Origin of the sequence: Caenispirillum bisanense (assembly GCF_900230255.1) — a bacterium.
Taxonomy (GTDB): Bacteria; Pseudomonadota; Alphaproteobacteria; order Rhodospirillales; family Rhodospirillaceae; genus Caenispirillum; species Caenispirillum bisanense_A.
In genome coordinates, this window is sequence record NZ_OCNJ01000002.1 from 439777 (window position 1) to 549211 (window position 109435).

General features: G+C 71.8%; 111 protein-coding genes, 1 tRNA gene and 2 pseudogenes (2 of these 114 running past the window's edge). 67 read left to right on the forward strand and 47 right to left on the reverse strand.

Translation table 11 applies throughout. The features are described from left to right. The 4 genes from CRP50_RS06585 to rlmH all read left to right on the forward strand — a co-directional run. Positions 1-1169 carry the 3' portion of a glutamate-5-semialdehyde dehydrogenase gene (locus CRP50_RS06585; RefSeq protein WP_097278183.1) on the forward strand. Its footprint begins 118 nt before the window's first position, so 1169 of the gene's 1287 nt are visible here — the last part of the coding sequence; its start codon lies off the left edge, out of view; its stop codon occupies positions 1167-1169. Between the two features lie 44 nt (positions 1170-1213). Continuing rightward, positions 1214-1825 carry a nicotinate-nucleotide adenylyltransferase gene (locus CRP50_RS06590; protein WP_097278368.1) on the forward strand — a complete coding sequence of 204 codons (612 nt, stop codon included), beginning with the start codon at positions 1214-1216 and terminating at the stop codon, positions 1823-1825. A 70-nt stretch (positions 1826-1895) separates the two neighbouring features. Next, a complete protein-coding gene (rsfS, locus tag CRP50_RS06595; protein ID WP_416045200.1) occupies positions 1896-2279 on the forward strand; it encodes a ribosome silencing factor in 384 nt (127 codons plus the stop codon). Positions 2280-2363: 84 nt separating this feature from the next. After that, positions 2364-2822 (forward strand): 23S rRNA (pseudouridine(1915)-N(3))-methyltransferase RlmH, encoded by a 459-nt coding sequence (gene rlmH / locus CRP50_RS06600; RefSeq protein WP_097278185.1) that lies wholly within the window; start codon positions 2364-2366, stop codon positions 2820-2822. 10 nt (positions 2823-2832) lie between these two features. On the opposite strand, the gene CRP50_RS06605 is transcribed toward rlmH, so the two are convergent. Continuing rightward, positions 2833-4938, reverse strand: coding sequence for a PAS domain S-box protein (locus CRP50_RS06605; RefSeq protein ID WP_141415073.1), 2106 nt, complete (start codon positions 4936-4938; stop codon positions 2833-2835). 188 nt (positions 4939-5126) lie between these two features. On the opposite strand from CRP50_RS06605, the gene CRP50_RS06610 reads away from it, so the two are divergent. The 5 genes from CRP50_RS06610 to CRP50_RS06630 all read left to right on the forward strand — a co-directional run bounded on the left by CRP50_RS06610 (position 5127) and on the right by CRP50_RS06630 (position 9687). Continuing rightward, on the forward strand, positions 5127-5948 hold the full coding sequence (locus tag CRP50_RS06610; RefSeq protein WP_097278187.1) for an ABC transporter substrate-binding protein: 822 nt from the start codon (positions 5127-5129) through the stop codon (positions 5946-5948). Continuing rightward, positions 5945-6397: a response regulator gene (locus CRP50_RS06615; protein WP_097278188.1), complete on the forward strand. Its 453-nt coding sequence runs from the start codon at positions 5945-5947 to the stop codon at positions 6395-6397. The genes CRP50_RS06610 and CRP50_RS06615 overlap by 4 nt, the downstream gene beginning before the upstream one ends. A gap of 73 nt (positions 6398-6470) precedes the next feature. Continuing rightward, entirely contained in the window at positions 6471-7211 is a 741-nt protein-coding gene (locus tag CRP50_RS06620) for a GntR family transcriptional regulator (protein WP_097278189.1), read from the forward strand. An 8-nt stretch (positions 7212-7219) separates the two neighbouring features. Next, entirely contained in the window at positions 7220-8464 is a 1245-nt protein-coding gene (locus tag CRP50_RS06625) for an allantoate amidohydrolase (protein ID WP_245913388.1), read from the forward strand. Further along, the gene (locus CRP50_RS06630) at positions 8461-9687 is read left to right on the forward strand and encodes a M20/M25/M40 family metallo-hydrolase (RefSeq protein ID WP_097278191.1); all 1227 of its coding nucleotides are present in this window, start codon (positions 8461-8463) and stop codon (positions 9685-9687) included. The genes CRP50_RS06625 and CRP50_RS06630 overlap by 4 nt, the downstream gene beginning before the upstream one ends. Before the next feature lie 17 nt (positions 9688-9704). Here CRP50_RS06630 and CRP50_RS06635 read toward each other — a convergent pair whose 3' ends face one another. The 9 genes from CRP50_RS06635 to CRP50_RS06675 all read right to left on the reverse strand — a co-directional run bounded on the left by CRP50_RS06635 (position 9705) and on the right by CRP50_RS06675 (position 18123). Then, complete coding sequence (locus tag CRP50_RS06635; protein WP_097278192.1) at positions 9705-10418, reverse strand: M48 family metallopeptidase; 714 nt, start codon at positions 10416-10418, stop codon at positions 9705-9707. Then, entirely contained in the window at positions 10403-10813 is a 411-nt protein-coding gene (locus CRP50_RS06640; RefSeq protein WP_416045201.1) for a YcgN family cysteine cluster protein, read from the reverse strand. The genes CRP50_RS06635 and CRP50_RS06640 overlap by 16 nt, the downstream gene beginning before the upstream one ends. Positions 10814-10817: 4 nt before the next feature. Then, positions 10818-12065 (reverse strand): polyhydroxyalkanoate depolymerase, encoded by a 1248-nt coding sequence (locus tag CRP50_RS06645; RefSeq protein ID WP_097278194.1) that lies wholly within the window; start codon positions 12063-12065, stop codon positions 10818-10820. A 303-nt stretch (positions 12066-12368) separates the two neighbouring features. Next, positions 12369-13721, reverse strand: a complete 1353-nt coding sequence (locus tag CRP50_RS06650; RefSeq protein ID WP_097278195.1) for a cobyrinate a,c-diamide synthase — start codon at positions 13719-13721, stop codon at positions 12369-12371. A gap of 7 nt (positions 13722-13728) precedes the next feature. Beyond that, on the reverse strand, positions 13729-14358 hold the full coding sequence (locus CRP50_RS06655; protein WP_097278196.1) for an SCO family protein: 630 nt from the start codon (positions 14356-14358) through the stop codon (positions 13729-13731). A 17-nt stretch (positions 14359-14375) separates the two neighbouring features. Next, on the reverse strand, positions 14376-15140 hold the full coding sequence (locus tag CRP50_RS06660; RefSeq protein WP_097278197.1) for a sulfite exporter TauE/SafE family protein: 765 nt from the start codon (positions 15138-15140) through the stop codon (positions 14376-14378). A gap of 150 nt (positions 15141-15290) precedes the next feature. Further along, complete coding sequence (gene cobA, locus CRP50_RS06665) at positions 15291-16100, reverse strand: uroporphyrinogen-III C-methyltransferase (protein ID WP_097278198.1); 810 nt, start codon at positions 16098-16100, stop codon at positions 15291-15293. Positions 16101-16151: 51 nt separating this feature from the next. Beyond that, positions 16152-16550 (reverse strand): hypothetical protein, encoded by a 399-nt coding sequence (locus CRP50_RS06670; protein WP_097278199.1) that lies wholly within the window; start codon positions 16548-16550, stop codon positions 16152-16154. A 70-nt stretch (positions 16551-16620) separates the two neighbouring features. Next, entirely contained in the window at positions 16621-18123 is a 1503-nt protein-coding gene (locus CRP50_RS06675; RefSeq protein WP_097278200.1) for a carboxypeptidase M32, read from the reverse strand. Between the two features lie 85 nt (positions 18124-18208). Here CRP50_RS06675 and elbB point away from each other — a divergent pair, with 85 nt between their 5' ends. The 3 genes from elbB to CRP50_RS06690 all read left to right on the forward strand — a co-directional run bounded on the left by elbB (position 18209) and on the right by CRP50_RS06690 (position 20266). After that, the gene (elbB, locus tag CRP50_RS06680) at positions 18209-18904 is read left to right on the forward strand and encodes an isoprenoid biosynthesis glyoxalase ElbB (RefSeq protein WP_097278201.1); all 696 of its coding nucleotides are present in this window, start codon (positions 18209-18211) and stop codon (positions 18902-18904) included. A gap of 5 nt (positions 18905-18909) precedes the next feature. Then, positions 18910-19338 carry a PaaI family thioesterase gene (locus CRP50_RS06685; protein ID WP_097278202.1) on the forward strand — a complete coding sequence of 143 codons (429 nt, stop codon included), beginning with the start codon at positions 18910-18912 and terminating at the stop codon, positions 19336-19338. A gap of 70 nt (positions 19339-19408) precedes the next feature. Beyond that, entirely contained in the window at positions 19409-20266 is an 858-nt protein-coding gene (locus CRP50_RS06690; protein ID WP_097278203.1) for a DUF3800 domain-containing protein, read from the forward strand. 208 nt (positions 20267-20474) lie between these two features. Here CRP50_RS06690 and CRP50_RS06695 read toward each other — a convergent pair whose 3' ends face one another. The 3 genes from CRP50_RS06695 to CRP50_RS06705 form a co-directional block, all read right to left on the reverse strand. Then, a complete protein-coding gene (locus tag CRP50_RS06695) occupies positions 20475-20732 on the reverse strand; it encodes a hypothetical protein (protein WP_097278204.1) in 258 nt (85 codons plus the stop codon). Between the two features lie 92 nt (positions 20733-20824). Further along, positions 20825-21136, reverse strand: coding sequence for a cupin (locus tag CRP50_RS06700; protein ID WP_097278205.1), 312 nt, complete (start codon positions 21134-21136; stop codon positions 20825-20827). 73 nt (positions 21137-21209) lie between these two features. Next, positions 21210-23021: a mechanosensitive ion channel family protein gene (locus CRP50_RS06705; protein WP_097278206.1), complete on the reverse strand. Its 1812-nt coding sequence runs from the start codon at positions 23019-23021 to the stop codon at positions 21210-21212. A 155-nt stretch (positions 23022-23176) separates the two neighbouring features. On the opposite strand from CRP50_RS06705, the gene CRP50_RS06710 reads away from it, so the two are divergent. Both CRP50_RS06710 and CRP50_RS24990 read left to right on the forward strand, forming a co-directional pair. Then, positions 23177-24619 (forward strand): sigma-54-dependent transcriptional regulator, encoded by a 1443-nt coding sequence (locus tag CRP50_RS06710; protein ID WP_097278207.1) that lies wholly within the window; start codon positions 23177-23179, stop codon positions 24617-24619. A gap of 281 nt (positions 24620-24900) precedes the next feature. Continuing rightward, positions 24901-25083 (forward strand): hypothetical protein, encoded by a 183-nt coding sequence (locus tag CRP50_RS24990; protein WP_141415074.1) that lies wholly within the window; start codon positions 24901-24903, stop codon positions 25081-25083. 112 nt (positions 25084-25195) lie between these two features. Here CRP50_RS24990 and CRP50_RS06715 read toward each other — a convergent pair whose 3' ends face one another. The 3 genes from CRP50_RS06715 to CRP50_RS06725 all read right to left on the reverse strand — a co-directional run bounded on the left by CRP50_RS06715 (position 25196) and on the right by CRP50_RS06725 (position 27175). Continuing rightward, complete coding sequence (locus tag CRP50_RS06715) at positions 25196-26059, reverse strand: branched-chain amino acid aminotransferase (protein ID WP_097278208.1); 864 nt, start codon at positions 26057-26059, stop codon at positions 25196-25198. Positions 26060-26150: 91 nt separating this feature from the next. Further along, positions 26151-26456: a hypothetical protein gene (locus CRP50_RS24995; RefSeq protein ID WP_097278209.1), complete on the reverse strand. Its 306-nt coding sequence runs from the start codon at positions 26454-26456 to the stop codon at positions 26151-26153. 83 nt (positions 26457-26539) lie between these two features. Next, the gene (locus CRP50_RS06725) at positions 26540-27175 is read right to left on the reverse strand and encodes a S24 family peptidase (RefSeq protein WP_097278210.1); all 636 of its coding nucleotides are present in this window, start codon (positions 27173-27175) and stop codon (positions 26540-26542) included. A gap of 169 nt (positions 27176-27344) precedes the next feature. Here CRP50_RS06725 and CRP50_RS06730 point away from each other — a divergent pair, with 169 nt between their 5' ends. From CRP50_RS06730 to CRP50_RS06770, 9 genes are all read left to right on the forward strand, one after another. Next, on the forward strand, positions 27345-27713 hold the full coding sequence (locus CRP50_RS06730) for a hypothetical protein (RefSeq protein ID WP_097278211.1): 369 nt from the start codon (positions 27345-27347) through the stop codon (positions 27711-27713). Beyond that, entirely contained in the window at positions 27710-28204 is a 495-nt protein-coding gene (locus CRP50_RS06735; RefSeq protein WP_176525060.1) for a hypothetical protein, read from the forward strand. The genes CRP50_RS06730 and CRP50_RS06735 overlap by 4 nt, the downstream gene beginning before the upstream one ends. 112 nt (positions 28205-28316) lie before the next feature. Next, positions 28317-28805, forward strand: a complete 489-nt coding sequence (locus CRP50_RS25000) for a hypothetical protein (protein ID WP_141415075.1) — start codon at positions 28317-28319, stop codon at positions 28803-28805. A gap of 4 nt (positions 28806-28809) precedes the next feature. After that, complete coding sequence (locus CRP50_RS06745; RefSeq protein WP_097278212.1) at positions 28810-30348, forward strand: portal protein; 1539 nt, start codon at positions 28810-28812, stop codon at positions 30346-30348. After that, the gene (locus tag CRP50_RS06750) at positions 30345-30620 is read left to right on the forward strand and encodes a hypothetical protein (protein ID WP_097278213.1); all 276 of its coding nucleotides are present in this window, start codon (positions 30345-30347) and stop codon (positions 30618-30620) included. Before CRP50_RS06745 ends, CRP50_RS06750 begins: the two co-directional genes overlap by 4 nt. Positions 30621-30663: 43 nt before the next feature. Beyond that, positions 30664-31353 carry a capsid assembly protein gene (locus CRP50_RS06755; RefSeq protein WP_097278214.1) on the forward strand — a complete coding sequence of 230 codons (690 nt, stop codon included), beginning with the start codon at positions 30664-30666 and terminating at the stop codon, positions 31351-31353. 354 nt (positions 31354-31707) lie between these two features. Continuing rightward, positions 31708-32526 (forward strand): phage capsid protein, encoded by an 819-nt coding sequence (locus CRP50_RS06760; protein WP_097278215.1) that lies wholly within the window; start codon positions 31708-31710, stop codon positions 32524-32526. Between the two features lie 51 nt (positions 32527-32577). Continuing rightward, positions 32578-32820 (forward strand): hypothetical protein, encoded by a 243-nt coding sequence (locus CRP50_RS06765; RefSeq protein ID WP_097278216.1) that lies wholly within the window; start codon positions 32578-32580, stop codon positions 32818-32820. 56 nt (positions 32821-32876) lie between these two features. Continuing rightward, on the forward strand, positions 32877-33806 hold the full coding sequence (locus CRP50_RS06770; RefSeq protein ID WP_097278217.1) for a hypothetical protein: 930 nt from the start codon (positions 32877-32879) through the stop codon (positions 33804-33806). Positions 33807-33893: 87 nt separating this feature from the next. On the opposite strand, the gene CRP50_RS06775 is transcribed toward CRP50_RS06770, so the two are convergent. Further along, complete coding sequence (locus CRP50_RS06775; RefSeq protein WP_097278218.1) at positions 33894-34190, reverse strand: hypothetical protein; 297 nt, start codon at positions 34188-34190, stop codon at positions 33894-33896. Between the two features lie 105 nt (positions 34191-34295). Here CRP50_RS06775 and CRP50_RS06780 point away from each other — a divergent pair, with 105 nt between their 5' ends. The 14 genes from CRP50_RS06780 (at position 34296) to CRP50_RS06845 (ending at position 45239) form a co-directional block, all read left to right on the forward strand. Beyond that, the gene (locus tag CRP50_RS06780; protein ID WP_097278219.1) at positions 34296-34865 is read left to right on the forward strand and encodes a hypothetical protein; all 570 of its coding nucleotides are present in this window, start codon (positions 34296-34298) and stop codon (positions 34863-34865) included. Further along, positions 34862-36766: a hypothetical protein gene (locus CRP50_RS06785; protein WP_097278220.1), complete on the forward strand. Its 1905-nt coding sequence runs from the start codon at positions 34862-34864 to the stop codon at positions 36764-36766. Before CRP50_RS06780 ends, CRP50_RS06785 begins: the two co-directional genes overlap by 4 nt. Continuing rightward, positions 36766-37707: a hypothetical protein gene (locus tag CRP50_RS25495; protein WP_097278221.1), complete on the forward strand. Its 942-nt coding sequence runs from the start codon at positions 36766-36768 to the stop codon at positions 37705-37707. The genes CRP50_RS06785 and CRP50_RS25495 overlap by 1 nt, the downstream gene beginning before the upstream one ends. Before the next feature lie 11 nt (positions 37708-37718). After that, positions 37719-38711, forward strand: a complete 993-nt coding sequence (locus CRP50_RS06795) for a phage tail fiber protein (RefSeq protein ID WP_097278222.1) — start codon at positions 37719-37721, stop codon at positions 38709-38711. A gap of 93 nt (positions 38712-38804) precedes the next feature. Continuing rightward, entirely contained in the window at positions 38805-39470 is a 666-nt protein-coding gene (locus CRP50_RS06800; protein WP_245913389.1) for a class I SAM-dependent methyltransferase, read from the forward strand. A gap of 95 nt (positions 39471-39565) precedes the next feature. After that, the gene (locus tag CRP50_RS06805) at positions 39566-40735 is read left to right on the forward strand and encodes a phage head spike fiber domain-containing protein (RefSeq protein WP_097278224.1); all 1170 of its coding nucleotides are present in this window, start codon (positions 39566-39568) and stop codon (positions 40733-40735) included. Next, on the forward strand, positions 40732-41076 hold the full coding sequence (locus CRP50_RS26315) for a hypothetical protein (RefSeq protein WP_097278225.1): 345 nt from the start codon (positions 40732-40734) through the stop codon (positions 41074-41076). The genes CRP50_RS06805 and CRP50_RS26315 overlap by 4 nt, the downstream gene beginning before the upstream one ends. Next, on the forward strand, positions 41036-42583 hold the full coding sequence (gene terL / locus CRP50_RS06815) for a phage terminase large subunit (protein ID WP_097278226.1): 1548 nt from the start codon (positions 41036-41038) through the stop codon (positions 42581-42583). Before CRP50_RS26315 ends, terL begins: the two co-directional genes overlap by 41 nt. A 98-nt stretch (positions 42584-42681) precedes the next feature. Then, the gene (locus CRP50_RS06820) at positions 42682-43071 is read left to right on the forward strand and encodes a type II toxin-antitoxin system RelE/ParE family toxin (RefSeq protein ID WP_097278227.1); all 390 of its coding nucleotides are present in this window, start codon (positions 42682-42684) and stop codon (positions 43069-43071) included. Next, the gene (locus tag CRP50_RS06825; RefSeq protein ID WP_097278228.1) at positions 43068-43472 is read left to right on the forward strand and encodes a helix-turn-helix domain-containing protein; all 405 of its coding nucleotides are present in this window, start codon (positions 43068-43070) and stop codon (positions 43470-43472) included. Before CRP50_RS06820 ends, CRP50_RS06825 begins: the two co-directional genes overlap by 4 nt. Then, positions 43447-43941, forward strand: coding sequence for a protein-export chaperone SecB (locus tag CRP50_RS06830; protein ID WP_097278229.1), 495 nt, complete (start codon positions 43447-43449; stop codon positions 43939-43941). Before CRP50_RS06825 ends, CRP50_RS06830 begins: the two co-directional genes overlap by 26 nt. A gap of 91 nt (positions 43942-44032) precedes the next feature. After that, the gene (locus tag CRP50_RS06835; RefSeq protein WP_097278230.1) at positions 44033-44344 is read left to right on the forward strand and encodes a hypothetical protein; all 312 of its coding nucleotides are present in this window, start codon (positions 44033-44035) and stop codon (positions 44342-44344) included. After that, entirely contained in the window at positions 44341-44817 is a 477-nt protein-coding gene (locus CRP50_RS06840) for a cell wall hydrolase (RefSeq protein WP_097278231.1), read from the forward strand. The genes CRP50_RS06835 and CRP50_RS06840 overlap by 4 nt, the downstream gene beginning before the upstream one ends. Continuing rightward, complete coding sequence (locus CRP50_RS06845) at positions 44817-45239, forward strand: 3TM-type holin (protein ID WP_097278232.1); 423 nt, start codon at positions 44817-44819, stop codon at positions 45237-45239. The genes CRP50_RS06840 and CRP50_RS06845 overlap by 1 nt, the downstream gene beginning before the upstream one ends. Positions 45240-45306: 67 nt before the next feature. On the opposite strand, the gene ptsN is transcribed toward CRP50_RS06845, so the two are convergent. The 8 genes from ptsN to CRP50_RS06885 all read right to left on the reverse strand — a co-directional run bounded on the left by ptsN (position 45307) and on the right by CRP50_RS06885 (position 52086). Further along, a complete protein-coding gene (gene ptsN, locus CRP50_RS06850) occupies positions 45307-45771 on the reverse strand; it encodes a PTS IIA-like nitrogen regulatory protein PtsN (RefSeq protein WP_097278233.1) in 465 nt (154 codons plus the stop codon). A 268-nt stretch (positions 45772-46039) separates the two neighbouring features. Next, positions 46040-47578: an RNA polymerase factor sigma-54 gene (gene rpoN, locus CRP50_RS06855; protein ID WP_097278234.1), complete on the reverse strand. Its 1539-nt coding sequence runs from the start codon at positions 47576-47578 to the stop codon at positions 46040-46042. Positions 47579-47600: 22 nt separating this feature from the next. Continuing rightward, complete coding sequence (lptB, locus tag CRP50_RS06860; RefSeq protein ID WP_097278235.1) at positions 47601-48407, reverse strand: LPS export ABC transporter ATP-binding protein; 807 nt, start codon at positions 48405-48407, stop codon at positions 47601-47603. A 52-nt stretch (positions 48408-48459) separates the two neighbouring features. Continuing rightward, positions 48460-49392, reverse strand: coding sequence for an LptA/OstA family protein (locus CRP50_RS06865; RefSeq protein WP_101613961.1), 933 nt, complete (start codon positions 49390-49392; stop codon positions 48460-48462). Between the two features lie 5 nt (positions 49393-49397). After that, on the reverse strand, positions 49398-50081 hold the full coding sequence (gene lptC, locus CRP50_RS06870; RefSeq protein WP_097278237.1) for an LPS export ABC transporter periplasmic protein LptC: 684 nt from the start codon (positions 50079-50081) through the stop codon (positions 49398-49400). Next, positions 50078-51064, reverse strand: a complete 987-nt coding sequence (locus tag CRP50_RS06875) for a KpsF/GutQ family sugar-phosphate isomerase (RefSeq protein WP_097278238.1) — start codon at positions 51062-51064, stop codon at positions 50078-50080. Before CRP50_RS06875 ends, lptC begins: the two co-directional genes overlap by 4 nt. A gap of 212 nt (positions 51065-51276) precedes the next feature. After that, on the reverse strand, positions 51277-51885 hold the full coding sequence (locus CRP50_RS06880; RefSeq protein ID WP_097278239.1) for a ribonuclease D: 609 nt from the start codon (positions 51883-51885) through the stop codon (positions 51277-51279). A gap of 114 nt (positions 51886-51999) precedes the next feature. Further along, positions 52000-52086 (reverse strand) — tRNA-Leu (locus CRP50_RS06885). Positions 52087-52477: 391 nt separating this feature from the next. On the opposite strand from CRP50_RS06885, the gene CRP50_RS06890 reads away from it, so the two are divergent. After that, positions 52478-53506 carry a complex I NDUFA9 subunit family protein gene (locus tag CRP50_RS06890; protein ID WP_097278240.1) on the forward strand — a complete coding sequence of 343 codons (1029 nt, stop codon included), beginning with the start codon at positions 52478-52480 and terminating at the stop codon, positions 53504-53506. Between the two features lie 61 nt (positions 53507-53567). Here CRP50_RS06890 and puuE read toward each other — a convergent pair whose 3' ends face one another. From puuE to xdhA, 7 genes and pseudogenes are all read right to left on the reverse strand, one after another. Beyond that, a complete protein-coding gene (puuE, locus tag CRP50_RS06895; RefSeq protein ID WP_097278241.1) occupies positions 53568-54482 on the reverse strand; it encodes an allantoinase PuuE in 915 nt (304 codons plus the stop codon). Further along, entirely contained in the window at positions 54479-55696 is a 1218-nt protein-coding gene (locus tag CRP50_RS06900) for a urate hydroxylase PuuD (RefSeq protein ID WP_097278242.1), read from the reverse strand. Before CRP50_RS06900 ends, puuE begins: the two co-directional genes overlap by 4 nt. A gap of 7 nt (positions 55697-55703) precedes the next feature. Beyond that, on the reverse strand, positions 55704-56090 hold the full coding sequence (gene uraH / locus CRP50_RS26465) for a hydroxyisourate hydrolase (RefSeq protein WP_217992009.1): 387 nt from the start codon (positions 56088-56090) through the stop codon (positions 55704-55706). A gap of 3 nt (positions 56091-56093) precedes the next feature. Next, positions 56094-56576 (reverse strand): annotated as a pseudogene (uraD, locus tag CRP50_RS26470) (2-oxo-4-hydroxy-4-carboxy-5-ureidoimidazoline decarboxylase); the annotation flags it as partial. Further along, positions 56576-57352, reverse strand: coding sequence for a xanthine dehydrogenase accessory protein XdhC (gene xdhC / locus CRP50_RS06910; protein ID WP_097278243.1), 777 nt, complete (start codon positions 57350-57352; stop codon positions 56576-56578). The gene xdhC and the pseudogene uraD, both read right to left, overlap by 1 nt. Continuing rightward, a complete protein-coding gene (xdhB, locus tag CRP50_RS06915) occupies positions 57349-59661 on the reverse strand; it encodes a xanthine dehydrogenase molybdopterin binding subunit (protein WP_097278244.1) in 2313 nt (770 codons plus the stop codon). Before xdhB ends, xdhC begins: the two co-directional genes overlap by 4 nt. After that, the gene (xdhA, locus tag CRP50_RS06920) at positions 59658-61085 is read right to left on the reverse strand and encodes a xanthine dehydrogenase small subunit (protein ID WP_097278245.1); all 1428 of its coding nucleotides are present in this window, start codon (positions 61083-61085) and stop codon (positions 59658-59660) included. The genes xdhB and xdhA overlap by 4 nt, the downstream gene beginning before the upstream one ends. A 213-nt stretch (positions 61086-61298) precedes the next feature. Between xdhA and CRP50_RS06925 the strand changes: the two genes are divergently transcribed. The 3 genes from CRP50_RS06925 (at position 61299) to CRP50_RS06935 (ending at position 64044) form a co-directional block, all read left to right on the forward strand. Continuing rightward, on the forward strand, positions 61299-62333 hold the full coding sequence (locus tag CRP50_RS06925) for an ABC transporter substrate-binding protein (RefSeq protein WP_097278246.1): 1035 nt from the start codon (positions 61299-61301) through the stop codon (positions 62331-62333). A gap of 80 nt (positions 62334-62413) precedes the next feature. Beyond that, entirely contained in the window at positions 62414-63199 is a 786-nt protein-coding gene (locus CRP50_RS06930; protein WP_097278247.1) for an ABC transporter ATP-binding protein, read from the forward strand. Then, a complete protein-coding gene (locus CRP50_RS06935; protein ID WP_097278248.1) occupies positions 63199-64044 on the forward strand; it encodes an ABC transporter permease in 846 nt (281 codons plus the stop codon). Before CRP50_RS06930 ends, CRP50_RS06935 begins: the two co-directional genes overlap by 1 nt. Positions 64045-64118: 74 nt before the next feature. Here CRP50_RS06935 and CRP50_RS06940 read toward each other — a convergent pair whose 3' ends face one another. Continuing rightward, positions 64119-64682 carry a hypothetical protein gene (locus CRP50_RS06940; protein WP_245913390.1) on the reverse strand — a complete coding sequence of 188 codons (564 nt, stop codon included), beginning with the start codon at positions 64680-64682 and terminating at the stop codon, positions 64119-64121. A 221-nt stretch (positions 64683-64903) separates the two neighbouring features. On the opposite strand from CRP50_RS06940, the gene CRP50_RS06945 reads away from it, so the two are divergent. From CRP50_RS06945 to CRP50_RS06995, 11 genes and pseudogenes are all read left to right on the forward strand, one after another. Further along, positions 64904-67537, forward strand: coding sequence for a NahK/ErcS family hybrid sensor histidine kinase/response regulator (locus CRP50_RS06945; protein ID WP_097278249.1), 2634 nt, complete (start codon positions 64904-64906; stop codon positions 67535-67537). Positions 67538-67610: 73 nt separating this feature from the next. Next, positions 67611-68936, forward strand: a complete 1326-nt coding sequence (locus tag CRP50_RS06950; protein WP_097278250.1) for an NAD(P)/FAD-dependent oxidoreductase — start codon at positions 67611-67613, stop codon at positions 68934-68936. Positions 68937-68954: 18 nt separating this feature from the next. Then, positions 68955-69626 carry a response regulator transcription factor gene (locus tag CRP50_RS26320; RefSeq protein ID WP_097278251.1) on the forward strand — a complete coding sequence of 224 codons (672 nt, stop codon included), beginning with the start codon at positions 68955-68957 and terminating at the stop codon, positions 69624-69626. A gap of 640 nt (positions 69627-70266) precedes the next feature. After that, a complete protein-coding gene (locus CRP50_RS06960; protein WP_176525061.1) occupies positions 70267-71784 on the forward strand; it encodes an aldehyde dehydrogenase family protein in 1518 nt (505 codons plus the stop codon). 140 nt (positions 71785-71924) lie between these two features. Beyond that, positions 71925-73475, forward strand: coding sequence for a quinohemoprotein amine dehydrogenase subunit alpha (gene peaA, locus CRP50_RS06965; RefSeq protein ID WP_176525062.1), 1551 nt, complete (start codon positions 71925-71927; stop codon positions 73473-73475). A 22-nt stretch (positions 73476-73497) separates the two neighbouring features. Further along, entirely contained in the window at positions 73498-74934 is a 1437-nt protein-coding gene (gene peaB / locus CRP50_RS06970; RefSeq protein ID WP_097278253.1) for a quinohemoprotein amine dehydrogenase maturation protein, read from the forward strand. After that, positions 74934-75257 (forward strand): quinohemoprotein amine dehydrogenase subunit gamma, encoded by a 324-nt coding sequence (gene qhpC, locus CRP50_RS06975; RefSeq protein WP_097278254.1) that lies wholly within the window; start codon positions 74934-74936, stop codon positions 75255-75257. The genes peaB and qhpC overlap by 1 nt, the downstream gene beginning before the upstream one ends. 17 nt (positions 75258-75274) lie before the next feature. Further along, positions 75275-76378 (forward strand): quinohemoprotein amine dehydrogenase subunit beta, encoded by a 1104-nt coding sequence (gene peaD / locus CRP50_RS06980; protein WP_097278255.1) that lies wholly within the window; start codon positions 75275-75277, stop codon positions 76376-76378. A gap of 2 nt (positions 76379-76380) precedes the next feature. Then, positions 76381-78111 carry an ABC transporter ATP-binding protein gene (locus CRP50_RS06985; protein ID WP_097278256.1) on the forward strand — a complete coding sequence of 577 codons (1731 nt, stop codon included), beginning with the start codon at positions 76381-76383 and terminating at the stop codon, positions 78109-78111. Continuing rightward, positions 78111-78836, forward strand: a complete 726-nt coding sequence (locus CRP50_RS06990; RefSeq protein ID WP_097278257.1) for a S8 family serine peptidase — start codon at positions 78111-78113, stop codon at positions 78834-78836. Before CRP50_RS06985 ends, CRP50_RS06990 begins: the two co-directional genes overlap by 1 nt. 84 nt (positions 78837-78920) lie before the next feature. Beyond that, positions 78921-79841: pseudogene (locus CRP50_RS06995) on the forward strand (NAD(P)-dependent oxidoreductase); the annotation flags it as partial. On the opposite strand, the gene CRP50_RS07000 reads toward CRP50_RS06995, so the two are convergent. Beyond that, positions 79801-80589 carry an AraC family transcriptional regulator gene (locus tag CRP50_RS07000; protein WP_097278259.1) on the reverse strand — a complete coding sequence of 263 codons (789 nt, stop codon included), beginning with the start codon at positions 80587-80589 and terminating at the stop codon, positions 79801-79803. The pseudogene CRP50_RS06995 and the gene CRP50_RS07000 overlap by 41 nt on opposite strands. A gap of 175 nt (positions 80590-80764) precedes the next feature. Then, a complete protein-coding gene (locus tag CRP50_RS07005) occupies positions 80765-81799 on the reverse strand; it encodes a LysR family transcriptional regulator (protein ID WP_097278260.1) in 1035 nt (344 codons plus the stop codon). Between the two features lie 101 nt (positions 81800-81900). On the opposite strand from CRP50_RS07005, the gene CRP50_RS07010 reads away from it, so the two are divergent. Both CRP50_RS07010 and gcvA (CRP50_RS07015) read left to right on the forward strand, forming a co-directional pair. Beyond that, a complete protein-coding gene (locus CRP50_RS07010) occupies positions 81901-82644 on the forward strand; it encodes a TSUP family transporter (protein WP_097278372.1) in 744 nt (247 codons plus the stop codon). A gap of 94 nt (positions 82645-82738) precedes the next feature. Beyond that, the gene (gene gcvA, locus CRP50_RS07015) at positions 82739-83680 is read left to right on the forward strand and encodes a transcriptional regulator GcvA (protein ID WP_097278261.1); all 942 of its coding nucleotides are present in this window, start codon (positions 82739-82741) and stop codon (positions 83678-83680) included. Here gcvA (CRP50_RS07015) and CRP50_RS07020 read toward each other — a convergent pair. From CRP50_RS07020 to CRP50_RS07030, 3 genes are all read right to left on the reverse strand, one after another. Continuing rightward, positions 83617-84456: an isocitrate lyase/PEP mutase family protein gene (locus tag CRP50_RS07020; RefSeq protein WP_097278262.1), complete on the reverse strand. Its 840-nt coding sequence runs from the start codon at positions 84454-84456 to the stop codon at positions 83617-83619. The genes gcvA (CRP50_RS07015) and CRP50_RS07020 overlap by 64 nt on opposite strands. Further along, the gene (locus CRP50_RS07025; protein WP_097278263.1) at positions 84453-85457 is read right to left on the reverse strand and encodes an EamA family transporter; all 1005 of its coding nucleotides are present in this window, start codon (positions 85455-85457) and stop codon (positions 84453-84455) included. The genes CRP50_RS07020 and CRP50_RS07025 overlap by 4 nt, the downstream gene beginning before the upstream one ends. A gap of 89 nt (positions 85458-85546) precedes the next feature. After that, the gene (locus tag CRP50_RS07030) at positions 85547-86338 is read right to left on the reverse strand and encodes a crotonase/enoyl-CoA hydratase family protein (RefSeq protein ID WP_097278264.1); all 792 of its coding nucleotides are present in this window, start codon (positions 86336-86338) and stop codon (positions 85547-85549) included. Between the two features lie 229 nt (positions 86339-86567). On the opposite strand from CRP50_RS07030, the gene CRP50_RS07035 reads away from it, so the two are divergent. Beyond that, positions 86568-87686 carry a branched-chain amino acid ABC transporter substrate-binding protein gene (locus CRP50_RS07035; RefSeq protein WP_176525063.1) on the forward strand — a complete coding sequence of 373 codons (1119 nt, stop codon included), beginning with the start codon at positions 86568-86570 and terminating at the stop codon, positions 87684-87686. 200 nt (positions 87687-87886) lie between these two features. Here the strand turns inward: CRP50_RS07035 and CRP50_RS07040 are convergent, their stop codons facing one another. The 4 genes from CRP50_RS07040 to ccrA form a co-directional block, all read right to left on the reverse strand. After that, positions 87887-88702: an OmpA family protein gene (locus CRP50_RS07040; protein WP_097278265.1), complete on the reverse strand. Its 816-nt coding sequence runs from the start codon at positions 88700-88702 to the stop codon at positions 87887-87889. 304 nt (positions 88703-89006) lie between these two features. Continuing rightward, complete coding sequence (gene gcvA, locus CRP50_RS07045; protein WP_097278266.1) at positions 89007-89933, reverse strand: transcriptional regulator GcvA; 927 nt, start codon at positions 89931-89933, stop codon at positions 89007-89009. Positions 89934-90050: 117 nt separating this feature from the next. After that, on the reverse strand, positions 90051-91499 hold the full coding sequence (locus CRP50_RS07050; RefSeq protein WP_097278267.1) for a helix-turn-helix domain-containing protein: 1449 nt from the start codon (positions 91497-91499) through the stop codon (positions 90051-90053). A 95-nt stretch (positions 91500-91594) separates the two neighbouring features. Next, positions 91595-93388 (reverse strand): crotonyl-CoA carboxylase/reductase, encoded by a 1794-nt coding sequence (ccrA, locus tag CRP50_RS07055; protein WP_176525064.1) that lies wholly within the window; start codon positions 93386-93388, stop codon positions 91595-91597. A 302-nt stretch (positions 93389-93690) separates the two neighbouring features. Here ccrA and CRP50_RS07060 point away from each other — a divergent pair, with 302 nt between their 5' ends. Continuing rightward, positions 93691-95397: a SulP family inorganic anion transporter gene (locus CRP50_RS07060; protein WP_097278268.1), complete on the forward strand. Its 1707-nt coding sequence runs from the start codon at positions 93691-93693 to the stop codon at positions 95395-95397. A gap of 636 nt (positions 95398-96033) precedes the next feature. Here the strand turns inward: CRP50_RS07060 and yihA are convergent. Genes yihA through rpmH form a run of 5 tightly spaced genes read right to left on the reverse strand, consistent with a single transcriptional unit; the run spans position 96034 to position 99402 of the window. Further along, positions 96034-96717, reverse strand: a complete 684-nt coding sequence (gene yihA, locus CRP50_RS07065; RefSeq protein ID WP_097278269.1) for a ribosome biogenesis GTP-binding protein YihA/YsxC — start codon at positions 96715-96717, stop codon at positions 96034-96036. Then, positions 96714-98432: a membrane protein insertase YidC gene (gene yidC, locus CRP50_RS07070; protein ID WP_097278270.1), complete on the reverse strand. Its 1719-nt coding sequence runs from the start codon at positions 98430-98432 to the stop codon at positions 96714-96716. Before yidC ends, yihA begins: the two co-directional genes overlap by 4 nt. A 48-nt stretch (positions 98433-98480) precedes the next feature. Further along, positions 98481-98804, reverse strand: a complete 324-nt coding sequence (yidD, locus tag CRP50_RS07075) for a membrane protein insertion efficiency factor YidD (RefSeq protein WP_097278271.1) — start codon at positions 98802-98804, stop codon at positions 98481-98483. Then, positions 98801-99247, reverse strand: a complete 447-nt coding sequence (gene rnpA, locus CRP50_RS07080) for a ribonuclease P protein component (RefSeq protein ID WP_097278272.1) — start codon at positions 99245-99247, stop codon at positions 98801-98803. Before rnpA ends, yidD begins: the two co-directional genes overlap by 4 nt. Positions 99248-99267: 20 nt before the next feature. Beyond that, positions 99268-99402, reverse strand: a complete 135-nt coding sequence (rpmH, locus tag CRP50_RS07085) for a 50S ribosomal protein L34 (protein ID WP_097278273.1) — start codon at positions 99400-99402, stop codon at positions 99268-99270. A 307-nt stretch (positions 99403-99709) separates the two neighbouring features. Here rpmH and CRP50_RS07090 point away from each other — a divergent pair, with 307 nt between their 5' ends. The 11 genes from CRP50_RS07090 to CRP50_RS07140 all read left to right on the forward strand — a co-directional run. Next, on the forward strand, positions 99710-100447 hold the full coding sequence (locus CRP50_RS07090; RefSeq protein ID WP_097278274.1) for a TVP38/TMEM64 family protein: 738 nt from the start codon (positions 99710-99712) through the stop codon (positions 100445-100447). After that, positions 100437-101852, forward strand: coding sequence for a dihydrolipoyl dehydrogenase family protein (locus CRP50_RS07095; RefSeq protein ID WP_097278275.1), 1416 nt, complete (start codon positions 100437-100439; stop codon positions 101850-101852). The genes CRP50_RS07090 and CRP50_RS07095 overlap by 11 nt, the downstream gene beginning before the upstream one ends. Positions 101853-101882: 30 nt before the next feature. Then, positions 101883-102209 carry a hypothetical protein gene (locus CRP50_RS07100; protein ID WP_097278276.1) on the forward strand — a complete coding sequence of 109 codons (327 nt, stop codon included), beginning with the start codon at positions 101883-101885 and terminating at the stop codon, positions 102207-102209. Positions 102210-102220: 11 nt separating this feature from the next. Then, the gene (locus tag CRP50_RS07105) at positions 102221-103681 is read left to right on the forward strand and encodes a sensor histidine kinase (protein WP_097278277.1); all 1461 of its coding nucleotides are present in this window, start codon (positions 102221-102223) and stop codon (positions 103679-103681) included. A gap of 614 nt (positions 103682-104295) precedes the next feature. Further along, a complete protein-coding gene (gene ccmA, locus CRP50_RS07110; RefSeq protein WP_097278278.1) occupies positions 104296-104991 on the forward strand; it encodes a heme ABC exporter ATP-binding protein CcmA in 696 nt (231 codons plus the stop codon). After that, entirely contained in the window at positions 104991-105656 is a 666-nt protein-coding gene (gene ccmB, locus CRP50_RS07115; RefSeq protein WP_416045203.1) for a heme exporter protein CcmB, read from the forward strand. The genes ccmA and ccmB overlap by 1 nt, the downstream gene beginning before the upstream one ends. A 172-nt stretch (positions 105657-105828) precedes the next feature. Then, complete coding sequence (locus CRP50_RS07120; protein WP_097278280.1) at positions 105829-106548, forward strand: heme ABC transporter permease; 720 nt, start codon at positions 105829-105831, stop codon at positions 106546-106548. 19 nt (positions 106549-106567) lie between these two features. Then, complete coding sequence (ccmD, locus tag CRP50_RS07125; RefSeq protein ID WP_097278281.1) at positions 106568-106822, forward strand: heme exporter protein CcmD; 255 nt, start codon at positions 106568-106570, stop codon at positions 106820-106822. Continuing rightward, positions 106819-107298, forward strand: coding sequence for a cytochrome c maturation protein CcmE (gene ccmE, locus CRP50_RS07130; RefSeq protein WP_097278282.1), 480 nt, complete (start codon positions 106819-106821; stop codon positions 107296-107298). The genes ccmD and ccmE overlap by 4 nt, the downstream gene beginning before the upstream one ends. 43 nt (positions 107299-107341) lie before the next feature. Further along, entirely contained in the window at positions 107342-109342 is a 2001-nt protein-coding gene (locus CRP50_RS07135) for a heme lyase CcmF/NrfE family subunit (RefSeq protein ID WP_097278283.1), read from the forward strand. Positions 109343-109352: 10 nt separating this feature from the next. Next, positions 109353-109435 carry the 5' portion of a DsbE family thiol:disulfide interchange protein gene (locus CRP50_RS07140; RefSeq protein ID WP_176525065.1) on the forward strand. It continues 520 nt past the right edge of the window, so the window shows 83 of its 603 coding nt (coding positions 1-83); its start codon is at positions 109353-109355; its stop codon lies off the right edge, out of view.

A 109435-nucleotide genomic window follows, 5' to 3' on the forward strand; every position in this document is an offset into this window, starting at 1 on the left:
CGGCCTTGCGGGCGGCGGCGGCGGCCCTGCGCGCCCGGGCGGCGGACATCAAGGCGGCCAACGCGCTGGACATGGAGGCGGGCCGCCAGAAGGGCCTGACGCCCGCCATGCTCGACCGCCTGGCGCTGACCGACGCCCGCATCGAGGGCATGGCGCGCGGCCTCGAGGACATCGCGGCGCTGCCCGACCCCGTGGGTGCGGTGATGGCCGAGTGGGACCGTCCCAACGGCCTGAAGATCCAGCGCGTGCGCACGCCGCTCGGCGTCATCGGCGTCATCTACGAAAGCCGCCCCAACGTCACGGCCGACGCCGGTGCGCTCTGCCTGAAGGCGGGCAATGCCGCCGTGCTGCGCGGCGGGTCGGAGAGCTTCCATTCCTCGCGCGCCATCCTCGCCTGCCTGCAGGACGGGCTGGAAGCGGCGGGCCTGCCGCTGGATTGCATCCAGATGGTGCCGACCACCGACCGCGCCTTCGTCGGCGCCATGATCACGGCGACGGAATACATCGACGTCATCGTGCCGCGCGGCGGCAAGTCGCTCATCGAACGGCTGTCGGCGGAAAGCCGCATCCCCATGTTCAAGCACCTGGACGGCATCTGCCACACCTACGTCCATGCCGCCGCCGATGCGGCGCTGGCGCGGGCGGTGGTGGTGAACGCCAAGATGCGCCGCACCGGCATCTGCGGCGCCACCGAGACGTTGCTGGTGGACCGGGCGCTGGAAGGCTCGCTGCTGCCGCAGCTCATCGGCGACCTGCTCGACGCCGGCTGCGAGGTGCGCGGCGACGCGGCGGTGCAGGCGGTCGACCCCCGCGTGGTGGCGGCGACCGATGCCGACTGGGACACCGAATACCTGGACGCCATCGTCAGCGCGCGGGTGGTGGACGGGCTCGACGACGCCATCGCCCACATCAACGCCCACTCCAGCCAGCACACCGAATCGATCCTCACCGAGGACGCGGCGGCGGCGGAGCGCTTCATGGCGGAAATCGACTCGGCGATCCTCATGCACAACGCCTCCACCCAGTTCGCCGACGGCGGCGAGTTCGGCATGGGGGCGGAGATCGGCATCTCCACCGGCAAGCTGCACGCCCGCGGCCCGGTGGGCGTCGAGCAACTGACCACCTTCAAGTACAAGGTGCGCGGCACCGGCCAGTGCCGCCCGTCGTGACGGGTTCGGAGGCCACGAGGCGGTTCCGCGACCCCGGCGACTCGCTGCCGGCCTGGGGCGACGGCCGGCGGCTGCGGGTCGGGCTGCTCGGCGGCAGCTTCAACCCGGCGCACGACGGCCACCGCTTCATTGCGACGGAAGCGCTGCGGCGCCTGGGTCTCGACGAGGTGTGGTGGCTGGTCAGCCCGCAGAACCCGCTGAAGCCGACCCGCGGCATGGCGCCGCTGGCCGAGCGGGCGGCGGGCGCGCGCCGGGTGGCGGCGCATCCGCGCATACGGGTGACGACCATCGAGGCGCGACTCGGCACGCGCTATACCGCCGACACCCTGGCGAAACTGCGACGGCGGTTCCCGCGGACCACCTTCGTGTGGCTCATGGGGGCCGACAATCTGGACCAGATCAGCCGGTGGCGGGCCTGGTCATCGATCTTTCGCAACCATCCCGTTGCGGTGTTCGACCGTGCGCCCTATTCTTATCGGGCGTTGGCAAGCAAGGCGGCGCGGCGATTCGCCAGGAACCGACTGCCCCTTCGGAAGGCCCCGGTTCTGGCCGGCAGCGAAGCCCCCGCGTGGGTCTTCCTTCCGATCCGACGCCATCCCGCCTCGGCGACAGCGATTCGCGCCGGCCGGCACGGTGCTGGCGGCACCCCCGCGTGAGAGCGGGGCTCTGCTCATGACTACGGCGCGGCCCAACCTTATGGAGCGACCCATAAACACCGATCGGCATGTGCCTCTCGACCCGGCTCAAGTGGTCGAACTGGTCGAAACGATCCTCGAAGACAGCAAGGCCGAAGACGTGCTCGTCATCGACCTCGCGGGCAAGTCCTCCATCGCCGAATACATGGTCATCGCCTCCGGCCGCAGCTCGCGGCAGGTCGCGTCGGCGGCCGAGCACATCGTGGAGAAGCTGAAGGCCGTCGGCCTGCTGCCCTCCATCGAAGGCAAGGCTGCGGGCGACTGGGTGCTGGTCGATGCCGGCGACGTGGTGGTCCACCTGTTCCGGCCGGAAGTGCGCGCCTTCTACAATCTGGAGAAGATGTGGGGCGTGGCCAACCCGGCGCGGCCGCCGGTGGCGCCCGATGCGGCGGCCCAGGCCGCCTTCATGGCCTGAGGGAGCGTCCACCGCCTCCTCCGTGACCGGCTACGGCTGCCGCCGGGCCAGGACGGAAAGGGGCGGGTGGAGGTCCGATCCGCCATGAAACTCCTGCTCGCCGCCGTCGGGCGCGCGAAGAACGGTCCCGAGCGCGCCCTGTTCGAGCAATACGCGAGCCGCCTGAAACTGCCTTTCGACGTGCGGGAGGTGGAAGAAAAGCGGCCGCTGTCCTCTGCCGAACGCAAGGCGCGCGAGGCCGACCTGCTGCTGGCCTGCGTGCCGGCCGGGGCGGTCGTGGTCGCGCTGGACGAACGCGGCAAGCTCTACGGCTCCGAAGACTTCGCCGCCGCCTATGGCGGCTGGCTGGAACGCGGCGCGCCCTGTGTCGCCTTCCTGATCGGCGGCGCCGACGGCCACGGCGACGCCGTGCGCACCCGCGCCGACGCGCTCCTCTCCCTCGGCAAGATGACCTGGCCCCACATGCTGGTGCGCGCCATGCTGGCCGAACAGCTGTTCCGCGCCCAGAGCATCCTGGACGGGCATCCGTACCACCGGGCGTGAGGCGGCGGCGTCAGTCCGCGGCCGCGCCCTCGGCCAGAGCCACCCCCGCCGCCACCGGCAACTCCATCACCACCGCCGCGCCGCCCAGGTCGCCGGACGCTTCGATGCGGAGCGTGCCGCCGGTGCTTTCGGCGATGCGGCGGACGATGGCGAGGCCGATGCCGGTGCCGGGGACACCGTCGTCGGCTTCCAGGCGCTCGAACACGTCGGCGGCGCGGGCCCAGTAGTGCGGCGGGATGCCGCGGCCGTTGTCCTCCACCCGCAGCGTCACGCAGCCCTCGGCCGGGTCCGACGCCGAGACGCGGACGAGCGGCGGAGTGTCCGGTCGGCCGTACTTGAGGCCGTTCTCGATCAGGTGGCCGAGGGCGAGCGCCAGCCGGGCGGCGTCCAGCGGCAGCGGCGGCAGGAGGGCGATGTCGACCCGGGCGGTGGCGTCGCCGCGCTCGCGCAACAGGGTGGTGGCGGTGCGGCGCGCGACCGCGGTGGGGTCGGGGGCGAAGACGTCGCCGCGCGGCTCGCCGGCCGCCAGGTAGGCCTGGATGTCGCGCAACTGGTCGCGCAGGGCGGCGGCGTTCTGGCGCACGCGCTCGGCGGCGTGGGCGGTCTTGGCTGGGTCGGTCTCGGCGCGGCCGACGATGTCGGCGAAGACCAGCAGGCGGCGCACCGGTTCCTGCAGGTGATGGGCGGCGATCTCGGCGAAGCGGGTCAGTTCCCGGTTGGCGCGGTCGAGCGCGACGATGAGCCGCTCGCGCTCGCCTTCCGCCCGCTTCAACTCGGTGATGTCGAGCTTGGCGGCGATGAAGTGGGTGACGGCGCCGTCGGCGTCGCGCACCGGCGAGATGGTCGCCATCTCCCACACCTCGCCGCCCTCGCGGGTGCGGTTGCGGAATTCGCCGTGCCACGACTCGCCGGCCCGCAGGCGCGCCCACAGCCGGGCGTATTCGCTCGTGGGCGTGTGGCCGCTCTTGAGGAAGCGCGGGTTGCGGCCGACCGATTCCTCGGCCGAGAAGCCGGTGATGCGGCTGAAGGCCGGGTTCACGTAGACGATGTCGCCCTGCGGGTCGGTGATCATGATGGCGGTCACCGACTGCTCCACCGCCTCGAACAGCAGGCGCACCTCGTCCTGCAGGCGCAGGCGGCGGGCCATTTCGCGCGTCAGCACGACGCCGAGCAGCACCAGCCCGACCACCGCGGCGGCGGTCCAGAACAGCATCTCGCGGTTGCCGTCGAGCCAGGCGGCGAGGCTGTCGCGGTGGTCCACCACCAGCGCCACCGCCACCGGATAGCGGGCCGACAGCCGATAGGCGGCCTCGCGGCCGAAGGCGTCGGGCGACGGCAGCGGCACGATGCCGCCCTCGATCCCTTCCTGCACCGCCGTCCCGAGGTCGAGCCCGTCGACGGGCGTGCCGCCGTCGATGATGGTGGTGCCGTCGAACTGCATGACCGCGATGCCGCCGTGGGGACCGGTGGGGGCGTCGTGCAGCAGGTCGCGGAAATTGGCGGGGTTGAGCGCCGCCACCACCTGCACGCCGCCGCCGACCGAGACGGCGACCGGCAGCACGGTGCGTACGGCGGGCGCGCCCGGTGGCTCGCCGGTCAGCGGCAGGTAGCGGCCGGCGACGGTGCGGCCGATGCGCAGGCCGTTGCTGAGGCCGTCCACCGGTGCGTCGGGCAGGCCGAGGCGGGCGACGTCGAGCCGGCTGCCGGTGGCCGGGCCGTCGCGGGTGTCGAGCAGCAGGCGACCGTCGGAATCGATGACGACGATCTGCCGGATGTGCGGGGCGAAACGCAGGCTCTCGGCCATCTGGCGGCGGATGGCGGCGGTGTCCGCTTCCTCGCCGCGCGGCAGGGCGGCCTGCACCGTCTCGGCCACCACGACGAGCGTCGTTTCGGCGGATTCCAGGGTGCGGGTGACGCCGGCCTCCACCAGGCGCGTCACGTCGACCGCCGATTCCACCCGTTTCTCGGCGTCCTGCTTGTAGGAGCCCCACAGGGTGACCGAGAACAGCGCGGCGAAGCCACCGAGCAGCGCCGCCGCGACGGCCCCGACCGGCCGCGCCCGTCCGCCGCCCGCCAATCGGCGGACGCCCAGGTTCCAGCGCCGGCGCTCAGCCACGGCGGGCACTTTCGCAGTGTCTCATGACGAGACGTTTCCCCCTCGGTTCTGCCGACTGTAGACGTCGATGGTGGCGGCCGCGCCATGTCAGAGTAGCATGGCTGCATTGCGACAGACGCATGTCGATGCAACGGCGCTGTGCCGCTATGCTGACAGGGAGTAATCCTTTTGAAAAGTGGGGGCTTGCGATGGGGGTGCTGGATGTGGGCCGGCGGGGGGCGGCGGCCCTGGCGCTGACCCTGGCGATGGCCGTCGGGCTGGCGGCGCCGGCGGCCGCGGCCGGCCGGCTGGCCGCGGTGACCGAGCGGGGCGAGCTGCGCGTCTGCATCTGGCCGGACTATTTCTCCATCTCCTACCGCAATCCGCGCAGTGGCGAGCTGGAAGGCATCGACGTCGACATGGCCAAGGCCTTCGCGGCCGACCTCGGCGTCGCCTTGCGCTTCGTCGACAGCTCCTTCGCCGACCTGGCCGCCAACATGCGGAACGACGCCTGCGACGTCGCCATGCACGCCGTCGGCGTCCGGCCCGACCGCGCCGAGCACATGGACTTCACGCAGCCCCACCTCGTCAGCGGCATCTACGCCGTCGTCATGCGGGACCACCCCACCATCCGCGCCTGGGACGACATCGACCGCCCCGGCCACGTGGTCGTCGTGCAGCGCGGCACCTACATGGAGCCGGTCATGCGCGACCGCCTGAAGGCAGCCGAACTGCTGGTGGTCGACACCTTCAAGGCGCGCGAGCAGGAGGTGCAGTCGGGCCGCGCCGACGTCTTCATGACCGATTTCCCCTACGGCCGCCGCATGGCCATGCTGACGGACTGGGCGACGCTGCTGGAGCCGGCCGCTCCGGTGGCGCCGACGCCCTATGCCTATGCCGTGCCCAAGGGCGATCCGGAGTGGCTGGCCCGCGTCGACGCCTTCGTCGCCGAAGCCAAGCGCGACGGCCGACTGAAGGCCGCAGCGGAAAAGAACGGGCTGCTGCCCATCCTGAACCTGGAGGGGCCATGATCGGCCTTCAGTTCACTCCCGGCGCGGCGCTGCCCGAGTCGCCCGTCCTGCTGCTGGCCGAGGACAACCGCGACGACGCCGAACTGATCCGCGAGGCGCTGGCCGAGCTGGGCACCTCCGTCACGCTGCACCGTGCCGCCGACGGGCGCGAGGCGCTGGACATGCTGCAGGCCGGCCTGCGCCCGGATCTCGTGCTGCTCGACCTCAACATGCCGCGCCTGGGCGGGCGCGAGACGCTGAAGGCCATCAAGGCCGACCCGGCGCTGCGCACCATTCCCGTCATCATCCTGACCACGTCCGACGCCGACCAGGACATCCGCGCCAGCTACCACGACCACTGCAGCGGGTACTTCGTGAAGCCGGCCACCATCGACGAGCTGATCGACGTGCTGCGGCAGGTGTCGTCCTTCTGGTTCAGCCCCCACGCCCGCCGCCTGACGACCCACTGAGTGGCGACAGGCCGATCCCGCGTGCTATAAGAAGGTCGACACGATTGTCGACAATCAGCGCCGGGACTTGCCCATGCCGCGCCCCACCGCCGCCGCTGCCGCCCCGGCCGCCGAGGATCTCCCGGCCGAGGGCATGACCGAGGATGCCGTGCACGCCCATGTGGCGGCGGCCATCATCGACCGTCGCCTGCCGCCCGGCACCAAGCTGGTGGAACAGAACCTGGGCAAGGTGTTCGGGGTCAGCCGGGCGCGCGTGCGCGCCGTCATCGCCCGTCTGGCGCACGAGAAGATGGTGACGGTGGAGCCCAACCGCGGCGCCCGCGTCGCCTCGCCGTCGGTGGAGGAGGCTCGGCAGGTGTTCGAGGCCCGCCGCCTCATCGAGGACGGCATCGTGCGCGCCGCCGCCGCCCGCATGGACGGGCCGGCGCTCGGCCGCCTGACCGCCCACGTGGAGGCCGAGGCCGACGCCCGCCGCCGCCGCGACCGCCAGGCCGCCATCCGCCTCTCCGGCGAGTTCCACCTGCTGCTGGCCGAGATCGGCGGCAACCTGGTACTGCTGGACTTCCTGCGCGAGCTGGTGTCGCGGTCCTCCCTCGTCATCGCCGTCTACGAGCGGCCCGGCTCCGCCGACTGCACCGACCACGGCCACCGCCACCTCATCGAGCGCCTCGCCGCCGGCGATGCCGAGGGCGCGGCGGCGGTGATGGCGGCGCACATGGCCGAAATCACCGACAGCCTGGACCTGTCCGCCCAACGCGAGGAGGGCATCGACCTCGCCCGCGTGTTCGCCGACCTGCCGCGCGGGGCGGCATGAGCGGGTCCTTGCGTCTCGACCCCGCCGCCGCCGGCGCCGCCCTGGTGGAACGCTGCGACGCGCTCGCCGCCCTGACGGAGGAGCCGGGGCGTCTCACCCGCACCTACCTGACGCCGCGCCACGCCGAGGCCAACACCCTGGTGGGGCAGTGGATGGCGGCGGCCGGCATGGCGGTGCGGGTCGATGCCCTCGGCAACGTCGTCGGCCGCTACGAGGGCGCGGCGCCCGACGCCCCGGCCGTGGTCATCGGCAGCCACCTGGATACGGTCCGCGACGCCGGCCGCTACGACGGCATGCTCGGCGTGGTGAGCGGCATCGCGGTGGTGGAGGCCCTGCACGCCGCCGGCCGCCGGCTGCCCTTCGCGGTGGAGGTGGTGGGCTTCGGCGATGAGGAAGGGGTGCGCTTCGGCGCCACCCTCATCGGCAGCCGGGCGCTGGCCGGAACCTTTGATCCGGCGCTGCTCGCCGCCCGCGACCGCGACGGCACCACCCTGCGCGAGGCCCTGACGGCCTTCGGCGGCGATCCCGCCGGCTGGCACTCATGCACCTACGGGGCGGCCCGCATCCGCGCCTACCTGGAACTGCACATCGAGCAGGGGCCGCTGCTGGAGCGCCTCGGCCTGCCGGTGGGCGTCGTCACCGCCATCGCCGGGGCGACCCGCCGCGCCGTCACCTTCGGCGGCATGGCCGGCCACGCCGGCACCGTGCCCATGGACGGCCGCCGCGATGCCCTCGCCGGCGCGGCGGAAGCCGTGCTGGCGGTGGAGGCGGTGGGCCGGGCGCACGGTGTCGTCGCCACCGTCGGCCGCATGGAGGCGCTGCCGGGGGCGGTGAACGTCATTCCCGGCGCGGCGCGCTTCACCGTCGACCTTCGCGCCGCCGACGATGCCGCGCGGGCGGCGGCGCTGGCCGACCTGGACGGCCGCCTCGCCGCCGTGGCCGACCGCCGCGGGCTGACGCTGGCGCAGGAGCCGCTGCACGAGAACGCCGCCACACCCTGCGACCCGGCGCTCATGGCGGTCCTGGACCGCGCCGTCGCCCGTGCCGGCCTGCCGGTCCACCGCCTGATGAGCGGCGCCGGTCACGACGCCATGGCCATGGCGGCGGTGGCGCCCGTCGCCATGCTGTTCGTGCGCTGCGCCGGCGGCATCTCCCACAATCCCGCCGAGAGCATCACCGCCGCCGACGCCGGCATCGGCGCGGCCGTGCTGCTCGACACCCTTCTGCTGCTCGCCGAGGACACCCCCGCATGACCGTCGACATCGCCGCCCTCCGTTCCGCCGTGGATGCCCTGCACGGCGATCAGGTCCGCTTCCTGGCCGAGCTGGTGAAGGTGCCCTCCGACAACCCGCCGGGCGACTGCGCCCCCCATGCCGAGCGCGCCGCGGCGCTGCTGGAAGCGCTGGGCTGGAGCGTCGAGCGGCACGTCGTGCCGGCCGAGCTGGTGGCCGCCAACGGCATGATCTCGGCCACCAACCTGGTGGTGCGCCGCCGCTTCGGTGACGGGCCGGTGATCGCGCTCAACGCCCACGGCGACGTGGTGGCGCCCGGCGAGGGCTGGACCCGCGACCCCTACGGCGCCGAGGTGGTGGACGGGGTGATGTACGGCCGCGGCGTCGCCGTCTCCAAGTCCGACTTCGCCACCTACGCCTATGCCCTGAAGGCCCTGGAGCAGACCGGCGCGGCGCTGAACGGCACCGTCGAGCTTCATCTGACCTACGACGAGGAAGCGGGCGGCGCCATCGGACCCAAGTGGCTGCTGGACGAGGGGATCTCGCGGCCCGACTACGCCGTCTCGGCCGGCTTCTCCTATCAGGTGGTGACGGCGCACAACGGCTGCCTGCACCTGGAGGTGACCGTCGCTGGCCGGTCCGCCCACGCCGCCCGGCCCGACACCGGCCACGACGCCCTGGAGGCGGCGACCCGCCTGCTGGCGGTGCTCTACGATCTGCGCGGCACGCTGGCGCAGCGCCATTCCAAGGTGGCGGGCATCGACACGCCGACGCTGGTTGTCGGCCTCATTGCCGGCGGCATCAACACCAACGTGGTGCCCGACAAGGTGACCTTCCGCCTCGACCGCCGCATGATCCCCGAGGAAAACCCGGCCGAAGTGCAGGCGGAGATCGAGCGCCTGGTCGCCGACACCGCCGCCGGCCTGCCGGGCATCATCGTCACCGCCCGCCGCATCATGCTGGCCGAGCCCTTCGGTCCCGTCGGCGACTCCGAGCGCCTGGCGCAGGCCTTCCAGACGGCGGCGGAAGCGGCCTTCGGCGAGGCCGTGCCCACGGTGGGCATCCCGCTCTACACCGACGCCCGCCACTACGCCGCCGCCGGGGTGCCGACGGTGCTGTACGGCGCCGGCCCGCGCTCGCTGCTCGACGCCAATGCGCATCGTGCCGACGAGAAGCTGGTGCTGGAGGATCTGCGCAAAGCGACCGTCGCGGTGGCGGCGGCGCTGGCGGACATGCTGGGGTAAAGGGGGGCTTCGCGCCGTCAGCCGTAGCGGTGCAGCGACGTGCCGTGCTGCTTCAGCCAGTGGCGGGGGCGAGCGTTGTCGGGCATCAGGTCGGTGACGAGGTTCCAGAAGCGGCCGCTGTGGTTCAGTTCGACCATGTGCGCCACCTCGTGCGCGACCACGTAGTCGAGCACCGCCTCCGGCGCCAGCACCAGCCGCCACGAGAACGACAGCGCCCCGTCCGAGGTGCAACTGCCCCAGCGCGAGCGGGTGTCGCGCACCGACAGCGACGAGATGCGGCGGTCCAGGCGCTGGGCGTAGGCGAAGGCGCGCGGCGCGATTTCCTCCTTGGCGCGGCGCTTCAGGTAGTCGCCGACGCGCCGCGGCAGGTGTTCGGGCAGGCCGGAGACGTGGAGCCGGCCGTCCTCGGTCCAGACGCCGCGGCGGGCCTCCGGGGCCGGGGTGATGGTGTGCAGGGCGCCCAGCACCGGCACCTCCGCGCCGGCGGCGAAGGGCACGCGCGGCGGCAGGGCGCCCAGACGGGCGCGGATCCAGTCGGTCTTCTCGTGGACGAATCGCATGGCCTCGCGCGCCGGCAGGCCGGTCGGCACGACGACCACGACGGAATCGGTCATGGCGTCGACGCGCAAGGAGATGCGCCGGCTGACGGCGGAGGTCTTCACCGTCACCGGCAGGGTGCGGCCGTCGATGACCACCGCCGCCCCGCTCGCAGCTTTCAGAGATCGGGCCATTCGACGATGTGGTGTTCGAGGGGACCGGCGCGGGTTTCCGAGATCACCCGGCCGCGCACCGAAACACCGGCTTCGTGCACCGTGTTGGGGTCGCCCGACACCAGCGGGTGCCACCACGCCAGCGGTTTGCCTTCCGCCACCAGCCGATAGGCGCAGGACGCCGGCAGCCAGTTGAGGCCGGACACGGCCTCGGCGGTCAGCTGCACGCAGTCGGGCACATAGCGGAAGCGGGTGTCGTACTTCTTGCAGCCGCAGGAGCCGAGGTCGAGGAGGCGGCAGGCCACGTTGGTGTGCGACACCGCACCCAGGCTGCCGTCCTCCTCTTCCTCCTGCAGCTTGTGCAGGCAGCATTTTCCGCACCCGTCGCAGAGGGATTCCCACTCCGCCGGCGTCATCGCCTCAAGCGGCTTTGTTTCCCAGAAGGGCCTTGTCGTTCGCGCGGATGAACTCGCGGACATGGGGTAGGATTTCCTCGCGCCACCGTCGGCCGTTGAAGATGCCATAATGGCCGACTTTGGGCTGCATATGGTACCGCTGCTTTTCCTTGGGAAGGTTGGTCAGCAGGTCGTGCACCGCCTTGGTCTGGCCGACGCCGGTGATGTCGTCCTTCTCGCCCTCGACGGACATGAAGGCGATGTCGCGCACCGCCGACAGATCCACCGTGCGGCCGTCGATCTCGAGGATCCCGCGCGGCAGCTGCCACTCCTTGAACACCTTGCGGATGGTCTGCAGGTAGAACTCGGCCGGCAGGTCCATGACCGACATGTATTCGTCGTAGAAGACGCGGTGCTGCTGCGCCGAATCGCCGTCGCCGCGCACCAGGTGGCGGAAGTAGCGCAGGTGGGCGTCCATGTGGCGGTCCATGTTCATGGACATGAAGCCCGACAGCTGCAGGAAGCCCGGGTAGACCTTGCGCATGCGGCCCTGGTAGTGCACCGGCACCGTGTGGATGACGTGGCTGGTGAACCAGTCCATTTCCTTCTCGGTGGCGAAGTCGTTCACCGCCGTCGGGTTGGCGCGGGTGTCGATGGGGCCGCCCATGAGGGTGATGGAGGACGGCCGCATGGGGTCCTCGTCCTCGGCCATCAGGGCCGCCGCCGCCGTCACCGGCACGGCCGGCTGGCACACCGCCATGACGTGGGTATTGGGGCCGAGGTGGTGCAGGAAGTTGCGCACGTACTCGACGTAGGTATCCAGGCAGAAGCGGCCGGCCGACAGCGGCACGTCGCGGGCGTTCACCCAGTCGGTGATGTAGACGTCGTGCTCGGGCAGCAGGGCTTCCACGGTGCCGCGCAGCAGCGTGGCGTAGTGGCCGGACAGCGGCGCGACGACCAGCACGCGCGGATCGCCCTTGGCGACGCCGTCGCGGCGGAAGTGCAGCAGGTCGCAGAACGGCAGGCTGTGGACGATCTCTTCCACCACCGGCACCGGCTCGCCGCGCACCACCGTGGTCGGCAGGTGGAACTGCGGCTTCGGATACTTGCGCGTCACCCGCTCGAACATGTCGGCGCTGGCGGCGACCGTCTTGGCGAAGGCGGTGTAGGTGGTGGGCAGCCAGGGGTGGGTGTAGACGTCGTGCATCGCGCGCGCCATCACCCGCATGGGCGCCATGGCCGCATGCTGGAATTCATGGAACTGGTACAGCATTCGTCGATGACCTCTCCGATCCCCGTGTCGCGTTTTCGCCAGTGGCCGGGTTTTTGTTTGGCCAATTCCCTCGAACAAGAAAGATGTAGCCACAGCGCGTCACGTTTCCGCAACAAGAAGAATGTGAAGGTGCGCGCGCCGTCGGCCGTCGGTGCCGTGCGGACGCCCGGCGCCGGATAGGCAACCTCTTACCACTTCAGGATTAATCGCTTTCCCTACCTCTTTCGGCCGGGTTTGCGAATTTTGCGGCGCAGCAACCTCGCGGAGGCTTGCCGGGCGTCGCTGCCGGGGTCCCGCCGCGACTCAGGCCGGGACCGGAGCGGGGTCGGACGCGATCAGGTGGAGGAAGGACCCCATCACCGGCCCGCGCCGCAACCCTTGCGAAGAAGTCAACGAGCCTGTTGCGTCTTTGGTTTCAAATAGCGGCTCAGCACGGGAATGATCTTCCCCGAGCACCACCGCATAGTGGAATTCGTGCGCCCGGAAGCCGCCTCCTGCCGGGCCGAGCGGACCGTCGGCGCACAGTGCCGCGGTGCGGTATCCCAGGTGCAGCTTGCGGCGGGCGAAGGAGGTGGCGAGCGGCAGCAGCCCGGCCATGGGGTGGACCACGCCGTCGGCATCCTCCAGCGTCTCGCCGAGGGTCATGTAGCCGCCGCATTCGCCGAACACCACGGCCCCGCGCTCCGCCGCCGCGCGCAGGCCGGGCAGGAAGGCGGTGCCGCCGGCGAGGCGGCCGGCGTGCAGCTCGGGGTAGCCGCCGGGCAGGTAGACGGCGTCGGCGTCGGCCGCCGGCGCCTCGTCGGCCAGCGGCGAGAACGGCAGGACCGCCGCCCCCGCCGCCCGCCAGTCCTCCAGCAGCGCCGGATAGGCGAAGGCATAGGCGGCGTCGCGCGCCACGGCGATGCGCTGGCCGAGCGGCGGCACCAGGGGCGGGATCGGTGCGGCGGCCGGCGTCAGGCGCGGCGGCCGGGCGAGGGCGAGCAGGGCGTCGAGGTCGAGGTGCGCCGCCACCGCATCGGCGGCGGTTTCCAGGAAGGCCTCCAGGTCGGGGTGCTCCAGCGCCTGCACGAGGCCGAGGTGGCGGCTCGGCAGGCCGAGGCCGGGCAGGCGCGGCAGGCAGCCGAGCACCGGGATGTGCGGCAGGCTCTCGGCCATGGCGGCGCGCAGGATGTCGGCGTGGCGGCCGGGGCCGACCTTGGTGAAGACGACGGCGGCGACGGTCACGTCCGGGCGGTGGGTGGCGAAACCGCGCACCACGGCGGCCGCGCTCGCCGCCTGGCCGGAGGCGTCGACCACCAGCACCACCGGCAGGCCGCTGAGGGCGGCGAGGCGGGCGGTGGAGCCGTCGCCCGCCACCCCCGCCGCCGGGGCGCCGTCGAACAGTCCCATTACGCCCTCCACCACCAGCACCCGCCCGCGCGCCGCCTGGCGGTCGAGCAGCGAGGCCAAGCGGCCGGCATCCATGGCCCAGGGGTCGAGGGTGTAGCAGGGCGCGCCCGAGGCGGCGGCATGGAAGGCGGGATCGATGTAGTCCGGCCCCACCTTGCCCGACACCGGCGCCCGCCCCAGCCGGCGCAGGGCACGCAGCAGGCCGAGGGTCAGCGTCGTCTTGCCGCCGCCGCTGGCCGGCGCCGCGATGAGAAGGCCGGGGATCATGGCTCGGTTACGAGGCGGCGCCGTCGGCGACGGCCTGCTGCAGGCCCCTCGCCATGTCGTCGGGCGACACGCCGTGGCTGAAGTGGCGCACGAACTGGCCGTCGGGGCCCATCAGGTAGGCGATGGCGCTGTGGTCCATGAGGTAGGGGCCGTCGCCGTCCTCCACCTTCTTGTAGTAGACCTTGTATTCCTTGGCGACGGCCGTCACCTGCTCCGGCGTGCCGGTCAGGCCGACCATGCGCGGGTGGAAGTGGCTGACGTAGTCGCCGACCACCGCGGGCGTGTCGCGTTCCGGGTCCACCGACACGAACACCGGCACCACCTTCTCCTGCATCGCGGCCGGCAGCATGTCGATGGCGCTGGCGACGGTGGCGAGGCCGGACGGGCAGACGTCGGGGCAGAAGGTGTAGCCGAAGTAGACGACCGTCCACTTACCGCGGAAATCCTGCTCCGTCACCGTCTCGCCGGCGCCGTTCACCAGGGTGAAGGGGCCGCCGATGGCGACCGCCGAGGTGGTGGTGGTCGTCGAGCCGCCGCCGTGGTCCATGCCGACGCCCGCCCACTGCGCGAGGCGCGGCCCGATGCCGACGACGATGACGACCAGCAGGGCGGCGACGATGGCGAGGGTCTTGTTCATGGGGGCTCCTCGGGGGATCAGGCGACCAGGGTCACGGCCATGTACGTAAGCACGCCGGCGTTCAGCACCAGCAGGGCCGGCGCCACCTTGGCGACGAGGCCGCCCCAGCGCCGCCCGGCCATGTGCCCGGCGAGGCCGACGGCGAACAGCGCTGGCATGGTGCCGAGCGCGAAGGCGGCCATGCCGAAGGCGCCGGCCACCGGGTCGCCGCTCGACGCCGCCGCCGCCAGCGCGCCATAGAGCAGACCGCAGGGGATGAAGCCGAGCATGACGCCGAGGCCGTAGCCGCGCCAGCCGGTGGGGGTGGAGAACAGCGGCCGGGCGAGGCGGCTCACCTTGGCCGACCACCAGCCCTCGGCCTTGCGCCCGCCGGGCAGGGCGAGCTTCAGCTTCGGCACCGCATAGCCGACGAACAGCAGCGCCGCCAGCACCAGCAACCCGGCCGACAGCCACCGCAGCCCCGACAGGTCGCCGAGGCTGCCGGCCGCCAGCGCGAGGCCGGCGCCGAGCAGCATGTAGGTGGTCATGCGGCCGACCTGATAGGGCAGCACGGCGGCGCCGGTCAGGCGGTGCCACTCGCGCATGCGGCTGGCCGGCACGCTCTCGAGGCGCGCCGTCACCTGGCTGAGGACGAAGGGGCCGCACATGCCGGCGCAATGGGTCAGGCCGCCGATGAGACCGGTGACCAGCAGGCTGACCAGCAGCCCGCCGCGCTCGGTGAACACCACCTCGCAATGGCTGAGCCCGGCGGAAAGCATGGCCATGAGGGCGTTCTGGTCCACGGTCGGTCGTCCTGTGGGGGCGGTGCGTGCGCCGCAGTCTACGGCGGCGCCCTGCCCGGTTCAACGGCGGCGGTCGCGAGTGTGGCCGCAACGCCCGCGGGTGTCGTTGATATAGGTCAATGGCGGGGCGGGGCGAGGGCCGTGCCGCCCCTACACCGTCACCCGCTCCACCGCCGTCCCCGCCGGTTCCCACCACGCCAGGCGGTCGCGGAAGGTGACGGTGTCGCCGACCACCACGATGGCCGGCGGCTCGATGCCGTGTTCGGCGCACAGGCGGGGCAGGGCGGCGAGCGTGCCGGTCACCACCCGCTGCGCCGGGGTGGCGGCGGAGGCGACGATGGCGGCGCTCTCGTTCGGGTCGCGGCCGCCGGCGATCAGGCGGTCGACGATGGTCTGCAGGTGCTTCAGCGCCATGTAGAACACGATCACCGGGCTGCCCTTGGCGAGGTCGTCCCAGCGGATGCCGTCGGGCACCTCGCCGGTGGAGGCGTGGCCGGTGACGAAGGTGACGGCGGCGTTGGTGTCGCGCGTCGTCGCCGGGATGCCGGCATAGGCCAGCCCGCCGATGCCCGCGGTGATGCCGGGCACCACGCGGAAGGGCACGCCGGCCTCCGCCAGGGCGACGGCTTCCTCGGCGCCGCGGCCGAACACGAAGGGGTCGCCGCCCTTCAGGCGCAGCACCCGCTTGCCGGCGCGGGCGAAGTCGATGAGCGAGGCGGTGATGGAGGGCTGGCTCGGGCTCGGCTTGCCGCCGCGCTTGCCGGCATAGACCAGCTCCGTCCCCGGCGCGGCGAGCGCCAGCGCGCCTTTGTCCACCAGGGCGTCGTAGACCACCACGTCGGCCGAGCGCAGGGCATGTGCCGCCAGCAGGGTCAGCAGGCCGGGATCGCCCGGACCCGCACCCACCAGCCAGACCCAGCCGGGCTCGAAGGCCGGCAGCGTGAAGGGAAGCGTCTCCATGCGGCGCACGCTAGCGCAAGCCCGCGCGCGATGCCAGCGGTTGGTGTCGCGTCACAGGCCGGGATCGGCGGCGCAGCGCACGGCGGCGGCGTAGAGCGGCGCGACGGTGCCGTCCGCGGCGGGCTCCGCCTCCCGCCGCAGGCGCAGCCAGGCGGCGGTGGTGCAGTCGAGCATGTCGCGCAGCAGATCGACGTTGCAGCCGAGGTCGCGGTAGGCCCCGAAGGGCGCCTGCGCCAGCACGAGGCCGGCCTGTGCCGCGGTGGCGTCGAGGCGCAGGCTCGCCACCGCCTGTTCCAGGATGCCGGCGGCGACGAGGCCGCAGGTGCTGGCCTCGCCGTCGCGGGCGGCCAGCGCGTCGCCGAGGCTCGGCCGGTCGTCCTGGGCGGCGGCGGGCGGGGCGAGCAGCAGGAGGGCGACGACGGTGGCGGCGGGCGTCAGGCGGAACGGCATGGGCGGCGGCCTCCGGCAGGCGGACGGGCGGGCGGGATCACCCGCTCAACGCCCGCCGCCGGGTGGCCGCTCAGTCTTCCAGGTAACGGCCGCGCAGGTGGTCGATGAAGGCCTTGGTGCCGAGGGATTCCCCGGTCGCCCGCACGATCAGCTCCGGCGTCGTCAGGTGGGAGCCGTGGCGGTGCACGTTCTCCCGCAGCCAGCCGAGCAGCGGCCGGAAGTCGCCGCCGGCGATGCCGTCGAGCAGGCCGTCGACCTCGCCGCAGGCGGCGCGGAACAACTGGGCGGCGGTCATGGCGCCCAGCGTGTAGGTGGGGAAGTAGCCGAAGGCGCCGTCGTACCAGTGGATGTCCTGCAGTACACCGCGGGCGTCGTCGGGCGGCGTAATGCCCAGCATGCGCTGCAGGCCGTCGTTCCAGGCGCCGGGCAGGTCGTCGATCTGCAGGGCGCCGTCGATCATGGCGCGCTCCAGGTGGTAGCGCAGGATGACGTGCGCCGGATAGGTCACTTCGTCGGCGTCGACGCGGATGAAATCGGGCTGCACGCGGGTGTAGAGGCGGTAGAGGTTCTCGACCTCCCACGCCGGGCCGCTGCCGCCGAAGGTCTGGCGCAGGCGCGGCGTCGCCCAGGTGAGGAAGGCCCGCGAGCGGCAGGCCAGCATCTCCATGAGCAGCGACTGGCTTTCGTGGACGCTCATGCCGCGCGCCTGGCCGACGGGCTGGCGGCGCCAGTCGGCGGGCAGGCCGAGTTCATAGAGGGCGTGGCCGGTCTCGTGCAGCACGCCCATGAGGGCGCGGCTGAAATCGTCGTCCTCGTAGCGGGTGGTCAGGCGCACGTCGTCGGTGGCGCCGCCGCAGAACGGGTGGGCGGAAACGTCGAGCCGGCCGCGCGCGAAGTCGAAGCCGAGCGTCTGCATGAAGCCGACGCCGACCTCGCGCTGCTTCTCGATGGGGAAGGGGCCCTTGGGCAGCACCGGGCGTGGGCGGCGCGCCTGCACCTCCATCACCTCGCCGAGCAGGTTGGGCAGCACCGATTCCAGGTCGCCGAACAGCAGGTCGATGTCTTCCGCCCGGCCGTCGGGCTCGTACTGGTCGAGCAGCGCGTCGTAGGGCGTCAGGCCCAGCGCCTCCGCCTTGGCCTGGGCCGTCTCGCGCGTCAGGTCGAGGACGAGCTTCAGCTTCGGCGCCACGGCCTTGAAGTCGGACGCCTTGCGGGCGGCGCGCCACGTCATCTCGCACGAGGAACAGGCGCGCGACAGCGCCTCCACCAGATGGCCGGGCACGGCGGCGGCGTGAACGTAGGACCGCTTCATCTCGCGCAGGTTGGCGCGCTGCCAGTCGGACAGCGCGCCGGCGGCCGCTTCCGCTTCGGCGATCCATTCGGCGACGCGCGGATCGGTGGTCATGTCGTGGCCGATGGCGGCGAGCGTCGCCAGTTGGTCGCCGCGCGCCTCGGCGGCGCCCTCGGGCATCATGGTGGCGGCGTCCCAATGCAGGATGCCGGCGGCGCCGTTGACGTCGGACAGGCGGGCGAACTGTCGCTCGAGGTTGGCGTAGGCGGTGACTTCGGCCATGATTTCCTCATACCGGGGGGTGCACCCGCTATCTAAGCCGCCGCACCCCCGTCGGGCAACCATACCGAGGAGGAGGACGAACGTCATGGTCGAGAAGCCGAAGGTCGCGGTGGTGCTGTCGGGCTGCGGGGTCTACGACGGGTCGGAGATCCACGAGGCGGTGCTCACTCTGCTCGCCATCGAAAAGCAGGGCGCGACCTATGCCTGCTTCGCGCCCAACATCCCGCAGGCCCACGTGATCAACCATCTGACGGGGCAGGTGGATACCGTCGACACCCGCAACGTGCTGACGGAAGCGGCCCGCATCGCCCGCGGCGCCATCAAGGACCTGAAGGAATACCGCGCCGACGACTTCGACGCCCTGGTCTTCCCCGGCGGCTTCGGCGCCGCCAAGAACCTGTCGTCCTTCGCCTTCGACGGCGCCGAGATGCGCGTCCACGCCGACGTGGAACGGGCGGTGACGGAAACCAAGGCGGCCGCCAAGCCCATCGGTGCCCTGTGCATCGCGCCGACCATCCTCGCCAAGCTGCTGGCGCCGGTGGAGGTGACCATCGGGTCGAGCCCCGACGTGGCTGCGGCGGTGGAGAAGATGGGCGGCCGTCACGTCGTCACCGGCCACGGCGGCGTGATCGTCGATGCCGCCGCCAAGGTGGCGACCACGCCGTGCTACATGCTCGACGCCACCATCACGCAGATCGACACCGGCGCCAACGCGGTGGTGGCGGCGGTGCTGGCGCTGGCCCGCGGCGAGACGCCGGGCTCGGTCACCGAGGCGGCGTAAGGGGCATGGCTGCGGCGATCACGCTGGCGGAGTTCAACCGCATCATCGAGGCCGACGCGCCCTTCGTGCCGGTCTTCGGCATCGAGACGCTGGAGATCGGCGACGGCACGGCCACCCTGCGCGTCGCCCAGCGCCCCGACCTGCTGCGCGGCCCCCGGCGCGACCGCATGGCCGAGCCGGTGCTCATGGCCCTGGCCGACCTGACGCTCTACGGCGTGGTGCTGAGCCACGTCGGCCCGGTGGCGCTGGCGGTGACCACCAGCATGGCGGTGGACATCCTGGAGCCGCCGGGCGCCTCCAGCGTGATCGCCCGCGGCCGCACGCTGAAGGCCGGCAAGCGTCTGGTGGTAGCGGCGGTGACCATCACGGCGGAAGACGACGGCCGGGCGATCGCGCATTGCACGGGGACGTATTCGATCCCGCCGCGGCGGTAGTGTAAGTAGCGCTTTTGAAAAGTTTCTCGTAGAGTGTCGTTCGTTTCGATGCTTTGGGGAACTTTACGCCGTGGCTTGGCTGCTGTTCATCGACGAGAGCGGGACCGATGGGCACGACTCTCCTTATGAGGTTCTTGCCGGGTTGGCGGTGGAAGATCGGCAGCTGTGGCCGATCATCCGCCAACTCAACGATCTGCAGACGCACCACTTCGGGCTGAGGCTGTTCCGCGCCTACGGCAAGGAGGCGAAGGCGCAGAAGCTGTTGAAGAAGAAGGTCTTCTCGCACGCCGAGCAACTGCCGATCATCCCCAACAGCGAACGGCAGGCACTCGCCCGGTCCATCCTCGAAGACGGGACGGCCGTGTCGCGGCGAAAGCTGACGGCCCTGGCTCAGGCGAAAATCGCGTACTGCATGGAGGGCCTGCGGATCTGCCAGTCGCATGGCGTGAAGGCGTTCGCCAGTATCGTGCCGGCCCGCGCCGCGCGAACAGACGGCGATCATCTGCGGCGCGATTACGCATTTCTCTTCGAGCGATACTACCACTTCCTCAACGGGTTCGCCGATGATCCGATGGGGCTCGTGATCTTCGATGAACTCGACAAGGCGGAAAGCCAACGCCTTATCACCCGGATGTACGACTATTTCATCTACACGGGGAACGGACGGACGCGGTCGCGGCTGATCGTGCCCGAGCCCATGTTCGTCCACAGCGACCTGACGACGATGATCCAGATGGCCGACATCGCGGCCTACGTCATTTCCTGGGCCGTCCGCTTGCGGAACATGACAGAGCCCCGGCGCCGTGAGCTGGATAATCTCGCCAGCTTGGTGCTCCAGATGCAGTACCAGGGCGAGGCAGGCAGCGACTACCGGATGCGGGGCTTCAAGCTCATCCCGACGCTCGCCGATCGGCCGGTGCCGGCCTGAAAAAGAAAAAAGGCAATGCGAACCGAGATCCACAAAGCCTCCACGCAGAGATATGGCGCAACGGGGCTGCCAAGTCAACACCTAAAGAGGGGCGGCAACCATTGTGATGCAGGTTCTGGTTGAATGTCCGAAGCCCGATTGCAATAGAAACCCGTGAGGCCGGGGCATCCGCCATGCATCCACGGCAGCGGATGCCCTTGACCCACCCCTAAGGCGCCACCCCCTCCGAACACACCGGTTTCTCCGGCTTCGCCAGCAGGCGGCCGGTGCACAGGCGCAGGGTGCCGTCGTTGGACAGCACCCAGGCGCCGGTCATGCCCTCTTCCACCTCGCCGGCGGAGACGATGGTCTCGGCGAAGGTGGTGGGTTTCAGCGGGGTGCTCTGGGCGAAGGGCTGCTGCGCCAGGGCGACGCCGATCAGCACGCCGAAGGCGGTGGGGACGAGGACGGTGAGGAACCGGCGCATGGGGGGCCTCCTGCCGATGACATGCAGCGAACGGAAGCCCCGATGAAACCACCCGCGCCGCCCAGGGGGGAGGGCGCGGGCGGGGTAAGCCCTCAGACGCTCCCCTTGCGCTCCACCACCAGGATGCGCGCCGCGCCCACCGGGTGGGCGACGTGTTCGTCGCCCTCTTCGGCGAAGCAGGCGGCGCCGGGGCCGAGGCGGCGGACGTGTTCGCCGCCGTTCTCGCGCCAGTGCATGTCCACCGCGCCGTCGAGCACCAGGAAGACCTCGGCGCCGTCGTTGACGTGCCACTTGTAGGGCTGGTCGGTCCAGTGGACCTTCACCGTCACCCCGTCCACCTCGCCGAGCGGCAGGGCGCCCCAGGGGCGGTCGGCGGTGAAGTCGCGGGACTCGATGAAGCGCATGGCGGGAGGGCTCCGGTTGGGGGACCTCCACATAGGCGGCGGCGCGGCCGGCCGTCAAGCCGGGGCCGTCGAGCTAGGCGCCCTCCTCGCCGGCTGCGCGGTCGGCGACGTCGGCCGATGCGTCGCCGTCGTCGTCCACCGCCTGCACCCGCCGGCGCGGCAGGTAGCGGCCGCCGTCGAGGCCTTGCAGGTAGGCGAGCAGTTCCTCGCGCACCTCGGCGTGCAGGTACCACGCCGTCAGCGGATCGCGGGCCGAGACCAGGGCGCGCAGTTCCACCGTGTGCGGCGTCAGGGCGGTGACGTAGAGGCTGGGGGCTTGCGCATGGTCCCAGTCCTTGTGCGCCTCCAGCAGTTCCGCCAGCTTGTCGCGCACCTTCTGCACCGGCACGTGGTAATCGGCGTGCAGGAAGACGGGCATGATCATCTGCGGCGCCGACTTGGACCAGTTCTCCACCGGGTGATCCAGGAAGTAGCTGTGCGGCACCACCAGCCGGCGTTTGTCCCAGGTGCGGATGGTGACGTAGGTATAGGTGATCTCCTCCACCCACCCCCATTCGCCCTCGAACACCACGTTGTCGCCGATGCGCACTGGTTCGGTGATGGCGATCTGCATGCCGGCGAGGATGTTGGACAGCACCGACTGCGCGGCGATGCCGAGGATCACCGAAGCGGCACCCGCCGAGAACAGGAACGACAGGCCGACCGTCGCGCTTTCCTCGAAGAAGCTGAGGCCCATGCCGATGCCGGCCACCAGCACGATGAAGATCATCAGCCGCTTGCCGACGCTGATCTGGGTGAGGCGGCGGCGCGCTTCCGGGTCCTCCTCGCTCTCGCTGCGGCCGAGGAAGGGGGCGCCCACCACGTCGGCGGCGTGGGAGACGAGGCGGATGGCGAGCCAGGTGGCGGCCAGCACGATGGCGACCAGGGTGGCGGTGTCGATCCACCGCAGGATCGGCCCGGTCAGGTTCAGCAGCGCGCCGATGAGCAGCTTGAAGGCGACCAGCCCGACCAGCCCGATGAGCGGCGTCGAGACCTGACCCGTCAGCCCCGCCGTCCACCGCGCGTCGGACCGCCGCCACACGACGCCCAGCACCAGCCGCACCAGCCAGCCGAGCAGGATGCAGCCGCCGGCGAACAGCACCAGGCCCATCCATTCCCACACCGGCACCTCCAGCACCGTGTTCTGGGTGAGTAGGTCGGGCAGGCGGCGCTGCAGCAGGCTCGGCCCCTGTTCGTCGTAGAGGCGGGGGGTCTGCTCCACCACCGTCGGCGGGAACAGCCATAGGGGCTCCTGCCCGCGCGGCTTCACGCGCTCCAGCAGGATGCCGACCGGGCGGCCGTTCAGGGTGAGTTCGGCGACGTCGATGTAGCGGCGCGGTTCCGGCGCCACCTCCGCCTGGCCGCTGCGGTCGCCGCGGCCGCCGTCGCGGCGGTCGGGGATGGCGTGCCAGTCGATGCTCACCTTGCGGTCGAGCAGGTAGTGCAGTTGCCGGGCGAGGGTGGAGCCGCGGCTGCTCTGCTGGTCCTCGGGCACGTCGGCGAGGTCGAGGACGCGGGCGGCGCGCAGGTAATCGCCGGCGGCGGCGCTGTCCATGAAGGCGGCGAGCGCGCTGCGCGGCGTGGCGCGGTCGGGCGGTTCCGCCACCTCGGGCAGGCCGACGTTCAGCGCCGCCGTCGGGCGCCACAGCTTGCGCGCCTCGCTGCTGGTGTCGTCCTCGACCCGGTCGGACGGCGGGACGGCGTCGGCGCCCTGATCGCCGCCGGCGCCGCTGGCGGCGGCAGGGGTGGGCGCGCCGCCGCCCGGAGCGTCCTGCCCGGCGGCCGGCAGGGCGGCGCTCACCAGCAGGCCGAACAGGACGGCGAGCAGCGCGGCGGGGCGGGCCATTCGATCTATGGTACGACGGAACCTCATGCCGTTCATCCAACGCGCGCGAGGCGGCCGCGGTTGGGGCGGCGAGGCTTGACAAGGCCGCCGCCGGGAGCGCTGGATAGCGTGCAGGGGTATCGCCGCACGGCCGGCGGGGTGGCCGCGGGGGAAACATGACGCGACGGGCAGCACGGGTTCTGATGGTGGAGGACACGCTCTCCATCGCCCGCATGACGGAAGCCTTCCTGACCCAGGCGGGGTACGAGGTCGACCACGTCGAGACCGGCCGGGGCTGCCTGGCGGCACTGGAGTCCGACCTGCCCGACGCCGTGCTGCTCGACGTGCGGCTGCCCGACATTTCCGGCCTCGAGGTGCTGGCGCACATCCGCCGCGCCGAGCTGCCGGTGGTGGTCATCGTCGCCACCGCCTATGGCTCCATCGGCATGGCGGTGGAGGCCATGCAGGCCGGCGCCGACGACTTCCTGGTCAAGCCGTTCAACGCCGATCGCCTGAAGGTGACGCTCGCCAACGCGCTGGAGCGCTTCAGTCTGAAGACCCAGGTGCAGACGCTGAAGGAAGACTTCGGGCGCGCCACCTTCCACGGCTTCATCGGCTCGTCGCTGGCCATGCAGTCGGTCTACCGCATCGTCCAGGCGGCCGGGCCGACCGGCGCCACCGTCTTCGTCACCGGCGAAAGCGGCACCGGCAAGGAACTGGCGGCGGAAGCCCTGCATCGCCAGAGCAAGCGCGCCAACGGGCCCTTCGTCGCCATCAACTGCGGCGCCATCCCGCACGGGCTGATGGAAAGCGAGATCTTCGGCCACGTGAAGGGCGCCTTCACCGGAGCGGTGGCGGCGCGCGACGGCGCGGCGCGGCGGGCCGACGGCGGCACCCTGTTCCTCGACGAAATCTGCGAGATGGAACCGGCACTGCAAACAAAACTCTTGCGTTTTCTCCAGACAGGTACCTATATGCGTGTCGGCGGCGAGGTTCTGGAGAAAGTGGATGCGCGCATCGTCTGCGCCACCAACCGGGACCCGCTGAAGGAGGTCGAGGAAGGCCGCTTCCGCGAAGACCTCTACTACCGCCTCCACGTGATCCCCCTGCATCTGCCGGCCTTGCGAGAGCGCGACGGTGACGTGCTGGAAATCGCACGCAGCCTGCTCGCCCGGTTTTCCGCGCAGGAAGGCAAGGCGTTCGAGGGCTTCACCCCGGAGGCGGAAGACCTGCTGCTGCGTTACCCCTGGCCGGGCAACGTGCGGCAATTGCAGAACGTGGTCCTCAACGCCGTCGTGCTCAACGACGGACCGCTGGTGGCGGCCGAGATGCTGCCGCCGCCGGTCAACAGCCGGGGATCGCTGCCGGGCCAGGTGAACCGCGCCACCCTGCCGCCCCTGCGGGCGGTGGACAATGGCGGCGCCGGGGCCAGGTCCGAGGCCGGCACGGAGGCCATCAAGCCCCTGTGGCAGGTGGAGAGGGACGCCATCGAGGCGGCCATCACCGCCTTCGACGGCAACATTCCGCGGGCCGCGGCCGCCCTCGGCATTTCCGCCTCCACCATCTACCGCAAGAAGGCGGCATGGGAGGCGGGCGAGACGGAAGCCGTCGGCGCCTGAGGCGCGGCGCAAGCGTCCGTCTCGTCATCACTCCGGCACGGCCTGCCCGAACGGCAGGGGCGCCTTCTGCGTTTGTGCCGGTGCAATCGGCCGAAAGGCCAGGACTGCCTCACCCAGACGGGAAGGATGTCGCGCGGACTCTTGTCCGGCATGAATGCGACGTCTAACTTTAACAGTACCGTGATGGAAGATCGCCGCGGGTTCCGGCTAACTCCCGGATCAGGTTGGCGTCTCCATCCAGGGATGGCTAGACCAACAATAAGAACGAAGGGAACGAGTAAATGCATATGATGGAACACGGCCACGTCGACATTCGCGGCCACCGTCCGGCCGCTCCGCGCGGCATCCTGTCCGCCGCCTCCAAGTCGGCCGCCGATCGGCCGCTGCCGGGCGAAGGCATGAAGACCGGCACCTCGCTGTCGCCGGAAGACATCCGCCGTATCGTCGCCGACATGGTCGGCTGACGCACGCGCAATCCCGCGCCGGGCGACCTGCCCGGCGGCGGGAGGGGCGCCTGGCGCCGCCTCCCCACCCTCCTGATTTTCCTCTTTTCAGACCCTGGGCCGTCCTGCCGCGTCACGCGCCGCCGTGGCGGCGGGCGAACTCCCAGTACAGCCGGCGGGCGCGTTCGTAGAACGGGCCGGGCTGGAAATCGCGGTCGCCCAGGCGCCGGCACCAGCCGAGCTTCTGGTAGTTGCCGGTGGCGAAAACCTCGTCCGCCTGCATCAGCTCGGGCCACGTGATGGCCCGCTCCACCACCTCGGCGCCGTCCTCCACCAGCAGCTTGATGACGCGCTGGCGCGTCAGGCCGTTGAGGAAGGTGCCGTTCCACGCCGGCGTGTGGACGACGCCGTCCTTGGCGTAGAACAGGTTGGTATAGGCGAATTCCGCCACGTTGCCGGCCGGGTCGAGCATGACGGCGGTGTCGTAGCCGCCTTCCTTGGCCTCGGCCACGGCGCGCGCCGTGTTGGGGTAGAGGCAGCTCGCCTTGGCCTCGGTCGGCGCGGTGTCGCGGGCCGGGCGGCGGAAGCTCGACAGCCGGGCGGCGAAGCCCGTCGCCGGCGGCAGCGGCGACTGGTAGATCGACAGGGCGAAGCGAGTGGCGTCGGGGTCGGGCATGATGAAGCCCTGGTCGCCCCAGAACAGCGGACAGATGTAGAGCTGGGCGTCGCGCGGGAAGCGGCGGATGCCCTCCCACGCCAGTTCGGCGATCTCGGCGCCCGTCAGCATGGGGCGCATGCCGAGGACGCGGGCCGAGCGCACGGCGCGCTCGCAGTGGGGCAGCAGGTCGGGCGCCACGCCGTCGAAGTAGCGGGCGCCGTCGAACACCACCGAGCCCAGCCACACCCCATGGGTGCGCGGCCCCAGCAGCTTCGGGTTCCCCACGTGCCAGTCGCCGTCGGCGTAGACGAGTCCGTCCGTCGCGATATGCCCCTTCATGGCGCTCCTCGATTCGTTCGCTTTTGTCGTTGTTCGGCGGGAACGACCAGCATAGACACGAGAACCCGCGGTTGTCCAACGGGCCGAAAGGCTATGGGATGCGGGCCTCGGCACGCCGCCGCCAGCCCTCGGCCCGCTCGCGCGCCCAGGCGAGACGCTCCGCCGGTCCGGCGAGGCGAAGCCTGAGGTCGTCGGTCAGGTGTCGACCGCTGCGCAAGGCGCAGGCGGCGGCGCGGGCCTCGGCGGCGAAGCGGGCCAGCGCGGCGGCACGGGCGGCGGCGCGACGGCGGATCACCTCGGCCGGCGGCGTGGCGAGTGCGTCGCGCAAGGCGCGCGGGACGGGGCCGGTGAAGCGGCGCTCCAGCGCCTCCAGGGCGGCGGGATCGGGGCAGGACATGGGCGAGGGGCTCCGGCGCGAATGCTGGCGGCCGGTTATGGGATCATATTCCTTTCCCCGCGGTCAAGGAAAATGGTCGGCGCCTACTGGCTGACCCACACCACGCGCGCGATCCATTCCACGCCCTCGCGCTCCAGCGTCCGGTCGCCGTGGGCGGGGTTGAGTGAGCGCAGTTCCACGCGCTTTTCCGACAGCCGCAGCAGTTCCTTCACCATCACCTCGCCGTCGCGGGTGCGCACCACCACGCGGTCGCCCCGGCGCAGCGACGAATCGGGCGACACGATCAGGCGGTCGCCGTCGCGGTAGACCGGCTGCATGGAGTCGCCCGACACCTCGAGCGCATAGGCATGGCTGTCGGTGACGTCCGGCGAGCGGATCTCGTCCCACCCGGCGCCGGCCGGATAGCCGGCGTCGTCGAAGTAGCCGGCCTGGCCGGCCTGGGCGAAGCCGATGAGCGGGATGGTGCGCGGCGCCGGGCCGCCGTAGCTGCGGTCTTCCACCAGCGCCGTGAATTCGGCGAAGGACGTGGTGGTGGCGTCCAGGATCTTGGCGATGGACTCGGTGGACGGCCAGCGCGGCTTGCCTTCGCGCGTGGTGCGCTTGCTGCGGTTGAAGGTGGTGGAATCCAGTCCGGCACGGCGGGCCAGCCCCGAGGGGGAGAAGCCCTTGCTTTGCGCCAGGCGGTCGATGGCGCGCCAGATCTGGGAATGGGTCAGCATGGGAACATGGTCTTACAGGCGGACAGAAAGCGCAGTAAGAACAAATTCCGCAAAATTCCTTGACGCCCTGGGTCAGCAGTCCTAACACTCGCGGTTGTTCTTCTTTTGTTCCGACCGTTCCGGTCCATCCCATCCGGACCATCCGGTCCAGCCGAGGAGTGTTTCCGCCATGGCACAGGCCCGTGCTCACGCCTTCCGCGTGTCCAGTTCCCGTCCAGCACAACCGTTCTTCAGCGCCGAGGAGGCGTGGCTGTGGTTCTGGCAGTGCCAGATCGCCCGCGACGAAGGCGCCCGATTCGTCGCCGACGCCGGCGCCGTCGCCCGTCCCTGCGACCCCGACGACCTGTGGCGCGCCGCCCTGGCGCTGCTGCGCCGCCGCCTCATCGACCGCCGCCACCTGCGGGTGCTGGCGGTGTTCGGGCGCCGCCTGACGCCGCCCGACCCGCGCCTGGCCGAGGAAGCCGTCGCCGCCCGCCTGTGGGACGACGCGCTCGACCGCCTGACCACGCCGCTGCGCGCCAAGGGGATCGTGGCATGATCGCCGCCGCCGCCCTGTCCCCCGGAGCCGCCGCCCGCCCGCGCGGTGCGGCGGCGGTGCAGGCGCGGGCGCGCCGTGGCGTGCCGGCCTACGTGGTGTTCACCGACCACACCGACCTCGCCTGGCTGCGGCTGTTGCGCCCCGGCTTCCGCCATTGCTTCGCCGTGGTGCAGGTGGATGGCGCCTGGGTGATCGTCGATCCCCTGTCGCACTGGACGACCTTGCGCGTGGTGCCCGAACTGGCCGGCTGGCAGCCGGAACCGTGGTTCCGTCACCTCGGCCTCACCGTGGTCGCCGCCGAGGCGGTGGAGCCGGCGCCGCGGCTGGCACCGTGGCGGCCCTATACCTGCGTCGAGGCGGTGAAGCGCCTGCTCGGCCTGCGCCTGCCGGGCGTCTTCACCCCCTGGCAACTGTACCGGGCGCTCACCGTCGAGGGCGTCGTTCCTAACAAGGAAAAAAATCTTGACAAGGGGAGCGAAATGGGGGCATAGTCCCTCCTGTCAACGCCACAGGTGTGCCCGAAGCCCGCCGGACCCCAGGTCCGGCGGGTTTTTTCATGGCCGCCGCCGGCGCCTCCATCAGCCGAGCAGGGAGACCCCGCCCATGGGTGGCTTCTCGTCCCCACCGCCCCCGCAGACGCCGAACCAGGCCATCATGGAAGCCTTCATGTACAGCTTCATGGCGCACCAGCGCCTGGTGGACCAGGGCAAGGCCGAGCCCATCCGCCTGCCCACGCCCGACCTGCCGAAGCCGCCGCCGCCGCCCCCTCCGCCGGCCCCGGCCCCCGCCCCGGCCCCGGCCGCGAGCACGCCGCAGATCATCATCCACCGTGTCGAAGTGCCGGTTCCGGTGTCCTCCGGTGGTGGTGGCGGCGGTGGCGGCAGTACGCCGCGTCCGTCCGCCCCGGCCCCGTCACCCGCGCCGTCGCCTGCCGCGCCGGCGCCCGATTCGGCCGCCGAGGCCGCCCGCCGCCGCCGCGAGCAGCAGGAGCGCGACGACCGTGCCCGCGCCGCCACCGTCGCCACCTCGTGGCGCGGCGTGCTGTCGCCGCTGCCGACCCTCGGCCCGCGCAAGACCCTGTTGGGAGAATGATCCCATGACCCCCGACACCGAGGCGCTGCTGCGCCGTTACCGGGCCGCCCGCTCGCGCCGCTCGGCGTGGGAAAGCCACTGGCGCGAGTGCTACGACTTCACCCTGCCGAGCCGCGACTCCGGCGGGGGCGGCGGCGAAGGCGCGCGGCGGGTCGACCGCCTGTTCGACGGCACCGCCGCCGATGCTGTCGACCAGCTGGCCGCCAGCCTGCTCGCCGAGCTGACGCCGCCGTGGGCGCGCTGGTTCGGCCTCGCCGCCGGCGTCGAACTGGCGCCCGAGGAACGCGCCGCCGTGGCGCCCCTGCTGGAGAAGACGGCGGAAATCGTGCGCGGCCACTTCGACCGCTCCAACTTCGCCGTGGAGATGCACCAGGCCTACCTGGACCTGGTGATTGCCGGCACCGCCAGCCTGCTGTTCGAGGAAGCGCCGCCGGGCCAGCCGTCGGCCTTCCGCTTCACCGCCGTGCCGCTGTCGGAACTGGTGGTGGAGGAAGGCGCCTCGGGCCGCCTCGACGTCACCTTCCGCCGCTCGGAAGCGAGCCTCGCCACCCTGCGCGAGCGCTTCCCCGCCGCCGCGGTGCCCGACACCCTGGTGCGGCGGGCCGAAAACGACGCCGATGCGCGTTTCGCGGTGCTGGAATGCGTGCTGCCCGAACCGCACGGCGGCGGCTTCGCCTATACGGCGCTGCTCGACCCGGAAGGGGCGGGCGCCGACGCGGCGGTGCTGGCGCAGGGCACCTTCGCCCGCTCGCCCTTCGTCACCTTCCGCTGGCTGAAGGCGCCGGGCGAGGCCTATGGCCGCAGCCCGGTGATGAAGACGCTGCCCGACATCAAGACCGCCAACAAGGTGGTGGAGCTGATCCTCAAGAACGCCTCCATCGCCGTCACCGGCATCTGGCAGGCCGATGACGACGGCGTGCTGAACCCGGCCAACATCCGTCTGGTGCCGGGCGCCATCATCCCCAAGGCGGTCGGCTCGCAGGGCCTGACGCCGCTGGAGGCGCCGGGCAAGTTCGACGTCTCGCAGCTGGTGCTGGAAGACCTGCGCGGCCGCATCCGCCACGCCCTGCTGGTGGACCGCCTGGGGCAGGTGGACGCCCCGCGCATGACGGCGACCGAGGTGATGGAGCGCTCCGCCGAGATGGCGCGCATCCTCGGCGCCACCTATGGCCGGTTGCAGTCGGAACTGCTGACGCCGCTGGTCATGCGGGCGCTCGGCATCCTGCGGCGGCGCGGCGAGATCGTCGATGTCCGCGCCGACGGGCGGGTGGTGGACCTGGTCTACCAGTCGCCGCTGGCCCGCACGCAGGCGCAGTCGGACGCCCAGAACACCCTCACCTGGCTGACCTCGGTCGCCGGGTTGGGGCCGGCGGCGGCGGAGGCGGTGGATACCGGCGCTGCCGCCCGCTGGCTCGGCCGGGCGCTCGGCGTGCCGGCCGAACTGATCCGCGAGGCCCCGGCGGTGGCGGAGACCCCGCCGCCGCCGGTCCTCGCCGACCCGACCGGGGCCGTTCCGGCTGCGGCGGGGGGAGGCGTGTCGTGACGTCCACGCTTTCCCTCCCCGACGGCTGGGACGGCCTCGACCCCGGGGCCGGGGGCGCCGGTCCGCCGGCCGAGCCCGACGACGCGGCGCTGCTCTTCGCCCGCGTCTTCCGCGGCGACGATGGCCGGCGCGCGCTCGGCGTCCTGCGGGCGCTGACGCTCGACCGCGCCCTCGGCCCCGATGCCCCGCCCGATGCGCTGCGCCATCTGGAAGGCCAGCGCGCCCTCGTCCTCCACCTGCTCGCCCTGGTGGAGCGGGGGCGGGCGGGGTGAAGGGCGTCCTCTTCACCCTCTTCTTCCCGCGAAGGAGTCGTTCATGACCAACCGTACCCTCCCGCCGGAGTTCCTCGACCCGGCGACCGGGCAGCCGAACGTGGAGGCGCTGCTCGGCGCCTACATGGACCTGCTCGAAACCTCCAAGGGCATGGTGCGCCCGCCCGGGCCGGACGCCGATCCGGCCAGCGTCGCCGCCTTCCGCGCCGCGCTGGGCGTGCCGGAGACGCCCGACGCCTATCAGGTGACGGCGCCGCATGCGCTGCTCACCCCGGACCCCACCGTCAACGCCCGCCTGCACGGCGCCGGCTTCACGCCGCAGCAGGTGCAGCTGGTCTACGACCTCGCCGCCGAGCGCATCCTGCCGGTGCTGGAAAGCATGGCGTCCGAAATGGACGGCGACCGCGAGCTGTCGCGCCTGGTCGAGCATTTCGGCGGCGAGGAGCGCTGGGCCGAGATCAGCCGCCAGCTGCTCGCCTGGGGCAAGGCCAACCTGCCGGCCGACGTGCTGACGGCGCTGTCGTCCACCGCCGACGGCGTCGTCGCCCTGTGGCGCATGATGCAGTCCGGCGAGCCGGCGCTCGGCGGCCTGGAGAAGGGCGCCGCCGGCCCGGCCGGCGAGGACGAGATCAAGGCCCTGATGCGCGACCCCAAGTACTGGCGCGAGCGCGACCCGACCGTCATGCGCAAGGTCGCGGACGGGTTCAAGCGGCTGTACCCCGGCCAGGCGTGACCGCCGCCTGACGGGCCGCCGTCGGGCGAGGGGGTAGCCACCAAGGCACCAAGTACTCCAAGGCGATCGCGCGCCGTCCCCCCTCCCTTTTCCCTCCCTCTCTCCCGCCCTCTCTCCTCCCTCTCCCATTGTCATGGCCGGGCTCGACCCGGCCATCCACGGCGTCACCGGCGGCGACCGTGGGCGCGGCGCCCTCCACGGCGGGCGGCAGGGGAGCCGTGGATGCCCGGATCAAGTCCGGGCATGACAATGGAGCGAGGGAGAGAGGAGGGGGAGGAGAGGGGAAAGGGGCGCAACCGCCCTCGCCCTCCCTTCATCGTTCACCATTTGTCCCAAACGCAGAGGACCATCCGCATGTCCACCAAGATCGACCAGTCCTTCGTCAAGCACTTCCAGGCCGACGTCCACCTGGCCTTCCAGACCATGGGCTCGAAGCTGCGCAACACCGTGCGCACCAAGAACGACGTCCAGGGGTCGTCCACCGTCTTCCAGAAGGTCGGCAAGGGCACGGCCTCCACCAAGGCGCGGCACGGCAAGGTGCCGGTCATGAACCTCGACCACACGCCGGTCGAATGCCAGCTCTACGACTACTACGCCGGTGACTGGGTCGACCGGCTGGACGAGCTGAAGACCAACATCGACGAGCGCCAGGTGCTGGTGAAGGCCGGCGCCTATGCGCTCGGCCGCAAGACCGACGAACTCATCATCAAGGAGCTGGACAGCTCCACCAACTACGCGCTCGACGGCTCCACCGCGCTCACCAAGGAGAAGGTGCTGAAGGCCTTCGAGATGCTGGGCGAGGCCGACGTGCCCGACGACGGCGACCGCTACGCCGTGGTCGGCTGGAAGCAGTGGTCGGACCTGCTCGCCATCCCCGAGTTCTCCAACGCCGACTACATCGGCGAATCCGACCTGCCGTGGCAGGGCACCCAGGCCAAGAAGTGGCTCGGTACCCTGTGGATGCCGCACTCGGGCCTGACCGTCGCGAGCGGCGTGCGCTACTGCTACTGGTACCACAAGACCGCCGTCGGCCATGCCATCGGGTCGGAGGTCATCACCGACGTGTCGTGGCACGGCGACCGGGCGGCGCACTTCGTAAACAACATGATGTCGCAGGGCTCCAAGCTCATCGACCCGGCGGGCGTCGTCGCGCTGCGCTGCCTCGAGGCGTAAGCGCGCCGCCCCTTCCTCCTTCCTTTCCATCGCATCCGGAGACTTCCGACCATGGCCTTCCAGTCCAAGGACCTGTCGGTGCTGGCCTACGCCAACGGCTTCACGCTGTGGCACTACGCCAGCGCCGATGCCGCCGCCGCCATCGCCGCCGGCGGCTATTTCGACCGCGCGGCGGAGATGATCAACACGGGCGACCTGATGATCGTCACCAGCGACACCGGCACGGCGCCCGTCACCGTGCTGATGCGGGTCGCCGGCGTCGCGGGCGGCGTCGTCACCACCGCCGCCGTTTGAGCCACCGGGGCCGGAGGACCTGCGCCTCCGGCCCCGTCTCTGTCCGGGGGAGCCCCATGACCATCGACATCTTCCCGACCCTCAACCTGCTGGCGCGGCCCGGCAAGACGCCGCCGACGCTGCGCTTCGCCCGCACCGGCACGGCGACCCGCGTCGACGCCACCGGCACGCTCGCCGCCGTCGCCGCCGACGGCCTGCGCCACGACTTCGTGCGCACCACCGGCGTCTACCGCGGCTGGCGGCTGGAGGGCGCGCGCACCAACCTGGTGCTCAACAGCCTGACGCCCGCCGGCCAGAACATCACCATCGGCGCCGGCACCTGGACCCTGTCGCTGGTGGGCGGCGGCACGGTCACCGCCTCGGGCGCCATGACCGGCAGCGCCACCGAGGCGGCCCCGCTGACCCAGACGGCGAGCGCCGGCACGGTGACGCTGGCGCTGTCGGGCGACGTGCGCGGCCTGCAGCTGGAAAGCGGCGCCTACGCCACCTCCATCATCCCCACCGCCGGCGCCCAGGTGACGCGCGGGGTGGAGACGGCGCGGGTGGACGCGACCGACTTCGCCCTGAAGGCCGACGAAGGCACGCTCTACGTCCAGTGCTCGACCCTCGGCATCGGCGGCTTGCAGACGGCGCTGGAGCTGGGCGACGGCAGCGCCGACAACCGCATCGTGCTGCGTTTCGACCCCGCCCGGGCGCCGCAGGCGACCATCTTCAGCGGCGGCGCGAGCCAGCTGTCGCTGACGGGCTCGGCGGTGGCGGCCGACCAGACGGTGCGCATGGCGCTCGCCTACAAGGCCGGCTCCGCCGCCTTCTGCATCGACGGCGGCGCCGTGCAGACGGCCGCCCCCGCCGCCATCCCCGCCGCCGCCAGCCTGTGGCTCGGCAGCGAGGGCACGGCGACGGACCCGCTCAACGGCCACGTCCTGCACGCCGCCTACTTCCCCCGCCGCCTCGCCGACGCCGACCTGCAGCTGCTGACGCGCTAGGAGAAATAGATGAGAACCCGCCATTACTCTGACTGCAGTGTGCACAACGAGCCGGCCTATGCGGCCGGCCCGTGCGACTGTGGCGGTCTAAAGCTGACAGTATATCTCCTTCATGTGGCTGTCGCCCTTCTTATAACCAGGGCGCGGCGCCTGCGAAGCTTCTTCCAGAAGCTGATGCTTCGTGACCTTTGACAGCGTCATGAGCTTCCAGCCCACTTCCTCTCCAGAGACACTCCCTCCTTCGACCTGCCAGACCCGCATGCACTCGTTATTGGCGGTCGAAACGCCGACCGCGTGAACCTCGATGATGCGGGTCTCGCCGTCATACACCACCCGAAGACGCTTACCTGCATTCAGTGCTTCACAAGCAGACTGCCAATTCATGCCGGTTCTCCTTGTTTCCGAAGTCCCGGAAATGGCCCTTGGCAGAGAATCTGCAATATCACCGTGGTTATACAGTCTCAGGTATATAAAAAGGAGGACTCGCCAGTGAGCCTGACAGCCATCGCCCTGTGTTCGCGCGCCCTGTTGAAGATCGGCGCCACCGGCATCGCCTCGTTCGACGAGGGGACGGCGGAGGCCGAGGTGGCGGCGAACCTCTATCCGTCCGCCCGCGACGCGCTTCTGTCGGCGCACCCGTGGAACTTTGCCACCGCGCAGGTGCGCCTGGCGCCGCTGGCCGCCCAGCCGGTGGCCGATTTCGCCCATGCCTTCCAACTGCCCGCCGATTTCCTGCGGGCGCTGTCGGCCGGCAGCGGTGAGCGCGGGCGTGGCCTGCGCTACCGCATCGCCGAGCGCCGCCTGCACGCCGACACGGCGGCGGTGACGCTCACCTACGTCTTCCGCCCGCCGGAGGAGAGCTTTCCGCCCTTCTTCGACCAGGCGCTCATCCTGCGCCTCGCCGCCGAGTTCTGCCTGCCGCTGACCGAAAGCACCAGCCGCGCCGAACTGCTCCACCGCCTGGCGGAGGAGGAGATGCGCCGCGCCCGCCTGATCGACGCGCAGGAAGAATCGCCGGCGGCGGTGGAGGACTTCACCCTGATCGAGGCCCGCCGATGACCAGCGTCGTCCAGACCAAGACCAACTTCTCCGCCGGCGAGCTGTCGCCCCGCCTCTACGGGCGCGGCGACCTGCGCGCCTACGAGAACGGCGCGGCGGCCCTGCGCAACGTGGTCATCCACCCGACCGGCGGCGTGTCGCGCCGCAGCGGCACCCGCTGGGTGGACGACATCGAGGGCAACGGCCGCCTCGTCGCCTTCGAGTTCAACACCGAACAGACCTACCTGCTGGTGTTCACCCACCAGAAGATGGCCGTCTACATGAACGACAGCCGCATCGCCGTGCTGACCACGCCGTGGACGGCGGACCAGCTGGCGGCCATCTCGTGGACCCAGTCGGCCGACACGCTGCTGGTGGTCCACCCCGACGTGGAGCCGCAGAAGATCACCCGCACCAGCCATACCACCTGGACCATCTCCAAGTGGTACTGGATGGACGTGCAGAACGTGCGCTTCCAACCGCACTACAAGTTCGCGACCACCTTCGCGACGCTGACGCCCTCGGCGACCTCCGGCACGGTCACCCTGACGGCGAGCGAGGATCTGTTCGTCGCCGATCACGTGGAGACGCGCTTTCGCATCGGCGGCAAGGAGGTGCGCATCACCGCCGTCGCCGGCCCGCGCTCGGCGACGGCGCAGGTCTACCAGACGCTGGCCTCGACCACCGCCACCAAGGACTGGACGGAGCAGGCCTTCTCGGCGGTGCGCGGCTGGCCGGTGAGCGTCACCTTCCACCAGGACCGGCTGGTGATCGGCGGCTCGCGCGATCTGCCGAACCGGGTGTGGCTGTCCAAGTCGGGCGACTACTTCAACTTCGACACCGGCACCGGCCTGGACGACGAGGCCATCGACTTCGGCATCGTGTCCGACCAGGTGAACGCCGTGCGCGCCGTGTTCTCCGGCCGCACCTTGCAGGTCTTCACCACCGGCGCCGAATGGACCGTTTCCGGCGATCCGGTCACGCCCGTCACCGCCTCGGTGCGGCGGCAGACGCGGGTGGGCACGCCCTCGGGGCGCCAGGTGCCGCCGCGCGACGTCGACGGCGCCACCCTGTTCATCGGCGCCGGCGGGAAGGAGCTGCGCGAGTTCCTGTTCACCGATGCCGAGCAGGCCTATCAGGCCGGCGACCTCGCCCTGGTGGCGCGCCACCTGATGACCGGGCCGGTGGACATGGACTACGACGCCTACCGCCGGCTGGTCTACATCGTCATGGCCGACGGCGGGCTCGCCACCGTCACCAACTACCGCGCCGAGCAGGTCTCCGGCTGGACCCGGCAGGAGACCGACGGCGCCTTCCGCGCCGTGGCCGTGGTCGGCACCGCCGTGTTCGTCCTGGTGGAGCGCGCCGGGGTCTTCCACATCGAGCAGTTCGACGAGGACTTCGGCCTCGACTGCGCCCTGGCCGGCGAGAGCACGACCGCGAAGGCCCGCTGGACCGGCCTCGACCATCTGGAGGGGCGCACGGTGCAGGTGCTCGGCGACGGGGCCGAGCTGCCCGATGCCGTGGTGAGCGGCGGGGCGGTGGATCTGCCCTATGCCGTGTCGCGTGTGCAGGTGGGCCTGCCCTTCCGCCACCGGGTGGAGCCGCTGCCGCCGGTGGTGGTGGGGCCGGGCGGGGTGCGCCAGGGCGGCGCGCTGCGGCTCATCCGCGCCACCTTCCGTGTGCTGGAGACCCAGGTTCTGACCGTCGATACCGGCCGCGGCGCGACGCCGGTGCCGGTGAAGCGGCTCGGTGCCTCGGGCGTGCTCGACAGCCCGCCGCCGGCCTTCACCGGCGACCTCGCCGTGCGTGCCATCGGCTGGAAGCGCGACGCCATCGGCCCCGTGTGGCGGGTCGACCAGGCGTCGCCGCTGCCCTGCACGATCCTTTCCGTAACCACCGAACTGAAGGTGACCGACTGATGGGTGGATTCGCCAGCTCCGCCGTGACCGTCGGCCGCAGCCTCCTCGGCCCGGCCCTCACCGTCTACGGCGCCTATTCCGATGCCAAGTCCCGCAGCACGCCGGCCCGCGTCACCTTCGACGACGGCGGCGCGCTGGCGGTGGCGCAGTCCGATGCCCGCGCCGCCGAGCAGGAGCGCATCGCCTACGAGCAGAGCCGCGCCGAGCAGGACGCCGCCGAACTGCGCCGCGCCGCCGCCGCCGAAGCCGAGTGGCGCACGCGGCTGCAGGGCGAGATCGCCGGCGCCGAACGGGCGGCGAGCGAGCAGTGGAACGCCTACCACCTCGGCGTCGCCGAGCAGGAGGCGCAGCTCGCCGAGGCCCAGGCCCGCGCCGCCGCCGACGCCGACCAGCGCCGCCTGCAGGCCGAGGCGGCGGAGGCGGCCCGCCTGCGCGAAGCCGACCTGAAGCGCGCCCAGGCCAGCGCCCGCGCCCGCTTCGGGGCGGCGGGCCTGCGCGGCTCCACCTCCGCCGCGGCGCTGATGACCGGCATGGTGGACGAAGCCGCCGCCCGCGACCTCGCCGCCGCCGACACGACCGCCGCCTCCGCCCGCGACCTGTGGGCGCAGGTGGAGCGCACGCGCGAGCGCAACCTGCTCGCCCTCGGCCAGATGCGCCAGCGCGCCCTGCTGACCGTGGGCGATCTGACCCAGCGCCAGCAGCAGGCGGCGGCGGAACTGGCGCACGACAACGAGCTGGCGCTCTACCGCGCCGACAGCGCCGCCAACCGCCTGCTCGCCGACGCCTGGATGCAGACCCGCGTCGACACCGCCCGCGCCGGCGTCGCCGGGGCCTCCGCCGCCGCCGCCTCCGCCGCCTCCGCCAGCCGGACGCCGGTGGCACGGCCCAACGCGGCGGACTTCTTCCTGCCCCTGGCGGGGCGCCTGCTGTCCAACCTGTGAGGACACCGACCGTGACCACCGACCACATCGTCATCGGCGACCTGCGCCCGCGGGTGCAGTACGTCGCCGACGGAACGGTGCGCGACTTCGCGTATCCCTTCCCCATCTTCAAGACGGCCGACCTGGAGGTCTGGCTCGGCGAGGTGCGGGCCACCACCGGCTTCACCACCACCGGTGCCGGCAGCGACGGCGGCGGTACGGTCTCCTTCGGTGCCGCGCCCGCCGCCGGGACGCTGGTCACCCTGCGCCGCCGCCTGGCGGTGCAGCGGGTGAGCGACTTCCAGGAAGGCGGCGCCTTCCGCGCCAAGGTCGTCAACGACGAGCTGGACTACCAGACCGCCGTCCTGCAACAGCTGGAGGTGGACCTGTCGCGCGCCCTGCGCCTCGCGCCCACCGACCCGTCGACGGCGAGCCTGGTGCTGCCGCCGCCGCAGCCGGGCAAGGCCATCGGCTGGAACGCCGACGCCAGCGGCCTGACCAACGACCCGGCCGACTTCGCCCAGGCGCGCGCCGACGTGCAGGCGACCCTGACCGCCGCCCAGGCCGCCGCCGCCCAGGCCGCCACGTCCGCCCAGCAGGCGGCGGCGGCGACGGAGGCCATCCTCATCCCCACCGTCGACGCCCAGGAAGCCGCCCTCATGGCGCAGGCGGCGCGCGATGCCGCCCAGGCCGCCGGTGCGGCCGCCGCGACCGATGCCGCCGCCGCCGATGCCTCAGCCGCCGCGGTGGCGGGCGAGGCGGCGGCCACCGGCCAGTGGACGGCGGAGGCGCAGACGCTGGTCTGGCTCGCCGAGCGTAACGCCGCCGCCGTCGGCGATGCCGTCACGGCGGCGCAGGGGGCCCGTGCCGAGGCCCTGGGCGCCGCGGACGGCGCCCTGCTCGACCGCGTGGCGGCGGAGCGCGCTGCCGACCGTGCCGCGACCGCCGCCGCGACGGCCGCCGCCGCCCTCATCGGCACGCGGCCCGGCCAGGCGCTGCCGGAGTGGGCGCGCATCGACACGTAGGGTTCATCCACCGCACCGGCCCGATGGCATACAACCGGCGGGTGGGCGGCGCGTCCGCCGTCCGACCGACCGTTTACAGGGAGCCTGTGCATCGTGTTCGAGTCGTCGCCCGCCGCCCCCAGTCTCGCCGCCTCCGGCGCCACCGCCGAAAGCCGCCGCAAGTACCAGCGCATCGCCCCCGTCTACGACCTGCTCGACGCCGTCTACGAGCGGTCGTGGAAGGCGCGGCTGCGCCATGCCGCCTTCGCCGGCCTGACCGGGCGGGTGCTCGACGCCGGCGCCGGCACCGGCTGCAACATCCCCGCCTATCCGGCGGGGGCGCTGGTGACGGCGGTCGACCTCAGCCCCGCCATGCTCGACCGCGCCCGCCGCCGGGCGGAGCGGCTCGGCCGGGCGGTGAGCTTCCGCGAGGCCGACCTGACCGCCACCGGCCTGCCCGCCGGTTCCTTCGACGCCGCCGTCGCCACCTTCGTCTTCTGCGTCGTGCCGGAGGACGCGCAAGGCCCCGCCTGGGCCGAACTGGCGCGGCTCGTCCGGCCGGGCGGCGAGATCCGGGTGCTCGATTACGCCCGCTCGCGCAAACCGCTGGCGCGGGCGTGGGAAGACCTCATGGCGCCGTGGCTGAACTTCGCCTTCGCCGCCCGCTACACCGCCGCCTACGACCGTCACGCCGTGGCGGCCGGGCTGGAGCCGGTGGAGGACCGCTTCGTCGTCGGCGACGTCGTGCGCTTCCTGCGCTTCCGCGTTCCCGGCGGCTGACCCGACCGCCGCCCGGCCGCCGCCGGCCCCTCTCTCCAGGCCGCGCTCCCCACCGGGGGCGCGGCCTTCGCTTTTGCCGAAAGGACCCGCATCCCATGCCCCTGACCCTGCAGCATTACCCGGGCCTCGTGCTGGCCGCGCGGCCGGGCGTGGTGCCGGCGCGCCTCAGCCTGTCGCGCCCCTCGGTCGCCACCCGCGTCACCGCCCTCGGGCTGGTGGAGGAGGTGGCGGCCGACACCCTGCGCGACGACTACGACCTCGCCACCGGCGCCTACCTCGGCTGGTGCATCGAGGAGCCGCGCACCAACCTCGTCCGCCACGCCCGCGACCTCACCCAGGCGGTGTGGTCGAAGACCAATGCCGCCGTCACCAAGGACGCCACCGGCGCCGACGGCACCACCGGCGGCGCCTGCCGGGTGGCGGCGACTGCGGCCGGGGCGGTGGTGACGCAGCTGGTGACCGCCGCCACCGCCTGGCACTGCTTCGCCCTCGACCTGAAGCCGCTGACGGTCACCGGCGCCGTGTCCGTCACCGTCGACGGCGGCGCCACCTGGACCGACGTCACGGGCAAGCTGGTCGCCGGCCGCTTCACCCGCGTCGCCGTCGCTAAGTCGGTGAGCAACCCGGTGGTCGGCCTGCGCCTCTCCGCCGCCGGCGACAGCGTGGCCGCCGACTATGCCCAGTGCGAGGCCGGCGCCTACCCCACCAGCCGCATCGTCACCGCCGCCTCCACCGTCACCCGCCAGGGCGACGTGCTGACGGTGCCCGACCTGGCAGGCTTCTGGAACCGGGCGGAGGGCACGCTGGTGATCGACGCCCGCTGCTACGGCAGCGATCTGCCGACCTCGAGCCCGCGCCAGACCCTGCTGTCGGTGGGTGACACCTCGGCCGGCACCACGGCGGTGATCGAGCTACAGCGCCAGCCCGATTTCGCCTCGCGCCTCGGCTGGGGCTTCGGGACGCAGGTGGGCTATGCCGCCGGCGCCACCTCCAACGGCCTGTGGAGCGCCGAGGGCTATCGCCGGGTGGCGCTCGGCTGGACGGCGGGGCAGGGCGACCCGACGGTGGCGGTGGACGGCGCGACGTGGCGGCCGGCGCTCGCCGGCGGCGGCTTGGTGAACGCCATCGACGCCGCCGGCCGTACGCTGGCCATCGGCCACCAGCGGCGCGGCGGCGTGCAGCGCCACCTGTCGGGCCACGTGCGGCTGGTGCTGCACTACCCCCGCCGCCTGCCCGACGCGACGCTGCAGGAGCTGACGGCATGACCCTCGACGACCTCAAGGGCAGCCTCGCCGCCCGCCTGCCCGAGCGGGCGGCGGCGGCGGTGGCCGCCTACGACGCCTTTTCCGCCACCCCCGCCCCCGACGACGCCAAGGGTTTCGCCGCCCATCACGCCGCCTGCAAGGCCGCCCTCGCCCATGTGGAGGTGCTGGTCAAGCTGCTGCGCTGGGCGGCGCCGCCCGCAGTGCCCGCCGCCGCGGCGGGCGGGGCAGGGGGCGGCGACGACGATCTCGCCCGGCTCATCGCCGCCGCCCGCTCCGCCATGACCGAGGACGCCGATCCCGATGACGATTTCGCCCCCGACGACGACGACCGCGACGACTGAGACGGCGCCGCTCGACTTCCCCGAGTTCGCCTGGATCTGGAACCACGCCCTCGGCCTCACCACCCCCGTCCACCAGCGCCGCATGGCGCGGTGGCTGTCGGCGCGCTGGCGGCAGCACGAGCGCGAATGCCTGCTCATGGCCTTCCGCAACTCGGGCAAGTCGACGGTGGTCGGCCTGTTCTGCGCCTGGCTGCTGTGGCGCTGGCCGGACCTGCGCATCATGGTGCTGGCCGCCGACCATGCCCTCGCCAAGAAGATGGTGCGCAACGTCAAGCGCATCATCGAACACCACCCGCTCACCAAGGGCCTGAAGCCGCCGCGCCGCGACCAGTGGGCGGCGGACCAGTTCACCGTCAACCGGCCGGGCGAGCTGCGCGATCCCTCCATGCTGGCGCGCGGCATCGGCGGCAACATCACCGGCAGCCGCGCCGACGTGGTGGTGTGCGACGACGTGGAAGTGCCCAACACCTGCGACACCGCGCCCAAGCGCGCCGACCTGCGGGCGCGGCTGTCGGAACTGGATTACATCCTGGTGCCTGGCGGCATGCAGCTCTACGTCGGCACGCCGCACACCTTCTACACCATCTACGGCCGGGCGCCGCGGGCCGAGGCCGGCGAGTCGCGCCCCTTCCTCGACGGCTTCCACCGGCTGGAGATCCCGCTGGTCGACGGCCGCGGCCGCAGCGCCTGGCCGGAGCGTTTCCCGCCCGAGAAGATCGACGGCATCCGCCGCCGCACGGGCCCCAACAAGTTCCGCAGCCAGATGCTGCTGGAGCCGGTGAACATCGCCGACGGCCGCCTCGACCCCGACCGCCTGCGGCTCTACGACGACGAACTGGTCTATACCGAAGGCAACGGCGAGGCGACGCTCACCCTCGGCGGCCGGCGGCTGGTCTCGGCCTCGTGCTTCTGGGACCCGGCCTACGGGGCGCCCGGCAAGGGCGACGGCAGCGTCGTCGCCTGCGTCTTCACCGACGAGGACGGCGCCTATCACCTGCACCGCATCCGCTGGCTCGAACACGACCCGGCGGCGCTGGCCGGCGCCGGGGCGGGGGCGGGCGAGGACGAGGCGACGCAGCAGTGCCGCGCCGTCGCCGCCTTCCTGCGCGACAACCACCTGCCGTCGGTGCGGGTGGAAAGCAACGGCGTCGGCAAGTTCCTGCCCGGCCTGTTGCAGAAGGTGCTGGCCGAAGACGGCTTGCGCTGCGCCGTTGTGCCGACGGCATCCAGCCGCAACAAGGACGCCCGCATCATCGACGCCTTCGACGCCGTGCTGGCGGCCGGCGCCCTGTCGGCCCACCGCTCGGTGTGGACGACGCCCTTCGTCGCCGAAATGCGCGAGTGGCGTCCCGGCGGCGGCGGCCGCGACGACGGCCTGGACGCCGTCGCCGGCTGCCTCGCAGCCGAACCCGTCCGCCTCCCCCGCACCCCCGGCCCCACCGCCAAACGCCCCGGCGCCTGGCGCGGCGGCGGCGGGTGGAAGGCGGAGAGCGACTTCGGGGTGTAGGATGCTCTTCATCTCCCGCGATGATTTTGATAAAGGAGGAAACATGGTGCCAGGGGGTATCGTCACCCCTTGACGGGAGTTAACTCAGGAGTTAACTAGTGTTTGCGCGCGAGGTTGTGAACGGTCCCTGGAGGATCTGGGCGCTCGCCGACGAGGACGGCACCTGCCCCCTCGAGGAGTTCGTGAGCGGATTGCCGAAGTCCGAGCGGCGGAAGGTTCTGGCCATGCTGGATCACGTGGCGGAAGGCGGGACGCGGGCGCTGCCCTCGGACCGGTGCCATCAGATCGACGATGAACACCAGATCTACCAGTTCACGGCCGGGCAGGTCCGGATCCTCTGGTTCTATGACAGGGACAAGATCATCCTCTGCTCGCATGCATTCTTGAAGCGGACGAACAAGACGCCCAAGCGGGAACGGGAGCGCGCCGTCGCCGCCCGCAAGGCCTGCCGGGCGGGTTCCGTGACGTTGGTGAAGGAACACGAATGATGAAGAAGAAGGTCGGGTTCGCCGGACTCCTGGCAGACGCCCGGAATTCTCCCGAGTACAAGGCCGAGCGCCTCGCCCTGCAGTTCGCGGCGGAGCTCGAGCGGCTGATGGAGGAAAAGTCCATCACCCGCGCCCAGCTCGCCAAGAAGGCGGGGGTCTCCAAGGCCTACATAACCAAGCTGTTCAGCGGCGAGGGCAACTACACCCTGGAGACCATGGTCCGCTTCGCCGACGCCGTGGGTGCCGACCTGCATCAGCACCTGTGCGACGGCGGGCGGCGAATGCGGTGGCTCGAGTCCATTCCCGGCGGCCGCATGACCACGGTGCCGACACCCCTCGCCCGGAAGACGGTGGTTTCCCGCATGGACGAGAACGATGACGGCCTCACGTCTGCTGCTTGAGCATTATTTCGTCGAAGAACTGTCGGTGGCGGCGAACGTCGATGCCGACCCGGCCGTCTTCGCCGACTGGCGGCCGGAGCCGGCGACCGAGCGCGACTACGCCTCGTCACCCGACGACCCGCGGCTGCATCAGGTGCGCCTGACAGTCACGGTCGGTCACGACGACTCCGGCGCGGCGCCCTACCGGGTGCGGTTGGCCCTGCGCGGCATCTTCCGCATCGATCCGTCGGTGGAGGACAAGCGGCTGCGCGACGGCCTGCTGACCAACACCGCGCCGTCCATCCTGTACGGCGCCGCCCGCGAGGTGGTGCTGGCGACCACCGCCCGCGGCCCGTTCCCGCCTGTGCTGCTGCCGGCCGAAGTGTTCCCGCCCGAGGTGCTGGACGACGATGCCGAGCCGGCACCGCCGCCGGCCGAGCCGTCGCCGCCCGCCCGGCCCCGTCGCAAGCGGGCCAAGGCGTCCGACTGACGCCGCAGGGCACCCACAGATACCGCATCGCGCGGCCGATCCACCCGGATCGGCCGCTTTTCTTTTGCCCATGCCCCAACAGGAGACCCCCATGCCCTTCGACATCATGTGGTGGGTGTCGGCGGTGGAGTTGCCGGCGCTCGGCGGGCTGTTCTGGCTCGTCTGGCGCAATCGGCACGACGCCGACGATGCCGCTGAGGAGAACCGTCGCGCCTTCGAGCGCGGCCATGCCCAGCAGCGCGAGGCGCTGGCCGCCTACAAGCTGGAGGTGGCGCAGTCCTATGCCTCGCTCTCCCACCTGCGCGAGGTGGAAAAGCGCCTCACCGCCCATCTCGAACGCATCGAGCTGAAGCTCGATGGCGTGCAGCAGCAGGCCGTGCGGCCGGCGGGCGGGCGGGCATGAGCGGCGCCGCCAAGACCACGCCGCCCGTCCCGCCGCTGCCGGCGGACCTGCTCGCCGATCCGGTGGAGGTGCTGGCGCGCACCCTGTGGGGCGAGGCGCGCGGCGAGCCGGTGCGCGGGCAGGAGGCGGTGGCCGCCGTCGTGCTCAACCGTGTCGCCCGGGCGCAGGCGCGCGGCGGGCGGTGGTGGTGGGGCGCCAGCGTCACCGAGGTCTGCCTGAAGCCCTGGCAGTTCTCGTGCTGGAACGCCAACGACCCCAACCGGCCGCGGCTGCTCGCCCTGACGCCGCAGACCCGCGGCTTCGCCGGCGCCCTGCGCATCGCGCGCCGCGCCGTCGCCGGCAACCTGGCCGACCCGACCGACGGCGCCACCCACTACCACGCCCGCGGCATCCATCCGCCCTGGGCATGGCGGCTGGTGCCCTGCGCCGAGATCGGCCGCCATTTGTTCTACAATGACGTGGAGGTGCTGTGATGACCGCTCCCCTCTTGGGCTCGGACAGCCTGCCGCGGCTGCTCGACGCCGTCGACGCCGCCCGCGCGGCCGCCGCCGCCCTCGCCGAGGCCCGCGGTGCCGGGGGCGAGGCGGCGGCCGGGCCGTCGCAGGCGTCGCCGGGCGAGGACGCCTACGTGCGCCGCTGGCGGCCGACCTTCGGCTATGCGGTGGCGCTGAGCTGGCTGGTGATGATGCTGGCCGTCGCCTGGGTGGTGGTGCACGAGCCCGCCCGCGCGCCCGAAGTGATCGCGGCGCTGCTCGACACCACGCCCATCTGGGGCGGGGCACTGGCCGTGCTCGGCCTGTCGGTGGTCAAGCGCAGCCAGGACAAGCGCCTGCCCACGCCGACGCCGCCCGCCGTCGGCACGGCGCCGGAGACCCGGCCGGACGAGCAGGCGTGAACGCGAGCGGGGCGGCCCCATCCGTGGGGCCGCCCCGGCGTCTTTTCGCGTTGCGTCACCGGCGCGCTCAGGCGGCGGCGTTGGCCTCGTGCTGGGTCAGCAGGGCATAGAGCCCCTCGGCGCTGTCGGTGCCGCGCAGCTTCTCGCAGATGGACCGGTCGCGCAGCAGGCGCGAGATGCGGGCCAGCGCCTTCAGGTGGTCGGCGCCCGCCGTTTCCGGCGCGAGCAGCAGGAACAGCAGGTCGACGGGCTGTTCGTCGATGCTGTCGAAGTCGATGGGGCGCTCCAGGCGCGCGAACAGGCCGTGCAGCCGGTCGAGCTGCGGCAGCTTGCCGTGCGGGATGGCGATCCCGTTGCCGACGCCGGTCGTTCCCAGGCGCTCGCGTTCGAGAAGCGTGTCGAAGATGGCGCGTTCGTGCAGCCCGGTCAGTTCCGCGGCGTGCTTCGCGATCTCCTGCAGCGCCTGCTTCTTGCTCGTCGCCTTCAGGCTGGGAATGACGGCTTCGGGGCTGAGCAGATCGGAGATCTCCATGCCGGTCCCTCGTCGAAAAAACTCGGTGTGACAATTACAAGTCAGGGCCGATGCGGCCATATGCAAGTGCCGCGTCGTCGCCCCGGCTTCGCTCTGGTCGCCGCGGACATCCATCCGGCGGAGCGACCGCCCTGCACGTGTCGGCCGGGGGGCGAAGACACGATTGCGCGGGGACGTGGTCAAGGCGCGGGAAGGTAGGCCTTCGGCGCCTGCAAGTCAAGCCGTCCGCAAGTCCGTCCGGCGAAAGTTCTACGCCTTCCGGAAGACCTCACGCCTGGGTAAGTTTCATTCGTTTTTCGCGACGCCGCTGAACGGAAGACGCGATCTTCATTCCCTCCCGATACTTGGCAACGGTCCGGCGGGCGATGTCGATGCCCTCCTTTTTCAACAACGCCACGAGGGTGTCGTCGGACAGCACGTCGTCGGCGCTCTCGGCGTCGATGAGCGCGCGGATCCGGTGGCGTACCGCCTCGGCCGAATGGGCTTCGCCGTCGGCCCCGGCGATGGCCTGGGTGAAGAAGTATTTCAGCTCGAAGATGCCGCGCGGCGTGGCGATGTACTTGTTGGAGGTCACACGGCTGACCGTGCTCTCGTGCATCTCGATGGCCGTCGCGATGTCGCGCAGGATGAGCGGGCGCAGGGCGGAAATGCCGTGGACGAAGAAGGCGTCCTGCTGGCGCACGATTTCCACCGCCACCTTCAGGATGGTGTTGGCGCGCTGGTCCAGCGCCTTGACGAGCCAGCTCGCCGTCTGGAAGTTCTCGGCGACGAAACCCTTGTCTTCCTTGCTGCGGGCTGCCTTGGAGACCAGCGCATAGTAGCGGTGGTTGACCAGCACGCGGGGCAGCGCGTCGGTGTTCAGCTCCACGTGCCAGCCGCCGTCGGGGGCCGGGCGCATGAGCACGTCGGGCACCACCGGCTGCGCCGGCACGTCGGTGAAGCGCAGCGCCGGGCGCGGGTCGCAGGCGCGGATCTCGGCCACCATCTCGGCCAGGTCCTCGGCATCGACGCCGCAGACCTTCAAAAGCTGCGGCACGTCGCGCCGGGCCAGCAGGTCCAGGTTGGCGAGCAGCGCCTGCATGCAGGGGTCCAGCCGGTCCTTCTCGCGCAGTTGCAGGGCGAGGCATTCGGACAGGTCGCGGGCGAACAGGCCGGGCGGGTCGAAGCGCTGCAGGCGGTCGAGCACGCGGCGCACCCGCTCGACGGGGGCGCCCATGGCCTCGGCCATTTCCTCGACGGTGACCGTCAGGTAGCCGTTGTCGTCCAGGCTGTCGATGAAGGCCTGGCCGATGAGGCGGTCGGCGCCCTCGGGCACGTCGCAGGCCAGCTGGTCGACCAGGTGGTCGCGCAGGGAGACGCCGCCGGCGAGCGTGTTCTCGTAGCCGCCGTCCTCGTCCATGAAATCGCGCCGGCCGCCCGACCCGACGTTGGACCAGTCGTCGGCGAAGCCTTCGGCACCGGCCGCCGCCACGCCTTCCGGGGCGGCGGGGCCCGATTCGTATTCCTGGGCGTCGTAGGAATTGTCGATCTCGACGTCGAGCGGCGCCTCCGATCCGGCGCGGCCGTCGGGGCTGTCGACCAGCACGCCTTCGCCGGCGTCGCGGCGGTCGTCGTAGCGATCCTCGCCGGCCCCGGCGACGTCGCGCGGCTCCGCCCGTTCGAGCAGCGGATTGCGTTCCAGTTCCTGCTCGACGTAGGCCGTCAGCTCGATGTTGCTCAACTGCAGCAGCTTGATCGCCTGCTGCAGCTGCGGCGTCATGACCAGCGACTGGGTCTGGCGGAGGTGGAGGCTGGGGGCGAGGACCATGGTGCCGCGGTCGCTCCCGGACCTACAGGCTGAACTTTTCGCCGAGGTACACCCGGCGGACGCCCTCGTGCGTCACGATGTCGCCGGGCGTGCCCTCCATCATCACCTTGCCCTCGTGCAGGATGTAGGCGCGGTCGATGATGTCGAGGGTCTCGCGGACGTTGTGGTCGGTGATGAGCACGCCGATGCCGCGGTTCTTCAGGTGCGCCACCAGGTCGCGGATTTCGCCGACGGCGATGGGGTCGATGCCGGCCAGCGGTTCGTCCAGCAGCACGAAATGCGGGTTGGTGGCGAGCGTGCGGGCGATCTCGACGCGGCGGCGCTCGCCGCCCGACAGCGACAGGGCGGAGGCGCGGCGCAGGTGGGCGATGGAGAATTCGGCGAGCAGGCTCTCCATGCGGTGCTCGCGCTCTTCCTCGTCGTCGGTCGCCACTTCCAGCACGGCGCGCAGGTTCTGTTCCACCGTCATGCCGCGGAAGATGCTGGCTTCCTGCGGCAGGTAGCCGATGCCCTGGCGGGCGCGGCGGTACATGGGCAGGCGGGTGACGTCCTGGCCGTCCAGCTTGATGGCGCCGGCGTCGGGGGTGATGAGACCGGTGACGCAGTAGAAGCAGGTGGTCTTGCCGGCGCCGTTGGGGCCGAGCAGGCCGACCGCCTCGCCGCGCTGCACGCCGAGCGAGACGTCGCGCAGCACCGGGCGGCCCTTGTAGCGCTTGCCGATGTGTTCGACGGTCAGGCCGCCGCCGCCCTGCAGAACGCGGAGCGACCCGTCGCCGCGGTCGGCGGCGGGGGCGGCGGTGTCTGCGGTGTCGACGGATCGAAGCGCCATGCTGAAACCTTGTCCTCTCTGCCGCACACTCTCGCGCCGGCCGACCGGCGGCCTACTGGCCCTGGCCGTCGCCGGAATTCTTGGGCACCAGCAGACCGCGGGCCATGCCGCCGGACCCGCTGTGCAGGGTGCTGACGTTGGTGTTCAGGTTGCTCGTGGCGCGGTCGCCCTGCAGCACGCTCTTGCCCTGGGTGATCTTAACCGAACCTTCCATCTCGGCGATACCGGTTTTGGCATTGTAATTGCCTTGGTCGCCTTCGATGCGCTCCTTCGGGGTGGTGATGACCACGTCACCGTCGGCATAGATGCGGTCGAGCTCGCTGTCGCCGGCCAGGCTGTCGGTGTTCTTGGCGGCGGTCTTCTGCGGCTTGGCGCCGGCTTCCGGGTCGACGAAGAAGGCGGTCAGGCGGTCGGCGGCGATGCGGCGGTCGCCGCGCACGGCGACGGCGTCGCCCTCGGCCACGGCCTTGCGGTCGCGCTCGTAGTAGCGGATTTCCTTCTCTGCCGTCACCGTGTCGGTCGGCGTCACCAGCTTGGCCGGCCCGCCCCACAGGGTGAGCAGGGCGTCGTCGATGGTGTAGACGGCGCGGGTGCCGGTGGCGGTTTCCTGCGGGCTCTTGATGACCACGCTGCCCTCGGCGGTGAGGCGGTAGACCTCGGTGCCGCCGCCCTGGTCTTCCGGCAGCTCGCGGTAGTCGGCGACCAGGGTGTCGGCGAAGACCTGGGTGGTGCCGCGGGTGGCGACGGCGTTGCCGCGGGCGATGAACTTCTTGTCGTTCTGCAGCCACTCGATGCCGTCGTCGGCCACCACCTCGATGGGAACGGTGCCGACGCGACCCTGCTGGTCGGCGCCGCCGGCCGCCGGGCCGCCCGTGGCGAGGTCGATGGTCTGGGCGACGGCGGCGCCCGTGGCCGCACCCTGCGCCGCGGCGAAGGCCGCCGTCAGCGCCAGCGCCAGCAGCGCCGTCCGCGTGTTCCCCTGCATGGTCCTCATCGTCCTTCCTGGGCCTCCACGCCGGTCAGCACCAGCTTGGACTTGCCGGTGACCTTGAAGCGCTTGCCCTTGTCCGTCAGTTCGAAGCCTTCGCCGGTGAACCAGCCGAAGGACCCGGCGCCCTGCACGGGCTCGTCCCCGGTGGCGTCGCCGGCTTCGACGTCGATGGTCGCCGTGGAGGTGTGGAATTCGTTGCCTTCGTCCTGGAAGACGTTGACGTTGCCGGTCAGCAGCAGCGTCTTGCCCGTCTTGTCGTAGATGCCGGTGTCGCCGTTGAGCATGACCCAGCCGTCTTCCAGCGTCATGTCGGCCTTGGGGTTGTCGAGCTGCACGCGGTCCTCGGGCAGTTCCACCGCGCGGGCGGCGGTGACGGCGTAGGGCCGGTTCTTCTCGTCGGTGCCGAAGTAGCGGGCGTTGATCATCTCGATCTGGTCGACGCTGGCGCCCTTGAGGCTCGCGAACTTGACGCGGAATTCCTCTTCCACCGTCTGCAGCTGCGGCCAGATGGCGACCAGCACCACCAGCAGCACGGCGATGCCCATGAGGCCGACCTTCATCAGCCGCACGAAGCGGCTGTAGCCGCTGCCGTGGCGCTGCCCTCGGCGCGGCCGCGGCGCCCCGTCCGCCGCCCGCAGCGGACCCGGCCGCACCGGGCCGCCGTGGTCCGCAGCCGCCATCATGCCACCCCCGCCCGCAGGCAGTCGTGGATGTGGACGAGGCCGACGGGCTTGCCGTCCTCGACGACGAACAGGCTGGTCACCGCCAGCGTGTTGAGGATGCGCAGGGCCTCCGCCGCCAGGGCGGAGGGGCGGATGCTCTTGGGCTGGCGCGTCATCACCGACTCCACCGTCTGGCCGAGCAGGTCGTCGCCCATGTGGCGGCGCAGGTCGCCGTCGGTGACGATGCCGATCAGTGCGCCGGCGCCGTCGACCACGCCGACGCAGCCGAAGGACTTGGCGCTCATCTCGACGATGGCCTCGCTCATGGGCCGGTCGGGGGTGACGAGGGGCAGGCGCTCGCCGGCGTGCATCAGGTCCTTGACCGTCAGCAGGCGGCGGCCGAGCTGGCCGCCCGGATGGAAGATCTGGAAGTCGGCCGCCGTGAAGCCCTTGCGCTCCAGCAGGCAGACCGCCAGCGCATCACCCAGCGCCAGCATCATGGTGGTGGAGGTGGTGGGCGCGAGGCCGAGCGGGCAGGCCTCGTTCACCCGCGGCAGCACCAGCGCCACGTCGGCCTGCTCGGCGAGAGTCGAGCCGGCGCGGCCGGTCATCCCGACCAGCGGGATGCCGAAGCGGCGGGTATAGGCGATGAGGTCGGCCAGCTCCGGCGTCTCGCCCGAGTTGGACAAGGCGATGACGGCGTCGGCGCGGGTGATCATGCCCATGTCGCCGTGGCTGGCTTCCGCCGGGTGGACGAACTGCGCCGGGCGGCCGGTGGAGGCGAGCGTCGCGGCGATCTTGCGCGCCACGTGGCCGCTCTTGCCCATGCCGGAAACGATGATGCGGCCCTCGGCGGCGTCGAGCAGGGGCACGGCGGCGGCGAAGGCGTCGCCGAGCGAGTCGGCCAGCGCCGTCAGACCTTCGGCCTCCAGCGCCAGCACGCGGCGCGCGGACGTGACGTCCGGGGAGTCGAGGCGGGCGGCGGCGGGTTCGGCGATGGACACGGTGTGCTCTCTCTTCCTCTGTCGCGCCCGCCAGGAGTCCCGGCGGAACGGCTGCGGCACCGGCGGGGCGTCGCCGCCGCGGCGCCGGGCCGTACGCCGGCCACGACGCAGGGGCTGCGCGCCGCCCGGGAAGACCGCGCAACCCTACGCGCGCGGCCCGGGGGCGTCAATGTCGTGGGGCGGAATAAAGGAACGATGGACGCCCCTGTCAATCAGTGGGCGAAGATGTCCACTTCGTCCCACCCCGCCAGGTCGAGAGCGGCGCGGGTCGGCAGGAAGGCGAAGCACTGTTCGGCCAGATCGCCGCGGCCTTCGCGGGCGAGCAGGACCTGCAGGGCGGCGCGCAGGCGGTGGAGGTGGAGCACGTCCTGCGCGGCATAGGCCAGCTGCTGTTCGGTCAGGGTCTCGGCGCCCCAGTCCGACGTCTGCTGTTCCTTGGAGATCTCGACGCCGATCACGTCGCGGCTCAGGTCCTTCAGGCCGTGGCGGTCGGTGTTGGTGCGCGCGAGCTTCGACGCGATCTTGGTGCACCACACGGGGGCGCACACGACGCCGAGCGAGCGGCGGATCATGGCGAGGTCGAAGCGGGCGAAGTGGAAGATCTTCAGCACCGCCGGGTCGGCCAGGAGGCGCTTCAGGTTGGGGCAGTCGTAGTCGCGGGTCAGCTGCACCACGTGCGCCGTCCCGTCGCCGGACGACAGCTGCACCACGCACAGGCGGTCGCGCACGAGCGACAGGCCCATGGTCTCGGTGTCGACGGCGACGGCGTCGCCGAAGGTCAGGTCGGCCGGGATGTCGCCATGATGCAGGGTGATGGACATGCGAAAACCGCCTTCCGCCTGAGCGCCGAGGACGCTGGGCCGGGAAAGCGGCGGGCGCCGTGAGCGCGTCTGTTGAGGGATGCGCTGTAGCGCGAACTCGCGACTATCAGAAGATGGTGCCCAGGAGAAGACTCGAACTTCCACGACCTTTCGGCCACAGGTACCTGAAACCTGCGCGTCTACCAATTCCGCCACCTGGGCAGGTGGAACGAACGTCTTGTACTCTGCGAACCCTTTGATCGTCAAGCGTTTTTTGCCGCTTCGTCCGGTCCGTCGGGCTCGCTGCGTCCGTCGGAGGCCCGGTATGTACTCAGATCCGGAGCGGCCGTCAACACGAAAATGCAAAAAATCTTCGCCGGGCCGATTTTCCACCGCTCCACCCGCCCGTCCCGTCCGTAGAAGGAGAAGACCGGGCGCGCGCGGCGCGTCCACGCGGGCGCGCAAAATGCGGCGGCAAAGACACCGGTCCGGTTGCGTATTCCCGCGCGCTGTGCGACCTTCCGGGCCACTTGGCACCCGCCCGGAGTGGTGGGGGCCGATCGGGCGTAGTGCGGCGCGCATCTCCCGGCGCCGGCATATGGAGATCTCAGCGATGACGAAGCCTCGTCTGGTCACGGTGTTCGGCGGCTCCGGCTTCATCGGGCGCCATCTGGTCAAGCGCCTGGTGGCGCGGGGCGATCGGGTGCGCGTCGCCGTGCGCGACACCGAGAAGGCCGCGTTCCTGAAGCCCATGGGCGATCTCGGCCAGATCAGTTTCGTGCCGGCCTCGGTGCTGGACGACGCCTCGGTGGCGCGCGCCGTCGCCGGTGCCGACGCGGTGGTCAACCTGGTCGGCATCCTGGCCGAGAGCGGCAAGGCGACCTTCCAGCGCATCCACGTCGAGGGCGCCGAGCGCGTCGCCAAGGCCGCCGCCGCGGCCGGCGTCGGCCGTCTGGTGCAGATGTCGGCGCTGGGTGCCGACGAAACCAGCGACGCCGTCTACGCCCGCACCAAGGCGCAGGGCGAGGCCGCCGTGCGCGCCGCCTTCCCCGGCGCCACCGTGTTCCGCCCGAGCGTGGTGTTCGGCCCCGAGGACGGCTTCTTCAACCTGTTCGCCGCCATCGCCCGCTTCTCGCCGGTGCTGCCGTTCTTCACGCAGACCGCTCCGGCCCTGAAGCGCGACGCTGCCGGCCGGCCGCAGATCGATCTGGTCGGCGACGGCGGTCCCAAGTTCCAGCCGGTCTACGTCGGCGACGTGGCGGAAGCTATCCTTCGCAGCCTGGAGCCGGAGGCGCCGACGGGCGTCACCTACGAGCTGGGCGGCGACGAGGTGCTGTCCATGCGCGACGTCATGAAGCTCGTCGCCCATGAAACGCGCCGCAGCCGCCTGATCGTCCCCCTGCCCATGTGGGTGGCCGACGTGGAGGCGACCTTCCTGCAGATGCTGCCGAAGCCGCTGCTGACCCGCGACCAGGTGAAGCTGCTGCGCCGCGACAACGTGGTGTCCGGCGCCCTGCCGGGCCTGCGCGACCTGGGCGTGACCCCGACGACGGTGGAGGCCATCGTGCCGACCTACCTCGTGCGCTTCCGCACCATGCACAAGCAGATCATCCTGCGCGACCCGCACCGCACCGACCGCTGACGCGGCGGCACGACCGGGCGCAAACGACGAAGGGGCGGCCTCGCGGTCGCCCCTTTTTCCGTCAGCCCGCGAAGGGATGCCGCTCGCGCCAGTGGCGGGCGATGTCGATGCGGCGGGTGACCCACACCTCGTCGTGGGCCGCCACATGGTCGAGGAACCGCCGCAGCCCGGCGATGCGCCCCGGCCGCCCGGCGAGTCGGCAGTGCAGGCCGACCGACATCATCTTCGGCCGGTCCTCGCCTTCGGCATAGAGCGTGTCGAAGGCGTCGCGCAGGTAGGTGTAGAAATCCTCGCCGGTGCCGAGCCCGTGCAGGGTGGCGAACTTCATGTCGTTGTTGTCGAGGGTATAGGGCACGATCAGCTGCGGCCGTCCCTCCACCACCTCCCAATAGGGCAGGTCGTCGGCGTAGCTGTCGGCGTCGTAGAGGAAGCCGCCTTCTTCGGCCACCAGCCGGCGGGTATTGGGGCTGACGCGCCCGGTGTACCAGCCGAGCGGACGGGTGCCGGTGACGCGGGTGTGGATCTCGATGGCGCGGCGCATGTGCTCGCGCTCCACGTCCTCGGGGATCTTCTGGTAGTCGATCCAGCGCCAGCCGTGGCTGGCGATCTCGTGCCCGGCTTCCAGCATGGCGGCGGCGGCGTCGGGGTGGCGTTCCAGGGCCATGGCGACGGCATAGACGGTGACGGGCATGCGGTAGGCTTCGAACAGCCGCATCAGCCGCCAGAAGCCGGCGCGGCTGCCGTATTCGTACATGCTCTCGACCTGGATGTTGCGCTCGCCCGCCAGCGGCGCGAGGCCCGGCACCTCCTGCAGGTAGGCTTCGGCGGCGGCGTCGCCGTGCAGCAGGCAGGCCTCGCCGCCTTCCTCGTAGTTGAGCACGATCTGCAGCGCTACGCGGGCACCATTCGGCCAGTCGGCGTGCGGCGGCGTGCGGCCGTAGCCGATCAGGTCGCGCGGATAGGGCGTGGTGGTCATTGCGCGGCGGCTCCTTCCGTGCCGGTGAGCCAGCGGCCGAGCAAGGCGCGCTCCTCCGGCTGCATGGCGGTGACGTTGCCGAGCGGCATGGCGTCGGAGTGGATGGCCTGCTGCAGAACCGGCCCGGCCCACTGGCGCAGATCCGCGGCGGTTTCCAGCACGATGCCCTTGGGCGGCGCGTCGAAGCCTTCGAAGGTGGGCGCGGCGGCGTGGCAGGCGGTACAGCGGGCCTCGACGATGGCGAGCGCCACCGGCGCAAGCGGATCGGCCTCCGCACTCGTCTCGGCGACGGCGGGCGCCGGGGCGAGGGAGCGGGTGGCGGCCGTCGCCACCATCACCGCCACCAGGGCGGCACCGGCGGCGGGCAGCATCCACGGCCGCATGCGCCCGGTGTGGCGCAGCACGAAGGCATGGCGCACCAGCGCACCGACCGCCCCGATCGCCAGCAGCAGCGCCCAGGAATAGGGGTGGCCGTAAAGCGCCGGGTAGTGGTTGGAGATCATGAGGAACAGCACCGGCAGCGTGAAATAGGTGTTGTGGACGCTGCGCTGCTTGCCCTTCAGGCCCCACACGGGGTCCGGCACCTCGCCCTTGCGCATGGCGGCGACCATGCGGCGCTGGTTCGGGATGATGACGAAGAACACGTTGCCGACCATGATGGTGCCGAGCGTCGCGCCGACGTGCAGGAAGGCCGCCCGCCCCGCCAGCACCTGCGTCAGCACCACCGTCAGCACCGTCACCAGCACCACGACGCCCACCGCCAGCAGCCGGTCGTCGCGGCCGAGCGGGCTGCGGCACATGAGGTCGTAGGCGAGCCAGCCGCCCGCCAGCGACGCCAGCCCGACGGCCACCCCGCCGCCCCAGCCGAGCGCACTGCCCGGCGGCAGCATGGCGGCGGCGCCGGTCAGGTAGTAGACGACGAACAGCAGCGCCATGCCCGACAGCCAGGTGGAATAGGCCTCCCACTTGAACCAGTGCAGGTGCTCCGGCAGGCCGGGCGGCGCCACCTTGTACTTCTTGGCGTGGTAGAAGCCGCCGCCGTGGACCATCCAGATCTCGCCGTGCAGGCGCTTGCGCTCGGGGTCGTCGGCGGTCGGCTCCAGGCTGTTGTCCTGCCACACGAAGTAGAAGGAACTGCCGATCCAGGCGATGCCGACGATCAGGTGTATCCAACGGCCGACCAGGTTCAGCCAGTCCATCAGGGCGAGGTCCATGGGCGCCTCAGCTGCCGCGGTAGGTGGAGAACGACCACGGCGACAGCAGCAGCGGCACGTGGTAGTGGGCTTCCGGGTTGGAGATGCCGAAACGCAGCGGCACCCGGTCGAGGAAGGGCGGCGCCGCGGTCGGGCGCGAGGCGCGGGCGAAGTAGACGCCGCACTCGAACACCCATTCGTAGGTGCCCGCCGTCATCGCCTCGCCCGCCAGCGCCGGGGCGTCGAGGCGGCCGTCGTCGTTGGTGACGAAGGAACCGACCCGTTCGCGCGCCTCGCCGTCGAGCCGCCACAGGGTCACCGGCAGCCCGCCGGCCGGGCAGCCGGCGGCGGTGTCGAGCACGTGGGTGGTCAGCTTGCCGGTCGCCGCGGGCTGCACCAGGCCGAGCAGGCGCATCCAGGCGATCTTGCTCACTTCGCCCAGCGCCCGCAGCAGCTCGTCGTGGCGGTCGTTGCCGAGGCGACCCTCGAAGCCGGCGAGGATGCGCGCCTTGTCGGCGCCGCGCACGGCCATGATGAAGGGGAAGCCGAAGCGCATGGAATAGGCGGTGTTCAGCTCGGTGAAGCGCTCCATTTCCTCGGCGGTCAGGCTGTCGAGCCCGGCCGAGGCCTGCTCGCCGGTGGAGGCCGCCGTCAGCTCGCCGGCCAGCGCCGCCCGCCCGGCGAGGTCGGGGTGGGCGCGCAGGAGGGCCAGTTGCTCGTCTTCCTCGGCCGCTTCCACGGCGCCCATCATCATGTCGTGCATCTCGGTGACGCTGGCGAAGGGGCGGGCGCGGGCGACCCGCTCCGCCACCCAGCGCGAATGCTCGAAGACGCCGCCGAAGGTGGCGACGAAGTCCTCTTCCGCCATGTCGGCGACGGCGTCGAGGGTCAGCTTTTCCATCAGGAACTCTCTCCGGTTCGCAGGATTTCCGCCGCCACGGCGACGGCGATTTCGGCCGGGCGCTTGCCGCCGACGCCGGGCAGGCCGATGGGGCAGGCGACCGCCGCTACCTTGGCCTCGGGTAGGCAGGCGTCGAGCAGGCGCTTGCGGAAGCGCGCCCATTTGGTCTTGGACCCGATGAGCCCGACCGGTCCCAGGTCGTCGCGGCGCAGCAGGGCCGCCAGCACCTCGAAGTCGCGGTCGTGGCTGTGGGTCATCACGTAGGCCCGCGCCCCGGCCGGCAGGGCGGCCGCTTCCGCCGCCGGATCGTCGGTGCGGCGGACGTCGGCGCGGGTGGCGGCGGGGAAGGCGTCGGGGCGCTCGTCGATCCACAGCACGCGCACCGCCGTGCCCTCCAGCACCCGCACCAGCGCCGTCGCCACATGGCCGGCGCCGAACAGGGCGACGGTGACGGCAGGCGCGGCGAAGGGCTCGAACAGCAGGGTGGCGCCGCCGCCGCAGCACTGGTTGCGGTCGGCGCCGAGCATCACCTTTTCCATCACCGGCGCCGTCGCGGCCTCGGCAATCAGGCGGCGGGCGGTGGCGAGCGCCTCGTTCTCCAGTTCGCCGCCGCCGATGGAGCCGGCGAAGGCGTCGGCCGTCACCACCATCTTGGCGCCGGCCTCGCGCGGGGTGGAGCCGACGGCCTCGACGACGGTGACCAGCACGTGCGGCTCGGCCAGCGCATCCAGGTGCGCCAGGGCCTGCCGCCAGTCCCTATCCTGCCAGCCGGTCATGAGCGCTTCGCCGCCTCCACCGCCAGCAGGATCTTCTCGGGCGTCGCCGGCGCGTCGAGCGGCGGCACCCAGCCGGCCGGGGCCAGCGACGCGACGGCGTCGCGCAGCGCCAGCCACACGCTCATCGCCAGCATGAAGGGCGGCTCGCCGACCGCCTTGGAGCGGAAGATGGTGGCTTCCTCGTTGGGCGCGTCGGCCAGCAGATCGACCCGGAAGTCGCGCGGCACGTCGCGGGCGGTCGGGATCTTGTAGGTGGAGGGGGCATGGGTCTTCAGGCGCCCTTCGGCGTCCCACACCAGTTCCTCCATGGTCAGCCAGCCGAGCCCCTGGACGAAGCCGCCCTCGATCTGGCCCTTGTCGATGGCCGGGTTCAGCGAGGTTCCGACGTCGTGCAGGATGTCGGTGCGCAGCGGCAGCCACTCGCCGGTCAGGGTGTCGATGGCGACCTCGCTCACCGACAGGCCGTGGGCGAAGTAGAAGAAGGGGCGGCCGGTGTTGGTGGTGCGGTCGAAGTGGATCTTGGGCGTGCGGTAGAAGCCGGTGGACGACAGCGCGACGCGCCCCACGTGGCACAGCTCCGCCAGTTCGGCGAAATCGAGCACCTTGTTGCCCGCCATCACCCGGCCGGCGGCGAAGCGCACCTCGCCGGCCGCCACGCCGAACAGCTCGGCGGCGTGGGCGGCCATGCGGCCACGGATGGTCTCCGCCGCCACCTTGGCCGCCATGCCGTTGAGGTCGGTGCCCGAGGAGGCGGCGGTCGGCGAGGTATTGGGCACCTTGGCGGTGGTGGTGGCGGTCGGCTTGATGCGGTCGAGGTCGACGCCGAACACCTCCGCCACCACCTGCGCCACCTTCACGAACAGGCCCTGGCCCATCTCCGTTCCGCCGTGGTTCAGGCTGATGGAGCCGTCGGTATAGACGTGCACCAGCGCCCCGGCCTGGTTCATCTCCGGCTTGTTGAAGGACACGCCGAACTTCACCGGCGACACGGCAAGGCCCTTCTTCACCACCGGGCTGCCGGCGTTGAAGGCGGCGATCTCGGCCCGGCGGCGGTCGTAGTCGCTGGAGGCCAGCAGGGCGTCGAGCATGGCCGGCAGGCGGAAGTGCTCCACCGTCTGGTGGTAGGGCGTGACGTCGCGGCCGGGGGCGTAGAAGTTGCGGCGGCGCACCTCCAGCGGGTCGAGCTTCAGGGCGCGGGCGATGTGGTCCATCATCGCTTCCGCCGCCATCATGCCTTGTGGCCCGCCGAAGCCGCGGAAGGCGGTGTTGGACTGGGTGTTGGTCTTGCAGAACAGGCCCGTCAGGCGGGCGTGCGGATAGTAATAGGCGTTGTCGGCATGGCTGAGCGCCCGGCTCACCACCCCCGGCGACAGGTCCACCGACCAGCCGCAGCGCGCCGCCAGGGTCATGTCGACGGCGAGCACGCGGCCCTCGGCATCGACGCCCACGTCCCAGCTCAGCAGGAAGTCGTGGCGCTTGCCCGTCACTTCCATGTCGGTGTCGCGGTCGAGCCGCAGCTTGCACGGCCGCCCGGTGACGCGGGCGCAGACGGCGGCGATGCCGGCGATGATGGTCGCCTGGCTTTCCTTGCCGCCGAAGCCGCCGCCCATGCGGCGCACCTCCACCGTCACCGCGTTCATGTCGAGCCCGAGCAGGCGGGCGACCATGTGCTGCACCTCGGTCGGGTGCTGGGTGCCCGAGTGGACCAGCATGTCGCGGTCCTCCTGCGGGACGGCCAGCGCCGCCTGGGTCTCCAGATAGAAGTGATCCTGGCCGCCGACCATGACCTCGCCGCGCAGGCGGTGCGGCGCGGCCTCGATCGCCGGGCCGGGCTCGCCGCGCTGGAACACGGTGGGCGGCAGGACGTAATGGGCGCGCGCCGCCGCTTCGCGCAGGTCGAGCACCGGCGACAGCGCCTCCGCTTCCATCGTCACCAGGGCGGCGGCGCGGCGGGCGGTGTCGTAGTCGCGCGCCACCACGGCGGCGACCGGGTGGCCGACGTACTCCACCAGCCCGTCGGCGAGCAGCGGCTCGCCGGGCACGATGGGGCCGATGTCGTTGGGGCCGGGAATGTCGGCCGCCGTCACCACCGCGCGCACGCCGGGCAGCGCGAGGGCGGCGGCGGCGTCGATGCCGGTCAGGCGGGCATGGGCCCAGCGGCTGGTGACCAGCGCCACGTGCAGGCAGCCGCGCGGCTCCGGCAGGTCGTCGACGTAGCGCGCCTCGCCGGTGACGTGCTTCAGCGCGCTGTCGTGGGCGACCGGGCTGTGGACGCCGCCGCGGGCACGCAAGATCGGCTCGGCGGTCATAGGGCCTCCAGCCGCGCAGGGGCGGTCGACTCGGTGGTTTCCAGATACAGGCGGTCGAGCAGGTTGGCGGCCACCAGCCGGCGATAGTCGGCGCTGCCGCGGAAGTCGCTCATGGGGCTGATGTCGGCGGCGACGGCGGCCTTGGCGGCGGCGACGGTGTCCGCCGTCCACGGCTTGCCGAGCAGCACCGCTTCCGTCACCGTCGCCCGCAGCGGCCGCGCCGCCACCCCACCGAAGGCCACCCGCATGGCCGTCACCCGGCCCGCCTCCACCCGCAGGGCGAAGGCGGCGGAGACGGTGGAGATGTCCTGGTCGATGCGCTTGGCGATCTTGTAGGCGGCGACGCGGGTGCCGGGGGCTGGGCGCGGGATGCGGATGGCGACGATCAGTTCGTCGGACCGCAGCACCGTCTGACGGTAGCCGGTGACGAAGTCCTCCGCCGCCACGGTGCGGCGGCCGGCGGGGCTCGCCAGATCGATGGTGGCGCCGAGGGCGATGAGCGGCGGCAGGCTGTCGCCGATGGGCGAGGCGGTGGCGATGTTGCCGGCCAGCGTGCCCATGTTGCGCACCTGCGCCGCGCCGATGCGCCGCACCAGATCCCCCACGGCCGGCGCCAGGTCCGTCAGCGCCGCCAGGGCGTCGGCATAGGGCACGGCGGCGCCGATCTCCAGGCCTTCGGCGCTCTCGCGCAACCCGCGCAACTCCGCCACCCGGCCGAGGAACAGCACCGTGCCCGGCACCTCCAGCCGCTTGGTGACGCGCAGGCCGAGGTCGGTGCCGCCGGCCCACACCCAGGCGTCGGGGTGGGCGGCGCGCAGGCGCAGGGCCTCGGCAAGGGTGACGGGGGCGAGGAAGCGCCCGGCCCCGGCGGAATAGGCGAGTCCCTCGCTCGACCATTCAGAAAGCCGTGCGGCGAGGCTTGCATCGGCCGCCGGCGCATCCACCTGAGGCAGGTTGCGAGCGGCCTCGACGATGGGGCGGTAGCCGGTGCAGCGGCACAGGTTGCCGGCGATGGCGTCGAGGATGGCGGTGTCGTCGCGTTCCGGCCGCTGCGCCAGGGCTGCCAGCGCCATGGTAAAGCCGGGGGAGCAGTAGCCGCATTGGGTGGCGTGCGCTTCCGCCAGAGCACTCTGCACCGGGTGCGGCGTGCCGTCGGCGGCGGCGAGGCCTTCCGCCGTCACCACGGCGCGGCCGTCCACCTGCGGCAGCAGCACGAGGCAGGCGTTGACGGCGCGCCAGTCCAAAGTGCCATCGGCGGGGGTGCCGAGCAGGACGGTGCAGGCGCCGCAGTCGCCCTCGGCGCAGCCTTCCTTGGTGGCCGTCAGCCCGTCGGCGCGCAGCCACTGCAGCAGGGTGGTGTGCGACGGCACGCCGTCCACCGCCAGGGGGCGGCCGTTGAGGGCGAAGCGGATCGTGTCTCTCATCCCACCTCCCGGGTCGGTTTTTTTCTGGTCTGGCTCCGATCCTGATTCCATTATTGCAGACATTGGACCGAAAAATCGTCGACAATTTTTCGGCCGATGGTTAAAAATCATGCATGGCTCGTGAATGAGCAAAAGATGTGCATCGGTGGGAGGCCGGGCACGTCGCCGGCGCCAACGATTGCGCCTTCGCTTTCCGATCGGGAGACGCTTCGCATGACCATCTCGCTGTTGCGCAAGGCGCTGGCCGCCGCCGTCGCCGCCACCCTGAGCCTGACCGCCGCCGTCGCGGCCCAGGCGCAGGACCTCAAGCCGCTCAAGTTCACCCTCGACTGGAAGTTCGAGGGCCCCGCCGCCGGCTTCCTGGTGGCCCGCGACAAGGGCTACTTCAAGGAAGAAGGGCTCGACGTCACCATCGATTCGGGCAACGGCAGCTCGGGCGCCGTCACCCGCGTCGCCTCGGGCGCCTACGACATCGCCATGGCCGACATCAATTCCATGATGGAGTTCAACGCCAACAACCCCGGCCAGGCGATGAAGGCCATGTTCATCGTCTACAACGCGCCGCCCTTCGCCCTCTTCACCCTGAAGAAGAGCGGCATCGATTCGGTCGAGAAGATCGCCGGCAAGACCTTCGGCGCGCCCGTCTTCGACGCCCCGCGCAAGCTGTTCCCGGCCTTCGCCCAGGCGACCGGCCTGGATGCCGCCAGCGTGACGTGGGAATCCATGGACCCGCCGCTGCGCGAACCCATGCTGCTGCGCGGCGACGTCGACGGCATCTCGGGCTTCTACTTCACCAGCCTCCTCAACCTGCGTGGCCTCGGCGTGCAGAAGGAGGACCTGAACATCTGGACCTACGGCGACGCCGGCCTCGCCCTTTATGGCAACGGCCTCATCGCCTCGCCCAAGCTGATGGCCGAGGACCCGCAGGCGCTGACCGGCTTCCTGCGCGCCGTGGTCAAGGGCTGGCGCGACGTGATCGCCGATCCGAAGGCCGGCATCGCTGCCGTCAAGGCCGCCGACCGGCTCATCGACGAGGCGCTGGAACTGGACCGCCTCCAGATGGCCATCGACAACAACGTGCTGACCGACGAGGTCAAGGCGGGCGGCATGGGCGGCATCGACGAGGCGCGCATGCAGAAGGCCATCGAGCAGGTGACCTTCGCCTTCGGCATCAAGGACAAGCCGGCCGTCGCCGACGTGTTCACCGCCGAGTTCCTGCCGCCGGCCGACGAGCGCAAGCTCCAGTAACCGCCGGACCGCCACGCGACGGCCGGGCGCGCACCACCGCCGCCCGGCCGGCCGCCGCCGCCACGACAGGGACCGCCGCCATGAGCACCGCCTTCGTCCAGCTGGACCGCGTCCGCCTGCGCTATGCCGAGGGCGACGACTTCGCCCTCGACCAGACCACCATGGCCATCCGCGAGGGCGAGTTCGTCGCCGTCGTCGGGCCGAGCGGCTGCGGCAAGTCGTCGCTCATGAAGCTGGTCACCGGCCTCATGCCGCCCACCGAGGGCAGCGTCATCGTCGACGGGCGCGAGGTGGCGGGCCCCATCTCCATCGTCGGCATGGCGTTCCAGGCCTCCACCCTGCTGCCGTGGCGCACGACGCTGGAAAACGTCATGCTGCCTCTGGAAATCGTGCAGCCGCACCGCGCCCGCCTGCGCCGCCACCGGGCGGAATACGAGGCCAAGGCCCGCGCCCTGCTGGCGGAAGTCGGCCTTAGCGGCTTCGAGGACAAGCATCCGTGGGAGCTGTCCGGCGGCATGCAGCAGCGCGCCAACCTGTGCCGCGCGCTGATCCACGAGCCGCGCCTGCTCATGCTCGACGAGCCGTTCGGGGCGCTGGATGCCTTCACCCGCGAGGAGTTGTGGGACACCCTGCAGGCCCTGTGGATGGAGCATCGCTTCACGGTGATCCTGGTCACCCACGACCTGCGCGAGGCGGCGTATCTGGCCGACACCATCTACGTCATGAGCAAGCGGCCGGGGCGCATCCTGGTGCGGCGCGAGAACGAGATCGCCCGCCCGCGCACCCAGGACACCAGCTTCACGCCGCCCTTCGTGGACCTGGTCCACGAGCTGCGCGACCACATCCGCACCGTGAGGGCCGCCTGATGCCGGACACCACCCCCGCGTCCACGCCCGCGCCTCCTCCTGCCCAGGCTCCGGCCAAACCCCGCAAGCCGGCGCTGCACCGCCGCCCGCTGGCGCGCAAGGCGACGCCGTGGCTGACCACCATCGGCCTGTTCTTGATGTGGGAAGCGGTGTGCCGCGGCTTCGCCGTGCCAGAATACGTGCTGCCGACGCCGTCCGCCAGCTTCACCGCCATCTGGCAGTTCCGCGACGCCATCTGGATGCATGCGGTGCAGACGCTCTACACCACCGTCGCCGGCTTCGCCATCGCGGTCGCCTTCGGCGTGCTGCTCGGCGGCCTGGTGGGGGCGTCGAAGACCATCTACGACGCGCTCAACCCGCTGCTCATCGGCTTCAACAGCGTGCCCAAGGTGGCGGTGGTGCCCATCCTGGTCATGTGGTTCGGCATCGGCACCGTGCCGGCCATCCTGACCGCCTTCCTGATCTCCTTCTTCCCCATCGTCGTCAACGTGGCGACCGGCCTCGCGACGCTGGAGCCGGAACTGCGCGACGTGCTGCGCTCCCTCGGCGCGACCCGCCGCGACATCCTGGTGAAGGTGGGCTTCCCGCGCGCCCTGCCGTTCTTCTTCGCCTCGCTGAAGATCGCCATCACGCTGGCCTTCGTCGGCTCGGTGCTGTCGGAGACGGTGGCGTCCAACAAGGGCATCGGCTACCTGATGATGGCGGCCAGCTCCAAGTTCAACGTGCCGTTGGTCTTCGCCGGCCTGCTGGTGATCGCCGCCATGGGCATCGCCATGTACGAGGTGTTCAACCGCATCGAACGCCGTTCCACCAAATGGGCGACGCGCGGCGGCCCGTCGGCGTGAGGGCGGCGGGGCGCGGGGGTGACGGCGGAGGCGGCGCCGGGTGCACCGCCTCCGCCGTCATGCTCTGTCGTGTCTCACTTGGCGGCCGTCTCCTGCGGCCGCGGCCCGACCGGCACCATCACATGGGCATAGGGCGTCCCCGCCCACATGACGTAGGGTCCGCCGGCGTTGGGATCGGTGGGAATGCCGTCCAGCATGGCGGCGTCGGGCACGACCAGCATGAGGTGCGGCCCTTCCACCACCCAATCGTCGCCTTCGGTCGGGCCTTCGGCGTAGGGATCGGTGTTGCTCGCCCCTTCGTCGCCGGCCAGCATGTAGCTGATACCGAGGCGCTCGGCTTGGAACGGCGTCTTGCCCTGCCACGCTTCGCCCCACTTCATCCAGGTGGCGTCCATGCACATGGGGGCGGTGCCGGACAGTTGCGGCGGGGTCGGGAAGCAGACGTAGCTGCCGCTGCCGTCGCGCAGGACGTTGCCCTCCCAGTCCATGACCTCGACGGTATCGGCGAGGCCCGGCGGGGCCGCCTTCACGGCGTCGTCGATCATCGCCTGGGGGTCGGCGGCGGTGGCCGGAGCGGCGGATAGGCCACCAGCTGCCATGGTGAGGAGCGCGAGCGGGGTCGAGATGCGAATGCCCATCGTCTTGTCCTCCTGAATGGACGGGTACGAGACGGCCGGGCGGTGCGGCATGATCTTCGGGTCGTTGCGGCAGCGCCGTGCGGTGCCACCGATGCCAGCCCATCATACAGGCCGCGGTCGCACCGGCGGCTGCGATTCGGAGGCAGGCCGCAGGTCGGACGGCGGCCCCCGCCCTTGGTCGCCCTTGCCGGCCGCACGGGGCGCAGGCACACTTCACCTCCATGCACGCACCGCCGCCTTTCCATCGCCGAGGCCTCAGCCGCAACCCCGTACCGGGCGCGGCGGTGGCGGAGGTGCGGGCGCAGTTGGCGGCGGTGGCCGATCCGGCGCTCGTGGTGCTGTTCGTCCCCTCGCGCCTCGACCGCCACGCCACGGCAGCGGCGGTGCGCGAGGCCTTCTCCGGGGTGCCGGTCATCGGCTGCACCACCGCGGCGACCCTCTCCCCCGCCGGCTTCGAGGGCGCGGCGCTGGCCGGTTTCGCCCTGGCGCGGGCGGAGGCGACGGTGGTGACGCGCCGCCTCGACGACCTCGACCGCTTCACCATGAAGGACGGCTACGACGCCGCCCAGTCGCTGCTGTGGGAATTGAGCGGCGCCGCTCCCGGCGCCGACGACACCAACACCTTCGCCTTCCTGACCATCGACGGCCTCAGCCTCGCCGAGGAGCGGGTGGCGAGCGCCGTCGGCATGGCGCTCGGCGCCATTCCGCTGTTCGGCGGCTCGGCGGCCGACGCGCTGGAGTTCCGCGACACCGCTGTGTTCCACGACGGCGCCTTCCGGCGGCGGGCGGCGGTGCTGACGCTGGTCCACACCCGGCGGCCGTTCCGCGTGTTTTCCGCCCAGCATTACCTGGCGACCGACGCCCAGGTGGTGGTGACCGAGGCCGATCCGGCGCGCCGTCTCGTGCAGGCGCTCAACGGCCGGCCGGCGGCGGAGGAATACGCCCGCCTGCTCGGCGTGACGCCGGCCGCCCTGACGCCGCAGCTGACGGCGGCGCGGCCGCTCATCTTCCGCATCGGCGGCCGCAACTACGCCCGCGGCATCGAGACCATCGGCGCCGACGGCGCCATCAGCTTCGGCTGCGCCATCGACACCGGCCTCGCGCTGTCCATCGCCGACGGCGTCGACCCGGCGGCCAATCTCGCCGGCCTGTTCGACCGCCTGCGCCAGAGCCTGGGGCCGCTGGACCTCACCTGGGCCTGCGACTGCGCCGTGCGCATGCTGGAAATCCGCCGCCACGGCCTGGAGCCGCAGGTGGCCGCCCTGTTCGCCGACAACGCCGTCGGCGGCTACGCGAGCTTCGGCGAACAGGTCGGCACCATGCACGTCAACCACACGTTCACCGGCGTCGCCTTCGGCGCGGCGGAGGCGGCGGCGGTGCCGGAGATCGTCACCGGCAGCGCCCGCAACCTGCTCATCCACGAACCCGCCGCCGCCGATGCCCCGGCGCCCGAGCGCCCGGCCGACATGCCGTGGACGCGCGACGCCTCCGCCGACCCGGAGGTGGAGGAACTGCGCCGCATCGTGCGCGCCCTCATCGACCGCAGCCAGCGCGACGCCAACTTGCACAGCGACAATTTCTCGCTGTTCCAGAACGCCATCGTGCTGGAAGACACCGTGCGCCGCCGCACCACCGAACTGCTGACGGTCAACCAGCAGCTCAGCCGCGAACTGGCCGAGCGCCGCGAGATGGAGGAAGCGCTGCGCGTCGCCAAGGCCCAGGCGGAACAGGCCAACCGCCTGAAGAGCCAGTTCCTCGCCGCCATCGGCCACGACCTGCAGCAGCCGCTCAACGCAGCCCGCCTGTTCCTCGGCACCCTGGGCGAGAAGGTGTGGCTCGACGACGACCTCGCCCTGCTCGACCGCATCACCGAAAGCCTGGGGGCGGTGGACGACCTGCTGGGCGGCCTGCTCGACATCACCAGCCTCGATTCGGGGGTGGTGCCGGTGGACGTGCGGGAGGTGCCGCTCAAGCCGCTGGTGCGCCAGCTCGACGCCGAATACGCCCCGCAGGCCCGCCTGCGCGGCGTGCGCATGAAGAGCCTCGCCGCCGACGTGGTGGTGCGCACCGATCCGGCGCTGTTGCAGCGGGTGCTGCGCAACCTGCTCAGCAACGCCCTGCGCTACACGCCCGAGGGCACGGTGCTGCTCGGCTGCCGGCGGCGCGGCGACGGGGTGTGGATCGAGGTGTGGGACACCGGCATCGGCATGCCGCGCGAACGCCTGCGCGAAATCTTCCAGGAGTTCCGCCGCCTCGACAATCCGCGGGCGCCGGGGGGTGCGCGCGGCCTCGGCCTCGGGCTCGCCATCGTCGACCGCATCGCCGACATGTTGAAGATGGAGGTGACGGTGCGGTCGGAGGAAGGGCGCGGCTCGGTCTTCGCCGTGCGCGTGCCGCTCGGGTACGGCGAGGCGGTGGCGGAGGGCGACGGCGGCGCCACCACCCGCGAGGCCGACATGGAACGCGCCCTGCGCGGCCGCCGCGTGCTGGTGCTCGATGACGACCCGGCCATCCTCGACGGCATGCGGGCGCTGCTGGCGGCGTGGGACTGCGTGCCGCTGACCGCCGGCGGCTTCGTCGCGGCCATGCGGGCGCTGAAGGACCCGGGCGGGCCGCCCGACCTCATCATCGCCGACTGGAACATCGGCGACCCCGACCTGACCGGGCTGGATGCCGTGGAGGCCCTGTGCGCCCGGCTCGGGCGGCGGGTGCCGGCGGTCATCATCACCTCGAGCCGCGAGCGGCAGGTGGCGGAAGCGGTGGGGCTGCACGGGCTCGGGTTGCTGCACAAGCCGGTGCGGCCGGGGCAGCTGCGGTCCGTAATGGCGCTGCTGCTTCTTTCGGCGGGGACGTGAAACGGATCGTGACGGGGGCGGGACCTTTTCGTTACGCTTTCCCGCGACCGTTCGGGAGTCATGGAAGGGGAGCATGGCGCAGACGGATTTCGACATCCTCGTCGCCGGCGGCGGCGTCGCCGGACTGACGGCCGCCCGCCTGCTGGTGGGCGACGGCTGGCGCGTGGCGCTGGCCGGTCAGCCGCGCCCCGCCGCCTGGGAAGGCATCTCGCCGCGGGTGGTGGAGGGCTTGCGCCGTGCCGGCTGCGCCGCGGCCGAGGCCGCCTGCGCCACCGTCGTGCCGCGCTCCGCCGCCTGGAACGGCGAGCGCCATGCCGCCAACGTGGAATGCCTGGTGGAGCGCGCGACCTTCGACGCCGCCCTGTGGCAGGACGCCGCCGCCGCCGGCGCGACCCTGATCGACGGTCGCGTGACGGCGGTTGAACGCGACGGCACCGGCTGGCGTCTGAGCGTCGGCGACCGCGTGCTGAGAGGCGGCTTTCTGGTGGAGGCGCGCGGCCGCAAGGCGCCCAAGGCCGGCCCGCACCGCTGGAATGGCCCGCACACGGTGGCCCTGGCGCAGGCCTTCGACGGTCGCCCGCCGGCGCGGGCCGAAAGCGGCGTCGCCAGCTGCCCCGACGGCTGGATCTGGTTCGCCGTGTTGCCCGACGGCCGGCGCCTCGTGCAGGTCTTCGCCGATGCCGCCGACGTGCCGGCACGGGAAGGGCTTGCGGCCTTCCATGCAGAGCGCATGACGCAGGCACCGGACGTTCTGGCCTGGCTCGACGGTGCCCGGCCGGTGGGCGAGGTGACGGCGCGCGACGCCACGCCGCTCATCACCGCCGAGGCCGATGCGCCCGGGGCCTTGCGCATCGGCGACGCGGCTTTCGGCATCGACCCGCTGTCGGGCCACGGCACCTACGAGGCCATCGGCGGCGCCCTCATCGCCCGGCCGGTGATCGCCACACTGCTGGACGCGGCGGCCGACTCGGCGGCGGCCTTGCAGTTCCACCGCGAGCGGGTGGTCGACGCCTTCCACCGCCACGCCCTGGCGGGCCGCGCCTTCTACGCCCAGGAGACACGCTGGACCGCCCGCCCGTTCTGGCGTGACCGCGCCGGCTGGGACCCCGCCGCGCTGCCGGCCCCGCCACCCGCGCCGCCGCGCGCCGAGGTCGTGGTGCGGCCGGTGATCGAGGGCAACCGGGTGGTCGCCCGTCGAGTGGTGGTGACGCCGCAGCATCGGCGCGGCATCCTGTCCATCGACGACGTGCCGCTGGCGCCGCTGCTCGACGTTCTGGCCGGCGATGCGACGCCCACTGTTGCCGCCGCCCGCCTCGACCGCAGCCCGGCACAGGTCGCCAAGGCGACCGCCTGGCTGGTCCGCCAGGGCCTGCTGCCCATCCCGGCGGCGGCCGTGTAAGCCCCTGTGGAGCACCCGATGACCCGCTTCCTCATCGCCGACGATCATCCGCTCTACCGCGAGGCCCTGGTGCATGTCCTCGGCCGCGCCTTCGACGGCGCCCGCTGCACCGAGGTGGCGAGCCTGGACGAGGCGCTGGCGGCGGTGTCGGCGGCGGACGAACCGTTCGACGTGGTGCTGCTCGACCTCTTCCTGCCGGGTGCCGAGGGCTTTTCCGGGCTGACGGCGGTGCGGGCGCGGGCGCCGGACACGCCGGTGGTGATCGTCTCGGCGTCGGAGCGCGGCGAGGCGGTGCGCCAGGCCATGCTCATCGGCGCCGCTGGCTACCTGCCCAAGTCGTCCACCTCCGCCATCACCGAACAGGCGATCCGCCTCGTGCTGTCGGGCGGCTGCTACCTGCCGCGCCAGGCCATGGCGGAAGACCCGCCGGTGGTCGCGGCGGTATCGGGCGGCGGCGGCGTGTCGGCGGTGGACGCGGCGGCGGCGAGCGCCAGTCTGACACGGCGGCAGACCATGGTGCTGGAGAAGCTGGCGGAGGGCCTTTCCAACAAGGAAATCGCGCGGGCGCTCGACATCACCGAGATCACGGTGAAGGCGCACATTTCCGCCATCCTGCGCAAGTTCGGCGTCACCACCCGCGCCCAGGCCATCGTCGCCGCCAACCGCGCCCTGGCGGTGAGCGAGCGGTAGGGGCGGGCGTCGGTCCGGCGGTCGGGTTTGGCAAGTGCTTGGAATTACTCGTCAATTGTCATGGCCGGGCTTGACCCGGCCATCCACGGCGGCACCGGCGGCGGCCGCGGGCGCTGCGTCCTCCACGGCCGGCGGCACCGGCGGCGGCCGTGGGCGCTGCGTCTTCCACGGCCGGCGGCAGGGGAGCCGTGGATGCCCGGATCAAGTCCGGGCATGACATAAGGGGCTGAAACATCAAGAGATATTGTCATGGCCGGCCCCCCGATCCGGCCCTTCCCAGGCGTCGGCCTTCGGGCGGCCAGCATTCCCGCCGCCAACTGCTAACCCCCGGCATCTTTCCTGATACCTCCGAACAATACCGCGGCGCCCGATGCGATACGTCGGGCCAATTTCCTTCACGTGTCGGCGGTGGAACACTGATGACGGTCCCGCGGGCGGGATCGCCCGGACCGCACCACAAACCAAACCGCGGCCGGGGGCTCTGACAGGGAGCGCTGGAAGACGACATGCGGGGACACACCATCACCACGACGCCCTAGATCTGCCCGACACCCGGCCGTCCGCGCCGGACCCCGTCGTTCGACCGGCTTTCCCTCCCGCCTGCGCGCACGCGCAAGAAAAGAACCGGGAGTGAAACCGTATGCACATCAGCCGCCAGGGCAGCCGCATCGCGCCCTCCGCCGCCGTTACCGAATTCCTGTCGCGCCTCGGGGAAGGCCGCATGCTGATCGGCGACCGTTGGGTCGCCGCCGCCGACGGCGCCACCTTCGAGGTCGTCGACCCCGCCACCGGCACCGTCTTTCATCGCGCCCCGCAGGCGACCGTCGCCGATGTCGACGCCGCCGTCGCCGCTGCCCGCGAAGCCTTCGAGAACCCCGCCTGGGCCGCCATGACGCCGACGGCGCGCGGCCAGCTGCTGTGGAAGCTCGCCGACCTCATGGAGGCCAATGCCGACGAGCTGGCCGAGATCGAGAGCCTCGACAACGGCAAGGCCAAGCTCATCGCCCGCCATGCCGACGTCGCCATGGCCATCGACTTCCTGCGCTACATGGCCGGTTGGGCGACCAAGATCGAAGGCGCCACCATCCCCGTCTCCGTCCCCTACATGCCGGGCGCCAAGCTGTTCGCCTATACCCAGCGCGAGCCGGTCGGCGTGGTCGGGCAGATCGTGCCGTGGAACTTCCCGCTGCTCATGGCGGCGTGGAAGCTCGGCCCCGTGCTGGCCGTCGGCTGCACCTCCGTCCTCAAGCCGGCCGAGCAGACGCCGCTGTCGGCGCTGCGCCTGGGCGAGCTGATCCTGGAAGCCGGCTATCCGGCCGGCGTGGTGAACGTGGTCACCGGCTTCGGCCACATCTCTGGCGCCCGCCTCGCCGAGCATCCCGACGTCGACAAGGTGGCCTTCACCGGCTCCACCGAGGTGGGCAAGCTCATCGGCCATGCCGCCATGAGAAACCTGAAGCGCGTGTCGCTGGAACTGGGCGGCAAGTCGCCGGTCATCGTGCTGCCCGACGCCGACGTGGCGCAGGCGGTGGAGGGGGCTGCCAACGCCATCTTCTTCAACCACGGCCAGGTCTGCACGGCGGGCTCGCGGCTCTACGTCCACCGCTCGATCTTCGACCGGGTGGCCGAGGGCGTGGCGGGCGCGGCCAAGGGCATCCGCCTCGGCCACGGCCTCGACCCCGAGACGCAGATGGGCCCGCTGGTGTCGGAAGAGCAGGCGTCCCGCGTCGCCGGCTACATCACCAAGGGCCTGAGCGAGGGCGCGCAGGCCCTGTGCGGCGGCCGCCGGGCCGACCGCGAGGGCTATTTCGTCGAGCCGACGGTGCTGGTCGGCTGTGCCCAGGACGCCACCGTGGTACGCGAGGAGATTTTCGGCCCGGTGCTGTGCGCGCTGCCCTTCGACGACCTCGACGAGGTGGCGGCCATGGCCAACGACACGCCCTACGGCCTCGCCGCCAGCGTCTGGGGCACCGACCTGCGGCAGATCCACCGGCTGGTGCCGAAGATCAAGGCCGGCACGGTCTGGGTGAACGCCCACAACGTGCTCGACGCCGCACTGCCGTTCGGCGGCTTCAAGCAGTCGGGCTGGGGCCGCGAAATGGGCCGCTCGGTGCTCGATCTCTACACGGAGGAGAAGTCGGTCTGCATGGTCGTCTGACCACGGGCCGGCGGGACCACGCATAACAAGACAAGACCCAGACAAGAAAAGAAAAACCCAATCAACTCAGGAACAGGTGGAGGTTCATTCACATGACGCGACGGAGGAGGACGGGGCTGCTTTCCGCATCCCTGGCCGCCATGACCGCCGGACTGCTGTCCGGCGGTGCGGCGGCGGAAACGCTGGACCCCAAGGCGCTCATCACCGAGCGCTGCGCCAGCTGCCACACGCCCGAAGGCACCGACAGCTGGAAGCGCATCAGCCACATCCGCAAGACGCCGGAAGGCTGGGAGATGACGCTGTTCCGCATGGGCCACCTGCACGGCGCCAAGCTGTCGGCCAACGAGGCGACGGCATTGATCCGCTATCTGTCGGATACCCAGGGCCTCGCGCCGTCGGAAACCGCCGACTACCGCTACATCCTGGAGCGCCAGCCCAACGTGTCGGAAGCCGAGGCGGACGAGGGGCTGGTCACCACCTGCGCCCGCTGCCACAGCTTCGCCCGCGTGGCGCTGCAGCGGCGTGACGCCGACGAGTGGCTGAAGCTCGCCAACTTCCACGTCGGCCAGTTCCCCACCGCCGAATACCAGTTCATGTCGCGCGACCACGAATACTGGAAGCGCATCTCCACCGAGATGCCGAAGATCCTCGGCGACCGCTTCCCCTACCAGACGGCCGCCTGGACCGCCTGGAAGGACGCCGACAAGCCCGACCCGGCCGGCACCTGGATCGTCTCGGCCTACCAGCCGGGCCGCGGCGCGATCGGCGGCAGCATGGCCGTCGCCCCGGCGGCCGACGGCACCTATACCGTCACCTACGACCTCGTCGACGCGAGCGGCCAGCCGGTCGCCGGCGGCGGCCTCGCCACCGTGTTCGGCGGCTACGAATGGCGCGCCTCCACCGACCTCGGCGGCGGCTCCATGCGCGAGATCATGGCCCTGTCCGAGGACGGCAAGACCCTGTCGGGCCGCATGTTCCAGGCCGACGCCGACGAGATCGGCGCCCGCGTCACCGCCGTGAAGGCCGACGGCCAGCCGACCCTGGTCGGCCTCAGCCAGGCGAGCCTGAAGGCCGGCGAGAGCAAGACCGTCACCCTCTACGGCGACGCCCTGCCGAGCACGGTCGACTTCGGCCCCGGCATCACCGTGGCGCCGCTGACCGCCGCCGGCGACCGTGTCACCGTCAAGGTGACGGCGGCCAAGGACGCGGCGCCCGGCTGGCGCACCGTCAAGGCGGGCGGCAGCGAGCTTTCGCAGGCCTTCGCCGTCTACAAGTCCGTCGACAGCGTCAAGGTGGAGCCCGAGACGGCGGTCGCCCGCGTGGGCGGCGGCGGCGGGGCCATGGCGGCCATCACCGCGCAGCTGGAAGCGGTCGGCTACCTGAACGGCGCCGACGGCGAGCCCGGCACCGACGACGACGTGCGCCTCGGCGCCCTGCCGGCCACCTGGACGGCGGCCAACCGCGACGCCGCGGCGGAAGCCATGGAGGACGCCAAGTTCGCCCTGACCTCGCACGGCGGCGGCCTGTTCCAGCCGGCGCTGGCCGGTCCGAACCCGCAGCGCCGCTTCGGCACCAACAACGTCGGTGACCTGGCCGTCACCGCGGCCGTCAAGAACGGCGGCAAGACGGTGACGGGCGAGGGGCGCCTCGTGGTGACCGTGCAGCGCTGGAACGATCCGCCGATCCACTGAGCGAGCGACCGGAGGCAATCCCATGGCTACATTGCAACTGGCCGGGAACGACGTGCGCACGCTCCGCTTCGGCGACCAGCGCATGCTGTTCCACGTGCCGTCCACCAGCGTCTTCGCGCTCGACCCGCTCGGCGCCGAGATGGTGGACCTGTTCCGCGAGCGCGGCCCGACCGGCGTCGGCGAGGACGACATCCGCACCCGCTTCGACGGGCGTTACCCGGCCGCCGACGTCATCGAGACCCTGCGCGAGTTCCTGACCCTGCGCATCGTCGGCCCCGACGCGGCGACCCCCGTCGAGGCCAAGCCCATCGTCGTCGAGGAGCTGCCGGTCTCGACCGTCGTGCTCAACGTCAACACCGGCTGCAACCTCAGCTGCACCTACTGCTACAAGGAGGACCTGACCACCCCCGCCGCCGGCCAGCGCATGGAGTTCGACACCGCCGCCCAGGCCGTCGACCTGCTGCTGGAGGAAGCCGCCGGGCGCGACCGCGTCAACGTGGTGTTCTTCGGCGGCGAGCCGCTCAGCAACATGCCGCTCATCCGCGCCGTGGTGGACTTCGCCGAGCGGCGCGGGCGGGAGACGGGCAAGGTCATCGATTTCTCGCTGACCACCAACGCCACCCTGCTGACCGAGGAACTGGTGGACTACTTCGACGCCCACCGCTTCGGCATCACCATCAGCATGGACGGCCCGCCCGACCTGCACGACCGCAACCGCCGCACCGTCGGCGGCAAGGGCACCTACGACGTGGTGGCGGCCAAGGCGAAAATGCTGCTCGGCCGCTACAAGTCCCGCCCCATCGGCGCCCGCGTGACGCTGACCACCGGCGTGACCGACGTGGCGCGCATCCACAAGCACCTGAAGGACGAGCAGGGCTTCTTCGAGGTCGGGTTCTCGCCCGTCACCTCGGGCGACAACAGCTTCTTCAACCTGCTGCCCGACGAACTCGCCACCGTGTTCGAGGGGCTGAAGGAGCTGGGGCGGGAGTACGTGGCCGCGGCCCTCGCGGGCGGCAACACCGGCTTCGGCAACATGCACCAGCTGATGACCGACCTGTCGGAAGGGACCTCCAAGTCCCTGCCGTGCGGGGCGGGCGCCGGCATGCTGGCGGTCGACCGCAAGGGCGACGTCAACCTGTGCCACCGCTTCACCGGATCGAAGATGCCGACCTTCGGCAACGTCGAAGCCGGCTGGGACAAGGCGGCGGTGCGCGGTTTCCTGGAGGAGGCGGCCAACCGCAAGGACCCCGTCTGCTCCACCTGCTGGATCCGCAAGCTGTGCGCCGGCGGCTGCTACCACGAGGCCTACAGCCGCTACGCCGACCCGCTGAAGCCCAACCACCACTACTGCGACCTGATGCGCGACTGGGTGGCGTTCGGGCTCGAGTCCTACGCCGCGATCATGGCCGGCAACCCCGGCTTCTTCGACCGCCACGTCGCCCCGAGGAGGGCCCATTGATGAAGCACATCACTCCGATGAACCGCAAGGCCAAGGCCGTCGAGCAGGCTGCCGACGGCGGCGGTGTCGACGAGGTCTACACCATGTCGTCCATCGTCACCGGCTGCACGGCGACCGTCGATCCGGGTTGGGAAATCGACCCCTTCGGCAGCGTCGCGGCGCTCTGCGCCCCCATGGAGGCGGACCTTTACGGCTGTTCCGACCCCTGCTGGTGGCCGGCCCAGGTGCCCGACACCATGAACACCTATCCCGACTGGAACGCCGACGCCCCTTCGGCCCAGAACGACTGGCGCGAACTCGGCGCCGTCTTCCCGAAGAAGTGACGGCCAGGAGCAGGACGATGACCATGTATCGCAAGACCCTGCTGGCGGCCGCGGCCGGCCTCGCCCTGGTGGGCCTGGCCGGCGGCGAGGCGTCGGCCAAGGAATACCTGCTGACCGCCGCCAAGCCCAACAAGGTGGTGCTCATCGACCCGGCGGCGCGGGCCGTCGAGAAGGTGGTGGAAATCCCCGGCCCCGGCGTCGCGCCGTGGACGGTGATCCCCTCGCCCGACGCCAAGGTCGCCTACGTGCTAACCGCCCACAACGAGGCGGTGGTCGGCGTCGACCTCGACACCGGCAAGGAAGTCTTCCGTACCGACATGAACGAGCCGGAAAACGTGCGCTCCAAGATCATGCCGGCGGTGGAACTGTCGCGCGACGGCAAGGAGCTGTTCGTCTTCGTCTCGCCCATGAAGGAACTGCCGGGCGAATACCAGGTGATGGACACCCGCGTGAAGGTGTTCAGCACCGCCGACGGCGTCGGCGCCAAGCCGGTGCGCGAGTTCGAAGTGCCGCGCCGCATCGCCCTGTTCTTCATGTCGGCCGACGACCAGACCCTGTGGGGCCTCGGCTGGGATCTCTACGGCATCGACCCCAAGACCGGCGCCATCAAGGAGACCCACAAGATCGTCAACGGCCCGAAGCCGGACCGCGCCCCGGCCGACATCCTGGACTTCTGGCCGCAGTACGAACAGGCGGACGTGTTCTCGACGCCCTACTACACCTTCGACACCACCAAGCAGGCCGACGATCCCACCGCCTACAAGACCGGCATGCTGACGCTTGACCTGAAGTCGGGCGAGTTCGTCATGGATGAGTTCGAGGATACCTCGGCCGTCATCTTCTCGTCGGTGGTCAACCCGGTGCGGCGCAACGAGGTGTTCTCCACCTACACCCAGTTGTCGAAGATCGACACCGCCACCGACACGCTGGTGAAGCGCGTCGACCTGCCGCACACCTACTACTCCATCAACATCAGCGGTGACGGCGAGGAGGTCTACGTCGCCGGCACCATGTGCGACATCGGCATCTATTCCACCGCCGACCTGTCGGAGAAGGGCCGGGTGGAGATCCCCGGCTGCCCCGACCAGGGTGTCGCCTCGCTCCGCGTGATCGAGCGCTGAGCATGGCGGTCGCGCCGAGCCCGCACGCCCCCCGCGCGGCTCCGGCGCGGTCGACGCGGGACCAGGTCCGCTGGGCCTGGTCCTTCGTCGCACCGCACCGGACGACGCTGGCGGCCATCGCGCTCACCTCGCTGCTCGGGGTGGGCATCGGGCTGGCGCAGCCGTGGATCACCAAGCTTCTCATCGACGATGCCCTGCTCGGCGGCGACCTGCGCCTGCTGGTGATGCTGAGCGCCGGCATGGTCGGCATCGGCATCCTGTCCACCGCCGTGTCGGCGTGGAACCGCTGGATCTATATTCGTGCCTCCGGGCGCATCCTGTTCGCCATGCGCGGGCGAGTGCATGCCCACCTTCTCACCCTGTCGCCGCGCTTCTACGCCCGCTGGAAGACCGGCGACCTGCTCAGCCGGCTCGACGGCGACATCGGCGAAATCCTGCGCTTCGCCGTCGACGCCCCGCTGGCGGCGCTCAACGCCGTGCTGGTGCTGACCGGCGCGCTGACGCTCATGCTGCTGCTCGACCCGTGGCTGACGGCGCTGGCGCTGGCGCTGCTGCCGGCGCAACTGCTGTTCCTGAAGTGGGTCCGCCCCATCGTCGACCGTCGCACGCGGGCCTTGCGCGAGCGCTCCGGCGAGGTGTCGAGCTTCCTGGTGCGCAGCCTGTCGGCCGTGAAGGTGGTGCAGGCCTTCCGCGCCGAGCGGGCCGAAACGAAGCGCCTCGACGGGCTCGGCCACGGCTACCTGGACGACCTGCTGCGCCTGCAGATGGTGAACTTCGCCGCCGGGGCGGTGCCGGGTCTGTTCGGCTCGGTCGGCAATGCCCTGGTTTTCGTGGTCGGCGGCATGATGGTGCTGAACGGCGCCTTCACCCTCGGCGGCCTCGTCGCCTTCACCGCCTATCTCGGCCGCGCCACCGGCCCCATGCAGTCGCTGCTCGGGTTGTGGATGGCGGTGCGGCGGGCGCGGGTGAGCCTCGACCGCGTCATGGAAATCCTCGACGCCGCCCCCGACGTGGCCGACCCGCCGCAGCCCCGCCCGCTGCCCGCACACGGCCCCGCCTCCGTGCGCCTGGAGGCGGTGGACTACCGCCACGCCGAGGCGCCGGTGCTGATCGGTGCCACCCTCGACATTCCCGCCGGCGCCAAGGTGGTGCTCGTCGGGGCTTCCGGGGCCGGCAAGAGCACGGTGGTCGATCTGCTGCACCGCCATTTCGATCCGCAGGGCGGCCGCGTCACCCTGGCCGGCCTCGACCTGCGCGACCTCGCGCTGGCCGACCTGCGCCGCGCCGTCGCCGTCATGGGGCAGGAGGTGGTGCTGTTCCCCGGCTCCATCGCCGACAGCATCCGCCTCGGCGCGCCCGAGGCCGACGACGCGGCGGTGGAGCGCGCTGCCCGCGCCGCCCAACTCGGCCCGCTGCTCGACCGCCTGCCGCAGGGCCTCGATACCCCCGTCGGCGAGGCCGGCGCCCTGTTCTCGGGCGGCGAGCGGCAGCGCATGGCGCTGGCCCGCTGCCTGCTGCTCGATCCGGCGGTGCTGGTGCTCGACGAGCCGACCTCGGCCCTGGATGCCGAGACCGCCGCCGCCCTCGCCGCCGAGATCGACCGCCTGTTCGCCGACCGCACCCGCATCGTCGTCAGCCACCGGCCCGATATGCTGACCGGCGCCGATGCGGTGTGGGAGTTGCGCGACGGCCGCTTCCGCCCGCTGCCGCAGCCCGTGCGGGAGAGCGCGTGATGACCGCCGCCCCGACCCCCGTCCTCGCCCCCGTCACCGTCGCCGTCATCGACAGCGGCATCGCGAGCCCGCCCGGCGCCCCCGTGGCGCTGGCCCGTGCCTTCCGCCCGGCGCAGGACGGCAGCGTGCGCGCCGTGCCGCCGGAGCCCGACACCCTCGGCCACGGCAGCGCCGTCGCCCGGCTGGTGCGCGAGGCCTGCCCGGACGCCCGCCTGCTCGACGCCCAGGTGTTCGGCCGCCACAGCGCCACGTCCGCCGGGCTGGTGGCGGCAGGGCTCACCTGGGCGGTGGAGCAGGGGGCGGATGTCTGCGTCCTCAGCCTGGGTTTGCGCAGCGACCGCGCCGTGCTGGCCGAGGCGGTGGCGGCGGCGCTGGCCGCCGGGGTGACGGTTGTCGCCTCCGCCCCCGCCCGCGGCGGGCCGGTGTGGCCGGCGGCCTATCCCGGCGTGGTGCGCGTCTCCGGCGATGCCCGCTGCGGCGTCGGCGAGCTGTCGTGGTTCGGCGACGGCGGCGGTGCGGCGGAATACGGCGCCTGCCCCGGCGTGGTGGTGGAACCCGGCCGCCAGCCGACCGGCGGCGCCAGTTTCGCCGCTGCCCGCATCGCCGGCCTGCTCGCCGCAGCCCGCGCCGCCGGCACCTGGGCGGCGGGCGAGGCGCCGGAGGTGTGGCTGCGCGCGGCGGCCCGCTTCGTCGGGCGCGAGCGCCGCGTCTCCGCCGGCGGCTGACGCACAACCGTTCAAGACGGCGCCACGGGCGCCCGCCCAGACTCCTCCCGCGCACGCCGCCCATGGCGCGCCGCACCGAGGAGGAGGAGAGGCATGGAAGTCGGGTTCATCGGGCTCGGCGTCATGGGGCAGCCCATGGCGCTCAACCTGGCGCGGGCGGGCACGCCGCTGGTGGTGTGGAACCGCTCGCCGGAGAAATGCGCGCCGCTGAAGGCGGCCGGCGCGGCGGTGGCGGCGACGGTCGCCGAGGTGTTCCGGCGGGCGCGCGTCGTCATCCTCATGCTGGCCCACGAGGACGCCATGGACGCCGCCCTCGGTCGCGGCACGCCGGACTTCGACCGCCGCGTCGTCGGGCGCATCGTCGTCCACATGGGCACCACCTCGCCGGACTACTCCCGCCGCCTCGACGCCGCCATCCGCGCCGCCGGCGGAACCTATGTGGAGGCGCCGGTGTCGGGCTCGCGGGCGCCGGCGGAGGCGGGGCAGCTGGTCGCCATGCTGGCCGGCGACCCCGATGCCGTGGCGGCGGTGCGGCCGCTGCTCGCGCCGCTCTGCCGCGACGCGGTGGAGTGCGGCCCGGTCCCCTCGGCGCTGCTCATGAAGCTCGCCGTCAACCTGTTCCTCATCACCATGGTGACGGGCCTGGCCGAGGCGAGCCACTTCGCCGACCGCCACGGGCTCGACATGGCGCGCTTCGTCGCCGTGCTCGACGCCGGCCCCATGGCGAGCGCCGTCAGCCGCATGAAGGCCGACAAGTTGCTGGCGCGCGACTTCTCGGTGCAGGCGGCCATCGCCGACGTGCTGAAGAACAACCGCCTGATCGCCGAGGCGGCGCGGGCGGCGGGGCTGGCCTCGCCGCTGCTCGACGCCTGCCATGCCCTCTACGGCGAGACGCTGGCGCTCGGCCACGGCGGCGAGGACATGGCGGCGGTGGTGCGGGCGCTGGAGGCGCGCACCGACGGCGTCACTCCGCCGCCAGCGCCGCGGCCCACCGCGCCGGCGTGAGGCCCCAGGCGCGCTTCCACTGGCGCGTCATGTGGCTCTGGTCGGCGAAGCCGGTGGCGGTGGCGGCCTCGGCGAGCCCGGCGCCCGCCGCCACCAGCCGCCGCGCCGCATCCAGACGCCGCAGCGTGCGGTAGCGGCTCGGGCTGGTGCCGAAGGCGGCGCGGAACTGGCGGGCCAGCGTCCAGCGCGTCAGGCCCGCCTCGCGCTCCAGCGCCGCCAGGGGGTGCTCGCCGGCGGGGTCGGCGGCGATGCGCGCCCGGACCCGCTCCAGCGCCGGCAGGTCGAGATGCCCCGTTGGCAGGTCGCCGCCCGCCGCCACCACCAGCAGGTCGGCCGCCGCCACGATCAGGTCCACCCGGGCCGCCTCGTCCACCGTCGTCTCCAGGTCCCACAGCGCCGCCGCCGCCCGCAGGCCGGCGCCGTCCACCACCGGCTGCGCCACGAAGGGCAGCGGCCGGCCGCCGAGCGCCCGCTGCACCAGCGCCGGGTCGAGATAGGCGATGCGGTAGGCGAAGCCGGCCTCGGTGCCGGCGCGGCCGTCGTGCAGCTCGTCGGGGTGCAGGATGTGGGCCTGGCCGGGCAGGCAGTGCCACGTCTCGCCGCGGAAGCGGAAGCTCTGCACGCCGGCGAGCGTGATGCCGATGGCGTAGGTGTCGTGGCGGTGCGGCGCGAAGGGCCGCCCGTGCAGATGGGCCTCCAGGCGCTCGACGCCGGGGGCGGAGGGGGCGGGGCGGATGCGGTCGGCCATGGCGGTGCGGCTCCCTGTGGGGCTCGCGCCAGTATGGCGGGCGGGGGCGCGGGGCTTGGCTGAAACCTTCTCGCGTTGCCCTGAGAAGTCCTCGTTTGCAGGTGCGAAGGCGGTGGGCGAGGGTGGGGATGCCCGGGGGCCGCGGCCTTCGGACGACTTCCCAGTATGGTACCCGTTACGAGTTCCTTTGCCGCGGCCGCGGTTCGCCTCCCGCAACACGGCTCGCTGCACCGCCGGCTTCCGCCGGCCGGGCCTTCGAACGTCGGGCCTGGCCAGCGCGGAAGCCGGCGGTCTCTTTTCCCGCCGCCGCTTCTCCCGCCGCCGCCAGATGATCGAGCAGCCGCCGCGCCGGCGCCGTCAGGGCGTCGCGGTCGCGCAGGCAGATCACCAGCCGCCGCATCGCCCAAGGGTCGTCGAGCCGCACCACGGCGATGCCGCTCGCCCGCCGATGGCGGCGGGCCGCCGTTTCCGGCACCACCGCGAGGCCGACGCCGGCGCCCGCCATGCGGCAGACCGACTCGAACCCCGGCATGCGCACCCGCAGCGTCAGTGTCCGTCCGAGCGCCGCCGCGTGCCCCGCTAGATGATCCTGCAGGGCGCTGCCGTCGCGCAGGCCCACCATGGGCGCGTCCACCACCTCGGCGAAGGCGACCGAGCGCCGCGCCGCGAGCGGGTGGTCGCGCGGCACCGCCAGCACCAGCCGGTCGGTGTGGAAGGGCAGGGTGGCGAGCGCCGCGAGGCCGCCCGCCTGCGCCGCCGCCTCGCTGACGATGCCGAGGTCGGCGCGGTTCTCCGCCACCGCCCGCACGACGAGGCGGCTTTCGCGTTCCTCCAGCGCCACGTCGATGCCGGGGTTGGCGACCAGGAAGCCGGACAGCACGTCGGGCAGGATCTCGGTCAGCGCTGCCGTGTGGGCCGTCAGCCGCACATGGCCGCGCAGGCCCCCGGCGTGCTCCGCCAACTCGGCGTGCAGGGCGTCCATCTGGCGCAGGACGGCGCGGGCGTGGTGCAGCAGGGCGAGGCCGGCCGGCGTCGGCGTGACGCCGCGCCGGCCGCGGGTGAACAGCGGCACGCCCACCGCCGCCTCCATGCCGGCGATGCGGGCGCTGGCCGAGGGCAGGGCGAGATGGCAGCGGGCGGCGCCGCGGGTGATGCTGCCGGCCTCCGCCGCGGCGGCGAACAGGCGCAGGTCGGTGACGTCGAAGCGCATAGGCGAAGCTCCCGGCGCGGCAGGAGCCTTCGGAACAGACGAAGGCTGGCTGCGGATCTTCCAGATTGTCGGCCGCCGCCGCCGGGCGCAAGGTCGGCGGCATGACCGACACGTACACCCTTCTCACCCTGGCGCTGATCGGCGCCACCTTCGTGCTCGCCGGCACCGCCAAGGGCCTGGTCGGGCTCGGCCTGCCGACGGTGGTGGTCGGGCTGCTCGGGCAGGTGATGGCGCCCGCAGAGGCGGCGGCGCTCATGGTGGTGCCGTCGCTGCTGACCAACCTGTGGCAGACGGCGGCCGGCGCCGCCCTGCCGCGCCTGCTGGCCCGCCTGTGGCCCTTCCTGGTCGCCGTCGTCGCCGGCACCGCCGGCGTCGGCGCCCTACTGCCGGAGGCGGCGGGGTCGTGGGCGGCGCGGGCGCTCGGCGCGGCGCTGCTCGCCTATGCCGCCTTCGGCCTGTGGGGGCCGAGGCTTCGGCTCGGCGCGAAGGCAGACGCGGCGGTCGGGCCGCTCGCCGGCCTCGCCGCCGGGGCGGTGACGGCGGCGACGGGCGTCGCCGTCATGCCGACGGTACCCTACCTCCAGGCCCTCGGGCTGGAGAAGGACGACCTGGTGCAGGCCCTCGGCCTCGCCTTCACCGTCTCCACCCTGACGCTCGGCGGCGTGCTGCTCGGCGGGGCGCTGGACGGGCCGACGGCCGCCGTCTCCGCCGGGGCGGTGGTGCCCGCCGTCGCCGGCATGATGCTGGGCCAGCGGCTGCGGCGGCGGGTGGACGGGGTGCGCTTCCGCCTCGCCTTCTTCGCGGCGCTGGCGATCCTCGGTGCCCGCCTGCTGCTGGTCGCATGAGCATCGCTCGCGTGAGCGGAAGGCATTCGCGTTTGCCGCGGCGCACCCGGCGGCGCGATCCTTCGATCCAGCATCGCGACCCGGAGGGACCGCCATGGCCTATCGCCTGCCGCCTCTCAACACCCTGCGCCTGTTCGAGGCCGCCGGCCGCCATCTCAGTTTCAAGCTGGCGGCCGAGGAACTGAACCTGACGCCGAGTGCCGTCAGCCACGGCATCCAGACCCTGGAGGACTGGCTCGGCGTGCCCTTGTTCGCCCGCGGCCACCGCGCCATCGCGCTCACCATCGCCGGCCACGCCTACCTACCGCGGGTGCGCGAGGCGCTGCACACCATCGCCGCCGCCACCGAGGGCGTGCCCGGCCGCGCCCCCTCCGGCCGGCTGGCGGTGAGCGTCGCGCCGAGCTTCGGCCTGCGCTGGCTGCTGCCGCGCCTGCCGCGCTTCCAGGCGGCGCATCCCGAGATCGAGGTGCAACTGGACACCGCCCACCGCCAGGTGGAATTCCCCCGCGACGGCATCGACGTCGCCATCCGCCGCGGCGTCGGCGGCTGGCCGGCGGTCGACGCGGTGCGGCTGGCGGCGGAGGATCTGGTGCCCGTCGCCGCCCCCGCCGTCGCCGCCATGGTCCGGACCGCCGCCGACCTGCGCCGCCGGACCCTGCTGCACGTGGTGACGGTGCCGGAGGACTGGGACGCCTGGGCCCGGCTGAAGGGCATCGGCGGGCTCGACACCGGGCGCGGCCTGCGGTTCGACACCATCCACATGGCGACGGAGGCCGCCGTGCAGGGCCTCGGCGTCGTCGTCGGGCGCCTGCCGCTGGTGGCGGCGGAGATGGCGGCCGGGCGGCTGGTGCCCGTGCTCGGCCCGCCGGTGGCGAGCGAGGCGGCCTATTGGCTGGTCACCGCGCCCGATGCGCTGCGCCGGCCCGACGTGGCCGCCTTCCGCCGCTGGATCGCGAGCGAACTGGCGCCGCCTCAGCCGGTCGAGTCGCGGAAGAAGGCGGTCAGCTCCGCATCCGGGATCTGGCCGTCCGCGTAATGGAAGGTGCCCGGCCCGGCGATCTCGGCGGCGGCGCGGCGCAGCAGGCCGAAGCAGGCCCGCGCCAGGCTGCCGCCGGTGGTCACCCGCGTGACGCCGAGCCCGCGCAGGGTGGCGAGGTCGAGCGCCTTGCCCGTGAAGCCCATGACCACCGTCACCGGCGCATCCACCGCCCGCACGAAGCGCCCGATGCTGTCGGGGTCGCTCATGCCCGGCGCGAACAGGCAGTCGGCGCCGGCGTCGCGGTAGGCGATGCAGCGCGCGATGGCCTCGTCGAGTCCGGCCGGGCCGTGGCGCAGCAGGGCATCGGTGCGGGCGGTCAGGGTGAAGGGCACGCCCGAGGCATCGGCGGCGGCGCGGGCGGCGCGGATGCGGTCGCAGGCGAGGTCGCGGTCGTAGAGGGCGGCACCCGGCGCGCCCGGCACGTCTTCCACGTTGCCGCCGACCAGACCGGCGGCGACGGCGGCGCGCACGGTTTCCGCCACGGTCGCGGGCGCCTCGCCCCAGCCGTCCTCCAGGTCGCCGCTGACCGGCACGGTGACGGCGGCGGCGATGGCGCCGCAGTGGGCGAGCATGGTGTCGCGCGGCACGGCGCTGCTCTGGTCGGGCTGGCCGAGGGCGTAGGCGATGCCGGCGCTGGTGGTGCCGACGGCGGGGAAGCCCTGCGCCGCCAGCAGCTTGGCCGAACCGGCGTCCCAGGCATTGGGCATGACGAACAGGTCGCCGCCGCGGGTCAGCTCCTGCAGGCGGCGGCCGCGTTCGGTCTGGGTGGTCATGGGGTGCCTCTCCTGTGCGGGCGCAGCGTCGCGGGGTCGACGCCGATGTCGCGCAGGTGATGATCGCTCAGGCGGGCGAGGTCGGCCAGGGCCGCTCGCCGCGTCCGGTCGGGCCGGAACGAGACGATCATGCCGGCGGTGGCGAGGATCACGCCCACCCAGTTGGCCGCCCCCACGGTCTCGCCCAGGAAGAGGACGGCGCCGGCGGTGGTCAGGCCGGGGATGACGGCGGTGGACAGCGCCGTCTCGGTGGCGCCGAAGCGGGTGACGGCGATCATGTAGAGGACCGGCGAGGCGATGCCCATGAGCACCCCCTGCACGATGCCCTGGATCACCAGGTCGCGCGGCGCCATGGCCGCCAGACCCGGCTCCAGCGCCAGCAGGTAGACCGGCAGGAACAGCACCGCCGACAGCGGCGTCACCACCACGGCGGCGGTCAGCGGCGCGATGGACCAGCGGCGCACCAGGGCGCCGAACAGGGTCCAGCAGAACGACCCGCCGAGCAGCAGCCCGTCGCCCACCAGCCGCCGCAGCTCCTGCACCGCGCCGGTGCCGGCGGCGACGGTGAGGATGCCGGCCAGGATCAGGGCGGCGCCCGCCAGCCGCTGCCGGCTCGGCCGCTCGCCCAGCACCAGGGCGCCGGACATCAGGCCGAACACCGGCAGCGCCCCGTGCAGCAGCACCGCTCCGTGCGACGCCGGTGCCAGGGCGAGGCCGCCGTAGGCGAAGCCGGCGAACACCGTACCGCCGACCAGCGCCAGCACCACCGCCCGCCGCCACCCCACCGCCCGCACGGGGGCCGTCAGCAGGAACGGCGCCAGCAGGACGCCGCCGACGCCGAACCGCAGGGCGGCCAGGTCGGCCGGCCCGGCGCTGGTCACCGCGCCCCAGCGCGACACCAGGGTGAAGGCGGTGAACACCATCACGGCGACGGCGGCGGCAATGATGCCGAGGGCGGTGCCACCCTCGCGGCGGGCGGGAGTGACGGTGGCGATGGTCATGGCGGGCCTCCGGCGAACGATGCCGGTCGATGATGGGAAGCCACCGCGCCCCGGCACAAACGCGGAGTTTTCACCGGCGGATGAAGGCTCTACACGCCGCGATAGCGGGGCGTGCGGCGCTCCATCCAGGCATCCAGGCCCTCGCGCAGGTCGTGGGTCGGCACCATGCGGGCGAACTGCTCGCCTTCCATGGCGAGGCCTTCGGCGATGGCGCCGTTGATGCCGCGGGTGACGGCGGTGATGATGCTGCGCGCCGCCAGCGGCGAATGGCGCAGGATGCGGCGGGCGAGGCCGCGGGCGGCGTCCATCAGCCCGTCGTGCGGCACCACGGCGTTGACGAGGCCCAGCTCGTGCGCCCGCTCGGCGGAGAACGGATCGCCGGTGAGCAGCAGCTCCAGCGCCCGCTTGCGCCCGGCCAGCCGCGGCAGGCGCTGGGTGCCGCCGAAGGTGGGCGGCATGCCGAGGTTGATCTCGGGCTTGGCGAAGGTGGCGCGGTCGCTGGCGACGGCCAGGTGAACGGCCTCGGTGATCTCGCAGCCGCCGCCGTACGCGAGGCCGTTGACGGCGGCGATCACCGGCTTGCCGAAGGCCTCCAGGCGCCCCGTCAGGGTCTGGCCGCGGCGCACGAAGTCGCGCAGCGCGGCCTCGGGCCCGGCGGCGACGCTGCGGGAGAATTCCGGAATGTCGCCGCCGGCGGAGAAGGCGCGCTCGCCGGCGCCGGTGAGGATGACGGCGCCGACCGCCGGGTCGGTCTCCAGCGCGTCCAGGCGGTCGAGCAGGGCGTCGGCCAGGGCGTAGCTGATGGCGTTCAGCTTGGCCGGACGGTTGAGGGTGAGGACGGCGATGCCGTCGGCGATGTCGCACAGAAGCACGTCGGTCATGCAGGCAGGCTCCGGTTGGTCGGGGTGTGTGGCGGCAGGATGGCGCTGCTGGCTGCGGCCCGGCAAACGGGGGCTTTTCAGGCGAAACGGAGGAATTTCGATGCAGCCGGCCGCATGAGAACGGATCACCCCGCGCTGAACCGAAGTCGTTTGTCGCCGGCCGCCCCCTGCCGCCCTACTGGAACCACGGGCCGGCGTGCCCGCACGAGACGACAGGGAGAGCATCGGCATGAAGACGTGGACCAAGACGGCCTCGGCCATGGCGCTGGCGGCGGCCGGGCTGGCGGCGACGGCGGGGGCGGCGCAGGCGGAGATCCGCATCGCGGTCGCCGGCCCCATGACCGGCCAGTACGCCGCCTTCGGCGCCCAGATGCGCGACGGCGCCCAGAAGGCGGTGGAGGACTTGAACGCCGCCGGCGGCGTGCTGGGTGAGCAGGTGGTGCTGGAAGTCGGCGACGACGCCTGCGACCCGCGCCAGGCGGTCGCCGTCGCCAACCAGTTGGCGGGCCGCGACGTGGTGTTCGTCGCCGGCCACTGGTGTTCCGGCTCCTCCATCCCCGCCAGCGCCGTCTACGAGGACGGCGGCGTGGTCATGATCTCGCCCGGCTCCACCAACCCGGCCCTCACCGAGCAGGACTTCGCCGGCGTGTTCCGCGTGTGCGGCCGCGACGACCAGCAGGGCGAGGTGGCGGCGGCGTGGATCGCCGACACCGCCAAGGACCAGCGCATCGCCATCCTGCACGACAAGACCGCCTACGGCCGCGGCCTCGCCGACGCGACGCGCGAGAACCTGAACAAGCTGGGCGTCACCGAGGTGCTCTACGACAGCTACACCGCCGGCGAGAAGGACTACTCGGCGCTGGTGACCAAGCTGAAGCAGCTCGACGTCGACCTGCTCTACATCGGCGGCTATCACACCGAGACGGGGCTCATCCTGCGGCAGCTGCGCGAGCAGGGCATGGACACCCAGCTCATGTCCGGCGACGCCACGGTCACCGCCGAGTTCTGGAGCATCACCGGCCCGTCGGGCGAAGGGGCGCTGATGACCTTCTCGCCCGACCCGCGCCGCAACCCGACGGCGGCGCCGGTGGTGGACGCCTTCCGCGGCGTCGGCATCGAGCCCGAGGGCTACGTGCTCTACACCTACGGCGCCGTGCAGACCTGGGCGCAGGCGGCCAAGGCGGCCGGCACGGTGGACGGCGGCAAGGTGGCCGACGCCCTGCGGTCGGGCACCTTCCAGACCGTGCTCGGCGACATTTCCTTCGACGACAAGGGCGACGTCACCGCGCCCGGCTACGTGGTCTACCGCTGGTCGGCCGGCGCCTACGACTACGCCGCCGCCAACTGAGGCTTGCCCATCCCGCCGCCGATCCCCACTCCCCAGGCGGCCGGGTCCGCCGGCTCCCGCATCCGCCCTTCGCCGCCGCCCCTCCTGGTTCGCAGCGGCGGCGTCGGGAGCCGGCGGCTCTTCTTCGGGGCGGAGACGACGACAGAAAACGGGGCGCTGCCGGCCGGCAGCGCCCCGTTCGTCGTTCGGTACGGCAGGGATCAGGAGCCGGCGCCGACCGTGATGGTGACGCGCCGGTTCTCGGTCTTCTCGACGCCGTCGCCGGTGGCGACCGCCGTCATGTTCTCGCCGTAGGCCGAGGCGGCGATGACCTTGGACGGCACGCCCATGTCGACGAGCGCCTTGCGCACCGCGTCGGCGCGACGCTCCGACAGGCGCTGGTTGTACATCTTGTCACCGGCGGTGTCGGTGTGGGCGGTCAGGGTGATGGCGCCGGAGCGGGTCTTGTAGGCTTCGGCGGCGCGGGCGATCTCGGCCTTGGCGGTGGCCGTCAGGGTGGCGCTGTCGAAGGGGAAGTAGATGATGAAGTCGGCCGGCTCGGCGGCCATCACCGGCGGCTGGCACTTGGCGAGCCAGGCGTCGTACTGGCCCTTGGCTTCGGCGATGTGGTCGGGCTGGTGGCCTTCCTCTTCCTGTTCCATCCAGTGTTCGAACCACGCCTGGGCCTGGGCGCAGGCTTCCGGCGTGTTGGACGGCGCGGCGGTGGCCAGGCGTTCCAGCAGCGCGGCGCGGCCGGCGGCCAGGGCCGGGGCGGACAGCCCGCGCGACGCCAGCTCGCCCACCGGCGGCACCTGGCCGGCGGCGGCGGTGCGGGCCTGCATGTTGAAGTAGGCGACGTCGCCCCAGTCCTGCTCGGCCTTCTCGAAGGCGGCGCGTTCCAGGTAGGCGGTCTTCAGGGCCTGGGTGAAGGTGTCGCCGGCCGGTGCCATGGCGCGGGTCTTCTCCAGGTCCCAGGTGGTGCAGGCACCGAGCAGCGCAACGGCGGCGGCGGCGAACAGAATCGGCTTCACGGTCATGGATTTCCCCCCAGTGGATTCTATCAGGCGGTGCGGGGCCCGGCGCCATATCCCCCAGCGCGGGGCTCTGGAAAGACTACGCCTTTAGATCATTCGCGCAATATAACTGAGCCCTGTTTCAAGTTCTTGCGGCTGCGGCCGTGAACCGGCCGGGAACGAAGCGGGGCTTTTTCCGAACCCGGCCGCGACCGCCTCCGTCGATGGGACGAAACGACGCGACTTCGAGTCGCGACGCTCCATGAATACTTGATGAACCAGGGGAAATACCTGCCGCTGGGTCCTGCCTCGCGGCGATGAGCGGCGCTCACCGGCCGATGAGCAAATCGCCCGCCGTCGCCGCCGCGTCCGCCCGGTCGCGCGCCAGTTCGTCCTCGATCCAGCGGGTGAAGGCGGCGATGTGGGGCAGGCGGCCCGTATCGCGGTCGGTGACCAGCCAGTACCCGGTGCGGCAGCGCCGCGGCGGGCCGAGCACCGGCACCAGCCGCCCCGCCCGCAGGTCGGCGCCGATGAGCGGCAGCCGGCCGATGGCGACGCCGAGCCCCTGGGCGGCCGCCTCCAGCACGATGTTCAGGTTGTCGAAGCGCTGGCCGCGGTCGGTGTCCAGGCGGTCGGCGCCGGCCAGCTCGGCCCAGGCGGCCCAGTCCTCGCCGGCGTTGACCAGGTGCAGCAGCGGCACGGCCGCGAGGTCGGCGGGCGTTGCGATGCGGGCGGCGAGGGCGGGGGCGCAGACGGGCACCAGTTCCTCCACCACCAGACAGCGCGCCTCGACGCCCGGCCAGCCGCCGCGGCCCATGCGGATGGCGATGTCGACGCCGTCGCGCGGCAGGTCGACGATGCGCGGCGAGGTGTCGAGCATCACCTCGATGTCGGGATGGCTGGTGGCGAAGGACGGCAGGCGCGGCACCAGCCAGCGCAGCCCGAAGGTCGGCGCGACGCTGACGGCGAGCCGGCCGCTCGGGCTGCGGCCGGGCACCGCCTCGGTGACGGCGGCCAGCAGGCGCAGCGCTTCGGCGACGCCCGGCAGGTAGGCGCGGCCGGCTTCCGTCAGTTCCAGCGCCCGGTGGGTGCGGACGAACAGCGGCACGCCGAGCCACGCCTCCAGGGCGCCGACGGCGTGGCTGACGGCGCTCGGCGTCACGTGCAGCTCGGCGGCGGCCTCCTTGAAGCTGAGGTGGCGGCCGGCGGCCTCGAACAGGCGCAGGGTGTTCAGTGGCGGAAGCTTGTAGGCCATGCGGGCGGCTCCCTGGTGGCTCGGCGTCGATGGGCTCCGTTCACCGGGCCATGTGCGGCGGCGCCGAACAAGAGCCGCCACGACGGCCCGCCGCCGGGGCCATTGGCCCCGGCCCCGTCAGGGCGACGGGTCGGGCTTGAAGTAGAAGGCCGAATGGCCGCGCAGGTTCTGGTCGACGATGAGCGTGTGATTGAGCGGCGGGAAGGCCCGCTGGCTGCAATCCAGCCGCTCGCACAGGCGGCAGTTCACGCCGATGGGCACGGCGGCATCGCGGTTGTCGAGTTGCAGGCCGTCGGCATTGACCAGTTGCGCCGCATGATGCGCCTCGCACCCCAGCGCCAGGGCGAAGCGCTGCGGCGGCGCGCGGTGGCTGCCGCCCGGCTTGGTGACCGAGCGCGCCATGAAGAAGTACAGCGTGCCGTCGGGCATCTCGGCCAGCTGGGTGTGCAGCACGCCCGGCATGGTGAAGGCGTCGTAGACGTTCCACAGCGGGCAGGCGCCGCCGAAGCGGGCGAACTGCAGGGGGGCGGCGCTGAAGCGCTTGGAGACGTTGCCCGCCTTGTCGACGCGGATCATGAAGAACGGCACGCCGCGCGCGTTGGGGCGCTGCAGGGTGGTCAGGCGGTGGGCGATCTGCTCGAAGGTGACGTCGAAGCGGTGCTGCAGCAGGTCGATGTCGTAGCGGTGCTTGCGCACGGCCTTGATGAAGGTGTCGTAAGGCAGCAGGACGGCGCCGGCGAAGTAGTTGGCGAGGCCGACGCGGGCGAGGCCGCGCGCCTCGGCGGTGGACAGGCTGGCCGTCTCGACGATGCGTCGGAACAGGGGCTCCAGCTCCAGCAGCCCGACCTGCACCGCCAGATGGAACACGCGCGCCTGCGGCGACAGCAGTTCCGACAGCAGCAGGCGGTGGCTGTGGCGGTCGAAGCGGCGGATGGCATGGCCCATGACGTCCACCGGCATGCGCTTGACGCGGATGCGGTGTGCCTGCATCAGGTGTTCGGTCAGGCCGCGGTAGAGTTCGCCGGCTTCCAGGCGCGCCTTGGTCCACAGCTCCTCGGCCGCTTCCTCCAGGGCCGGGAAGTGGTTCTCGTTGGCCTGGAAGAAATCGCGCACTTCCTCGAGCGGGAAGGCCTTGGTCTGCAGGAGTTGCAGCTTGTCGCGGTCGGCCACGCGCTCCGACAGGGCGCGGATGGCGACGTGCGCCTCGTGGTAGGCGTGATACAGCTCGAGCACCGCTTCGCCGAGCGATGGGGCGACGGCCGCCACCTCGCGCACGTCCTGGCGCTTGATGTCGGCCTCGCGGAACAGCGGGTCGGCGAAGACTTCCGTCAGCTCGCCGGCGAGGCGGCTTTCCTCGGTGTCGGCGAAGGTGTGGATCTCGATGTCGAAGGCCTGGCTCAGCTTGATGAGCAGGCGCGCCGTCACCGGCCGGTGGTTGTTTTCGATGAGGTTGTAGTAGCTGGGCGACAGACCCAGGCGCTCGGCCATCTGCGCCTGCGTCAGGTCCAGTTCCCGTCGCAGCCGCCGGATGCGGTGGCCGAGCATCACCTTGCCGTCTTTCGCCATGCTTCTCCCCTCGGAACCCGCAGGGGAGCAATACAGCAAAGAACGGCGTCCAGCGTCAACGGGAGCGGCCGTCGGCCACTCCCGCTTCTGCGTCGTCATTCGGCCGCGGTGCGCGCGGTCTCCTCGACCATGCGGCGCATCACGTCCCCGGTGGCGATGATGCCGACCGCCTGACCGTTCTCCACCACCACCAGGTGGTGGACGCGGTGGCCGGTCATCACCGACACGGCTTCCGTCAGGGTGGCGCCCGCCTCGATGGTGTAGGGGTTGGGCGTCATCACCTGCTGCACGGGCGTCTCGTGCACCACGGCGGCGGGACGGCCCTGGCCGGCCAGCACCACGTCGGTGTGCGAGACGATGCCCACCGGCCGGCCCTGGTCGGCCACCACCACGGCGGTGGTGTTGCGCGCCAGCATGAGGCGGGCGGCGGTCGCCAGGGTGTCGGTCGGCGCCACCATCGACATGTCGCGCACCATGATGTCGCGCACGAAGGCGTTGTCGTTGGCGGCCGCCGCGGCCGAGGCGGGGGCGGCGGTGCCCGCCACCGCATCCACGTCTTCCAGCGGGATCGACACCGGCATCAGGCGCGGCAGGTCGTCGACGGTGGGGGCCGGGAGGTGCGGATGCGGCAGGGGCACCGGTTCCGAGGCGGTGGCGCCGAGGCCGAATTCCTTGGCCCCGACCAGCACGCCCATGTTTCCGTGCGGGTGCTTGTTTTCATACATCAGCTGGTGCGCGTCGGGGATCTCGTCCCACGTGAAGCCGCGCGACAGGCAGGGATCGATCTGGCCGGCGATGACCATGTCGTTGAAGGCGTAGCACTGGGCGTCGTTGGCGAAGTGCGAGCCCTGCACGCGCTTCTGGCGCATCCACAGGTAGCGCAGGTCGACGGTGGCGTTGTAGCCCGTGGTGCCGGCGCAGACGACGACCATGCCGCCGGTGTCGCAAACGAACAGCGAGGTCGGGATGGTGGTCTCGCCCGGGTGTTCGAACACGATGCGCGGCTGCTTCTTTTCGCCGAGCACGTCCCAGATAGCCTTGCCGAACGACCGCACGCCCTTCAGCCAGGTGTTGTAGCCGGCGGTGTCCTTCCAGTGCGGCAGCATGCCCCAGTGGTCGAAGTTCTTGCGGTTGATGCAGCCCTTGGCGCCCAGCTGCTGGCAGTAGTCGAACTTGTCCTCGCCCGAGACGACGGCGATGGGCACCGCACCCTTGGCGCGGGCGATCTGGATCGCCATGGAGCCGAGGCCGCCGGCGCCGCCCCAGATGAGGGCGACGTCGCCTTCACGGATGGCGTGCTCGTTCCAGCCCATGAGCATGCGGTAGGCGGTGGCGCCGACCAGCATGTAGGCGGCGGCGTCTTCCCACGTCAGGTGCTTGGGCTTGGGCACGCACTGGGTGCCCTTGACGCGGGTGAACTGCGCGAAGCTGCCGTAGTTGGTCTCGTAGCCCCAGATGCGGTAGGTGGGCGAGTACATCTGGTCGACGCCGGCCTGCACGCTCGGGCATTCCGGGTCGTAGGTGCCGCAGTGAATGACGACCTCGTCGCCGACCTTCACGTTGGTGACCTTGCGGCCGATCTTGTAGACGATGCCCGAGGCGTCGGAGCCGCCGATGTGGAAGGGCTCCGGCTCGCCGGCCTTGTTGCGGGCGGCGATGACGTTCACGGGGATGCCGAGGCCGGCCCAGACGTTGTTGTAGTTGACGCCGGCGGCCATGACGTAGACGAGGCAGTCGTAGTCGCCGATCTCCGGCACGTCGACCACTTCCTTCTGGAACGCCTTGGTCGGCTCGCCGAACCGCTCGGGGCGGATCAGCCAGGCGTGCATCTTCGCCGGAACTTCGCCGATGGGCGGCATCTCGCCGATGTCGTAGAGTTCCTTGGTCACCGTTGTCCCTCCGTCTTCGAATCTTGTGCACTGCGAGAATGGTGCATGACAACATTTTCGCCGACAACCCGTGTCGTGCGGAAAAGTTGCAAAGTCGCAATGCAAAAGGCAAAGGAGGACGGAAGTGTTGCAAACTTTTGTAAACGCCGGGGGCGGCGCCGCGACCCGGGGCGGATAGTATCCTTGCACCGGCGCCGGCCGGGCGCGTAACATTTCCACCCGAGCGGGCGCCGCGTCGGCCGTCCGCACCCCGGATGGTGTGCCACCCCATGCCCGATCGGTCTTCCCCGGCTTCGTCCCCGATGCCGGAGCCCGGTACCGCGTCTCCCGCCACCGCCGCCGGCCCGGCGCCGTGGCGGCTGTTCGTTCCGAAGCTCGTCACCGCGCTGCGGCAGGGCTACGGCCTGCCCGACCTGCGCGCCGACCTGATCGCCGGCCTGACGGTCGCCATCGTCGCCCTGCCGCTCGCCATGGCGCTGGCCATCGCCTCGGGCACCACGCCGGACAAGGGGCTGGTGACGGCCATCGTGGCCGGCTTCCTCATTTCGGCGCTGGGCGGCAGCCGCTACCAGATCGGCGGGCCGACGGGCGCCTTCGTGGTGGTGGTGTTCAACGTCATCGCCCAGCACGGCTACGACGGCCTCGTCCTGGCGACGCTCATGGCCGGCGTGCTGCTGCTGGCCCTCGGCTACGGGCGGGTCGGCACCTACATCAAGTACGTGCCCTATCCGGTGGTGACGGGCTTCACCGCCGGCATCGCCGTCATCATCTTCACCAGCCAGATCAAGGATCTGCTCGGCCTGACCATGGTCGTCACGCCGGCCGAGTTCGCCGCCAAGCTGGCCGCCTACGCCGATGCGCTGCCGACCATCCACTGGCCGACGGTGGCCGTCGCCTTCGGGTCGCTGGCCGTGATCCTCGCCATCCGCCACTGGAAGCCGCAGCTGCCGGTGTTCCTCATCGCCGTGGTGGCGGGGTCGCTGGCGGTGATGGCGCTGGGGTTGCCGGTCGATACCATCGGCTCGCGCTTCGGCGGCATCCCGACCGAGCTGCCGACCCCCGTGTTCCCCGAGATCACCTGGAAGCGGCTGGTGGAGCTGAGCCCGTCCGCCTTCACCATCGCCTTCCTGGCCGGCATCGAGAGCCTGCTGTCGGCGGTGGTGGCCGACGGCATGACCGGCCGCAAGCACCGCTCCAACTGCGAGCTGGTGGCGCAGGGCGCGGCCAACATCGCCTCCGCCCTGTTCGGCGGCCTGCCGGCGACGGGCGCCATCGCGCGCACCGCTACCAACGTCCGCTCCGGCGCCCGCACGCCGGTGGCGGGCATGGCGCATGCGGTGTTCCTGCTGCTGTTCATGCTGGTGCTGGCGCCGCTCGCCGTCTTCGTGCCGCTGGCGAGCCTCGCCGCCGTGCTGGTCATTGTGGCGTGGAACATGGCCGAGGTGGACCACTTCCGCCACCTCATGAAGGCGCCGGTCGGCGACCGCGTGGTGCTGATCCTGACCTTCTCGCTGACCGTGCTGGTGGACCTGACCGTCGCCATCCAGGTCGGTGTGGTGCTGGCGGCCTTCCTGTTCATGCACCGCATGGCCAACGCCGTGGAGGTGGAGACCCACACCCGCGTCATCGACGACGACGAGGACGACTTCGCCAAGGCCCCGACCCCCGACTACCCGCCGCTGCCCGAGGGGGTGGAGGTCTACCGCATCTCCGGCCCGTTCTTCTTCGGCGCCGCCGCCAAGCTGGGCGAGGTGCTGGACCGCATCCGCAAGCCGCCGCGGGTCTTCATCCTGCGCATGCGCCTGGTGCCGCTCATCGACGCCACCGGCGGCCATGCGCTGGAGGAATTCCTCCGCCGCTGCGAGGCGCATGGCACGCAGGTGATCCTGTCGGGCGTGCAGGACCAGCCGCGGCGCCTGATGGGCGAACTGGGCCTCGCCGGGCGGGTCCGCTTCGCCCCCGACACCCCGACCGCCATCGCCGAGGCGGAGCGCCTGCTGCGGGGGTAGGCGTAACTATCTGAAACATAAATGAAATGTGTCATGGCCGGGCTCGACCCGGCCATCCACGGCGTGCACGGCGGCGGCCGTGGTGGCGGCGCTCTTCACGGCAGGCGGCAGGGGAGCCGTGGATACCCGGCTCGGAGGCCGGGCATGACAAGTCCTTGAAATGCCGTCGAAAATCGTCATGGCCGGGCTGACCCCGGCCATTCACGGCGTCCCAGGCGGCGGCCGTGGTGGCGGCGTTCTCCGCGACAGGCGGTGGGGAGCCGTGGATGCCCGGCTCGCGGCCGGGCATGACAAGTCCTTGAAATGCCGTCGAAAATCGTCATGGTCGGGCTCGACCCGGCCATCCACGGGGGGCGCGGCGGCGGCCGTGGTGGCGGCGCTCTTCACGGCTGCCGGCAGGGGAGCCGTGGATACCCGGCTCGAGGCCGGGCATGACAAGTCTTTGAAATGCCGTCGAAAATCGTCATGGCCGGGCTTGACCCGGCCATCCACGGCGTGCACGGCGGCGGCCGTGGTGGCGGCGCTCTTCACGGCAGGCGGCAGGGGAGCCGTGGATACCCGGCTCGAGGCCGGGTATGACACTGAAGTGAAGGCCCGGCGGAGTGCCTCGGCCAGCCCGCCCCCTCCGGCCCGCTCTTACAGCGGCAGGCCCAGTGCCGCCAGCGTGGCGCGCAGTTCGGCGATGCCGTCGCCCTTTTCCGAGCTGGTCAGGATCACCTCGGGGTGGGCGGCGACGTGGCGGAGGAGTTCGGTCGTCGTCTCCTGCTGGCGCTTTTCCGCCTCGCCCTTCTTCAGCTTGTCGATCTTGGTCAGGACGATCTGGTAGTTGACCGCCGCCTGATCGAGCATGCGCATGACCTCGCGGTCGACGTCCTTCAGGCCGTGGCGGCTGTCCACCAGCACCAGCACGCGGCGCAACTGGGCGCGGCCGCGCAGGTAGGACATGGTGGTGCGCGTCCACGCCTCCACCTTGTCCTTGGGCGCCTTGGCGAAGCCGTAGCCCGGCAGGTCGGCCAGGATGAGTCGGTCGGCCAGGTTGAAGAAGTTCAGCTCCTGCGTGCGCCCCGGCGTCACCGAGGTGCGGGCGAGCGTGTTGCGGCCCGTCACGGCGTTGATGAGGCTCGACTTGCCGACGTTGGAGCGGCCGGCGAAGCAGACCTCCGGCACGTCGGTGTCGGGCAACTGCGCCAGGCCGGCGACGCCCAGCATGAAGGTCGCCTCGCGGGCGAACAGCAACCGCCCGGCTTCAAGCCAGGCGGCGCGCTGTTCTTCGCTCATGGCCTCGCCGGTGATCTCGGCGGGCTGGTATTTCCTGCTCATACGGCGTCGGCCCGTTTCATGATCAGCCACTGCTGGGCGATCGACAGCACGTTGTTCCAGGCCCAGTACAGCACGAGACCGGCCGGGAAGGCAGCGAGCATGAAGGTGAAGATGACCGGCAGGAAGGACATGATCTTGGCCTGCACCGGGTCCGGCGGCGCCGGGTTCAGCTTCATCTGCAGCCACATGGTGATGCCCATGATCAGCGGCAGGACGCCGATCATCAGGAAGCTCGGCGGCGTCCAGGGGATGAGGCCGAACATGTTGAAGATGGTGGTCGGGTCGGGCGCCGACAGGTCGTGGATCCAGCCGTAGAACGGCGCATGCCGCATCTCGATGGTGACGAACAGCACCTTGTAGAGCGCGAAGAACACCGGGATCTGAATGAAGATCGGCAGGCAGCCGGACACCGGGTTGGCCTTCTCGCGCTTGTAGAGGGCCATCATCTCCTGGTTCAGGCGCACGCGGTCGTCGCCGAAGCGTTCCTGCAGCTTCTTCATCTCGGGCTGCAGCTTCTTCATCTTGCTCATGGCGCGGTAGGACTTGTTCGCCAGCGGGAACATGACCGCCTTCACGAGCACGGTGAACGCCAGGATGGCGAGGCCGAAGTTGCCGACGACGCCGTGCAGCCAGTTCAGGATGTAGAAGAACGGCTTGGTCAGGAAGTAGAACCAGCCGAAGTCCACGGCCAGGTCGAAGTTGGTGATGTTGAACTTCTCGGCGTATTCGTCGAGCAGCTGGACCTGCTTGGCGCCGGCGAAGAAGTTGTTCTTCACGGTCGCGGTCTCACCGGCGGCGATGGTCATGGCCGGCTCGAGGTAGTCGACCTGATAGCGCTCGGCGCCCTGGCCGCGGTAGGCGAAGCGGGCCTTGGTCTCGAGGTCGGGCTCGAAGGCGAGCGCCGTCAGCCAGTATTTGTCGGTGATGCCGATCCAGCCGCCGGTGGTGGTCTGCTCCACCGTCTGCTCGTCCTTCAGGTCCTCGTACTTCAGCTCCTTCAGCGTGCCGTTGAACACGCCGAGCGGGCCTTCGTGCAGGATGTAGTAGCCGGCCGTCGGCGGGGTGCCGACGCGCGACACGAGGCCGTAGGGGTAGAGGGTGATGGGCTCGCCGGTGGTGTTGGTGACGGTCTGCTCGACGGTGAACATGTAGTGGTCGTCCACCGTCACCGTGCGCTTGAAGACGACGCCCTGGTCGTTTTCCCACGTCAGGTTGACCGGCTCGCCGGGCTTCAGCACGTCCTTGTCGGCGGTCCACACGGCGTCGGAGCCGGGCACCTGGACGCCGCCGGCGGCGACCCAGCCGAATTCGGCGTAGTAGGGGTTCGGCGTTCCGGTGGGCGACAGCAGGTCGATGCGCGGGCTGTCCTGGTCGGGGGTGACGCCGTAGTTCTTCAGGGTCAGGTCGTCGATGCGGCCGCCCTGCAGGTTCAGCGAGCCGCGCAGGGCCGGGGTGTCGATGCGGATGCGCTCGCCCTGGCCGGCGATGACGGCACTGCGCGCCGCCGGGGCGTCGGGCGCGGCGGTGCCGGGCACCGTCGGCACGCCGGGGGCGGAGGGCTGCGGCGCATCGGGCGCCTGGGCCTGCTGCTGTGCCTGCTGCGCCGCCTGCTGCTGCTCGGGCGGCACCTCGGCTTTCGGCCAGAGGAACTCGAACCCCAGCAGGATCGCCAGCGAAAGGGCAATGGCCAGGATCAGGTTGCGCTGTTCAGGCATGGGTCCGTTTCTTCCGTTCGACCGAAGCGACCGCGTTCGGGGGGACGATCAGGGGGCTGTATGGGCAGAGTGAGAGTGGGCGTGGGCCGGATCGGCACAAGTCCCGGCCGTCGCGGCGTCGCCCCGCCGGCCGGCGTCGTGGACCGGATCGGTGCCGGGCACCGGGTCGTAGCCGCCGCGGGCGAAGGGGTTGCACCGCAGCACCCGCCACACCGCCAGGGCGGTGCCCTTCGCGGGGCCGTGCACCGACAGCGCCTCGATCGCGTAGTGGGAGCAGGTGGGAGCATACTTGCAGCACGGCGGGAACAACGGCGACACGACGAGCTGGTAGCCGCGCACCAGTCCGCGCAGGAGGCCGCTTGCAATGGTCATGACTGGCCGACCTTGTTCCCGTTGCCGTCGGAGCCGCGCAGGGCCCCCAGTCGTTTAAGCGCCCAGCGCAGATCATGCAACATCTGATCGAACGGCAACGAAACCGTCGCATCGGCGCGGCCGATCAGGACGTAGTCGTATCCGGGCTTGGCGTGCTGCGGCATCACCTGATCGGCGACGGCACGCAAACGCCGCCGTGCCCGGTTCCGCTTCACCGCGTTGCCGACCTTGCGGCTGGTGGTGAAGCCGACGCGCAGGCCGGCGGTGTCGCTGTCGCTGGAGCCAGCGGCGGCAGGAGAGGCGGGGCCGTCCGCCGGGGCCGGAGCCGCGGCGGGGTTCGGCGCGATCTGCAGGATGAATCCCGGCGTCACCCACTTGCGGCGGGTGCCGGCGACGCGCAGGAAGTCGCGCCGGGTCTTCAGCCGCGCGGGCGCGCCCCCCATGGGACTACCCCGCGCCGCGATCAGGCGCTGAGGCGCTTGCGGCCCTTGCCACGGCGCGAATTGATCACGCGGCGGCCGCCGACGGTCGCCATGCGGGAACGGAAGCCATGACGGCGCTTGCGGACAAGGCGGCTCGGCTGGTACGTGCGCTTCACGGTTACTCTCCATCTGCGGGCGGCGCGCGGCTTCGCGGCGGGCGGCGCCAAAACCTGGTCTCTCGGATCTGGCCCTCGGCGGGGCCGAACGCCGACTCTCCGCGAGGAAGGGGGCCGTATACCCTCATCCGCCAGGGGAAGTCAACAGCGGCCGGCGAGGGCTGCGCGGAAAGACCGCTCCGCCGCCCGATCACGCGACGGTGACATGGGGCGCCCGGCCGTTCACGGCAACGTCAGTTGAGGGGGAGGGGCGGCGATGTTACGTCGGAAAGACAGTCCTCCACCCGTCCAGCGAGGTTCGCCCGCCATGCCGCCCACCGCGGAGTCGCCACCCGCCACCCGGTCGACCGTTCTGCCCCGCCTCGCGCTGCTCGCCGCCGTCGTGGCGGTGGGGGTGGGCGTGTGGCTGTCGGGGGCAGCGGACGTCCTGTCGTTCGAGACCCTGAGCACGCACCGCGCCGCCCTGCAGGACTGGGTCGCCGCCCACGGGGTGCTGGCGGCGGCGGCCTTCGTGGCGGCCTACGGGCTGGTGGTCGGGGTGTCGCTGCCCGGCGCGGTGTGGATGACCATCGCCGGCGGCTTCCTGTTCGGCACGGCGGCGGGGGCGGCCTATGCCGTGGTCGGGGCGACGGCGGGGGCGGTGGTCGTCTTCCTGCTCGCCCGCACGGTGTTCCGCGAGGCCTGGGCGGCGCGGGCCGGCGGGGCGCTGGCGCGCATGGAGGACGGCTTCCGGCGCGATGCCTTCTCCTACCTGCTCGTGCTGCGGCTGGTGCCGCTGTTTCCTTTCTGGCTGGTGAACCTGGTGCCGGCGCTGCTCGGCGTGCGGCTGTCGACCTACACCATGGCGACCGCCATCGGCATCGTGCCGGGGGCGGTGGTCTACGCCGGTGTCGGCAACGGGCTGGACGCCGTGTTCGCGGCCGGCGGGCGGCCGGACCTGTCCATCGTCTGGAGCCCGGAGATCCTGCTGCCGCTGCTCGGCCTGTCGCTGCTCGCCCTGGTGCCCGTCGCCTATCGCCGCTGGAGGGCGCGCCATGACCGCTGAGCGGGTGCTGACGCCGGATCTCTGCGTCGTCGGGGCCGGCTCGGGCGGCCTGTCGGTGGCGGCCGGGGCGGTGCAGATGGGGACCTCCGTCGTGCTGGCGGAGAAGGGGCGCATGGGCGGCGATTGCCTCAACGTCGGCTGCGTGCCGTCCAAGGCGCTGCTCGCCGCCGGCCACGCCGCCGCCGATGCCCGGCGGGCGGCGGCCTTCGGCGTGCGGGCGAGCGTGTCGGTCGACTTCGGCGCGGCCATGGCGCACGTCCACGACGTCATCGCCCGCATCGCCCCGCACGACAGCGAGGAGCGCTTCGAGGCGCTGGGCTGCACGGTGCTGCGGGCGCCGGCCGCCTTCACCGATGCCCGCACCTTGCGCATCGGCGATGTCACGGTGCGGCCGCGCCGGGTGGTGCTCGCCACCGGCTCGCGCCCCACGGTGCCGGACCTGCCGGGAATGGCCGAAGCGGCGCCGCTGACCAACGAGACCCTGTTCGACCTGCGCGCCCGCCCCGACCGGCTGGTGATCCTGGGCGGCGGCCCCATCGGGGTGGAGATGGCCTCGGCCTTCCTCGGTCTGGGGGTGCCGGTGACGCTGGCGACGCGCGGCAGCATCCTGCCGAAGGATGACCCGGACCTGCGGGCGGTGGTGCGCGACTCGCTGCGGGCGGCGGGGCTCGACCTGCACGAGCAGGCGGAGGCGGCGGCGGTGGAGCCGGGGCCGACCCTGGTGCTGGCCGACGGCCGCCGCCTGACCGGCTCGCACCTGCTGGTGGCCATCGGGCGGACGCCGACGGTGGCGGGGCTCGGGCTGGAGGCGGCGGGGATCGAGTTCGATCCGCAGCGGGGCATCGCGGTGGACGCCCGCCTGCGCACCTCCAACCGCCGCGTCTTCGCCATCGGCGACTGCGCCGGGCCGCCCTACTTCACCCACCGCGCCGGCCACGACGCCGGCATCGTGGTGCGCAACGCCCTGTTCCGCCTGCCCGCCAAGGCACGCCACGACCTGGTGCCGTGGGTGACCTTCGCCGACCCCGAACTCGCCCAGGTCGGCCTGACCGAGGCGGCGGCGCGCGACCGCCACGGCGACGGCATCCGCGTGCTGGCCGAGTCCTTCGCCGGCAACGACCGCGCCCAGGCGGAGCGCCGCACCGAAGGCCGCATCAAGGTGGTGGTCGACGGCAAGGGCCGCATCCTCGGCTGCGGCATCGCCGGGCCGCGGGCCGGCGAGCTGATCCAGCCGTGGGTGCTGGCGCTCGGCCAGGGCCTGAAGATCGGCGCCGTCGCCACCATGATCGCCCCCTATCCCACCCTCGGCGAGATCGGCAAGCGGGCGGCCGGCGGGTTCTATACCCCCCGCCTGTTCGGTGCCGGCACGCGGCGGCTGGTGCGCCTGCTCGCCCGCCTGGGGTAGAGTGGGGCCAGGGTCAGGAGGTGCCCGTCCATGCGCTTGCTTCGCTTCAGCGCCGTCAGCCGAGCCGACCGCCATGTGGTCACCGACGCCTGCAAGGAGGCCATCGGTGCCTCCGGCGGCTGGGTCGATGACGCCCTGTTCTATTCCAACAAGGCCGTGACCCTGCGCTTCACCGTGCCGGGTGCCGCCGTTCCGGCCCTGCGCGACCGGCTGGAGGCCCTCGACCTGCGGCTCGACGGCCCGACGCCGGAGGAGGCGGCGGTGTCCGCCGCGGCCGACGTGCCGGGGACGCTCGCCCTGACCTTCGTCCACGACGAGCCGGACCTGCGGCGCGACATCCCCGCGGTCCCCGGGTGAGGCGCCGGACCGTGCCCAAGGACCCCGACCCCACCGCCCCGCCGCTGCCGCCGCCGCCCGAGTCGCCGCGCCCCGGCGGCTGCGGCCGTCATCCCGACCTGCGGCGGCCGCCGTTCCTGCGCAGCCTGTCGGCCCGCCTGCTGGTGCTGACGACGCTGTTCGTCATGCTGGCGGAAGTGGCGATCTTCGCGCCTTCGGTCGGGCGTTACCGCCTGGAATACCTCAACGAGCGCCTGTCGCAGGCGCATCTGGCGCTGCTGGCGCTGGAGGCGACGCCGGACGGCATGGTCGACGAAAGCCTGCAGATGCGCCTGCTCGACTACGCCGGCACCCGCGGCATGACCGCCTGGCGGCCCAACCGGCCCAAGCTCATGCTGGGCGAGGAGCCGGCGCTGTTCGACGCCGTCTTCGACCTCCAGGGCGCCGGCTTCTTCGAACTGCTGGGCGATGGTATCGCCGCCATGCTGCGGACCGACAACCGCCTCATCGGCGTCATGGGGGAAAGCCCCAAGGACCCGGTGGCGGTCATCGCGGTCACCATCGACGAGGCGCCCATGCGCCGCGAGATGCTGGCCTATGGGGAGCGCATCCTCTACCTCAGCCTCATCATCTCGCTGTTCACGGCGGGGCTGGTGTACCTGAGCCTGCACCTCTTGCTGGTGCGGCCCATGCTGCGGCTGGCCGGCAACATGGCTGACTTCCGCCGCGCGCCGGAAGACGCCGGCCGCGTCCTGCGCCCGAGTTCGCGTGACGACGAGGTGGGCGTGGTCGAACGCGCCCTGGCCGAGATGCAGACCGAACTCCGCGACGCCCTCACGCAACGGGCGCGGCTGGCGGCGGTCGGCACGGCGGTGAGCAAGATCAGCCACGATCTGAAAGGCGTGCTGTCGGCGGCCCTGCTGGAAAGCGACCGGCTGGAGGCCTCCGCCGCCGATCCCGAGATCAAGCACACCACCGCCGGCATCGCCCGCGCCCTCGACCGCGCCGTGCATCTGTGCACCCGCACCCTCCGCTTCGCCAAGGAAGGCCCGCCGGAGGTGCGGCTGGTGGCGGTGCCGCTGGCGCCGGTGGTGCACGAGGCGGCCCCCGCGGCGGGCGATACGGCGGTACGGGTGGAGATCCCCGCCGCCCTGGCGGTGCGGGCCGATCCGGCCCAGCTGCCGCGGGTGTTCGAGAACCTGCTGCGCAACGCCTGCGAGGCCGGCGCCACCCGCGTCATCGTCACCGCCGAGCCGGCCGGAGGGCGGATGGTCGCCGTGCAGGTGGCCGACGACGGCCCGGGCATGCCGCCGCGGGCGCTCGACAACCTGTTCCAGCCGTTCAGCGGCTCGGCGCGGGCCGGCGGCACCGGCCTCGGCCTGCCCATCGCGCGGGAGATCATGCGGGCGCTCGGTGGCGACATCGTGCTGGAGAGGACCGGCGGCGACGGCACCGTGTTCCGCCTGACGCTGCCCCTCATGGACGCCAGATGAACGATCGTTCAGCCAATTACCCCGGTGCCGCCATGCCGTTTCCTCATTGGCGCCACATTTGCGAACGACACTCCTTCGCATGGTCCTTCCCCCCGGGACCTGACGGCCGGTAGCCCCTTCACAGACCGGCCGAGACCGCAGCCTGGCGGCCGGCGTGCCCGTACCCCCTCCCTCCACGCCGGCCGCTCGCTGGGTGTTTTGTTTGCCCTCAGGCGGATTTCTTTTTTTTGCCCCTCAGGCGCCGGGCGCGTGCCTTCGGCCCGCTTGGCTTCCGCGGCAGGGGCCGCGCGGCGCGGTCGCGCCGTGGGTTTTTTGTTTGCCCCTCAGGCGCCGGGCGCGGGCCTTGCGGCCCGCTTGGCTTCCGCGGCAGGAGCCGCGCGGCGCGGTCGCGCCGTGGGTTTTTGTTTGTCCCTCAGGCGCCGGGCGCGGGCCTTGCAGCCCGCTTGGCTCACGCGGCAAAAGCCGCGCGGCGCGGTCGCGCCGTCCGCCTCGCCGAGCGCGAGGCGGTTTCATTTCTGCCGCTCGATCGGCGGGAAGGCGGGCGAGGCGGCAAGGGGTCGCCAAGGCCTTTTTCCCCGCGACAAGCGCCCTCCGCTCTCCTATCCTCCCGCCCCATGACGGACCAAGCCTTTGACGATGCGGCGGAGTTCGCGGGGCGGGGCCTCGCGTGCATTCGCGGCGAGCGCATCGTGTTCGCCGACCTCGACTTCTCCCTCGCCCCCGGCGAGGCCATCCTGCTGCTCGGCCCCAACGGCAGCGGCAAGTCGAGCCTGCTGCGCGTCATGGCCGGGCTGCTGCGCCCCGCCGCCGGCGCCCTCACCTGGGGCGGCGCGCCCGTCGCCGAGGACCCCGAGGCGCACGGCGGCCGCAGCCGCTACATCGGTCACCACGACGCCATCAAGCCGGTGCTGACGGTGCGCGAGAACGTCGGCTTCTGGTCCAGCCTGTGGAGCGGCGACGGCTCCACCGCCACCGTGCAGCGGGCGCTGGCCGCCTTCGGCATCGCCCACCTGCTGGACGTGCCGGGCCGCTGGCTGTCGGCCGGGCAGAAGCGCCGCGTCAACCTGTCCCGCCTGCTGGCCGCGCCGGCGCCGCTGTGGCTGCTCGACGAGCCGACGACGGCACTCGACCGCGCCACCGTCGCCGTGGTCGAAGGGCTGATCGCCGAGCACCGCGCCCGCGGCGGCATGGTGGTGCTGTCGACCCACACCGACGTCGCCCTGCCCGGCGCCAAGGTGCTGCAGATGGACGACTTCACCGTGCCCATGGACTGGGCCGGCCTGGATGCCGCCGAGGAGGCCCTGTCATGATCGCCGGCTTCGGCGCCATCGTCGCCCGCGACCTGCGGCTCGCCCTGCGCCAGGGCTCCGACAGCCTGATGGTCGTCACCTTCTTCGTGCTGACCGTGGTGCTGTTCCCCTTCGGCGTCGGGCCGGAGGCGGGGATCCTGGAACGCATCTCGGCCGGCGTGCTGTGGGTGACGGCGCTGCTCGCCTCCATGCTGTCGCTCGACCGCCTGTTCCAGACCGATTACGAAGACGGCAGCCTCGACCTCATGACCCGCGGCCCGGCGCCGCTCGGCGTGCTGGTGCTCGGCAAGGTGACGGCGCACTGGCTGACCACCGGCCTGCCGCTGCTGCTGGCTGCGCCCGTGCTGGCGGTGCTGCTGAACATGAACGCCGCCGGCTTCGGCGTGCTCGTGCTTGCCTTCCTCATCGGCACGCCCACCTTGAGCCTGATCGGTGCCGTCGGCGCCGCGCTCGTGCTGGGCGCGCGACGGGGCGGAGTCCTGCTTTCCCTGCTGGTCCTGCCGCTCTATATTCCGGTTCTCGTGTTCGGGGTGTCGGCGGTCGACGCCGCCGTCATGGATCTGCCGGTGCGCGCGCAGCTGCTCATCCTGGGCGGCTTCCTGTTCGCCGCCGCGGCGCTGTGCCCTTGGGCGACGGCGGCGGCCCTGCGACAGGCGGTGGAGTGACGGCCGCAAGGGGTAGGGACTGTCTCCTTGACGATTGTTAAGGTGACGTTCAGGCCCGGCGCGTATCACAGTCCCGAGACTGCCCCACGGTGCCTGTGGAAATAGGTGGCCGGACGCACTAGAAACAGGCGCAGGCGCACCGACATGGCGTGCCGGACCGAGTGAGACCACGATGCATCGCTTCGCCAACCCGAACCGCTTCCTCAAGCTGGCCAACGCCATCCTGCCGTGGGCGGCGGGCGCGACGGTGATCCTGCTGCTGGCCGGGCTGTATTTCTCGCTCGTCGCCTCGCCGGAGGACTACCAGCAGGGCGCCACGGTGCGCATCATGTACGTGCACGTTCCGGCCGCCTGGATGGCGCTGTTCGTCTACACGGCCATGGCGGTGGCGAGCGCGGTGGCGCTGATCTGGAAGCACCCCGTCTCCGACCTCTTCGCCAAGGCGGCGAGCCCGGTGGGCGCGGCCTTCACCTTCATCGCGCTGGCGACGGGCGCCTTCTGGGGCAAGCCCATGTGGGGCACCTGGTGGGTGTGGGACGCGCGCCTGACCAGCATGCTCATCCTGTTTTTCCTCTATCTCGGGCACATGGCGCTCATGAACGCCTTCGACGACCCGCAGCGCGGCTTCAGGGCCGCCGCCGTGCTGGCGCTCGTCGGCGTCGTCAACGTGCCGATCATCAAGTTCTCGGTCGACTGGTGGAACACGCTGCACCAGCCGGCCAGCGTGGTGCGCATGGACGGGCCGGCCATCGACCCGGCCATGATGACGCCGCTGCTTCTCATGGCGTTCGCCTTCAAGGCCTACTTCGTGACGGTCGTGCTGCTGCGCATGCGCGGCGAGATCGCCGAGGCCAAGGTGCGCGCCATTTCCATGAGCCAGGTGCACGGCTGAGGTCGCGGGTAGGGATCGGATGCAGGACTTCTTCGACATGGGCGGTTACGCCGGCTTCGTCTGGCCGTCCTACGGGATCGCCGCCGTGGTGCTGGCGCTTCTGTTCGTCTTCACGTGGCGGCTTCTGAAGACCAGCGAGCGCCGCCTCGCCCAGCTGCAGGCGGCCCGCGGCCGCCGTCCGCGGCGCGACCGCGCGGGCGACGCCCCCGCCGCCGCCGCGCCCCACGAGACGGCCCCGGCCGAACCGGCCGATGCCGCAGGAGAGATGCGATGACCCGCAAGAAGCGCCGCCTGTATTTCGTCGGGGCCGGCATGCTGGCGCTGTTCGCCGGCGCCGCCCTGGTGCTGACCGCCTTCCAGGACAACCTGGTGTTCTTCTACAGCCCGTCGGATCTGCAGGCCAAGCAGGTCTCCGCCGACCAGCGCTTCCGCCTGGGCGGCATGGTCGAGGAAGGCACGGTGGAGAAGCAGGGCGACACGGTGCGCTTCAAGGTCACCGACTACGCCGCCTCCACCCCCGTCACCTTCACCGGCATCCTGCCGGACCTGTTCCGCGAGGGGCAGGGCGTGGTGGCCGAGGGCAAGATCGGCAGCGACGGCGTGTTCGTCGCCTCGGAAGTGCTCGCCAAGCACGACGAGAACTACATGCCGCCGGAAGTGGCCGACGCGCTCGCGCGGCAGGACCCGGCGTGGAAGGAAAAGCTCGGCCGCTCCGTCGAAGGGGTCGAGCCCGCCAAGGCGACCAACTGACGTCGCCGCGTGACCCTTTAGGATCGAGAGAGCAGAGGCTGCCATGATCGCGGAACTCGGCCACTACGCCCTGGTGCTGGCGTTCATGGTGGCGCTGGTGCAGTCGACGGTGCCGCTGATCGGCGCCCATCGCGGCGACGCCGTGATGATGGACCTGGCGCGCCCGGCGGCGCTCGCCATGTTCCTGCTGGTCGGCACGGCCTTCGCGGCGCTGACCTACGCCTACGTGGTCAGCGACTTCTCGGTCATCAACGTCGCGGAGAACAGCCACACCGACAAGCCGATGCTCTACAAGGTGTCGGGCGTGTGGGGCAACCACGAGGGCTCGCTGCTGCTGTGGATCACCATTCTGGTGACCTACGCGCTGGCCGTCGCCCTGTTCGGCCGCAACCTGCCGCCGACCCTGCGCGCCCGCACGCTGGCGGTGCAGGCCATGATCACCGCCGGCTTCCTGCTGTTCATCCTGTTCACCTCCAACCCCTTCCTGCGCCTCGACCCGGCGCCCATGGACGGGCGCGGCCTGAACCCGCTGCTGCAGGACCCGGGTCTCGCCTTCCACCCGCCCATGCTCTACCTCGGCTACGTCGGCTTCAGCATGGCCTTCAGCTTCGCCGTGGCGGCGCTGATCGAGGGCAAGGTGGATGCCGCCTGGGCGCGCTGGGTGCGGCCGTGGACGCTGCTCGCCTGGATGTTCCTGACGCTCGGCATCGCGCTCGGCTCGTGGTGGGCCTATTACGAGCTGGGCTGGGGCGGCTGGTGGTACTGGGACCCGGTGGAGAACGCCTCGTTCATGCCGTGGCTGGCCGGCACCGCCCTGCTGCACTCGGCCATCGTGGTGGAGAAGCGCGACGCGCTGAAGAGCTGGACCATCCTGCTCGCCATCCTGACCTTCGGCCTCAGCCTGCTCGGCACCTTCCTGGTGCGGTCGGGCATCATCACCAGCGTGCACGCCTTCGCCTCCGACCCGACGCGCGGCCTGTTCGTGCTGCTGCTGCTCGGCGTCTCGGTGGGCGGCTCGCTCATGCTCTACGCCGTGCGGGCGCCGAGCCTGAAGGGCGGCGGCCTGTTCGCGCCGGTGTCGCGCGAAGGCTCGCTGCTGCTCAACAACCTGCTGATGGCGACGGCGACCGCGACGGTGCTGCTCGGCACCCTCTATCCGGTGTTCGCCGATGCCCTGAAGCTCGGCAAGGTCACCGTCGGCCCGCCGTTCTTCAACGCCGTCTTCGTGCCGCTCATGGTGCCGCTCATCCTCACCATGGCCATCGGCCCCATGCTGTCGTGGAAGCGCGGCGACGTGAAGGGCGCGCTGGCCCGGCTGTGGCTGGCGGCGGCGCTGGCGGTCGGCGTGTTCGTCGTCACCTGGCTGCTGGCCGGCGGCGGGCTGGACGACGTCATGGCGGCCGTCGGCCTCGGCCTCGCCGTGTGGCTGCTGGTCGGCGTGGCGGTCGAACTGGCCGACCGGGTGAAGCTGTTCCGCGCGCCGCTCGGCGAATCGTTGCGCCGCGCCGGCACCCTGCCGCGCGCCGCCTTCGGCATGACCCTGGCGCACGCCGGCGTCGCCCTGGTGGTGGCCGGCGTCACCGTATCCTCCTACTGGAAGGAGGAACGGGTGCAGGTGATGGTGCCGGGCCAGACCGTCACCGTCTCGGGCTGGGACTTCACCTTCCAGGGCGCCCGCGAGGTGCAGGGCCCCAACTACGACGCGGTGGAAGGCTCCTTCGTGCTGTCGCGCGACGGCGAGCAGATCGCCGTGCTGACGCCCGAGAAGCGCCAGTACACCAGCCCGCCCATGCCCACCACCGAGGCCGCCATCCACACCACCGGCTGGGCCGACCTCTACGCCGTCGTCGGCGATGCGGCCCAGGGCCAGCCGGGCTATGTCACGCGCCTCTACTTCGAGCCGCTGGTGCCCTTCCTGTGGTACGGCGCGCTGCTCATGGCGCTCGGCGGCATCGTGTCGCTGACCGACCGTCGCCATCGCGTCGGCGCGCCCACCCGCAAGAAGGCCGCCGCCGGCCCGGCCGCCAAGCCCGCCGGCGCCTGAGGATCCCGTCATGTCCGACATCCGCACCGATACCGCCCCCGCCGCCGCCGATCCCGGCCCGCAGAAGATGGGCTGGGGCCGCCGGCTGATCTT

Excerpts from the sequence above, each read along its gene's own strand:
- rlmH (WP_097278185.1), top strand. The coding sequence starts at position 2,364 with ATGAAACTCCTGCTCGCCGCCGTCGGGCGCGCGAAGAACGGTCCCGAG.
- CRP50_RS06610 (WP_097278187.1), top strand. The coding sequence starts at position 5,127 with ATGGGGGTGCTGGATGTGGGCCGGCGGGGGGCGGCGGCCCTGGCGCTG.
- CRP50_RS06615 (WP_097278188.1), top strand. The coding sequence starts at position 5,945 with ATGATCGGCCTTCAGTTCACTCCCGGCGCGGCGCTGCCCGAGTCGCCC.
- CRP50_RS06620 (WP_097278189.1), top strand. The coding sequence starts at position 6,471 with ATGCCGCGCCCCACCGCCGCCGCTGCCGCCCCGGCCGCCGAGGATCTC.
- CRP50_RS06630 (WP_097278191.1), top strand. The coding sequence starts at position 8,461 with ATGACCGTCGACATCGCCGCCCTCCGTTCCGCCGTGGATGCCCTGCAC.
- CRP50_RS06635 (WP_097278192.1), bottom strand. The coding sequence starts at position 10,418 with ATGGCCCGATCTCTGAAAGCTGCGAGCGGGGCGGCGGTGGTCATCGAC.
- CRP50_RS06640 (WP_416045201.1), bottom strand. The coding sequence starts at position 10,813 with ATGACGCCGGCGGAGTGGGAATCCCTCTGCGACGGGTGCGGAAAATGC.
- CRP50_RS06645 (WP_097278194.1), bottom strand. The coding sequence starts at position 12,065 with ATGCTGTACCAGTTCCATGAATTCCAGCATGCGGCCATGGCGCCCATG.
- CRP50_RS06650 (WP_097278195.1), bottom strand. The coding sequence starts at position 13,721 with ATGATCCCCGGCCTTCTCATCGCGGCGCCGGCCAGCGGCGGCGGCAAG.
- CRP50_RS06655 (WP_097278196.1), bottom strand. The coding sequence starts at position 14,358 with ATGAACAAGACCCTCGCCATCGTCGCCGCCCTGCTGGTCGTCATCGTC.
- cobA (WP_097278198.1), bottom strand. The coding sequence starts at position 16,100 with ATGGAGACGCTTCCCTTCACGCTGCCGGCCTTCGAGCCCGGCTGGGTC.
- CRP50_RS06670 (WP_097278199.1), bottom strand. The coding sequence starts at position 16,550 with ATGCCGTTCCGCCTGACGCCCGCCGCCACCGTCGTCGCCCTCCTGCTG.
- CRP50_RS06675 (WP_097278200.1), bottom strand. The coding sequence starts at position 18,123 with ATGGCCGAAGTCACCGCCTACGCCAACCTCGAGCGACAGTTCGCCCGC.
- elbB (WP_097278201.1), top strand. The coding sequence starts at position 18,209 with ATGGTCGAGAAGCCGAAGGTCGCGGTGGTGCTGTCGGGCTGCGGGGTC.
- CRP50_RS06685 (WP_097278202.1), top strand. The coding sequence starts at position 18,910 with ATGGCTGCGGCGATCACGCTGGCGGAGTTCAACCGCATCATCGAGGCC.
- CRP50_RS06695 (WP_097278204.1), bottom strand. The coding sequence starts at position 20,732 with ATGCGCCGGTTCCTCACCGTCCTCGTCCCCACCGCCTTCGGCGTGCTG.
- CRP50_RS06700 (WP_097278205.1), bottom strand. The coding sequence starts at position 21,136 with ATGCGCTTCATCGAGTCCCGCGACTTCACCGCCGACCGCCCCTGGGGC.
- CRP50_RS06705 (WP_097278206.1), bottom strand. The coding sequence starts at position 23,021 with ATGGCCCGCCCCGCCGCGCTGCTCGCCGTCCTGTTCGGCCTGCTGGTG.
- CRP50_RS06710 (WP_097278207.1), top strand. The coding sequence starts at position 23,177 with ATGACGCGACGGGCAGCACGGGTTCTGATGGTGGAGGACACGCTCTCC.
- CRP50_RS24990 (WP_141415074.1), top strand. The coding sequence starts at position 24,901 with ATGCATATGATGGAACACGGCCACGTCGACATTCGCGGCCACCGTCCG.
- CRP50_RS06715 (WP_097278208.1), bottom strand. The coding sequence starts at position 26,059 with ATGAAGGGGCATATCGCGACGGACGGACTCGTCTACGCCGACGGCGAC.
- CRP50_RS24995 (WP_097278209.1), bottom strand. The coding sequence starts at position 26,456 with ATGTCCTGCCCCGATCCCGCCGCCCTGGAGGCGCTGGAGCGCCGCTTC.
- CRP50_RS06725 (WP_097278210.1), bottom strand. The coding sequence starts at position 27,175 with ATGCTGACCCATTCCCAGATCTGGCGCGCCATCGACCGCCTGGCGCAA.
- CRP50_RS06730 (WP_097278211.1), top strand. The coding sequence starts at position 27,345 with ATGGCACAGGCCCGTGCTCACGCCTTCCGCGTGTCCAGTTCCCGTCCA.
- CRP50_RS06735 (WP_176525060.1), top strand. The coding sequence starts at position 27,710 with ATGATCGCCGCCGCCGCCCTGTCCCCCGGAGCCGCCGCCCGCCCGCGC.
- CRP50_RS25000 (WP_141415075.1), top strand. The coding sequence starts at position 28,317 with ATGGGTGGCTTCTCGTCCCCACCGCCCCCGCAGACGCCGAACCAGGCC.
- CRP50_RS06745 (WP_097278212.1), top strand. The coding sequence starts at position 28,810 with ATGACCCCCGACACCGAGGCGCTGCTGCGCCGTTACCGGGCCGCCCGC.
- CRP50_RS06755 (WP_097278214.1), top strand. The coding sequence starts at position 30,664 with ATGACCAACCGTACCCTCCCGCCGGAGTTCCTCGACCCGGCGACCGGG.
- CRP50_RS06760 (WP_097278215.1), top strand. The coding sequence starts at position 31,708 with ATGTCCACCAAGATCGACCAGTCCTTCGTCAAGCACTTCCAGGCCGAC.
- CRP50_RS06765 (WP_097278216.1), top strand. The coding sequence starts at position 32,578 with ATGGCCTTCCAGTCCAAGGACCTGTCGGTGCTGGCCTACGCCAACGGC.
- CRP50_RS06770 (WP_097278217.1), top strand. The coding sequence starts at position 32,877 with ATGACCATCGACATCTTCCCGACCCTCAACCTGCTGGCGCGGCCCGGC.
- CRP50_RS06775 (WP_097278218.1), bottom strand. The coding sequence starts at position 34,190 with ATGAATTGGCAGTCTGCTTGTGAAGCACTGAATGCAGGTAAGCGTCTT.
- CRP50_RS06785 (WP_097278220.1), top strand. The coding sequence starts at position 34,862 with ATGACCAGCGTCGTCCAGACCAAGACCAACTTCTCCGCCGGCGAGCTG.
- CRP50_RS25495 (WP_097278221.1), top strand. The coding sequence starts at position 36,766 with ATGGGTGGATTCGCCAGCTCCGCCGTGACCGTCGGCCGCAGCCTCCTC.
- CRP50_RS06805 (WP_097278224.1), top strand. The coding sequence starts at position 39,566 with ATGCCCCTGACCCTGCAGCATTACCCGGGCCTCGTGCTGGCCGCGCGG.
- CRP50_RS26315 (WP_097278225.1), top strand. The coding sequence starts at position 40,732 with ATGACCCTCGACGACCTCAAGGGCAGCCTCGCCGCCCGCCTGCCCGAG.
- terL (WP_097278226.1), top strand. The coding sequence starts at position 41,036 with ATGACGATTTCGCCCCCGACGACGACGACCGCGACGACTGAGACGGCG.
- CRP50_RS06825 (WP_097278228.1), top strand. The coding sequence starts at position 43,068 with ATGATGAAGAAGAAGGTCGGGTTCGCCGGACTCCTGGCAGACGCCCGG.
- CRP50_RS06830 (WP_097278229.1), top strand. The coding sequence starts at position 43,447 with ATGACGGCCTCACGTCTGCTGCTTGAGCATTATTTCGTCGAAGAACTG.
- CRP50_RS06835 (WP_097278230.1), top strand. The coding sequence starts at position 44,033 with ATGCCCTTCGACATCATGTGGTGGGTGTCGGCGGTGGAGTTGCCGGCG.
- CRP50_RS06840 (WP_097278231.1), top strand. The coding sequence starts at position 44,341 with ATGAGCGGCGCCGCCAAGACCACGCCGCCCGTCCCGCCGCTGCCGGCG.
- CRP50_RS06845 (WP_097278232.1), top strand. The coding sequence starts at position 44,817 with ATGACCGCTCCCCTCTTGGGCTCGGACAGCCTGCCGCGGCTGCTCGAC.
- ptsN (WP_097278233.1), bottom strand. The coding sequence starts at position 45,771 with ATGGAGATCTCCGATCTGCTCAGCCCCGAAGCCGTCATTCCCAGCCTG.
- rpoN (WP_097278234.1), bottom strand. The coding sequence starts at position 47,578 with ATGGTCCTCGCCCCCAGCCTCCACCTCCGCCAGACCCAGTCGCTGGTC.
- lptB (WP_097278235.1), bottom strand. The coding sequence starts at position 48,407 with ATGGCGCTTCGATCCGTCGACACCGCAGACACCGCCGCCCCCGCCGCC.
- CRP50_RS06865 (WP_101613961.1), bottom strand. The coding sequence starts at position 49,392 with ATGCAGGGGAACACGCGGACGGCGCTGCTGGCGCTGGCGCTGACGGCG.
- lptC (WP_097278237.1), bottom strand. The coding sequence starts at position 50,081 with ATGATGGCGGCTGCGGACCACGGCGGCCCGGTGCGGCCGGGTCCGCTG.
- CRP50_RS06880 (WP_097278239.1), bottom strand. The coding sequence starts at position 51,885 with ATGTCCATCACCCTGCATCATGGCGACATCCCGGCCGACCTGACCTTC.
- CRP50_RS06890 (WP_097278240.1), top strand. The coding sequence starts at position 52,478 with ATGACGAAGCCTCGTCTGGTCACGGTGTTCGGCGGCTCCGGCTTCATC.
- puuE (WP_097278241.1), bottom strand. The coding sequence starts at position 54,482 with ATGACCACCACGCCCTATCCGCGCGACCTGATCGGCTACGGCCGCACG.
- CRP50_RS06900 (WP_097278242.1), bottom strand. The coding sequence starts at position 55,696 with ATGGACCTCGCCCTGATGGACTGGCTGAACCTGGTCGGCCGTTGGATA.
- uraH (WP_217992009.1), bottom strand. The coding sequence starts at position 56,090 with ATGCGCCTGCTCGGCCTGGTGCAGCCCGCGGCGACCGGCAAGCTGACC.
- xdhC (WP_097278243.1), bottom strand. The coding sequence starts at position 57,352 with ATGACCGGCTGGCAGGATAGGGACTGGCGGCAGGCCCTGGCGCACCTG.
- xdhB (WP_097278244.1), bottom strand. The coding sequence starts at position 59,661 with ATGACCGCCGAGCCGATCTTGCGTGCCCGCGGCGGCGTCCACAGCCCG.
- xdhA (WP_097278245.1), bottom strand. The coding sequence starts at position 61,085 with ATGAGAGACACGATCCGCTTCGCCCTCAACGGCCGCCCCCTGGCGGTG.
- CRP50_RS06925 (WP_097278246.1), top strand. The coding sequence starts at position 61,299 with ATGACCATCTCGCTGTTGCGCAAGGCGCTGGCCGCCGCCGTCGCCGCC.
- CRP50_RS06930 (WP_097278247.1), top strand. The coding sequence starts at position 62,414 with ATGAGCACCGCCTTCGTCCAGCTGGACCGCGTCCGCCTGCGCTATGCC.
- CRP50_RS06935 (WP_097278248.1), top strand. The coding sequence starts at position 63,199 with ATGCCGGACACCACCCCCGCGTCCACGCCCGCGCCTCCTCCTGCCCAG.
- CRP50_RS06940 (WP_245913390.1), bottom strand. The coding sequence starts at position 64,682 with ATGGGCATTCGCATCTCGACCCCGCTCGCGCTCCTCACCATGGCAGCT.
- CRP50_RS06945 (WP_097278249.1), top strand. The coding sequence starts at position 64,904 with ATGCACGCACCGCCGCCTTTCCATCGCCGAGGCCTCAGCCGCAACCCC.
- CRP50_RS06950 (WP_097278250.1), top strand. The coding sequence starts at position 67,611 with ATGGCGCAGACGGATTTCGACATCCTCGTCGCCGGCGGCGGCGTCGCC.
- CRP50_RS26320 (WP_097278251.1), top strand. The coding sequence starts at position 68,955 with ATGACCCGCTTCCTCATCGCCGACGATCATCCGCTCTACCGCGAGGCC.
- CRP50_RS06960 (WP_176525061.1), top strand. The coding sequence starts at position 70,267 with ATGCACATCAGCCGCCAGGGCAGCCGCATCGCGCCCTCCGCCGCCGTT.
- peaA (WP_176525062.1), top strand. The coding sequence starts at position 71,925 with ATGACCGCCGGACTGCTGTCCGGCGGTGCGGCGGCGGAAACGCTGGAC.
- peaB (WP_097278253.1), top strand. The coding sequence starts at position 73,498 with ATGGCTACATTGCAACTGGCCGGGAACGACGTGCGCACGCTCCGCTTC.
- qhpC (WP_097278254.1), top strand. The coding sequence starts at position 74,934 with ATGAAGCACATCACTCCGATGAACCGCAAGGCCAAGGCCGTCGAGCAG.
- peaD (WP_097278255.1), top strand. The coding sequence starts at position 75,275 with ATGACCATGTATCGCAAGACCCTGCTGGCGGCCGCGGCCGGCCTCGCC.
- CRP50_RS06985 (WP_097278256.1), top strand. The coding sequence starts at position 76,381 with ATGGCGGTCGCGCCGAGCCCGCACGCCCCCCGCGCGGCTCCGGCGCGG.
- CRP50_RS06990 (WP_097278257.1), top strand. The coding sequence starts at position 78,111 with ATGACCGCCGCCCCGACCCCCGTCCTCGCCCCCGTCACCGTCGCCGTC.
- CRP50_RS07000 (WP_097278259.1), bottom strand. The coding sequence starts at position 80,589 with ATGGCCGACCGCATCCGCCCCGCCCCCTCCGCCCCCGGCGTCGAGCGC.
- CRP50_RS07005 (WP_097278260.1), bottom strand. The coding sequence starts at position 81,799 with ATGCGCTTCGACGTCACCGACCTGCGCCTGTTCGCCGCCGCGGCGGAG.
- CRP50_RS07010 (WP_097278372.1), top strand. The coding sequence starts at position 81,901 with ATGACCGACACGTACACCCTTCTCACCCTGGCGCTGATCGGCGCCACC.
- gcvA (WP_097278261.1), top strand. The coding sequence starts at position 82,739 with ATGGCCTATCGCCTGCCGCCTCTCAACACCCTGCGCCTGTTCGAGGCC.
- CRP50_RS07020 (WP_097278262.1), bottom strand. The coding sequence starts at position 84,456 with ATGACCACCCAGACCGAACGCGGCCGCCGCCTGCAGGAGCTGACCCGC.
- CRP50_RS07025 (WP_097278263.1), bottom strand. The coding sequence starts at position 85,457 with ATGACCATCGCCACCGTCACTCCCGCCCGCCGCGAGGGTGGCACCGCC.
- CRP50_RS07030 (WP_097278264.1), bottom strand. The coding sequence starts at position 86,338 with ATGACCGACGTGCTTCTGTGCGACATCGCCGACGGCATCGCCGTCCTC.
- CRP50_RS07035 (WP_176525063.1), top strand. The coding sequence starts at position 86,568 with ATGAAGACGTGGACCAAGACGGCCTCGGCCATGGCGCTGGCGGCGGCC.
- CRP50_RS07040 (WP_097278265.1), bottom strand. The coding sequence starts at position 88,702 with ATGACCGTGAAGCCGATTCTGTTCGCCGCCGCCGCCGTTGCGCTGCTC.
- gcvA (WP_097278266.1), bottom strand. The coding sequence starts at position 89,933 with ATGGCCTACAAGCTTCCGCCACTGAACACCCTGCGCCTGTTCGAGGCC.
- CRP50_RS07050 (WP_097278267.1), bottom strand. The coding sequence starts at position 91,499 with ATGGCGAAAGACGGCAAGGTGATGCTCGGCCACCGCATCCGGCGGCTG.
- CRP50_RS07060 (WP_097278268.1), top strand. The coding sequence starts at position 93,691 with ATGCCGGAGCCCGGTACCGCGTCTCCCGCCACCGCCGCCGGCCCGGCG.
- yihA (WP_097278269.1), bottom strand. The coding sequence starts at position 96,717 with ATGAGCAGGAAATACCAGCCCGCCGAGATCACCGGCGAGGCCATGAGC.
- yidC (WP_097278270.1), bottom strand. The coding sequence starts at position 98,432 with ATGCCTGAACAGCGCAACCTGATCCTGGCCATTGCCCTTTCGCTGGCG.
- yidD (WP_097278271.1), bottom strand. The coding sequence starts at position 98,804 with ATGACCATTGCAAGCGGCCTCCTGCGCGGACTGGTGCGCGGCTACCAG.
- rnpA (WP_097278272.1), bottom strand. The coding sequence starts at position 99,247 with ATGGGGGGCGCGCCCGCGCGGCTGAAGACCCGGCGCGACTTCCTGCGC.
- CRP50_RS07090 (WP_097278274.1), top strand. The coding sequence starts at position 99,710 with ATGCCGCCCACCGCGGAGTCGCCACCCGCCACCCGGTCGACCGTTCTG.
- CRP50_RS07095 (WP_097278275.1), top strand. The coding sequence starts at position 100,437 with ATGACCGCTGAGCGGGTGCTGACGCCGGATCTCTGCGTCGTCGGGGCC.
- CRP50_RS07100 (WP_097278276.1), top strand. The coding sequence starts at position 101,883 with ATGCGCTTGCTTCGCTTCAGCGCCGTCAGCCGAGCCGACCGCCATGTG.
- ccmA (WP_097278278.1), top strand. The coding sequence starts at position 104,296 with ATGACGGACCAAGCCTTTGACGATGCGGCGGAGTTCGCGGGGCGGGGC.
- CRP50_RS07120 (WP_097278280.1), top strand. The coding sequence starts at position 105,829 with ATGCATCGCTTCGCCAACCCGAACCGCTTCCTCAAGCTGGCCAACGCC.
- ccmD (WP_097278281.1), top strand. The coding sequence starts at position 106,568 with ATGCAGGACTTCTTCGACATGGGCGGTTACGCCGGCTTCGTCTGGCCG.
- ccmE (WP_097278282.1), top strand. The coding sequence starts at position 106,819 with ATGACCCGCAAGAAGCGCCGCCTGTATTTCGTCGGGGCCGGCATGCTG.
- CRP50_RS07135 (WP_097278283.1), top strand. The coding sequence starts at position 107,342 with ATGATCGCGGAACTCGGCCACTACGCCCTGGTGCTGGCGTTCATGGTG.